Here is a 115,343-nt window from a genome sequence, read left to right as displayed (position 1 = left end):
CTCACCTTACAAAGCAGTAGTATCAGTACTTATGCTTAGAGAGGGGTGGGATGTACGTAATGTTACAACGATAGTTGGTTTGCGGCCATTTGGCGCTGATTCTAAAATTTTACCCGAACAGACCATTGGTAGGGGTTTAAGAAAAATGTTTTCTTTAGATACGCCGGAAAAATTAGTAGTTGTTGGCACACCAGCATTCTTACAATTTGTTGAAGGCTTGAAAACTGAAGGTGTTGAATTTCAATACAGCCCTATGGGTAAGGGTACAAAAGGCAAGTCTCCTGTTATTATTGAAGTAGATAAAGATAATCCTAATAAAGATTTAGATGATTTAGATATACCTATCCCTCAGATGAGCCCAAGGTTTTACAGGGAGTTCAAAAATTTGGAATTAATCGATATTAATAAATTCGATAATGACAAAGCAGAACTAAAAAACTTCAGCCAAGACGAGTTAAAGGAAATTATATTTAATACCATTGATGGCGACTTTTCACATAAGACAATCTTTAAAGACACAGCGCCCGATTACAGAAATGTGATCAGTTTCTTTACTTCGGTTATTTTGAAAGACAGCCGTATGGTAAGTGGCTTTAACACACTTTACCCTAAAGTTGAAGGTTTTATTAAGTACAAACTTTTTAAAAAGGAAGTTGAACTATCCGATCCGCAGACCATGCGGAACCTGTCAGAGTTGCGGCCTAAAGAAATCCTGAAATCGACTTTTAAAAAAGCTATAGATGAATTAACAGTAACTGACAAAGGTTCTGCTGAAGTTAAAAACTATATATCGCTCAAGACAACAAAACCTAAAATAGCTGAAGAGCAGCCATTTTTTTATTCCAAAAAATCCGTTTTTAATAAAACAATTGGCGATAATCCATTCGAATTGGAGTTAGCCTCTTATCTTGAAAATAAGTTTCCGGATGTTATTTCATTTGCTAAGAACACAACAGGAGAAGGTGGGGTTAACTTTAAAATCGAATACCAAGCAGAAGATGGTAACATCAGAGAATACTATCCCGACTTTTTTGTTAAAATTTCTCCTACTCAATATTTTATTTTAGAAACCAAAGGCAGAGAGGACTTAGACGATATTAGGAAGATTAAGCGACTCACTACTTGGTGTAAAGATATTAACAAGGTTCAGCAGGATTATACCTACAGAACCGTTTACATCAAGCAAGAAAAATGGGATGAAATAAAGGGGGGACTAAAATATTTTGAAGATGTAATTTCTCTCTTTGAAATACGAACCAGTTTAACAAAAGAGGATGCAAAAAAGATATTAAAAAGAGGTGCCGACGTCTCAAGTTTTGGCGACCCTATCGAATGGCAAAAAAAAGATAGGACAGATCGTAAAATTAATGGGTTATGAGATTAGTCGATAGTAACATCATTATTTACGCCGCGAGCCCTGAGTATCTTAATTTAAAAGAATTGTTAGAAGAAGAGGATATTGCCGTTTCAGAACTAACCAAATTGGAAGTATTAGGGTATCGCCATCTAACTCCCGAGGCTGAAGAATATTTTAATGCAGTATTTGAGTTGGTAACAGTTTTACCTATAAGCGATGCAGTCATTAACCGTGCAATCACTTTAAGACAACAGGTAAATATGAAAGCCGCTGATTCTATCATTGCGGCAACAGCTTTAATGCATTGTACAGAGCTAATTACAAGAAACGTTAATGACTTTAATCACATTGATGATTTAATAGTAAATAACCCATTAGATTGATGAATTTAAACGACACTGAGAAAAACAAACTAATTGAATTAATAAAGGCTGGCGAAAAACTGCCAAAGGAATACATATATAAGCTATTTTCTGACGAGGAAGATGTTTTCTTATTTTGGAATGGCCGAAAGGAAGATGTAACTAATATTGCATTGCCTTTTCACAGCATTGAACACATAGATGAACCACGGAAAGAGTCAGTCAAAGCTGGAGGTAATTTTAGCATGTTTGAAACTGACTTTAGGGGGCGACAATTGAAGGGTTGGACTAATAAACTAATATGGGGAGACAATAAATTAATTCTTTCATCCTTAAATAACGGTCCACTAAGGGAAGAAATCGAAAAGGCAGGAGGACTAAAACTTATTTACATTGATCCACCATTTGCAGTCGGAACTGATTTTGGTTTTAATATAGAGGTAGGCGACGAAACAGTTGAGAAAAAGCAAAGTCTTATTGAAGAAATTGCTTATCGCGATACATGGGGCAAAGGCATATCCTCATATTTAACAATGATGTACGAACGTCTCAAGTTGATGTACAATCTATTATCGGATGACGGCAGCATATATGTACATGTGGATTGGCGAGTGGTAGGGTTCCTCAGACTATTGCTAATGGACATTTTTGGGGAGAGTAATTTCCGCGGACACATAATTTGGAGAAGTATGACACCTTCCGGCTTTAAGGGCCAAACTAGTTTGGGAAGAAGTCATGATGACATATTATATTTTTCAAAGTCGGATAAAATAAACTATAATCCTCAAAAGATTCCCTATACAAAAGATTATTTAAAGGAAAGATTTAATAAGATTGATGAGAATGGTAAATTTTTTAAAGACGAAAAAATAGGTAGTGCCACGACTCAAGAAACAATCGATAAATTGAAGAATGAAAATCGAATTTACATTACGGGAAGTGGTAAACTCAGAATTAAGCACTATCTAGATGAAGCCGATGGATATTATATGGACGATGTATGGTCAGACATTTCTCATGAAAATTCGCAATCAGACGTCAGAACGGGATATGCAACACAAAAGCCAGAAGCGCTTTTAGAGCGCTTGATAAAAGCAAGCAGTAATGAAGGCGATCTAATCGCTGATTTTTTTTGTGGAAGTGGAACAACTGCTGCCGTAGCAGAAAAATTAGGGCGAAAATGGATAACAACTGACTTGGGAAGGTTCAGTATTCATACAGCAAGAAAAAGATTAATTGGTGTTCAAAGAGAACTGCAATCTACTGGCAAAGATTTCAGAGCTTTTGAGTTGCTTAACCTTGGCAAATACGAGCGTCAGTTTTTTATGGATGATCTAACTAACGGCAAGCGCAAAGCTAAAGAAGACCTTTATGTTGATCTTATTTTAGAGGCATATAAAGCTAAAAGGATAGATGGACATAGTTGCTTACATGGTGCCAAAGCTGGTCGGTTCGTAAACGTTGGTCCTTTGGATGTGCCAGTTACGCAAACACGTTTAATGGACATTTTCGAAGAATGCCGTCAAAAGCTTTACACGCAAGTAGATGTTTTAGGATTCGAATTTGAGATGGGTCTAACACCTCAGTTTATTCAGGAGCTCAAGGAAAAGGGGGTGGCTATTACCTTAAAGTACATCCCAAAAGACATATTCGACAAACGTGCCGTAGATAAAGGACAAGCTAAGTTTTTTGACGTGGCTTACCTTGATGCGAGGGTGCATCATGCTGGAAAGGGTATTCAAATAGAATTGACTGATTTTGTTACTCACTATACTCAAGACGATATTGAGGATGTTCAACAATCTATGAAGCCAGGAAGTAAAGTAGTTATAGATGACGGGCAGATTATAAAAATTGAAAAAGATAAAAATGGCATAATTACCAGTACTAAGTTAACTCAAAATTGGCATGACTGGATTGATTACTGGGCGATAGATTTTGATTACTTAAGCAAACCAGAGATCATAAAAATAAAAAATGATGATGGCGAGGTAGAAGAAAAATGGACAGGTAATTACCTATTTGAGAACGAATGGCAAAGCTTCAGAACCAAGAAGAATACCACATTGGAATTTAAATCTGTTCCTTACGAATATTCCAAGCCCGGAAAGTATAAAGTGATGGTTAAGGTAGTAGACATTTTAGGCATAGACACCAGTAAAATTATAGAAGTCAATTTTTGATACTATAGCCACTACAACTAACTGTAGCTGCACATTGCTGTTTTATGGCCACTGTACGGCAGAGTTTTTAAAACTTCAATACAGGCACCATCCGAAGATTTTTTTGCCGTATATGGGCTCTACTTCAGCTAACAATACATAACTGAATTGTCCCACGTCCCTCTTTACATAAGGGGACGATGGGACATATATTAATAAACTAAATCTTTCACAATGTCAGACAACAAACGCAATCTCTAACCGAGATTTCCAATCAAAAAGTATTCAAAATACCTGATTTCCAACGTGGTTATTTTTGGGGAGTGAGGAGACTATATAACTGTTAGACCATGTCAACTTTAAAAGTCGGGGAACTGCTTAATTACAATGTCTTTCAAGTCCTCTTCCAAAAGATCGCTTTTAATCACGCCATTTTTTATTTGGTATAATTCCGAATCGGAAACCTTTCCATAAAACGAAAAAGAGCCATTAATATAAAGGTCTATATAATTATGTCTTTGAATGTCATTGCAATTTATATAGGTGTCTTTATATAAATTGTTTTCTAAATTAGTTGGGTCTAGCCAAACTAGAGTTTCAAACGGTACGTTGTTTAATTCGAAATATCTTTTTTTCTTTTCAAACTGAGATGTCCCACAGATAAGAAATGATGCTTCGTTGCTATCAGTACCTACACAAACATGTGGATGGGGGTCATTTGAATTAATTTGAGGATTTACAAACCAGTATATATTACCGACCTCAAAACTTGATGAAAAGGTTTCTAGAGGCAGCATACACTAAGCTATAACGAATGTTGAAATTCCTGCTTGCTTAGTTCTAACAGTTCCTCGCTTTGGGAAAATGGTTCATCTTTAAGCCCGTCTTTAAAGAAATCTTCCAATGAAATGGGAAAAGAACGGCCTGGATCTGCCTCTAATTCTTTTCTAAACTTCATCCATTCGGGGAAGTGATGCGAATAATAACTCAACGAATATTGATCCTTATCACCATAATATTTATAAATATCATTTAATATTTTAAAATCAGTTTTTGAGAATACCTTTTCGTCAACATCGCCAACTGATGAAATTTTGAAGTTTTTTGGTTCTGATAAAAACTGATTAGAATAATCAATTATATCACTTGTAAACCATTGTGACTTTAAAATAATATCCTTAGTGCCTGATGGAACCGACCCGTTTTTCATGGCAACATACTTGTCATTCGTTATAGTCCTGCCGTATGTACGCAAGTGGGCCCTGTCAGATAAATAAACAAGTTTTCCGGCCTTCATGTAGTTTATTTCGCCTCCTTCGAGCTTCGCAAAATAATTTAACGCCTGTACCGCTTTTTTGAACTTGAATGAATTCATATGGGATAAACACCCCAATAATATGGAATGTTTTTTATAAAAATATGGTTAGAAAACAAATGATCGTTACAAAGTTACTAACAAAATGTTAAAAAACAATGTATTTGGCTAAAATAATTAGCATTCACCTATAAAAATCTTTCGCATCCATACCTAATACGTCAGCAATACTTATTAAGCTGAGAATATGGCAATACGCTCTCCACGTTCCAAGAACGAAAGGTTACACATATCAATCTTGCTTAGTTGACCAACAAGCAACGACAATTTTTCATCGATACAAAAAAAAAAATTCGCTATCAAGGTTGATTCTTCAGCCGTACTGCCAAAGGGCTATAAGCTTTTATTTCCCGAAAATACCAACCCGCCATAAATAGTAGCATACAAGCCTTTTATGATGCTATAAATAAAAAGTAGGTTGCCGCATGGTCTAACACGTAAATAGTCTCCGGAAAAGATCAATTAACTGATTTTTGGGATGACCTAAATAAGTGTGGTAAAGGCACAGGCCCCTACCGCGCCAGTAGAAGATTTGTATTGAATTTAAGTGTTTAAATGTAGCAGGGCTCTTGGCCCTGCTTTTCTTTTATTAAAGTTTTTGCTATTCTACTTCTGCTAAAACTTTTGGCTTGCCATGCAATGCTTCAAGAATTCGTTTGGTAAAATTTAAATTATCTTTAATTTCTTCTACACTTACTTTTTCACTATCACTTACTCCATATAGATTTGTTTCCATTTTGTTTACAATTTCGACAATACCGTTTTCCACAAGGAAGGTGCTTAATTCAACGGAAGAGTGTGGTTTAAATTTATAGAACTCGCATCCTTTATGCAAAATCTTATGGCCGGTGTCAAGACCGGGTGTGTCGCCATTGCTATAAACGTACTCGACGAAAGCTTTTTCAGGCGAATTGATAGGTCTTTTACATTTGTCGCAAATAAATTTCTGTCTTAATCTTAAAATTGGTTCGTTCATAATGATTGTTTTTTTATTGACCACAAGTTCCTTATTGTCAATATATTAAGCAAGAAATCTGAAACTTTTAGCATTTTGAGAATTATAAATTTTTATATTAAATAGATCAATTGTATAAAATTTATAATTGTTATAATAGCAATATTTCCATTCTTCTAAGAACCAAAATGCTGTTCAATAGAGTTTAAAAACTTGCCAATTTTAGGCTTGAAATCTATTTTTCTGCGTGAAATGGCAGTTTGCGATTATTTTTTAATCATGATTGGCTAAAAGTTTTGAGCAACTTTACTGTCCCATCATCAATTTTGTCCCCTTGTACAGGAAGGGACGAGTAGGTTTGTAAGGTCAATTTGGGACACTAATATTGCTCAATAAAAAGCCGAACCCATAAAGAAGAGGCTCGGCTTTTCTATTTTACATTACTGCACCCACCTGCCCACAGTGGTTTTACTAACTCCAAGTTGCTGGCCTATCTGCCTGATCGTAATTCCTGGTACGGTTGCCCTAAGCCTTAATGCTTCTTCTTTCAAACTCTCCATGTCTAAAGAATCTGCCAATAAAGAGGCTTCGTCACAAAACTCAATGAACTTGAATGTTAGTAGTGATTCGTCAGATTCTTCCCTTTGCAACTCACATTTTAGCACATTACTTTTATCATAAACAAGTTCCCCACTTCTACTGGGTTTAACTTGCTTAACGTACCGATGGCCTGAATCCGCAGCAGATACCCCGATAGCAAACACCGTATCAGCAAAATTGCTAAGTTGTTTGCTTCCTGCTAAGTCGTTAATTGTAAGTGATTGAGAGGCTTGCCTTTTGGGCGTATGGGCAAGTACTAAGATGGTTACACCCAGTTCCGTCTTTAACTGCTTCAAAAGCTTCATCAATTCCATTGCAACCTGAACATCGGATGATGTTTGAGCACTTAAAAAAGTGATATTGTCAATAACGATGAGTTTAGCATCTGTATCAATTATATCTTGCTTTATTTTATCCAATAAGGCATTTTCAAATTTATATTGACGATCTGTTACCAGCTGGGTGAAATCTACGTTGTCTGTGAAAAGATTATCGCTAAACATGTGCATGGTTCCATCTTCGTCACTATACCTTTTTTGAAATTGCTTGTCAGATAATTCAAAGTCGTAGTAAATCACTTTGCAAGGGTCACATTGATTCTCTAACGATAACAAATTACTCCCTCGGCTTACAGCATCAGCAATAGCTACAGCCAAGATGCTTTTGCCGATACCTGTATCCCCAAATAATATACCTAGCTCGCCCGAGTGTAAAAACACATCAAACATCTTGTATATTTCAGGCATATTCTTCGCATCTTCCATTCGTTGGGAAGCAGTGCGGACACTTTTTCTTTGCGAAGTTGGTGCTGGAAGTAAACGGTTCGAGACTGCTTCCCCTATGATTTGATTTAATTCTGATATAGTACCACCATGTTTAAAGAAGTCTGAAACGTCCTTGCCGCCGACATCTTTCAACCAGCAAGGCAACTCAACTGAAGGGCAATTGAACGTTTTTGATAATTCTTTACTTCTTCTTACTCCTGTTTCGTCATTATCATACAGAACAGACGTTATGCGCATTCTGCTATTAAAAAGATTCTTTTTTTGTTTAGGTGTGAAATCCGAAGTCTCGCTGTTAAGTGTTATAGCGTTGTAACCATGAGCAATCAACGATAATGCATCTTTTTCACCGGCTGCTAAAATCACATCTTGGGTTTCTGGGTAATTATCGAACGGTGTTCCAAAGGTGTAATCAACTGGTTTTATACCAACATACCAAAAAGCTTTAGGATTGGGGCTGTAAATTTTTCCGAAATTATCCCCTTTGTAAGCAAACCACATTTTTCCAGCTGGTCGCTCTTTAAATGTTGGTAAGAGGTCTTCGTCATGTTGTATGCTGTAAGAATCTAATGCTACAACTCTATGTTTATCCAATGTAGCACCGTCAATACCATATTGATTCCAATAAGAAAGCTCATCAGAGGTAAAGTCAATGCTTTTTCTGTCATTGAATTTTACCTTGACAAAATCGTTGTCTTTATTTAAGATATTAGGTTGAACCCAACTGTTTATAGTCGTCTCATCGAAGCGATCTATATGCTTCCACATTGTAGCCAACAGTAGTTCAATCTCGTCGTCAGGATCAATTCCATATAGAGTACCTGCAAATTCAAACACGTTGCCGGCATAGCTTTCATCACCAAAGTCTTTGAAGCGCCATTGACCGTTCCAATAATAAATGCTTAAACTGGGATTGGAGTCGTTATAAAATGGGTTACGTACAGATTTACAACTTACATTATTTTCTTTAACCATTAAGTTAGGTATAATGCTTTTGTAGAATAAAAAGCCACCTTTAGTGGCATCGAGTATGTCTTGTTTTAATGTTAAAATTTGTTTATTAAACATTGTGTTGTTTTTCTTTTGAAGTTTATACTTCGGTAGTATTTCAGTCTTACGTTGTTAGCAACGCTAAGTAATTGCTGAGATTTATATATCTACGTCATAACTTTTTTATCAATGAGGAAAGGCCGATTTCTCGGCCCTAACTTTATTAATTTATTTTTTACTTTACTTGTCGTCCTTTCTTTCGACTGACATTTTTTAGAGAATCCAACACCTCTTTTTTATTGTATAAGCACTTTCGGCCGATTCGCACAACAGGGATCAGTCCCTGACATTGGTATCTATGTAATGTTGGGTAAGAGATTTGGAGCAAATCGGCTACTTGCTCGCGGGTAAGGTATCCGTCGTTTAAATTATCAACGCCAGGATGAGTTGGTTTTTGTTGACTTAGCTCGGCTAAAACATTCCTTGCGGCTTTGTCTACGCTTTCCTGAACAGCGTCAGTGAGAAGCGTTAAAAATTGATTTACGAAGGTAGCCATGCTTAACTGCTGGCCGTTTAAAATATTGTTTCCTTCTGTTTGGGGTGCCATTAATTTTGAAATAAAATCATTTTAATATAATTAATTGATTAATAAATATCTTTATAGATATATAAACGCAAGGTCTCACAAATTTAAAAACTATACAAGCGAGCCGAAAGCTAAGTTCATTGCATCGGATTTTTGTTGATCTTGAATACTGTTGTACTTAGAGAAATTTCGATGGGTTTTATGGTTCGAAAGCTTCATGATAATTTCGCTCGGAACGCCTTGACTAAACATATAACTAATAAATGTACGCCTTGAGCAGTGAAAATGTAGAATTTCGTGTAATGGGCAAGTTTGTTTTAACAAAACAGATCCCCTATACTTCATTGTTGTAACTAACCTATTTAATTTTGCCTGCTCGCCAATCTTTTTCAGATTGTTATTAACTTTTTGTCCAGTGTAGACGGGGATAGCTACAGCCATTGGTGTGTCGCGGTACTTATCTAATATTGCTTTAGCTTGGCTGTTAAGGGGTACTTTTAAATAGTCTTTTGTCTTTTGAACGGTAACGTTAATAAAATGATCAGTTACATCTTCTTTGCGAAGCTTTTGTATGTCTGAAAAGCGAAGCCCTGTAAAACAACCAAACAAAAACGCATCTCTTGCTACTGACATATAAAAGTCAGTAAATTTTAGGTCCATCACCGCTTTTAATTCTTCCGTGGTTAATGCTATGATTTCATTTTCGTGCTGACGTATATTCCCACTGATTGACAAATTTATCTCTGTAGCATAACCGTTTTTACTGGCCCACTTTAAAAACCATTTGAAGTTGCCGACATTTTTGTGGATTGTATTATTAGTATGTTTTAGGTCTTGAATATAATAGCGCTCGAAGCGGCTTATAAAAGCGTCATCAATATACTTAAACTCAATCGTGCCTTCCTTTTTAGCAAAGTTGCGCAGATGCTGTAGATTGGTTTTGAGTTTCTTGATGGTACTTTCCGAAAAGTTAGCATTCGACTTAATAAACTCCTCGTAAAGTTGAAAAACAGATTTTCGAGCCGTGATTTTATTGCCATTAAGAGCCTCCCTGATGTATTTGATTGAGGGCTCTGTACCTGCTGCAATCGCATTACGATAGATACCCATAACATCGTCTCTTTTTTTCTGTAGCACGTTGTTGATTTCTGCTGCTCCTATCGCAGAACTTTTCACCTTTTGTTTGTCATCATCCCATTTATTAGCATCAATTCGCTCACCTGTAGGAATCCACATCCTATTGTTATCAAAGCTAAAAGACAATAGTATAGGGACGTTTTTAGTCTTTGTTACTCCATCCGCATCTTTACGCTTTTCGATATAAAATTTAGTACTCGCCATTCTTAATGAAAAATTAATTAATAATAATTATCTGATTTTTAACTATTTGTATTTAAGCTGGCGCAAAGAGGATACAAATATTAAAACTTTACAAACTTTATTTTTGCGCCTTGAGAATGGATTTTTAGGAAGTCGCATACAAAAACCCATACGAATTTTCTTTTATTCAAATTGGCGTTCTTTCTTTATCAGAGATGAGCGACGGATAAGAAATTATAGGGCTATATAGATTGGTAGTAAAGTTGGAATAGGTGGTAATAGGGGGAACTTTCAATATCTGGAACGATATTCTCCACCAGGTAAAAGGCTTTACGAAACTTCGTAAGGCCTTTTTATTTAGCTACCACCTCCAGGCTAAAACCTTCTCATTTTGCAGTGGTTATTTGTAGTATCACATTTAATCTTACTATATGACTCCTCAAGCCAAAAGTTATTACCTGCCGCAAACGCGCGCTATAGCCGTTGGGGTAATACTTATACTGGTAGGCCTGGCCTTTACATTTGGGTTTATTGATATTCACCGGTCTGTTTGGTATAATATCCAGTTTATACTGATCAGTTTTGAGGGTGTGGTTGAATTTTTCATGTCTATAATTATGCTGATTTTTAAAGCCGGGCTTATTGTTGGCGGCTATTACTATATCAAATACTCAACCGGCGTAGAGCGGGCCAGACTGGACGATAAAGGCTTTTACTATCGCCTGATACCCAAGGGTTCGCGGTACTCCAAGATTATGATAGACAGCGGACCGCTAACCTTTACCCCCTACAGCCAGATCATTGACCTTACCTATAAAAAAAACTTTTGGACCGGCGGGCAATTATACCTCACCCTGCCGTCGGGTATGCTGCCCTTAATAGCATTAGGCGTATTAAAAGACAGCGAAAAAATAGAGATAGCCAAGCAGGTTAAGGCGCAGATAAACACCGGGCGTTAACCCTGCTTTTGTTCGAATTTTTAGAAATGAGGCAGCAAAACGGTCACCGGAAAAAAACGGCTTCATTCGTCCTTTTTTCGCCCCTGATTCGCCTTTTTGTGCCGTACAACCAACCAAAAACGGAAACATTCGCCTTTTAATCATCAACTTATTTATAGTTAAATATAAATCAAGGCCTGTTCCATATTTTCCCAAATGCAATAGAAACGGAACAAGACTTTTGAGGCTGGAAAAAACCGAAGGCGACATTGTTTTTATATAAACTTTTACACCCGCGGAACAGGGTTAAGCATTAGCAGTAATAATATTTTAACCTTTAAAATAAAAAGGAAAAATAATTACAGGATATTATTATTTTCGGATAATGAAAAACCTAACCTCCCTTGTTTTTATTCTGTTGCTGGCAACATCTTTTTCAGCCTGTAAGTTAGATCCTGTCGACTATAATCATGATGTTAAACCAGGTGGAGCAGTACCGGGAGATCCGGGTAACAGCGGTTCAGTAGGCTCTGCAGAATATTATTTTAAAGGTAAATTAAATGGCACCGACCTCGCCTGGCCTGTTAACGATAGTGGAGATTGGGATTCGGGTATCTCCCAACCAAGCGAGTATGAGCCTGATAACCTGATTGCCGGGTACGGTGGCGGCATAGTTAACAATAAAGTATTTATGGTTAACTATCCGGCTATTATATTCTATTTTAAAACATTGCACACTACCACCTTTGATCAGGCCCGGTTGCTTTTAAAAAGTTTTATAACAACCGGTACGTGGGCCTATGCCCCCAATACCAACCTTATTGCAGATGTTAAAGACGTATACATCAATTACACAGATAAAAATAATGTTATATATAATACCGTTGGCGACCAAACCGGTAGTACGTTCACTGTAGTTTCAACCGTGGTAATACCCGCAGAACCGGGCATTGCCGAAAGAATTAAAGTAAAACTCAATGTTAACTGCAAACTTTATCCTGTAGATGGTAACGGCGCGCCACTTACCTTAACCAATTGCGAAGCGGTAATTTATCTCCAGGCTACTTAAAGACTTAATTTTCTGCCCCCTGATTCCAGGCATCAAACTTCATTGCTAAAACTTTGATGGAGTTTATATTCTCGCCGCTTCGATTTGACTAGCAGGTTAATATATGGCTTTTCAGGGTCATCAAATGGCTTGGCTACGGTGAGGAACGCGCTCAATACCTTTGGACGTCGCCGCGTTTATCGCCGCCACGTTAGCTCATGGCCTGCACCACCATGGCGCCCTTGCCCGGCACAAGGCCCCCTAACAATGCCTATCTTTCTTGTTTTTGGATCTACCACAATAACTGACCAGGTTGCTTTGGCGTGAGTGGCAATATAACTAAACAGGCTAAAGGGTTAGAAAAACAGGTTTTAGGGAGGGTATTGGGGTGAAGGCCTGGGTGAGCACACGCGGCACGCGTGCGCCATCATGGGAGAGATGTGAACTAAAAACTTAAATGTTCCAGTCAAAGCTTTCAACTTCGACCTGTGTGGAATTATAAATAATTTAAATTTTCCTTTAAGTCTATGCCTAAAAATGTCACGTTTGCAATATTTGGTGGACTAATAAAATAACCGTTGGGTGCATCTCTATACTTTTCTCTTAGTTCCATCAGAAGTCTACCTAAAGCGTTAATTCCTTCGTAATATTCTCCTTTATCAATCGCCCCCCAAACCTTATCATCATTTGTATATTCTACAATTGCTAGGTTATCAGTGGAAAGTAATACCTTGGAAAAGGTATTAATATTCTGTTTTAATTTAACTTCAATACAGAACTTCATTATTTTATACCTAACGTTAAGCCAATCAGGTCGCTCAAACTTCTCATAATAACGAGAAATTCGTTTAGCTACGATAGGACTATTTGCAAAAATAATACGTTTTTGTATTTCCGGGTTATATGGATATTTTAATGCCTGATATAATGCCTCTGCTGTTTTAACCCAATTATCGTTAATCTTGATTGGATAACCAGGAGCCATATTAGATAGTCCGCCAAAATCACTTTTGGTACTCCTAAAAGTAATACATGAATCTTTTTTGTAAATCCGCATAAATTAATGGTTACCTCGATTCTCTACTGGAAACAACGGATGCCATCCATGGTTTTCCCACCAAAAAACCACGGGGCAGGTATTAGATACATTTCTCCAGGTAAAAGCGTGACTACCAGTACCAAATGTTTGATAACTAGGATAAGTCAAACCCAGTGGCCGAATTGATGGAGCGAGTGAGCTTGCCCTAGACAATATCTCAATGCTTTTATCCAAAATTATCTTCTCATATCGTTGTCTATTATTAGCTGAAGAATAAAATCCTTCGGTCTTGGGCATACCCATAATTCTGTAAGCAAATTCCTTATGTTTTGACGCATCTAAATTATTCAAATAGGCATCAAGTTTTTCATTTCCTTGGTCACTACTAATGTAAACATGATTAAATAGGGGATTTTGATTATAATAATTTATTCTAGGATCATTCTGAATCTCAAAAACTCTATGGAAAACTATATCTATATTAAATTCTTGCTTGATGCTATATTTAATAATATTACCTCCCCAGGTATGCAAAAAAAAGAAGATCGGTATAATACTAATTTTTTCTTCATTTATTTTGTCAATACCGTATGTATTTATTTCGTTAATAATTTCTCTTTTGAAAGTCCCACCAGAAGCTAAGACATCATCTAAATATATCCAATGCTTTATACCCTCGCTACCACAATTTTTTAAATTTATCCCATATTGATCAAAGCATATGGTATCCAAAAATGCAAGTAGTTTTGTTTGACTTTTAACTTCGCTTTGGCAACTCAAAAATTTTGCATGCGATAGAAAAGCAATGATAGAATCGTACTTATTATAAGTACTTAAATATTCAAAAATTTGATTGAATTCATCTATAACTAGTTCCTTTGATATGTATGATTTCGGCAAAATATGTAAAAACTCAGAAAGCAAAAATCCTCTGTCGTCTTCATCGAATTGCGAAACCCACGTTAAAACATGATCCTTATCCAAACTAATTCCACTTTCGCTTCGGTAGTCATATATTATATCCACAATTTTGTTAGCCAATTCTTCCATTAATGACAAGGTTTTAAATTTAATTAAATCGTTTGTTCAAAATATCCTCCACTACCAGATTTTGGCCTTTTGGATAATTTAAAGTTATTAGCGGAAGTTGATGGACTTCTTTCGGATAATCGTCTGAATCTGACCTGTTTCATTACGGGCAAATTGTTGGTATTCATAATAAGTCATTTAGGTTTACTATCTAATCTACACATTTTTATGATAATATTTTTTTTTAACAACTACTTTAAGCAGGCGCGCCGATATAGGCCTCATATAATTCATGTTGTAGTTGTACTCGACTTGTGTATAAGAAGATTACTTATTAATGTTTAAAAATAAAAATCACCATCTTTATAAGATAAACCTAAGTATATGGTACCTGATGATTATCTAAAATGGGGGCAAGTAATTTTGAATGGAACGGCGCTTGTTGCGGGTGGCTGGTTTTATAAAGCTTACGTTGAAAATCTAAAAGAATCTTTAAATTCCAAAGAAGAACAAACCAAAACGGCTTTAATGAATATGAATTTTTGGAAAGATAAATCAGCAGAGCTAGAAAAAAAGACGCCTGAATTTGTAGAGAAAATACTTAGCGATCGAATTAAAATCAGGGAAGAAGAAATTACTAGATTAAGTGAAGATAAAGATTCACATATACAAGAATTAAATATACAACGTCAGGAATTAAGCGTGTTAAAAAGTGAATTGGAAAAAGCGAAGGATGTAAGTAGACAAGCAATAAGTATTGAAAATTATTTTGATGATGACACTTTTGATAAAACCGAATTAGAAATAGAAGAAATGGGAATTGTAGGAGTTGACAGCGGGCAATTGATGATTACTGACCCTTGCTATATTGATTCAGAATGGGTTAAAGAAGAGTTTGAAAATATTAGACTGTATAAAGATAAAAACACTTCAATTATTTATCAATATGAAAAAGATTTCGGCCATTTTGATGACATAATTATTGGTTATGATAAAACTGTAAATGAGTTAATTAACGACAACATACTTGAAAGGCTAGAGACATCATCTGAGTTTAATTATTCCTATAAAGGTGTGTGTGCCGCTACCTTCTCAAAAAAAGGCTTTGGGGAGCTGAATTACAAAAAGGGACATAAAGGTGCGGGAATTGCATTCGGGACACTTTTAGGTGATGGAGAGTATAAAGTTTATGCAGAAAAATATAATGGTGAAATATTTAGAGTATATATCGATTTAATATAATCATTCTGCTAACAAACGTGTTCTTTAACATTGCTGCACTATTTCCTCTCCACCGACACATGCGTGCCGCGTGCCATAACCCGAGTTAAAAGCACTCCCTCTCCCACCTAAACCCGATTGTACGGAAAGCCCGCTTCCATCGGCGGCTTGGAGGGAAAGCGGGGGCTACCCTATGATAGCCTCACCGCCTTTGCTTTTCAAACTTATTACCTTACTATTTTAAAAACCCATTCAGGTAGGTTAAAATGGTTGGGGTTTGCATCATTAAGCCCACATGGCTCTGCGCCGGCAAAACGGCCAGTTGCGATTTTGGCATCGGTGCCATATCGGCCGATACGCCACCACCCAGTAACTGGTAGGTTTTTGCTAGTTCAACTTTATCAAGGCCATCATTGTCGCCCGCTATAATAAGTACGGGCGAAGTAATTTTGGTAATATTGCTGTCGCCCATATCAAATGGCGTTGCCATAAAAACAAGCATCTGGTCTATAAACTTTGTCCATTTTGTTTTGTCGGGCGCTACGGCATCATACGCGGTTTTCATGGGGCTATTGGCAAACATTTCGGGTTTCATGTTTTTAAATGCACCTGCTATAGCGGGCACCCAACCGGTACTTTTATAGGTAGAAGAAATGATGACCAGTTTTTTTACCCGTTTAGGGTGTTGCAGTGTTAACTGGTAGGCTACGGAGCCACCCATGCTGTAGCCTGCAACATCGGCACTATCAACCTTTAAATAGTTCATTACGGCATCCACATCACTTGCCAGGGTAGCAATGTCAAGCTTCCTGTCTGCATAGGGTGTGTGCCCGTGGCCCTGCATTTCAATAGCAATTACCTTCCTGGTTTTTGATAGTTCGGGGATCAGCCGGCCCCAGTTGCCCTCAATGGTCATGAAAGCGCCGTGCAGTAAAACAAGGGGTTTGCCATCGCCATACACTTCGTAATAAACCTTTAGGCCATTAACCGGCGCGTAGCCACTGGCGGCAGGTTTAAGTTGCTGCGCTTGCAATGTGGTTGCTGTAAGCACTACCATTGCAATGGCTACTATTGCTTTTAAAGGGTTAATGCTTTTGAATAGATTTTTCATGATGTTGTTTTAGTTTAGTTTATTGACATTACAAAGATGGCGTGGTTTTAGGAACTTGATGCGGTGCAAAAACGACTACTTAAGGGGGGATTTGCGCCGCTTGAAGTTTAACACACCCCTACTCCATCTCAAAAGAGGGGATTTGTAATACCGCACCAAACAGAACAATCCCTGTCTGAAAACGAACACTTTTTTCGGCTTTAAAACACCTGCTGACTATTCTTTACAACAGGCTGTACTATTTTTTTATACATTTTTTTCTGCAGCAACTTTTTTAACAAGGATGTATAAATAACTCTTTTACAGCGCTTTTTAGTTTTAACGTAAAATTTCGGCGTGCCGGATGTCATTTTTTTTGAGCAACGGCAAAAGTTTGGCATTAGTTTGGAATACTACTTACCAAACGGAGTTAAAATGGTAATCGACGAAACAACAGAAAACCCGGGCGAAGAGAAAGAGTGGGAAAACCCGCAAGCGCCTGAAAAGACATCCGACGAACGGGATAAGGAACAACTGGCAAGGCAATACAAAGAGGCAAAACGCCGGCATGATAACCTTAGCGAGAACCAGGAAAACGAGAACAACGAAGAAGACAACAAACAACAGTAAAACTAAAAACTTAAAAATATTTGATTATGAAAACTTACCAAAAACCAGCTACCAGCAAATTAGTTAACCGTTTCGATAAAGAATTGATGAATATACTAATGAGCGACCTGAAGAATATTAAATCGAAAAACACAAGCCGCTTAAACGCTGCTTAGTTATAAAACACTAAAAAAAACTTACAACACTAAACACATCTACCTATGAAAGCTTATAAACAACCTGCAACAAGTAAATTAGTTAACCGTTTTGATAACGAACTGAAGAATTTATTAATGGAAGACCTAAAGGCTTTCAGAGAACGCAACCAATTTTTACCAAGCAATAAACAAGCTGCTGTGCAACAACAGTTGTCGGCTGCCTGATCAATCATATATCTACATCTATTTAAAACATCCTTTTGAGACAAGTAAGGCCCGGCTATTTTAGCAGGGCCTTATTGTTTTGAAGCATATTTTACAATAAGCTTAGCCGTTTTAGCCGAAGCGCCCGGCGTGCCCATCTTTTCGTCAAGCGCGTCATACCCTGCCAGCATAGTTTCGCGGTGGTGGGTATTATGCAGCAGGTTATTTAATTCATTGGTTATGTTGAGCGTGTTGCAATCTTCCTGTATCAACTCTTTCACAACGGCGCTATCCATTATCAGGTTTACCAGCGAGATAAATTTAAGCTTCACCAGCATACGGGCAATAGCTATGGTTAGCGTGTTGCCCTTATAAACCACTACCTGCGGCACGTTAAACAGAGCCGTCTCCAGTGTTGCCGTGCCCGATGCCACAACCGCGGCTTCGGCGTTGGCCAGTATATCATAAGTGGCATTAAATATTACGGGGATAGCTTTGCCGCCCAGGTATTGATGGTAATAATCCTTATTAAACGATGGCGCGCCTGCCACCACAAACTGGTGATGCGGGAACTTATTGACCGCACCCAGCATTTCGGGCAGCAAGCGGCTTATCTCCTGCTTACGGCTGCCGGGCAGCAGCGCCACTATGTTTTTACCGGCAAGGTTGTTATCTGCTATAAAATCAGGATTGGGTTTAAACGCATCAACGGCATCCAGCAACGGGTTACCTACGTAGTCTATCTCCATGCCCCAGCTTTTATAAAAATCAACCTCGAAGGGCAGGATACAAAACAGGTGATCTACAATGCGTTTAATTTTCAGGACACGCTTTTGGTTCCAGGCCCAAACTTTGGGGGAGATGTAATAGCAAACTAACAAACCCTGTGCTTTAGCAAATTCAGCTATCTTTAAGTTAAACCCGGGGAAATCTATCAATACCAAAACATCGGGCTGGTAGGCCAAAATATCCTGCTTACATTTCTTGAGGTTTTTGAGGATGGTGTTCAGATTTATTACTACCTCTACAAAGCCCATAAAGGCCATATCTGCGTAGTGTTTAACCAATGTACCACCCTCGGCCTGCATCAGGTCGCCGCCAAAAAAGCGGAAGTCGGCCTGCCCGTCCAGCTCTTTTAAAGCCTTCATCAGGTTTGCCCCGTGCAAATCGCCCGAGGCCTCGCCGGCTACCAGGTAATACTTCATCTTGCGTATATTTTAAGTACAAATATCAATATGGTACACGCAAATGTAGCTATCATGATACCGTTTGATGTTTTATCAAGATGCGCCCTCGCTGAAAACCGTAATATTACAAAATTCAGCAGGATGGCAATAAGGTAGGGCGCAGCGGGTTTATCCATCACAATGGCGTCGTTTTTTAGCAATACGGCAAATATTAACCATGCCAAAACCGGCGGAATAAAGCCGTAAAGTATCCCAAGGAAAAGATTGTTCTTTTTAAACATTAAAGGTCCAGGTATTTAAAACGGGGATAGCGTGGTGGGCGGTCATATCAAACTGTACCGGCACTACCGATGCGTAATTATGCTCAAGCGCCCAAACATCGGTATCTTCGCCATGGTCGTTATTTTGAAATACGCCGGTAAGCCAGTAGTAAGGGCGTTTGTATGGGTCATACCGCATATCAAATTCCTCGGCCCATTTGGCGTTGGCCTGGCGGCAAATTTTAATGCCTTTTATTTTATCCCCTGCCGGGAAATTCACGTTCAGCACTGTGCCAACAGGCAACCCGTTTGCTAAAACCTGCTGCGCTATCTCTTTTACAAACTTTTGGCTGGGCTCAAAATCGGCCTCCATGGTGTAATCATCCAAGGAGAAACCAATAGATGGAATGCTTTCTATAGCCCCCTCAACCGCGGCCGACATGGTGCCTGAGTACAATACATTGATCGAGTTATTCAACCCATGATTAATGCCCGACACGCACAGATCTGGCTTTTTACCGCCGAAAACCTTGGTTACGGCCAGCTTAACGCAATCTACCGGGGTGCCGCTGCAGCGGTACATTTCAATACCCTCGTAAATATCCACCTCGTCTAAACGAAGCGGCTTACCTATGGTGATGGCATGCCCCATACCTGATTGCGGGCTATCAGGCGCTACAACTACTACCCTGCCCAGTTCTTTCATGGTATGCATCAAAGCTTTTATACCCGGCGCGGTTATACCATCATCGTTTACTACAAGTATAGTGGGTTGTTGAGATTTTGACATACTGCAAAAATAGCTATTATTGAATTAAGCTTTGCTTCGCCGCGTGTTAAATTATCTTATTTACGCCCGGAATTTTAACCAGCAGCATCCCCAGTAAAAAACTGAACAATACTGCTAAGGGCGCAACAACCAATAGCTTTAGCGCCGGCTCAATAGCCCAGCCGCTTGCTGCTACGGTAAGCGAGATAACCACCAGCGGATGAAAAATATACACCGCGAACGTAGCCCGCGATAGTTTATTGAGCCAGGTTGAAGGGGTATTCCACTTATGTTTGGCAATGCAAAGCAGGGCTGTTAAGATGCTAAAACCAAGCAATTGCTCCCACATGGCATAAAAAGCCTGCTGCCAGTGCGCGCCGCCGCCAAACCACCCTATTGGGAAATTTAAAACCTGGCGCATGATAAAGAGCATTGGGAACCCAATTACTAATATGCAAATGGCAATGGCGCGCATATGCTTGCCTGTTTTAAGGCCGGCATCATTCAGCCACTTGCTCCGGGCAGCTATAAGCCCTAAAATGAACAGGGCGATATACTGCGGGAAATACCCTAACTGGAAACCCAGCGGCTTAAGCACCCACCCTACAGGGAATATAATACGTGCGCCAAAACTAACCAGTCCGATAAGGATCGCAAAAAACACGATAGCGGTACCTGTGGGTAATTTTACTACTTTGGCAGGGCCCTTAACCGTTACCCTGTATAAGGCATATAATAACGTAAATATCAGCAGGGCGGCAACAAACCAAAGCACGCCAAAATCTACCCAGCTATCAAAACCGCTTAGGTATTGCAGGTAAGTAACATCATGCCCCCGGGCCCACCTGTAAGAAATAAAGCTTAAAAGTGGCGACAACACGAATGAATAAAACAGCAAAGGTACCCCGAGCCTGATAAGTCTGTCGGAAATGAATTTCAGCGGGCCTTTTTTATCGTAAGATGAAGGCACAAATAAAGCCGACAGAAAAAAGAACAAACCCATGAAAAACGCCTGGTTAACCGTAACAAATACGGTCATGGGGATGATGGCGCCCATCAATGTTGTTTTTTGCGTGTAGTACCATCCACCCGGCGCGCCGTAAGCTATAACGGTGTGGTGTAAGATCACGAACATGGTAAGTAATACCTTTAGGTGGTCGATATAATTTATTTTTGCTTTGGGTTGTATTAATGCTGCTTGCGGATTGCGGGTTGTCATTCCTGTTTGATTAATAAGGCGCGCAAATGTAACAGAAATATAAAAACAAATCCTTGCTTTTACCAGCGGTGCAAATTGAGTGACGTATGGTATAAAAACAAAAGCCTCAATTAACTTGAGGCTTTTGTTTTTAAAGGCTTTTCAACCAATCTATCAGACCTTCGCGGGTTTTGCCTGTTTTTTGCTGCAGGCGGCCCAGTGTTTCATCGTCCTTACCTTCTTCCCAGGCCAGGTCATCGTCAGTCAGGTCGCCGTATGCTTGTTTTATTTTACCCTTCAACTCGTTCCAGCCGCCTTTTAATTCTAATTTGTCCATGGTTTGTTTCTCCTTATTTAGATGTATAAAAAGAACGAATAAGACCTTATTTGGTTTTATTAAAGTGAGGAAACAAGAAACAGAATGGTACGACTTTGACAGCCAATTTTGTCTCTTGATTTTTTTAAAGTGCCCCCGCCTTTATCTCTTCAACCACAGCAGGGTCAAGCAAGGTAGAGGTATCCCCTAAATTAGCGGTATCCCCTTCGGCTATCTTGCGTAATATCCTGCGCATAATTTTGCCCGATCGTGTTTTTGGCAGACCGCTTACAAACTGGATCTTATCCGGCCTGGCGATGGCACCAATAATACGCGATACCGACATCATGATATCTTTTTTGGTCAGCTCAGAGTCGTCATGCAGGTTAGGGCATACCACAAAAGCGTATACACCCTGCCCTTTAATATCGTGCGGGTAACCTACTACAGCGCTTTCTACCACGCTACTGTGCATGTTTATGGCATTCTCCACCTCGGCAGTACCAATCCGGTGGCCCGATACGTTCAGCACATCATCAACACGGCCCGTAATGCGGTAGTAACCATCCTCATCGCGTAAGCAACCGTCGCCTGTAAAATAAAGGTTGGGGTAAGTGGCAAAATAGGTGGTGCGGCAACGCTCATGGTCGCCATAGGTAGTACGCAGCATGCCCGGCCACGGGAACTTAATACAAAGGTTTCCGCTTACGCCGTTACCTGCTATCTCTTTGCCGTTCTCATCAACCAGTAAAGGCTGCACGCCCGGCAACGGTAAAGTAGCATAACCCGGCTTTAAAGGCGTTACGTTGGCAATAGGCGATATCATAAAGCCCCCGGTTTCGGTTTGCCACCAGGTATCAACAATAGGGCAGTTACCTTTACCTATCTTCTCATCAAACCAGTGCCAGGCTTCCTCGTTAAGCGGTTCGCCTACCGAGCCCAGTTTGGTTAACGAGCTAAAATCTTTCCCTTTTACTACATCATCACCAAAGCTCATCAGCGAACGTATGGCTGTTGGAGCGGTATATAATATGTTAACCTTATATTTTTCTACAATATCCCATAAACGGCCTGCGTTTGGCCAGGTTGGGATGCCCTCGAACATTACTGAGGTTGCCCCCTGCGTAAGCGGCCCGTAAGCGATATACGAGTGCCCGGTGATCCAGCCAATATCAGCTGTACAAAAATAAACCTCGCCGGGCTGGTATTGGAAAGCGTTGCTAAACGTGTAACCAGTATAAACCATATAGCCACCGCAGGTATGTACCACACCTTTTGGCTTACCTGTAGAGCCGGATGTGTACAGGATGAACAGCATATCTTCCGCGTCCATCTCCTCGGCGGGGCATTCCATATTACGTTGGGTCTCTACCTTTTTTATCTCATCTTCCCACCATACATCGCGCCCTTTTATCATTGATACCGGCGTATGGCTGCGGGTAAGTACAATAACTTTCTGCACCGACTGGCATTGCACCAGTGCATCATCAATAATTGACTTAAGCGGTACTTCCTTTGTACCACGGAAACTACCATCGGCAGTTATTACGATGTTACACTCGGCATCTTTTATCCTATCGGCAATTGATTGCGCCGAAAAACCGCCAAACACTACAGAGTGGATAGCGCCAATACGTGCACAGGCCAAAACAGCAATGGCCAGCTCTGGCACCATAGGCATATAAATACAAATGCGGTCGCCTTTTTTGGCACCATTGTTTTTTAACACGTTGGCAAACTGGCACACCTTATCGTGCAATTGCTGGTACGTTAATATACGGTGATCCTCGTGCGGGTCATTTGGCTCCCAGATAATTGCGGGGGTATCGCCATTCTTTTCTAAATGTCGGTCAAGGCAGTTTTCGGTAATATTTAGTTTGGCACCTTTAAACCACTCTATCCTGGGTTCTTTAAAATTCCAGTCTAAAACCTTGTCCCACTTTTTTTTCCATAAAAAATTATTGGCTATATCTTCCCAAAATTGTTCAGGCTGTTCAACGCTTTTGCGGTACACCTGCTGGTATTCTTCAAATGATTTTACTTGCATGGTAGTATATAAATGGTGGCGTAAATTAGTAATTTATGCGTTATCTGCGCATTAAATTTCACCTTTTTAAAAAAATTTAAAAAGTATTAAATATAACCAACACATGCATAGAATACCAGATACATAACAAAAGTTGTTTATGCAGTTTATTATATTAGCCTGCGAGGCAATAACAAGCGCTAATAAGCAAAAAAATAGCATTTATTTTGTGGAAAATCAAATGTAACTTTTTTAAAATGCTTTAAAAACGGGGCTCCAATTGAGCCGGCTGTTTGCAAATCCCCAAACTCAGGCATTGCTCCTTTTTCTACTTGATCAAAATATATGCAATAGTATTTTACAGGGATATTTTCATTTATAATAACCGAATCAGCATCAAACTCATACAGCTTATGTATTTCATTTCCCCAGCTTACTTTTTTTTCAAAAACAGTATATGCTTTATTAGTCTGTTTTAATAATGAGTCGACGTTTAGTGAGGAGGAAATAAAAAAATCCCTATTTGCCCCGGTATCAAATATCGCATTTGTTTTAATAGTCACTTTATCACTTAACCGATATTCAACCTTTACACCTATCTTATGGTAAAACTGCGACAACCCTGCTCTATGTCCTTCATCCGCTGATATTATGTCGGTATGGTAAACTTTTTCGCCATGTTTAATCGTTGGTTGTTTCAAAAAAACATCCAATCGTTCATGTTCAAAATCAATACTTATGCAGTACTTTTTAAAAAAAGCATTCAGCCCGATTACGCCGTGCCTGGGTGTAGCACTTTCAAGCTTTTTCGCATCCGAACTCATCGGAATTATATCTCCATCAACAAATATTTTATTTAACAAATTATCTTTAAAAATTTGATTGTTTTTAAAATGCCGGGACTTAAGGTGTCCGTTTATAAAAGGCACCGCAGACTGCCCCTGGGAGTCATAGAATGACGTATACTTTAGGGCAATAGTCGAATCTAATAAAAAACCATCCCCTCCTGTATCAAATATAAAATTGAGTGTTTCATTGTTACCGGTTTGGATATGTAAAATGATCTTATTATCAATATAAGAAAAAGGATAGCTACTGATTTTTTGTGATAAACCCCTTAAAGAGCTTGCCAGCATAGTAACTAGTATTAAAAACGTTATTTTCATTTTTATGGTTTAGTAAATTGGGGATATATGGCAACTATATCCCCAATAAATCAAATCTCTCTTATTACATATGAACCGCAAGATACAGTGTATCCTGCAGCGATCCAAAAGCCGGTGATTATGCTTTTTGTGATGTGCTAAAAATATTTTGAAATATTTTAAAAACACCGTTGTATATTTCACTTAAAAAGCTGATATTTGCAAACTCTTTTTAGGAGAAGAACGAGAATTAAAAAATATTTGTCATGTCAAGAATTTGTGATTTAACAGGAAAAGGCTACATGAATGGCTTTAACGTTTCTAACTCAAACGTTAAAACTAAACGCAAGTTTTATCCAAACTTAAAGCTTAAAAGGTTTTATATCCCTGAAGAAGATAAATGGATCACTCTAAAAGTATCTACTTCAGCTTTAAAAACTATCAGCAAAAATGGTATAACAGCTTGTATCAACAAGTTTGTAAAAAAAGGCTCTATTTAATATTAATAGATTGTTGGGGCTACGGTAAAGATGTGATATCTTAACGATTGGCAGGCAACTCAAAACATAAAAGAAAATGGCTAAGAAAGGCAACAGGGTTCAGGTAATTTTAGAATGCACAGAGCATAAAACCAGCGGCATGCCGGGTATGTCTCGTTATATTACCACCAAAAACAAAAAGAACACTACCGAAAGACTGGAAATGAAAAAATTTAACCCGGTTTTACGTAAAGTAACTGTACACAAAGAGATTAAATAATCTAAGCTTGTTTGCTGTAGATGCAGGTTAATAACAGCCCTGCAATTGTAAGCACAACTTATTAAAACATAACAACATGGCAAAGAAAGTAGTTGCAACCCTTAAAGTACAGGGTAAAGGAAAAGAATTTTCGAAAGTAATAACAATGAATAAATCACCACGCACCGGTGCTTACTCATTCAAAGAGCAAATCGTTGCAAACGATTTCATTAAAGATGCTATTGCAGGTAAACTGTAATAACTTTCGATAGAAATATAAAAGCCGTCTTGTTGATAACGAGAGGGCTTTTTTTGTTACTGGCGGATGTACCGATACCATGATAAGCAAACAGGCCTGTCATTATATCCAAACATCCCGGTTAGAATTGTTAATTTGCATATCTGCACATTTAAAATCTGCACATCTGACCTATGGGACTATTTGATTTTTTCAAGAAAAAGGAAACCACACAGCAGGAACAGCAGGCGCTTGACACCGGCCTGGAAAAAACCAAGGATAATTTCTTCTCCAAAATAACCAAAGTAATTGCCGGTAAAAGTACCGTTGATGATGATGTGCTGGATGACCTGGAAGAAGTACTGGTAACATCTGACGTTGGCGTAAGCACCACACTTAAAATAATTGAGCGTATACAGGCTCGCGTTGCCAAAGATAAATACGTAAATACATCCGAGCTTAACAACCTTTTAAAGGATGAGATACAAAAACTGCTTGCCGAAAACAACAGTAATGATTTTCAGAACTTTGAGTACGGCGATCATAAACCCTACGTAATAATGGTTGTTGGCGTAAATGGCGTGGGTAAAACCACTACTATAGGCAAACTGGCCCACAAGCTAAAACAAGCCGGCAACAAGGTAGTATTAGGCGCTGCCGATACCTTCCGCGCAGCGGCTGTAGATCAGTTACAGCTTTGGGGTAAACGGGTTGATGTAAAGGTTGTGGCGCAGCCAATGGGCAGCGATCCGGCATCTGTGGCCTATGATACCCTGCGATCGGCCGTGGCCAATGGCGATGATGTGGCAATTATTGATACCGCAGGCCGTTTACATAATAAGGTAGGGCTGATGAACGAGCTTACCAAAATAAAAAATGTGATGCAAAAGGTTGTACCCGGCGCACCGCATGAGATACTACTGGTGCTGGATGCATCGACCGGGCAAAACGCCATTGAGCAATGCAAACAGTTTACCGAAGCTACCGCCGTTAATGCCCTGGCCCTAACCAAGCTTGATGGTACAGCCAAAGGTGGTGTGGTGATAGGGATATCAGACCAGTTTAAGATCCCTGTAAAATACATAGGCGTGGGCGAAGGCATGGAACACCTGCAACTGTTCGACAGGCAGGCGTTTGTGGATAGTTTGTTTAAATAATTATTGTTTTCACCGATTGATAACGATTAGAACGATTTCACTGATTAGAAATGGCTGAGTTCGAAAGAGAGTTCAATCTATATTTTAAAGACAAACTCGTTGGCATTTCCGTTGTGACTTTTTTGTTGCAAACAAGGTTATTGTCGAAATAAAATCTTTTGCAAGCATATACACGCCTATATTATTTCAAAAGCAAGTGCTGTCGTATTTAAGGGCGGCGAAAGTAAAAACCGGGCTGCTTATAAACTTCGGTAATGTAAGCTGCTCCATAAAACGATTTTCTGTTTAGTTGACCGATAGACCAAAATCTGTGAAATCAAAAAAATCAGTTAATCGGTGAAAGAAAAAACATAATGAGGACAAAAGAAATTACCAAGCCGATACTAAAAAGCAAACCCCGTGTAAACGTGGTTACTTTGGGCTGTTCAAAAAACATTTACGATAGTGAGGTACTGATGGGCCAGCTTAAGGGCAGCGCTTATGATGTGGTTCATGAATCTGATAAAATGCGCAGCGATGATATCATCGTGATAAACACCTGTGGGTTCATTGATAATGCCAAACAGGAATCTATCGATACCATTTTGCAATACAGCGAGCTAAAGGACCAGGGTAAAGTTGGCAAAGTGATTGTTACCGGTTGCCTGAGCGAACGCTACAAACCCGAACTGGAAGCCGAGATCACCAACGTTGATGCTTACTTCGGCACAAATGATCTGCAAAACATCCTGCATAACATTGGTGCCGACTACCGCCACGAACTAATTGGCGAACGCCTGCTTACCACTCCATCGCACTTTGCTTATTTTAAAATTGCCGAGGGCTGTAACCGCCCGTGTTCATTCTGTGCCATCCCGCTGATGCGTGGCAAGCACGTAAGCACACCGATGGAGCAATTGGTTAAAAATGCCGAAAGCCTGGTTAAAAACGGCACAAAAGAACTGATCCTGATTGCCCAGGACCTAACCTACTATGGCCTCGACCTGTATGGTAAACGTAATCTTGATGAATTGTTGCGCCGCTTAAGCGATGTGAACGGCGTAGAATGGATCAGGCTGCAGTACGCCTACCCTTCCGGTTTCCCGATGGAGATACTGGAAGTGATGAACGAGCGCGATAACATTTGCAAGTATTTGGACATGCCTTTACAGCATATTACAGATAACATGCTGAAATCAATGCGCCGCGGCTTAACTAAGCAAAAAACTATCGACGTAGTAAACGAGATCCGCGACCGTGTGCCGAACATCGCCATGCGTACCACGCTAATAACCGGCTACCCCGGCGAAACCCAGCAGGATTTTGAAGAGATGGCACAATGGGTTGAGGATACCAAATTTGACCGCCTGGGCTGCTTTACTTACTCGCATGAGGAAAAAACACACGCCCACTCATTGGTTGATGATGTACCTGAAGAAGTAAAACAGGAGCGCGCTGATGCCATCATGGAAATTCAGCAGGGCATCTCGTTCGATAAAAACCAGGAAAAAATAGGCAATACCTATAAGGTACTGATTGATAAGAAAGACGGCGGCTATTTTGTTGGCCGTACCGAATATGATTCGCCTGAAGTTGATAACGAGGTTTTAATTAACGCAGCCATAGATTATGCAGCCGTTGGCACCTTTGTTAACGTTAAAATTAACACCGCCGAAGACTTTGACCTTTATGGACAAATTGTAAAATAAAACCCTTTTTACCGGCCATGTATTGCTATTAAGATATTAAAATCTAATTTCGATGTTCAGGGTTTAAGGAATTAGGCATCAATCTAAAATCGTAAATCTGCAATCGTAAATAAAATGGACGCAGCCTGTATTGACTATAAAGACACGGGATACTTTTCCCAAACGGTTATTGATTACCTGGAGAATGTTCCGGAGTTAAGGTCATTTTACAGCCACCGCCCCACTCTTGAAGGGTTTGCCGAGTTATTCGATCATAAAAAAGTTATTGCCAACCGCGATCTGTTAGCAGAGGTATTAACGGAACAGTACTTTGGTAATTCCCAAAAAGGCGAACCCGAGCTGGAGTCTGCCGATTTTATCCGCAAACACATCCAATTACTAAAGGAAGCCGATACTTACACGGTTACAACCGGCCACCAGCTTAATATATTTACCGGCCCGCTATATTTTATCTACAAAATAGTAACAGCCATAAAACTTACCCGCCAACTTAAAGAGGCACACCCTGATAAAAATTTTATCCCGGTTTACTGGATGGCTTCTGAGGACCATGATTTTGCCGAGATAAACTACACCAACATTGGCGGAAAAAAGGTACACTGGTGGTATGAGGCATCGGGCGCTACCGGCCGTATCAACCCGGATACCATGCGCCAGGCCATTAACCAGTATAAAGGCGTACTGGGCATAGACGGGTACTCGGGCGATCTGGGTGAAATGGTAGAAACCGCATACACCAAGTTTAATAAGCTTGCCGATGCTACCCGCTACCTGGTGAATGCCCTTTTTGGCCGCTATGGGCTGGTTATTATTGATGCCGACGACCATCGCCTCAAACAATCCTTCGCCCCTATTATGGAGCAGGATATCACCGGGCAAAACAGCTTTAAAAATATTACCGCTGTAAACGAAAAACTGCAAAAACTGGGTGTACACATCCAGGTAAACCCACGCGAGATAAACTTCTTTTACCTGAAAGACAACCTGCGCGAACGCCTTGTTTTTGAGAACGGCCGCTACAGCGTTATGAATACCGATATCAGCTTTACTGAGGCTGAATTAAAACAGGAGATAAACACCGCACCCGAAAGGTTTAGCCCTAATGTGGTAATGCGCCCGCTATACCAGGAATGCATACTGCCAAACATTGCCTACGTAGGTGGTGGGGCCGAAGTGGTTTACTGGCTGGAGCTTAAATCAAACTTCGATTTCTATAAGGTTGATTTCCCGATACTGATACTGCGTAACTCGGGCCTGGTTATCCGTAAAGAAACCGCGGCCAAGATAAAAAGCATGGAGCTCGCCCCTGCCGAGATCTTTAAAAGCGCCGACGAGATAAAAAACAACTGGGTAAAAAAGCACAGCAACCACGATCTTTCCCTTGCCGACGAATGGCGCGAGCTGGAACGTGCCTTTGAAAAAATAAAACTCCGCGCCCATAAAATAGACAGCACGCTTGAGCCATCGGCAGCAGCGGTACAGGCACGCCTTAAACATGCTATTGATAACCTGCAAAAGAAACTGGTAAAAGCCGAGAAACGCAATTACCATACCCGCCTGGAACAGATAGAACACATCAAGGCAGATATTTTCCCAAACAACAGCCTGCAGGAACGTTCAGAGAACTTCGGCCTCAGCTATGTAAAATGGGGCCAGCTTTTTATAGACGAACTTATCCGCAACTTTGAACCGCTTGATTTTAAGTTTACGGTATTGACAGAGTAGCATGCTTGATTAATTGGTTGATAATGCATAATTTAGTATAAACCCTTCACAATAATGAAAGTTATACTACTCGTTATCGCTGCTTTACTGGTAATAATTATTTTCAAGGCTTGTGTCTCAACTAATAAATCTGCTAAAGATATAAGCAGGCCCTCGTTAGACAAAATACCTACCGTAGAAAAACCTAATGACAAATTAATCATTGTACAAAACGTCGAACACTTTCAAATAAAAACGGCGTTGACAGAATTTTGCAATAGTTATAATAAGGATGATTTTGCGGCATTACCGCGTTTATACCAGCTCTCCCCTGATTCCTTTGCAATTATATTCCCCTTTGACACAGATCTGTCTATATTCTGTTTTGCTACTAATTTTCTAAAATATCCAATTGATATTAAATGGCAGGCAGATGTGCATGCTTGGGCTACTATTAAAAAGGGAGATGATTATGCAACGGATTATTTAGTAAATAAACCTACCATGATTTATTTAGATAAAGCGGATAAAGAATATGATAATGTTTTTTTAACAACAAAAGATGGAGATGGCTACAAAGTGCCATTTGCCAAGAACCAGCCGCAAGCTTTATCCATACCAATTGAGCAATATAAATCCCCGACAATAAAGCTAGAGGATTTAAAGACCCTGAAGTATGAAGATTTTAAATAGCTTGATTTTAAGTTTACGGTATTAACAGAATAATATTAAACCAGAAAGCCCCGCTATTAGCAGGGCTTTCTGGTTTAAGCTAAGTATATTATTTACTAATTATAGCAACTTTAAACTTGCCATTGGTAAACGATTTAACTTTAATAGCTCCGTTACCAAATAAAGATGTGTTAACGATGCCTGTAAAGGTACCTTCAATACGATTTGCTGATACACTTGTTACCGTGATAGATTGAACAGAAGCGTCATCATTAGAATAAATATCTACATCATTTGCTGTTGTAAACAAAAAGTTCGATTTGTTCTCAATTTCAGTCGCGTTTGATAAATAGGTTTTGCCGGCTATTACACTTCCGTTAATGGTTAATGAAACGGTATTCCCAGTTTTATCGGTTCCCTGCACACTGGTAATCTCTTTTCCGTTTAATTCGCCTTTAAGCGCAACGGTATTGGTAGTAAATACGGTAGGTGTACCGTCAATATCAACAGTTATAGTGCTTGTAGCTAACGTGTCTTCGTTGTTGTCTTTTTTGCATGAACTGAATGCGATAACAGTGAATGCAATTGTTAAAAGCATTAAAGCTTTAATTGATCTCATAATGTGTAATTGTTTATTATAGCGTGTAATTTATTGATTTGCTTATTCTTAAAACCCCGCGAAAATACTTAAATTAAGAAATTAATTTAACATGGAGTAAAAATATTAAACCATAACATATTATCGATAATGGTTTTTGCCCGGTAACAGCATAAAAATGCCCCGGCAAACACCGGGGCACTTTCTATACAGATAATGCTGTAATATCTATTTTACTACTTTGGCAGTAAATATACCGTTGGTTATTGCTTTATTTTTAACAGTAGCATCACCTGTTGCAACCGTTGCAAGGTCGCCTTTAAAGGTTCCTTCAACCAAAGTATCTGTAGCCTCGGTAATGGTAACACTTACCAGGTTTGCACCGGTATTATTATTTAAATAAGTATCACTACCTAATACATACGAGATAATTGGTGTTTGCGTAGCACCAACTGTTGCAGCCGAATACGTTTTACCTTCAACAAGGTCACCTTTTATAGTTATAGACAAGGTGCTTCCGTCTGCTGCATTACCCTTAATAGTAGTTAATACACTACCGCTTGTAGTGCCGGTAGTACTTGTAACATTAGTATTAAAAGAGGTAGCGCTGCCGTCAACATTAGCTGTAATTGCATATATTCTTGTAGGGTTATTATCCTCTTTAATGCACGAACTAACACTAAAAACTATAGTTAATAAAAGTAAAGCTTTGATAATTTTCATAATTTGTAAAAGATTAATGTATAGATGTATTTGTTTGTTGTTTGATTTTTTTGTCGGGCTATGCAATACCTGGTGCAGGCCGGCGCTGAAACTAATTACTTAACGTATTAGCTAACAAGCAGTGTATGGCATAACCCAATTATAGCTAATTTGTTTTTGTAAAGTTTATATTTTGTAAAATTCGCAATAATTTGCAAGCATTAAGAGGAATTAACAGCATGGGAAAGTGGCAATAAGTAACACAAAGAGCACAGAGGCCAACTAAATCTCAATTAAAAAACCCCTGTGCCTTTTTGTGAAAATTTGCCCTCAAATATATCGGGTACACAAATAAATATCTTTATCTGCCTATATAAAAACGTAATAGATAGCCGCCGCAAGAACATAGACGAAGGCCCGTTTTTAACCGTTAAAATTTAAAAAAAAATGCCCCTGTTTATACAGGGGCATCGTTTTATACCGGGTTTGCATTATGGCTTATTGTAAAAAGATATACGCTTTAGTGCCGTACTCTTCGTACACATGTAGTTTTTTAGTAACTTGGTTGTTATCGGCGTTTACAACCAACTGGTAGTCGCCGCTTTCAAGCTGGGATAAGTTGTAGGCTTTTTCAACCGATTTACCTTTGGCCAACTTATCAAATAATATAACATTGTTGTTTTTATCGGTAATTGTTACCGATGCTTTTGAAGTGCTTACATTTTGTATGCTAACGCCAAAACCTAAAGCATTGCGCATAGCCTGTACTACAATTGCTTTGTTTGCGTCATCATTGCCGGTTTTTTTCACTGGTGTTGCTGCGAATAAACCTGTGCTTAATATTAATAATAATGCTGCTAATGTGAATGGCTTTTTCATGATGTTTTCTTTTTTAAATTATGCTTTTAAATTTTTTATCAACTTTCAATACCCAAAGAAACAGCGGTTTACGCAACTAAAAAAACGCGATAGACCAGCACCTGATACAAATAGACCGGGGGCTGTTTTCATTCGGCTAAAGTCTTTTTTTTTACCCGTCCACTTTTAAAAAGCAGTTTTAACTGATAAAAATGCCCGCCCGTCGGTAAACTTTAAACTCCTGTAGATTATAATTGGCATTATGGCCATATCATTTGTAATATTGTGATATCCTGTTAATTATAAACCCAAGGGAATGACATTTCTTAGATCTAAAAGCACACTGGTTAATATCCTTATCCAAACCCTTATATGGATAGTGCTTGGCACCGTACTATTGTTTAACCAGCCCCTTGGCTGGGGTATTGATGTACCTTACCAATTTTGGATAAAGCAGAATCTATTTTTTATCATATTAATAGCAGCCTATTATCTCAATGCCTATTACTTTGTCCCCGAATTTTTACTAAAAAACCGCAGCCGTATTTATTTTTTATTGATCACATTAGTAATAGCCGTTATCATGGCGTTTATGAGTTGGTTTGATAAATACCTTGAACTTCCGCGCCTTTTTGTAGAGGCGTTTATGAAAAAGAAAAACTCATTAAAAAATCTGGAAAACAAACAGGGTTATGATATCCTTACCCTGGCTATATCGGCATTGGTATTAGGTATCAGCACCAGTATAACCACCACCCAGATCTGGCAAAAAGACAGGCAACGCAACCAGCAAATGGAGCAGGAAAAGATAAGCTCAGAATTATCTTTTTTAAAAGCGCAGATAAACCCGCATTTCTTTTTTAATACACTCAATAACATCTACGCGCTTACGGTGGTCAATGTAGAAACATCGCGCACTGCAATACACCAGTTATCGCGTATGATGCGTTATGTGCTTTATGATACCCAAAACAGCACAGCCCTGTTAACTCAGGAAATAGCTTTTATAAAAGATTATATCAGCCTGATGCAACTGCGGTTAACAGAAAAAGTGACCGTTAACTTCATCACTCCACAACCTTTAAAAGATTTTGCAGTAGCACCGATGTTGTTCTTAACTTTTGTAGAAAACGCCTTTAAACATGGCGTGAGCGATACCCTGCCAAGCACTATTGATGTTATTATTGAGCAGGATGATAACAAAATAAGCCTGATTGTAAAAAACGAGGTGTTTAAAACCAATGGCAACAACATCGAAGAGAACCAGGGCATCGGGCTAAATAATACTATCCGCAGGTTAGAACTGCTTTACAAAGGCCGATACACTTTTAAAGTAGATGATGGCGGCGAGGGAAATACATATATTGTAAATTTATCCATTAACCTGTAATCATGACAATAAACTGCATAGCTGTTGATGATGAGCCATTGGCCCTTGGGCTGATATGCGCCTTTATTGAGCAAACGCCATTCCTTAATTTGGTTGGCAGGTACGGCAGTGCGGTAGAGGCTTTGGGTGGATTGCAAAACCACAAGGTAGACCTCATATTCCTGGATATACAAATGCCCAACCTAAACGGCATTGAACTTGCCCGGGTATTGGAGAGCCGCGGGCCTAATAAACCCCGTATTATTTTCACCACCGCCTACAACCAGTTTGCATTAGAGGGTTACCGGGTTGATGCCTTGGACTACCTGCTAAAACCATTCAATTACGAGGAGTTTCTGCACGCTTCTAACAAGGCACTGGCTTATGCCGAACTGCTCCATAAATCCAACACCGCACCTATTGCCGAAAGCACGGTTACAACCGGCCGGGTAGAAGACGAATACTTATTTGTTAAGGTAGAGTACCAACTGGTGCGAATAGCACTAAAAGATATTTTATACATGGAAAGCCTTAAGGACTATGTAAAGATATTTTTGCAGAATTCAGAAAAAGCCATCCTCACCCTTGGCAGCCTGAAGGTTCTTGAAGAAAAATTACCTGCAACGCGGTTTTTGCGGGTACATCGCTCCTATATTGTATCGCTCGATAAAATTAACTCCATAACCCGCAACGCTTTACAAATTGGCAAAATCAACATCACCGTTGGCGATCAGTATAAAGAAGAATTTGGCAAGTTTTTGAGTAAGTGGATATAACCATCTTTTGATAAACCATTGTTTCCTGTTTGCTCCGCCTTACCGAGTTTTACAAGGCTGAGGATCATCATTACAATTATTACAATGACATCCTATTAAACCATACTGCCCTTTGTGATACAACCCAAATTAAATAAGTTTGCCAAATAATTTACTGATAAAATAAAGCCCGAGCTTTTGTAACCCGGCTTACCTTTGCATACATGAAAAAATCACTAACCGTATTGCTGGCAAGTGCTATATTATTAGCAGCCTGTTCTACACCAAAAAAAACAGAAAGTACTTCTATTGCCAATAATGGTAAGGTTTGGGCATCGCTTTGGCAGCAACGATCGGCAGAATATAAGGCTTTGTGTTTCCAGGCATATAATACCGCAAAGTGGCGTTTGGATGAAGCGCTGAAAAACCCCGGCAGCAAACCGTTGGCTGTAGTTACCGATATTGATGAGACCCTTTTAGATAACAGCCCTTATGATGCCATGCGCGGTGCCAACAATCAGGAATTTAGCCCCGAAACCTGGAAAGCCTGGACTGCAAAAGCCGTGGCCGATACCGTACCCGGTGCCCCTGCGTTTTTTAAATACGCCGCATCAAAAGGAGTGACTGTGTTTTATGTAACCAACCGCGATGAAGATGAACGCGCAGTCACGATAAAAAACCTGCAGCTTTACGGCCTGCCAAATACGGATAATGCCCATGTGTTTTTGAGGCAAAAAATATCGAGTAAAGAAAGCCGCCGCCAGCAAATATTAAGCACCTACAACATTGTTTTACTATGCGGCGATAACCTGCCCGATTTTGACATGTTATACGATAACAAACCCACAGAGCAAAACAGGCAGGCAGTTACCGAGCAATTAAAAAAAGATTTTGGCAGTAAATACATTGTATTACCAAATCCATCTTACGGGGATTTTGAAGGCGCACTGTTCAACTACAATTATAAACTCACCGGCGCGCAGAAGGATTCTATCATCAGGGCTAAAATTAAGGTTGATAAGCAATAGTTAAAACCATGTCATTTCGACGCGGCAATCTCGTTGCAAATGCATGAACGCAATGCACGCGACGAGATTGCCGCGCTATCGCTCGCAATAACATGGCTGATAATTACTCCGATCTTTTCCTATTTTTATACAATAGAAACCAGATACAAACTTGTTTGTTGATATCTCTTTAAAACCATCACACAGCATGACCATCCTTGAGAATGAATTTCTGAAAGTTAAGATTGATGCCAAAGGCGCGCAGCTAACTTCGTTATTTAGCAAAGAAACCGGTGTTGAACAAGTATGGCAGGCCGACCCAAACATTTGGGGCTACCACGCGCCAAATCTGTTCCCTATTGTTGGCGGGCTGCTCAATAATGAACTACATGTTGACGGGGAAAGCTACCTTATGAACAGGCATGGCTTTGCACGCCAATCGGATTTTATTTTGCTGGATAGTGATGATGCGCACGCAGGCTTTTCATTACCCCACTGCGAAAAAACATTAGCAGTGTTCCCCTACAAGTTTGATTTCCAGGTGTTGTACACGCTTATAGAAAATGCATTAAGGGTAACCTATAAAGTGATTAACCGCGATAAAAAAACGGTGTACTTTTCGGTAGGCGGGCACCCGGCTTTTAATGTCCCCTTCAACGCCGGTGAAAACTATGAAGACTATTACCTGGAGTTTGAAACCCAGGAAAGCCTAAAACGGCACCTGCTAAATAAAGACGGCTTGTTTAGTGGCGAAACGGTACCCGTACCAACACCCGGTAAAAAACTTGCCTTAACACGCGATCTGTTTAAGGATGACGCTATGGTTTTTAAAAACCTGCAGTCGCGCATGGTTACCATTAAAAGCACTAAGCATGAGCAAACTTTATCGGTAGAGTTCCCTCACTTTAATTACCTGGGGCTTTGGGCCAAACCCGGTGCCGATTTTGTATGCATTGAGCCATGGCTGGGCTGCGCTGACAGCGCCGGCGAACCAAAAGATATTACAGCAAAAGAAGACATACAAAAGGTTGTTGTGGGCCATGTTTTTGAAGCATCTTTTTACATTAGCATTTAAAAGGTTATTTATTTTATAGTTTTTTAAAACATTTGAATTGCTTTTATACTTATCAGTAAATAATTACTTAGAAACTACAACTATGAAAAAGAAAATTTATCTAATCGCCATGACGATGCTACTGACTGTAGCTGCCTTTAACAGTAACGCTGCAACTTTTGATGATAAAAAAGATGCGTATAAAGAAGCTGCTGCCAACATGACCAAAGAACAGAAAGAGGCCCGTGTTGAAGAAATAAAAAGCCGCGTTGAAGAGATCAAAGCGATGGATAAATCGCAGTTAAACAAAGCAGAAAAGAAAGAATTAAAATCGGAATTGAAAGAGCTGAAACACGAAGCACAAGCCATGGGTGGCGGTGGTATTTACCTTTCAGTTGGTGCTATCATTATCATCATTTTAGTATTGATCCTGATCCTGTAACCTGCAATACAAGAACACTTACAACAACAAAGGGCGCCAAATGGCGCCCTTTGTTGTTGTATACGATCTTATAACTATTCTTTAACCACTTCGTTCAACACCGGGTGATCAAATGTAGAAATGGTTGTGTGCCCACCCTTCAACCGGTCGAATATCACAATCTCGTTAGTGCCTTTTTTAAGCCAAGCCGCAGGCACATACAGCGTTTGCTGCGGGCCTATGTTCCAGTATTTGCCCAGGTTGTGCCCGTTAACAAATACAAACCCTTTACCAAAGGTTTTCATATCCAGGTAGGTATCAACCGTGGTACGTAATGAGAACGTGCCACGATAAAGCGCGGGCTGTAATTCAGGTTCATTTTGCTGTGGCAGATACTTGAACCCTGTGGTTGTAGCGAATGGGAACTGGTACATTTTCCAGCTTAAAAGTTCCTGCCCATTAAGCGTTACCTTATCTGTAATGCCCTGGCGGTTATCGGTTAAGTAAGGGCCATAATTAATGCGGCCATTATTTTCTACCAGTATATCCAACACACTGTTAGCAGTTGGGTTATTTAGCTGTAACGTATCCTGTTTTAAACGGCGGTCTAATACGCTGATGCGTTTGCCATTTAAATAAACGGTGGCATAATCACGTAGTTCTTTTATTTTAAGTATCCCGCTTATAGCATTGGCCAACGTGGTACGGTATAGCACAAAACCATATCCCTGGTCAAGGTCTTCAAAGCTTTTCGGTTTTTCAGACTCTACCGGAACACCTAAATTACTGAACAGGTTTGCCACCCCACTTACTTTTATTACCTCTAAACCAAATGTACGGCGTTTCTTTTCGGGCACATCGGGCAGGGTTTCGCCTGCGGGCAGGTGTTTTGCAATTATGGCCCGTAGCTTATAATATTTTGGTGTAGGGTTACCGGCTTCATCAAGCGGGGCATCATAATCATAACTGGATGTTTGGGGCGCGTAGGCTTCGGTACGGCTCATGTTGGCACCGTTCATAAAATCGCGCGTGGTCCCCCCATGAAACATATACATATTGATGGAGATGCCTGCCGATAAAATATTATCCAGCTTTTTGGCATCCTCATCGGCATTGCTGCCTGTATGCGGCTTGCCCCAGCTATCAAACCAACCCGGGTACCATTCGGCTATATAATACGGGCCTTTGCCATTGTGATATTTATTGATCAGCGCCTTTGCTTTTGCGGGATCATCCTCGCCATTTACGGCCGGTAAAAAACCTGGCAAATAACCAGCAGGCATTTGGCTTGGGCCATCGCAGGTAAACAATAAGCCATCAAAACCTGCCTGCCTAAAAATCTTCTCGTTTTGTGCCAGGTATTCCTTATCGTTACTGAAAGAGCCATACTCGTTCTCTATCTGCACCATCAGGATATTACCGCCATGGTTTACCTGCAGCGGGGCCAGCTGCTTGCCCACTTCTATCATGTAATTTTGGTAAGCATTGATAAAGGCAGGGTCTTTACTACGCACTTTCATGTTCTTGTCTTTTAACAGCCACCACGGGTAGCCGCCAAATTCCCATTCGGCGCATACGTATGGGCTTGGGCGCAGTACTACCCAAAGGCCTTCTTCTTTTGCAATGCGTACAAATTCGGCTATATCATTATTTCCTGTAAAATCATACTTGCCCTGTACCGGTTCGTGCGCGTTCCAAAAAACGTAGGTACCAATAGTATTTAAGCCCATAGCCTTAGCCATCTTCATCCGTTCGCGCCAATACTCGCGGGGGATGCGTGTATAGTGCATTTCGCCCGAGATCATCTGCAAGGGCTTGCCATCCAACAAAAATGTGCTATCGCCCAGGGCAAAGGTGTGTTCAACTGTTTGTGCGTTAGCTACGGTAAGCCCGCCAAAAAAAAGGGCGCAATAAATAAATATCTTCTTCAACATATCTTTCTCACTCATTAAAATAATCCCAGCTGCCCTTTGTCATCTATGTCAATATCATCCGGATTGGTAATCTCAAAGTCAACCTTCTTAGCCGGTGGTACCCCTGGCGGCTCGGGCGCTTTAGCGCCATCATCCGACTTTAATTCGTCTTTTTTCGGCTTTAGTTCGTCCGTTTTCGGCTTTAGTTCGTCCGTTTTCGCCTTTGGCCCTTCTGCTTGCGACGCTGGTCCAACCGGTTTTCCTATAATGGGGTTTGCCGCTTCAGATTGTATCGGGGCAGCCTGTGGCTTTGCTTCAGCTACTGCAGGGGCGGTATCGGTATTTTCTTTATCCTCTCCGGTTATCACAATTTCGGTATCCTCAACCGAATCGGGTGCCGGGTCTGGTACGTCCTCCGCATCATCATGCTCGGTCAACAGTTCAACACTTTTTACCTGGTGAACAGACAAACGGTTACCCATCGCCTTCATGCCTTTTACATCAATAAGGTCTGTAAGGTTAAGATCGGCCTCTTCGGGGATAAGCGTTTTACCTTTTAACTGTTCTACCTTAACAACAGGCTGTGCCGCGCCTGAGATGATGATCAGTTTTGAGCCGCTCTCATCGCTGATGATACTGGTTTGCTTACCAATTACGGTGTTCTCAAACACAAAACGTTTCACCATGTAATTTTTTGATTTGCCATCGTAATGCACCACGGCAAATACTTTGGCAGGATCGTATTTTTCAATAACGATCATCTTATCATCAAAGTGGTTATTGAGGTCGAAACTGGTTAGCTCATAAATACCATTGCTCATCACGGTAAGTATGCGGTCGTCGCCGTCAAACTCGCCCAGGTACTTACCACGGCCATCTGCATTCAGGCGTTTCAGGATATCATCGTACCATATTTTACGGCCGGCCAGCGTGGAGATTCCCTTACTTTTCAGTATCACCTTTTTAACCGGGTACTTGGTAACCATGTTACCGATAGATGCCCGGCCTTTTATGGCAAGCGCTGCAAAATCCTCGTCAAAATTTAGTTTTTTTAGTTTGGCGTGGGGCTTCAACTGTACGTTAACCACTTCGGCCTCGCCATTTGGGTTAGCAGTAAAGTAAAGCATTTTTGAGCCTTTGCTGCCTTTGGTCAGGTCGTACTCCTTATCGCGGGTTACGCCCGTTACCGAGAAACGCTTGATATAACTTACGCCGCTTTGCCCGTCCTTATAAATCATGTTATAAACGGTGCGCTCATCGTTCTTTTTAAATACAGCAACATGTTCAATATCCTTACCCACAAAAACCTTATCCTGTACCTTGGTTACAATGAACCGGCCATCTGCACGGAACACGATGATATCGTCGATGTCAGAACATTCGCCCACAAGTTCAACATTCTCGTCTTTCTTTAAACCCGAGCCAATGAATCCATCAACCCTGTTTACAAAAAGTTTTACATTGGCTAATGCTACCTGCGAGGCTTCCACCCTGTCAAAAGTGCGCAACTCGGTTTTGCGGCCGCGGTCTTTACCGTATTTATCCTTAAGTTTTTCAAACCAGGCAATGGTGTACTCGGTAAGATGTTTTAAGTGGTTTTTAACCGTTTTTATTTCGGCTTCTAATGCCTTGATCTGCTCATCCGTTTTCTTTACGTCGAAACGGGTGATGCTGCTCATCGGTTTATCTATCAGTTTCTTATAATCCTCCGGTAGTATGGTACGATAAAACTGCGGGAAGAACGGTTCGAACAACCTGTTCAACACCACCAATACGCCTTCAAAATCTGACGATTGCTCGTAATCGGGGTGTTTGTACATCCCTTCCTGGATAAAGATCTTTAACAACGAACTAAAAAAGATCTTCTCCATCAGGTCCTTCAGCTTTATCTCCAGCTCCTGCTTCAGTAGCTCTTTAGTAAAGAAGGTGCTTTCACTCAGCATATCGTTCACGCTCATAAAGCGTGGCTTATCATCCTGTATAACACAGGTATTGGGCGATATGGATACCTCGCAATCGGTAAAGGCGTAAAGCGCATCAATGGTAACATCGGGCGAGATACCCGGCGCCAGGTGGACTATAATTTCTACTTCATTAGATGTGTGATCATCTATCTTTTTTATCTTGATCTTACCCTTGTCATTAGCAGATATAATGCTTTCAATTAAACTAACGGTAGTTGTAGAAAACGGCACTTCTGTAATGACAAGAGTTTTTTTATCTCTTTCTTCAATTTTTGCACGTACACGAACTCTTCCACCGCGCTGGCCTTCATTATACGCAGAAACATCCGCCATCCCACCTGTAGGAAAATCCGGTACTATATTTGGCCTGTCGCCTTTTAATACAGCTATTGAGGCATCCAGCAATTCAACAAAGTTGTGTGGTAATACTTTAGTTGCCAAGCCTACAGCAATACCTTCGGCGCCTTGCGCCAGCAGTAACGGGAACTTTACCGGTAAAGTTATGGGTTCGCGGTTACGGCCATCATAACTGGCCTGCCAAACGGTGGTATCGGGGTTAAAAACCACATCCAACGCGAATTTTGATAAACGCGCCTCAATGTAACGCGGGGCTGCTGCGGAGTCACCTGTAACCGGTCGGCCCCAGTTACCCTGTGTATCTATCAACAATTCCTTTTGTCCTAACTGAACCATGGCGTCTCCAATAGAAGCATCACCGTGCGGATGATATTTCATGGTGTTACCAATAACATTAGCGCCTTTATTAAAACGCCCGTCGTCCAGTTCTTTTAATGAGTGCAGGATGCGGCGTTGTACGGGTTTCAACCCATCATTTATATGCGGAACGGCACGGTCAAGTATTACATAGGATGCATAATCCAGGAACCAATTTTCGTACAGCCCATCGAGAGAAGTGACTTTATGAAGTTTATTGTCTTCGTTATTTTCAGGAATATCAGGATTGTTCAGATCGTCGCTCATGCTGTAGCTAAAAAATAATTATGGATGGGTAAAGATAAGATAATGTAAAGAAATGCGGATGCGCTGAAAGGTGGTTTTTAGCTATAAACACAGCCTTTTTACTAACATTTAAACAGTAATACACCTTTAACGTTTAGCGTAAACCAAACAGCTTGCAAATTGATCTGTAATCAAAAGAAATAGAATTATCAATTCAGGCCCGGCGCCCGTGCAGTCGCAGTTTATTGCCCCCTCAATTTTTTCTGCTCGCGCAGCATAGCGCCGTAATCCATGCGGCGCACGGCGGCATTAATGGTTTTGGCTATGCGGTTGGCGCGGGTTTCTTCGGTTTTGGCATCGGTTATCCATTTAATAAAATACCCCTGGTGTGATTTAGCCAAGCCGCTAAAATATTCGAAGGCTTCAGGTTGCTCAAAGTCAAAGCACTCCTGCAGATCGGCAGGTATCTCTATCTTAAAGTCCTTATCATGCTCAAGCTGTACCCTCACCATAGCACCCTTTGTTTTACGGATGCCCTTGCGGATCTCCTCGCGCAGCGACATAAAAAAATCGCCGCCGCCCACCGGCATTAAAGCCATGCCGGCAATGGCAAAATCATCAAGCTTGCCCCGTACCCTAAACGCCTTTTTATTGCCGGGCAGTAATTGCTGTGCAACATCTGCCGGCACTACGAGGTAGGTCCAGCCGTTTTTGTCGCCTTGTTCGCTTACCTGTAAAATTATGGTGGTAAAATCAACCATGCTCAAATATATGTATTAGGCGGCAAATGTTAAATGTTTGTTAAATGTGCTTATTTAACATTTAAGGCTGTAACTATTGGGCGCCTGCCTGCATCTTATAGATATAAAAACTAACTGATCGGTTTACAACCAGCACACAAATTAATTACAATATTTAATTTACAACATTATGAAAACCTTAAAATCAGTAACCATTGCCTTAGCCCTTTTCGCCGCCTGTAGTTTTGCAAAAGCCAATGATGTGCCCCCGGCGAATTTAACAAAAACACACGCCATTAATACTTACATAGATGCCATGACACATGGTAAATTAGGTGATTTTAAACAAGTGATAGACCCATCGGCAACGTTTAGCATTCAACGCGGCAACGATGTTTTGAGCTTTACAAAAGACCAGATAATTGCTGACCTTAAAGGCAAGGAAAACATTGAACAAGAATGCACTACCACCAACCAGGTTGTTGACGAAAGCAGCAATAAGGTAGTTGTGAAGGTAGATATGGCTTTTAACAACTTTACCCGCACCAACTATGTAACCATAGCCAACACCGGTAAAGGCTGGAAAATTACTAACGTTAATAGTGTGTTTAAATAGTTAAATTTTAGTGTTTGAGTGTGATTGGCCCTCCGGTATATTGGAGGGCCTTTCTTATTTTAATGATCTTGAAGGAGGAACTACAAAATAATGTGGGTTAAAAATTACTTCACAAACGGCTGCAGCGCTGCCTGCCACTTATCATAACCTTTGCTGTTAAGGTGCAGCATATCACTTTCAAATAATGTAGTATCGGGCTGATGTGTGGCGGGGTCTAATATTGTTGAGGCCACATCAATATAATAGCTGTTTTTACGCTTCTTTAAAAAATCTTTTACCAAGTCGTTAGCTTTTCTTACTTCTGGAAAGAATTTGGCCCGGCTTGGGCTGGGCTTTATCGCCATAAAATAAATCTCAGCCTTTGGCAGGTTTTGCCTTATCATGGCCCACAATTTGTAAAATTCGCGGGCGGTAAATTCACCTGTTTTGCCTGCGGCGATGTCATTTTCGCCTGCATAGACAAATATTTTACGCGGGTGATACGGGTACATGATGTATGGCGTATAATAATTAACCAATTGCTCAATGGTGCAACCGCCAACCCCACGCCTGATGATGGGCTTGCCGCTAAACCTTTTTTCCAGATCTGTCCACTTACGGATAGATGAACTGCCAATAAACAATATGCCGTTTTTTGCAGGCATGCTGATGCTATCCTGTTGTTTAAAATCGCGAATCTCGTTATCAAACGGAAAGCCTTGCTGCGCGCGGGCAGTTATACCTGCCGTTGCTAAAACAAAAAATAATAGCAGTTTTAATTTCATAGTGGTAATTGTACTAAACGTTCTTCAGAAAACATAAAGGGCATTAAACTTTGTATACCGTTAATTTCCCAAACGGGCCCGTTAATGCAATATAACAACATACGCAAAGGGCTGTTTTGCATTTTCTCGCATTCGGCCATCACCTGCAAACATGCACCGCATGATGTTACGGGTTTCAGTAATTCAAAATCATCTGTATGGGCGGTTACCGCCATACTTACAATGGGGTCGTTTAAATGGTTGGCACCCCAGTTAAACAGGGCCACCCGCTCGGCACAAAGGCCCGATGGATAAGCAACATTCTCCTGATTGCTGCCATACAGTATTTTACCGCTTTGTAATTGCAAGGCTACCCCTACCCTGAATTTTGAATATGGCGAATGGGATGTTGCCAGGGCTTTTTCGGCTTCGGCACATAGGTTTTTATCGGTGGGGGTTAATTCTTCTAAGCTATCGTATTCTTTAAAAGCTATTTTTATTTCGTGTTCTGTCATTTTGTTCCGCTTACCCTATCCAACATAATAGGGTGTTTTATGTTTCTAAATAAAAAATCCCCCAACCTAAAAAAGATTGGGGGATACAATATAAGGGTTATTTCTTTAAATATCAACAACCTGTAAAAGAGACGCGAAGTATTGCGTCTCTACAAAAATTAATTTACACCGCTACCGGCAATTCTACCTCATCTAAATTTTCGGCTATTAACGGGTTTACGCTTTCATCGTCTTTCTCTACACGCAGGTTATTTACAATGTGCTGCTGGCGGGTTGGGGTGTTCTTGCCCATAAAATACTCAAGCAGGGCTTTGATATTGGCATCTTTCAGGAACACAGGGTCGAGCCTGATATCCTTACCGATGAACAAACCAAACTCATCCGGCGAGATCTCGCCCAAACCTTTAAAGCGGGTTATCTCGGGCTTAACACCCAGGCTGGCTATGGCGTTACGGCGCTCTTCATCACTGTAACAATAAATAGTTTGTTTCTTGTTCCTCACCCTGAACAATGGTGTTTGCAGGATTGATACGTGACCGGCTTTTACCAGGTCAGGAAAAAACTGCAGGAAGAAGGTCATCAACAGCAAGCGGATGTGCATACCATCCACATCGGCATCGGTAGCTATTACAATATTGTTATAACGCAGGCCGTCAATACCATCCTCAATATTCAGCGCGTGCTGCAGCAGGTTAAATTCCTCGTTCTCGTAAACTACTTTTTTGGTTAGGCCGAAACAGTTTAGCGGCTTACCCTTTAAACTGAATACCGCCTGGGTTTGCACATCGCGCGATTTGGTGATGGATCCGCTGGCCGAGTCACCCTCGGTAATGAACAGGGTGGTTTCCTGCTTACGCTCGTGGTTATCATCAAAATGCAGCTTGCAATCGCGTAGCTTACGGTTATGTAATGATGCTTTTTTGGCGCGGTCGTTCGCCAGTTTTTTAATACCGGCAATATCCTTGCGCTCGCGCTCAGATTGAATGATACGTTTCAGCAATGCATCGGCCACAGCAGGGTTTTTATGCAGGTAATTATCCAGCTCCTTTTTCAGGAAATCGTTGATAAACCCACGTACCGATGGCCCCTCCGGCCCAATATTTTGCGAACCCAGCTTGGTTTTTGTTTGCGATTCAAAAACCGGTTCCTGTACCTTTATGGCAATGGCCGCAACAATTGACGCGCGGATATCCGCAGCATCATATTCTTTTTTATAAAACTCGCGGATGGTTTTTACAACCGCCTCGCGAAAGGCTGCCTGGTGTGTACCACCCTGCGTGGTATGCTGGCCGTTCACAAACGAGTAGTACTCCTCACCATACGATTGCCCATGCGTCATGGCTATTTCTATATCCTCGCCTTTTAGATGGATGATAGGGTAACGCAGGTTTTCTGCATCGGCGTTGCGTGCCAACAGGTCATACAGGCCACGCTCCGAAAGATATTTTTGCCCGTTAAAATTCAGCGTTAAACCGGCGTTCAGGAACACGTAGTTCCAGATCATATTTTCTACAAACTCCGGGATAAAGCGATAGTGGCGGAAGATGGTATCGTCGGGCACAAAGTTAATTGCTGTACCATTGCGCTGCGATGTTTCCTTTTCGGGCTCATCCCGTATCAATTCCCCTTTTGCAAACTCGGCGATCTTAGTGCGGCCGTCGCGGTATGATTGTACCGTAAACGAGCTTGACAAGGCATTAACCGCCTTTGTACCCACACCATTTAAACCAACCGATTTTTGGAAAGCCTTACTATCGTACTTGCCGCCTGTGTTTATTTTTGATACACAATCAATCACCTTACCCAAAGGGATACCGCGGCCATAATCGCGAACAGAAACTTTATGATCGCTCATGTTCACTTCTATGGTTTTGCCCGACCCCATTACAAACTCATCTATCGAGTTATCCACTATCTCTTTAAGCAACACGTATACGCCATCGTCATAAGCTGAGCCATCGCCCAGTTTACCAATGTACATACCCGGCCTTAAGCGGATGTGCTCTTTCCAGTCGAGCGACCGGATACTATCATCATCATAATTTACTGTTTCTGCCATGTTCAGATCAAATGTTTTTGGGTAGAGATTTTGCCCGTATGCAAAAATAAATTTATGCCACTTAAATTAACATTTAAATGTGCCAACTTATTAACATTTGCGGGCCTTATGGTTTAAACTTTATGCAGCTGCTGGCCCTGTCAATGTTTTTAAAAAACTCGGGGCCTTTTTCATTGGCAAAACAAACCGCCAGGATGGTACCGATATGGTCTTTTTGCAGGGTTATCAGCAACGCGTATTTATAACCCTTGGTAACGGCTTCATCCTGCAGATTTAACAGGTATGATTTGCCTGCATCAGCGTTGTAACGCGCCAAATATTTTGGAGGGATAGTGCGTTGTAAAAAATTATTGTCGCCAGCAAAGGTGAGGGCATGCGCGGTGCCCATCCCAAGGTACAACGAGTCGGGGTTGGCCTGGGCTTTACTTTTATCACCTATAGATTTTTCGTAGCTGGCGTAATTCTCTTTCTGCGATTTTACCTGGAACCAGATCTCGAATTCCTTACCGGGCATTTCCATGGCATAATCAAAAGAAAGGTCCTCGTTATTGGGTGCCTTAATCTCTTTAAAACCTTTCGGGAAAATGAAATTTACGTTTGCCGCAGCGGTTAGCTGCTGAAAGTTTTTTAGTTGGGGACTAATAGATACAGGTTTAGCGGCTTGTTTTACAGCCACTACCTTTTTAGTTTTATAAGTGCGCCTCTGCGCCTCTACCATAAGTATAGGTGCAATACAAAACAGCAATATACCCGTAAGTAATATTTGTTTAAATTGCTTCAAAACACGTCGGGTTAATTAGGTAACACAAAATCAATGAACGAATTTAAATGATTTGAAACATTAAATAAAATTATTATATATATAAATTAAAAAATAAACATTTAGATAATTACATCATATACAATACATTGGCTTTGAGCTGGAATTTTAATCTTTTTAAAATAATTTAAAAAGTATTTTGTTTTTTAGATTTAACTTTATTAAGTTTGCATCAATGATGAAAAACCGGTCATTAAAATATGTATACTTTCTATCCTCATTAAGTGGGTTAAAATTTATAGTTAATTGGTTGTAAATCCTCACTTCGGTGAGGATTTTTTTTGTACCATCTTTTTTAAACTGACCGAATTAAATAACACTATATAAACCTGATTATGGCAAGATTAAATTTATTAGAAGAAACACGTTATGAGAAGCTGCCGGTTACGGTATATCCCGACCAGCAGACAGCATCGGTGGCAGTAGCCGGGCGGATAGCTGCACTCATCCGTACCAAACAAGCAGCCGGCGAACCCACAGTATTAGGCCTGGCAACAGGCGTTACCCCGATACAGGTTTACGCAGAATTGATCCGCTTACATAAAGAAGAAGGCCTATCATTTAAAGGGGTTATCACCTTTAACCTTGACGAATATTACCCCATGAAACCAGATGCCGCGCAAAGCTACGTTACTTTCATGAACGAAAACCTCTTCGATCATATAGACATCGATAAAAGCCTGGTTCATATCCCCGACGGCACCTTGCCGCAGGATGAAGTAGCCGCATTTTGTTTAGCGTACGAAAAACAGATAGAAGAACTTGGCGGGTTAGACCTGCAAATTTTAGGTATCGGCCGTACCGGACACATCGGGTTTAACGAGCCGGGCTCGGCACCAAACTCGGGCACGCGCTTGGTTACCCTTGACGACCTGACCCGAAACGATGCCTCACGCGATTTTGGCGGCAAACAAAACGTACCTACCAAAGCCATCACCATGGGTGTGGGTACCATATTTAAAGCACGCGAAATTATACTGATGGCCTGGAGTGCCAAGAAAGCGCCTATTGTACGCAAGGCTGTAGAGGGCGAGATCTCGGGCGAAGTACCGGCCACCTTCCTGCAATTATCAGACAATGTAGAATTTGTACTGGACAAAGACGCGGCATCGGGACTTACCCGTTTTGATACCCCCTGGCTGGTATCTGATTGTGTATGGGACAACAGCCTGAAAAAGAAAGCCGTGATCTGGCTATCCACTGCGGTTGGTAAACCTATTCTTAAACTAACAGAAGAGGATTACAACAACCATGGCATGGCGCAACTGGCCGTTGAGCAGGGGCCGGTGTACCAGATAAATATTGATATTTTTAACCAGGTGCAGCATACCATAACCGGCTGGCCGGGCGGTAAACCGGGTGCTGATGACAGTCAAAGACCTGAACGTGCCGAGCCTGCACGCAAACGTTCTATCATATTCTCCCCACACCCTGACGATGATGTGATCTCGATGGGTGGTACATTCATTAGGTTAGTTGACCAGGGGCATGACGTGCACGTAGCTTACCAAACATCAGGCAACACTGCCGTATGGGATGATGACGTTTTACGCTATATGGAATTCGCTATCGACTTTAAACAAAGCGTTGGTGAGGATACAGCCAGGCTACAGGGGATATATGAAGACATGCGCAAGTTTATCGATCAAAAACTCCCTAACCAGGTAGATACCCCCGAAATTCGCGATGTAAAAGGTTTCATCCGCAAAACCGAAGCTATTTCGGGAGCACGATTTGCGGGATTGCCTGACAGTAATATCCATTTCCAAGCGCTGCCGTTTTACGAAACGGGCAAAACCAAAAAAAACTCCGTTGGCGAAGAGGATGTGCGCTTAACAATGGAGCTTTTACAAAAAGTAAAACCCCAGCAAGTATTCACAGCGGGTGATTTTGCCGACCCGCACGGCACTCATGTGGTTTGTTTTAACATTGTAATAGAGGCCTTACGCCGATTGCGTAAAACCGAAGCCTGGGTAAATGATTGCTGGGTTTGGATGTACCGCGGCGCATGGCAGGAATTCCCAACTTACGAAATTGAAATGGCGGTGCCTTTATCGCCTGCCGAAGTATTACGCAAGCGCAACGCCATTTTTAAACACCAGTCGCAAAAAGACCGCCCTGTTTTCCCGGGTGATGATGCACGCGAATTTTGGGTGCGCGCCGAGGACCGCAACCGTGAAACCGCGCAGAGTTATGACAAATTAGGCATGGCCGAATACGCAGCCATGGAAGCTTTTGTAAGGTATCATTATTAATAACCCTATATCTACCATAAAAAAGGGAACGCAAATGCGTTCCCTTTTTTATTTAAAGTATGGAGAGCCACAATACTTTGCGCCGCTACATACTATTTATTTCTTTACCGCATCATTAGCTTGCTGTGCAGCTTCTAAATGGTGTTTCAAAATAGGGACATGTTTTGCAGCAAATGCCTTTAATTCGGCATCTTTCCCTTTATCCGCCTCTTTCTGAAACTCCTCTACATCCTCTTTATGGTCTTTCACCATATAATCGGTATAGGCTTTATCAAATTCAGTTTTACCCAATTTAGCCATATCATCATAGTCTTTTTGGGTTTTATTATCTAAAATGGCAGGTAAGGTAATAGTTTTAGCACCGGCAATAGCCATCAGTTCCTTATTAGCTTTTGAATGATCCTCAACCATCATTTTGGCAAATTCAAGTACCTTTGGCGATACACTTTTACTTTGCGCCAGCTTACCTAACTGTACTTCAAGTAAACCACCGTTGGCTGCAGCCACCGCGAATTTGGTGTCGTCAAATACCTCGGTAGAATCTTCGGCTTTTAACTGCTTTTTGTTACTGTCAATGGCCGCATCGGTACTGTTACTGTTGTAACTTGCTGTGCTATCAGTATCAGCAGTACCCTTGCTTCCGTTACCGCTACACGATGCTAAAGCCGTGATTACTACAACTGATAAAAATTTTAATACGTTTTTCATGGCGTTTATTTAATTATATATTAAATAATTAACCAACAATTATGCCACGCTATTTTATCTTCCCATTCACCAAAGCAATTATCTCAGTTTCGGCAGCTATTGTTTTCTGCTCTATCTCTACCCCTCTTTTCAGTATATCATCCACAAAAGCCTTATCCTTATAGCCTGATGCGTTGATCTTTACATTCATAAATGCGCCCATTACTGCCGACCGTGCACAAAGAGCGGCCACACCTGCATCTGTTACCGAATTGGGGTTGCCCTGTTCTACCATCGCGCGTATCAGTGTTAAACTATCGTAAGAAGTTTGCATCACCTTAAACGGGATCTCGATAGCGCATTTTGTGGCATCCTGTATAGCCTGGTCGCGAGCGGCTTTTTCAGCGTCATTACCTTTTGGCAGGCTAAATGCCTCCATAATTTTATTAAAGGCGGTGGTGTCCAGATCAACCAGGCGTAGTAATTCATCTTTATATTTTTGCCCTTGTTCGGCCCAGTTACCAAACTCTTCCCAGCGGCTATCCCATCCCTTTTTATGCGACGAAAGGTTAGCTACCATGGTAGCCAGCGAAGCGCCCAAAGCGCCCATATAGGCCGATATAGACCCACCGCCCGGTGCAGGGCTTTCGCTTGCGGTTTCGTCGGCAAAGTCAGTTAGGCTCATGCTCACCAGCTTACTTGCGGCAGCATCTTTTAATAAATATTCAATAATACGTTCATCCGGGTTAAACGGGCCAAGCTCATCCAAGCCCATGGATTTGGTAGCAATCTTGATCAGTTCTTTTTCACTTACCCCTGTTGAGCGCTGCTGTTTCCGCAGAAAGTATTTACCGGCATCCAACATGGCTTTCAGCGGGATCAGGCCAACCAGTTCGCTGCCTGTAACACGGATGCCACGGTCGGCCGCTTTATTGCAAACCTCATCAAACGCGATATGGATCGGGGTAACTTCGATGTTCGTCAGGTTCATCGAGATCTGCGCAACGCCATATTCTTCAATGTACCAGCCTATCGCCTTTACGCTTTTCAGCGTACCGGGGATAGATTTCGGCTTGCCATTCTCGTCGGTTATAATTTTACCGGTTACCGGGTCGCCTTCGCGCATTACACGCCCGGCTTCGCGCACATCAAAAGCAATGGCATTTGCCCTACGGGTTGATGTGGTATTGAGGTTGATATTATAAGCGATCAGGAAATCGCGCGCACCGATAACCGTAGCCCCACGTTTGACATCCATCTCTGCAGGACCAAAATCAGGCTTCCATTTTGGTTCTTTTATTTTTTTGAAAAAACCTTCGTACTCGCCCGCCCTTATTACCGACAGGTTATCGCGGGTCTTATCTGCCTGCGCATGCTGGTATAAATAAGCCGGGATGCCTAACTCTTCCCCAACACGCCTGGCCAGTTGCTTTGCGTATTCGGCAGTTTCTTCCATGCTAATGTTGGCGATCGGTATCAGCGGACAAACATCAGTAGCGCCCATCCTCGGGTGCTCACCTTTATGCTTGCTCATGTCTATCAGTTCACCTGCCTTTTTTATCGCAAGGAAAGCCGCATGTATCACAGCTTCAGGTTCGCCCACAAAAGTTACCACGGTACGATTGGTGGCCTTGCCGGGGTCAACGTTAAGCAACCTAACGCCTTCTACAGATTCAACCTCGTCGGTTATTTGTTTAATGATAGTCAGGTTTACACCTTCACTAAAATTTGGTACGCATTCAATTAGTTGGTTCATATTTCGATGTCATTGAGTCCTTTCTTAATTCCCTCCCTTGGGAGGGGTGTGTAGGGCTTGTGTTGTGGCAGGGAGGGGTTTCGCCAAATTGCAAAGCTCATTAAACCCCTCCCTGCACCCTCCCGTAGGAGGGAATCGCACTGCCCGACGCTTTTATTTATCTCCTCCAACCCATACTTTGGCCGGCTTTAATTTACCCTGGTAATATAATATTTCGCGGTAGTCGGCGCATGGGTAGGCCTGCATATCGGCGGGCATGCCCGGTGCTAATATACCACCTTCCATTTTTAATGCTGATGCCGCGCGATAGGTCAGTCCCGCGAATACTTCGGCAGCTGATAACTTTTCGGATGCGCTCATTACGGCGGCTTGCATCAGCAAATCGCCCATTGGGGCCGATCCGGGGTTCCAGTCGCTGGCAATGGCCAGGCAGGCGCCCGCGTTTAATAATTTACGTGCCGGGGCGTATGGCATACCCAACCCCATCGACGCCCCGGGCAACGTAACAGCAACTATATTTGAGTCAGCTAATAGGTCAATTTCATGCTCGCCGCTGGCTTCCAGGTGATCGGCAGATACCGCGTCAACCTCTACGGCAACAGCGCTGCCACCGGTAGTAAACTGGTCGGCATGTACGGTAATATCAAAGCCCATTTGTTTGGCTTTGTTTAAGTATATCAAAGCGTTTTTGGTGTTTATGGCGCTTTCTTCAATAAATATATCTACGCGGTTGGCAAGGTTTTCCCGCTTAATAACAGGCAGCAGATCATCCACCACATGCTGTAAATATCCCGCCTGCGATCCTTCATAATCCTTAGGCACCATGTGCGCGGCAAGGCAGGTAGGCACCAATTTGGCTTTAGTTTGTGCCGATGCGGTTTTAATGGCACGTAATTGCTTTAACTCTTCAGTAATGCTTAAGCCATACCCGCTTTTAACCTCAATGGTGGTTACCCCTTCAGCTAAATGGCGGTTAGCCCGTTGCACCAATGTTTCCACAAGCATTGCTTCATCAGCCGCGCGGGTTTGGGTTACGGTATCCCATATACCGCCACCTGCTTTAGCAATTTCCAAATAGGTTTTACCGGCAATGCGCATGGCATAATCCTTAGCCCGGTTACCACCAAAACAGATGTGCGTATGGCAATCTATAAATCCGGGAAGCAGCACTTGCGGGCTTTGTACTTCTTCAATTTGAATGAATGGGTTGGCTTTTCGTAATTCTTCAAAATCGCCAACTTCAATAATAAGTCCGTCATCAAACAGCACACCGCCGTTGGCAATAATATGCAATTGCTCGTCCTTAAGCGCCCCCTTTAAAGGCAGCCCTGTTAAGGGGAGTATCTGTGTAAACGGACCTATTAGTTTTTTCATTTTTGTTTTCTTACCTATCCCTAATTTACTCACCCGGTCATTGCTTCGCTCGACCCGCCCTCTCTTCGCTGCGCGCAAAGAGGGCTTTGCTTTTCTCTTCACCCTTTTGCGAAGCAGAGAGGGTCGCCAGCGAAGCGGGGTGAGTTAACACCTTATGTGCGTTACCTGCGGCCCGGGCTTTACGCTCATACTGCGCAGGCCTTAGCCACATGGCCGGTAGCCGCTGCAATCCCTAACGCGACTTTTCTTACCCGTCATTGCGAGGAGCGATAGCGAAGTGGCAATCTTCGACATGCTTGTCGCCTACTTTTCTATCGAAGATTGCCACGCTGCGCTCGCAATGACGATCTTATTATTGCACCCGTCAAATGACTCAATGACCTAATGACTCAATGACTAACCCCACACCTTCAACCCAAACCTATCGGCCCAATCCTTCGCCTTATCATACCCGGCATCCGCATGGCGGAAGATGCCCATCGCAGGGTCATTATGCAGTACACGTTTCAGGCAGCTTGCGGCGCGTTCGGTACCATCGGCAACTACTACCATACCGGCATGCTGCGAGTACCCCATGCCTACCCCACCGCCGTGGTGGAAGGATACCCATGTTGCACCACCCGAGGTGTTAGCCATCAGGTTTAGCAATGGCCAGTCTGATACAGCGTCCGAACCATCTTTCATTGATTCCGTCTCGCGGTTTGGCGATGCTACCGAGCCGCAATCCAGATGGTCGCGACCGATCACGATCGGCGCTTTTACTTTGCCGCTTGCCACCAGTTCGTTAAAAATCAACCCGGCCTTTTCACGTTCGCCCATACCCAGCCAGCAAATACGTGCAGGAAGGCCCTGGAAGGCTATCTGCTTTTGCGCTTTCTCCAGCCAGTTGATCAATGGTTTGTTTTCCGGGAAGGCTTCCATCAATGCCCGGTCGGTTTTGTAAATATCTTCAGGGTCGCCGGATAGGGCTACCCACCTGAACGGGCCTTTCCCCTCGCAAAACAACGGGCGGATAAACGCCGGGGTAAACCCCGGGAAATCATAGGCATTTTGCTCGCCGCCCTGTTTGGCAAACTCGCGAAGGTTGTTACCATAATCAAAAGTAACCGAGCCGCGTTTTTGCAATTCCAGCATAAAGCCAACATGGCGGGCCATACTTTTTAACGACAGGTGTTTATATTCTTCCGCATCCGCTTTGCGCAGATCTGCAGCTTCTTTTAACGTTAACCCGTTAGGGATATATCCGTTCAGCGGGTCGTGTGCCGATGTTTGGTCGGTTACCATATCGGGCACAATGCCGTCGGCTATTAGCCTTTCCAGCATATCACCGGCATCGCTTACCAGCCCTACAGATAGGGTTTCGCCTTTAGCCATAGCATCCTTTACCCAGCCAATGGCTTCCTCGTAAGAGTGGGTTAACTTATCTATGTATTTGCTATCAATCCTTTTTTGAATACGGGTAACATCTACATCGGCACCTAAAAACACAGCGCCCGCCATAGTTGCAGCTAAGGGCTGCGCGCCACCCATACCGCCTATGCCAGCGCTTACAATTAGCTTCCCTGTAAGGTCATTATTAAAATGCTGTCGACCTGCCTCCACAAAGGTTTCGTAAGTGCCTTGCAAAATACCCTGCGTACCGATATAGATCCAGCTGCCTGCGGTCATTTGCCCGTACATCATCAGGCCATCGGCACGCAGCTTGTTAAAATGCTCCCAGGTGGCCCATGCGGGTACCAAATTACTGTTGGCTATTAAAACCCGTGGCGCCTGCGGGTGACTGCGGATGATCCCAACCGGTTTGCCACTCTGTACTAACAATGAATGGTCATCATCCAGTTCCAATAAAAGTTCTATGATCTTTCTGAGCGATTCCGGGTTGCGGGCCGCCTGGCCAATGCCGCCGTATACCACCAGTTCATCCGGGTTTTCGGCAACCTGCCCGTTAAGGTTGTTTAGCAGCATACGCAGCGGCGCTTCTGTTTGCCAGCTTTTAGCGTGCAAGTGGTTGCCAACCGGGGCATAATATACCGGGTGGTTGGCGTAGGTATTAATAAATTCCGAACTCGTCATCATCGTTTATATGGATGTTATGTTTTTGGGCGGTTTCCAATGCCGTTGATTGGAATTGCCCGCTAATAATTAATTGATGCAGGGCGTTGATATCATCTGCAAAGATCCTGTCATCTTTTATGTAGGGCACATGCTGCCTCACCAGTTGGTGCAGGCTTTCTATAATCGGTGTACTTTGCAACGGCCTGCGGAACTCCATAGCCTGCGAGGCATAAAGCAATTCAATAGCCTGGATATACTCAATATTGTCAAGCACCATGTGCAGCTTGCGCCCGCTGATAGAACCCATGGAAACGTGGTCTTCCTGCCCAAGCGATGTTGGTACACTATCGGCACTCGCCGGGAAACAGAAGGTTTTATTTTCGGTAACCAATGCTGCTGTGGTGTATTGCGGTATCATTAAACCCGAGTTTAGGCCGGCATGTTCTGTGAGTAATTTTGGCAAGCCGTAACGGCCTTCGCTCATCAGGTAACAGCGGCGATCGGCAATATTGCCCAGTTCGGCTGCGGCAACGGTGGCGTAATCTAAAGGCAAAGCCAATGGCTGCCCGTGAAAGTTACCACCACTTATGGTATCATCGGCATTAAAAATTACCGGGTTGTCGGTAACAGAGTTTAGTTCTATCTCCGTCAGTTCTTTTAAATGCAGCCAGGCATTACGCGATGCACCATGCACCTGAGGCATACAACGTAAGGAGTATGGGTCTTGTACCCTATCACAATCTACATGCGCGTTACCAATAGCCGAGCCTTGCAACAGAGCAGCTAACCGCTTCGCTACAAGCTTTGTACCCTTATACGGGCGAATGGCATGCAGCCTTGCATCAAAGGGACGGGCAGAACCCATAAGCCCTTCTAATGACATCGCACCGATCAGGTCAGCAGTGTTCAGTAAATTATTTAAACGCTCAACCGCTTTTATGGAAAAGGCCAATATAAATTGGGTACCGTTAATTAAGGCAAGCCCTTCTTTGGGGCCTAATACCAATGGCTTTAAGTTGTGTTGTTTTAATATCTCGCCTGCCGGATGCTTTTCATTACCCACATTCACATATCCCAATCCTATCAGCGGCAGGAATAAATGTGACAATGGGGCCAGATCGCCCGATGCGCCAACCGAACCTTTCTCGGGCACAACCGGGATCACATTGTTATCAATATGCCAGATGATGCGCTCTAAAGTAGCGGGTGCAATTCCCGAATATCCCTGCGCCAATGCCTGCACCTTTGTTATCAGCATCAGCTTGGCAATTTCCTGCCGGATGGGTTTACCCACACCCACGCTATGGCTTTTTAAGATATTACTTTGCAGCAGGCTGGTGTCCTCTTCAGAGATTCGGGTATCGCAAAGTGGCCCGAACCCTGTATTGATACCGTATACCGGTAAATGTGTGTGTACTATCTTCTCTACTTCTTTCCATGAAGCATGGATTCGTGCGGCAGCAGCTTCATTAATAACGCCCTGCACCTTGCCGGCAGCTATGTCCAGGCAAATGCCAATAGTAAGATGATCTGTACCGTAATTAAACTTTTTCATTGCGCATCGGCTTTAATTTATCACTTACCTTACCTGCAAGGTTGTAGGTACGGAAGGTATTCTCCATGGCTGATATGGCAGGCAGTATCTCTTTGATCGCCTCGTCGCTTTCAGCAAGTTCGGCCATGCTTGCGCTTATGGCATCCCAAACGGGTAAGATCTGTGTTAACAGTGCCCTGCCTTTATCAGTAAACTTCACCATTTGCCTGCGGCCGTCATCGGCACTAACGGTGGTTTCTACCAGGTTACGGTTCCTTAAATTGGTTATTAACTGACTTGCCGCCGGGTGCGAAACCTCAGTTTGCTCGCTCAGCTCTTTTATAGAAAGAGAATCGTTTTTCGATAACAGGTAAAATACCGGAAACCAGCTGGCATCAAACTCAATGCCCTCATTTTGATAAATGCGGTTTATTTCGGCCAAAAACGTTTCGCTCATCCGCCTAAGCCTGCTGCCGAAAACCAGGTATCCTAAACTTTGGTATAAATTCATGAATGCAATTTATATAAGTGCTTATATAAATGCAAGCGTTTTTATTAAAATATTGAAAGACAGGCACAATTTGTCCTGATTTGCCTCTTAAGTTGTCGCTATTACCCCCGTCGCTTATTAATCTGGCTGCCCACCTTTGTGTTATTAAAGTTACAATCATGAAAGAACAATTTAAGATCACTATAAATGCGACGCGTAAAAAGGTTTGGGAAACCCTTTGGGGTGAAACAACTTATCCGGTGTGGACAGCCACATTTTGCGAAGGGTCTACTGTAACTACCGACTGGCAGGAAGGCAGCAAGGTTTTATTTGCCGATGGTAAAGACCGTGGGATGATATCTGTTATTGTACGAAATATCCCTTACGAACACATGTCGTTTAAAATGCTGGGCGAACTTATTAATGGCGTTGAAGATTATACAAGCGAGAATGCCAAAAAAATTGCAGGTGCTTTTGAAAATTACACTTTAACGCCCGATGGTGATAAAACCCTGTTAACAGTTGATTTGAGCGGATTAAACCTGGACCAGGGTATTATGGATTACTTTACAGCAACCTGGCCCATAGCGCTGGAGGTTTTAAAAACTGTTGCCGAGGAATAGTATTGTATCAGGCTTTTTACGGTACTGTGGCTTGCGATTGCTCATTTAGCCTATTTTTGCCCTATGAAAAAATTAGCATTACTATTACTTACAAGCCTGATATGCGGCACCGGTTTTGCCGCAGGTATAGATACCATAAAAAAAGACGGTTATACGCTGATCGTATCTGGCAATGACGAGCATTTTGATGAGGGTATTAAACAGAAGCTCATCAGCACATTTTTTACCGTGTACCCTAAAATTGTTAAGGAGTACAACAAAAAGAGCCTGAAGACGGTAAACTTTTTCATCGATACGGCTTACCATGGAGTTGCCGCTACTGATAATGGCCGCGTTGTTTTCAGCGTTGCTTACATGACCAAACACCCAAATGATATTGATGTGGTTACCCACGAGGTAATGCACATTGCGCAGGATTACGGCAGCTTTGACGGGCCAGGCTGGTTAACCGAAGGCATTGCAGATTACGTACGTAATGAACATGGCGTAGCTAACCCTGCTGCCAACTGGAAACTGCCCGATTATAAACCAACCCAAAACTATGATAACGCTTACCGCATAACCGCACGGTTCTTAGTTTGGGTAGAAACCAAGATTAAAAAGGGCACGGTTAAAAAACTCGACAGCCAAATGCGCGACCATACATATACAGCCGAATCATGGAAAAAACTTACCGGCAAAACTGTTGATGAGTTGTGGAAGGATTATTCCGCTAACCCCGCGATATAAAACAATCAAACATGTCATAGCGATAGCGTGGCAACCTCAGCGGACAAGCGGATATGCTGAGATTGCCACGTCGCTACGCTCCTCGCAATGACATATAATTTAAAACAAACAAGAAAGGCTTTCCAAATTGGAAAGCCTTTCTTGTTGTATAGTGTCTTCGATAAACTCAGACTGATATTCCTGTCATGGTGAACCTGTCGAACCAATCAACCACCTAATGCTGCTGCACCGCTCACAATCTCGGTAAGCTCGGTAGTGATGGCTGCCTGGCGTGCCTGGTTGTATGAAAGTTTCAGAGCTTTCAACAAGTCGCCTGCGTTTTCAGTCGCTTTATCCATCGCGGTCATACGTGCGCCATGTTCAGATGCGTTTGAATCTAAAACGGCACGGTATAACTGTATTTTTATATTCTTAGGGATCAGTTGCTCCACAATCTCTTCCTGCGAAGGCTCTAATATGTAGTTAACCTGTGCTTCAATAACAGCATCCTTAGTTTTTACTGTTTCGGCTGGTTTAGCTTCTGGTAGTGGCACAGGCAATAACTGCTCTGCAACCTGATATTGTACAGCCGCATTACGGAAATGGTTATACACCAGCTCAACACGGTCGTAATCGCCATTGATAAAGCCCTGCATAATGCTTTCAGTAATTTTTGAGGCATTAATAAAGTTCAGGTCAAGGTATAAGTCGTTATTGTTACCAATAACATTAAACTTACGGCGCTGAAAAAACTCCTGGCTTTTTTTACCGATAGCAACGATAGATACATTGCCTTTCCTTAACTGCTCGCTATATTTTTCGGCAATAAGATTATTGGCTGTTTTAATAACATTGGTATTAAAAGCACCTGCCAAACCACGGTTTGATGATACAACAACAACCAATACACGTACCGGCTCGCGCTGCTGCAAGTAAGGCGATGCACCATCCTCCAAACTTGCCGATAGGTTTGCTAACAAATCTTTCAACTTATCAGCATACGGGCGTAATTGTACAATAGCATTGGTTGCCCTTTTCAGCTTTGCTGCCGAAACCATTTTCATGGCCTTGGTGATCTGCTGTGTTGAGCTTACGGATGCTATCCTGTTTCTTACTTCTTTTAAATTAGCCATTCTTTTGTTTTAGTATCAAGTATCGAGTATCAAGTATTTAGACTTTCCTGTCCTAGTACTTGATACTTGATACTAATTACTTACTACTAATTAATATTTACTCGCCAGTTCTTTAGCTACTGTTTCCAGTACACCTGTTAACTGGTCATCAAATTTACCTGCTTTAAGGGCAGCCAGCACTTCTGGGTGGCGTTGCTCTAACTGAGTGGTAAATTCTGCTTCAAACTCACGCACTTTGTTAACCGGTACGTTACGCATCAGGTTTTTGGTGCCTAAGTAGATGATAGCTACCTGTTTTTCAACCGTTACCGGTGAAAACTGGCCTTGCTTTAGCATCTCTACGTTACGTGCACCTTTGTCAATTACGTTTTTGGTTGATGCATCCAGATCTGAACCGAATTTAGAGAACGCCTCTAATTCGCGGTATTGGGCCTGGTCAAGCTTAAGTGTACCCGCAACTTTCTTCATCGATTTGATCTGCGCGTTACCACCCACACGTGATACCGAGATACCTACGTTAATTGCGGGACGGATACCAGCCAGGAACAAGTTCGACTCCAGGAAGATCTGACCGTCAGTGATCGAGATCACGTTGGTTGGGATATATGCTGATACGTCACCTGCCTGTGTCTCGATAATAGGCAATGCGGTTAATGAACCACCACCTTTAACGATGTGTTTGATAGACTCCGGCAGGTCGTTCATTTGCTGCGCAATGCTATCGTTGCTGTTAACTTTAGCGGCACGCTCTAATAAACGGCTGTGCAGGTAAAATACGTCACCCGGGTAAGCCTCACGGCCCGGTGGGCGGCGTAATAATAACGATACCTCACGGTAAGCAACCGCCTGTTTAGAAAGATCATCATAAATGATCAAAGCAGGGCGGCCTGTATCACGGAAGTACTCGCCGATTGCAGCACCTGCAAACGGGGCAAAGAACTGCATGGTAGCAGAGTCAGAAGCGTTAGCTGCAACAACTATAGAGTAAGGCATAGCGCCATTCTCTTCAAGCGTGCGTACAATGTTTGCAACTGTAGAGGCTTTTTGGCCACAAGCTACATATATACAATATACCGGGTTACCGGCATCGTAAAATTCTTTCTGGTTGATGATGGTATCGATACAAACCGCAGTTTTACCTGTTTGGCGGTCACCAATAACCAACTCACGCTGGCCACGGCCAATAGGGATCATAGCGTCGATAGCTTTGATACCTGTTTGCAATGGCTCGGTTACCGGCTGGCGATAGATAACACCCGGAGCTTTACGCTCTAAAGGCATTTCGTAAGTTTCGCCAAGTATCGGGCCTTTACCGTCAATTGGGTTACCTAAAGTATCTACAACACGGCCAAGCATGCCTTCGCCTACGTTGATAGATGCGATACGGTTAGTACGTTTTACATTGTCACCTTCCTTGATATCGTCAGACCTACCCAACAATACCACACCCACGTTATCTTCTTCAAGGTTCAGTACTATACCCTGTAAACCGTTATCAAATTCAACCAGCTCACCTGATTGTACTTTAGTTAATCCGTAAACGCGTGCAATACCATCACCCACCTGGAGTACGGTACCCACTTCTTCTAGTTCAGATTCTGACTTAAAGCCCGCTAATTGCTGACGCAAAATTGCTGATACTTCGTCTGGTCTTACCTCTACCATTTTTTGAATTTATTTTAGAGTTTTTAATTTAATATTATTTGATCGCAACTTGTGCGAAATCCTTTTTCATTCGTTTTAAGCTGTGGGCAATGCTGGTATCAACCTGCCTGTCGCCTACAGTAAGTACAAAACCACCAATTAGTGATGGGTCAACTTTATCAGTAAGCTTAACAGTACCGCCAATTACTTTCTGCACATCGTCAAGCATTTTCTTCTTGTTCTCGGCAGATAGTGGCGATGCTGTCACCACTTTAGCATTGGTAATATGGTTCTTAATATCATACAAACCAATAAATTCGTTAGCGGTAGTATATAACACCTCGCCACGGCCTTTATTAACCATAATATTTAAGAAAGCCAAAGTTACCTTGCTTACTTTGCTGCCAAAAACATCAGCAATTATGTTTATCTTTTTGCTGTGCGATATAATAGGGTTGGCTAAAACAGCCGCCAACTCCGAGCTACCTTTTACAGTATTCAGAAAAAGCTCCATATCTGTCTTAACCGTTTCAAGGGCTTTTTGCTCCTCGGCAAGGTCAATTAGTGCTTTCGCGTATCTTAATGCTACTGTTATTTCTGACATTGTTGTTGAGATTTGAGATGTTAGAATTTAGATGTGAGACGTTTTTTTGTCTCATGTCTAAATTCTAATATCTCATGTCTAAATTATAACTTAACTTCTTTAAGCAGGTCAGCAACTAATGCATCCTGTTTGCCCTGGTCTTCAAATTGCTTACGCAATACTTTCTCAGCAATCTCTAATGATAAAGCTGCAACCTGGTTTTTAACATCAGCCATAGCAATTGCCTTTTGGTTGTGTATATCTATACGGGCAAGCTCAATCTGGCGGGCACCTTCTTTGTGTGCCGCATCTTTGGCATCAGCTATAATTTGGTCTTTAACCTTTTTAGCTTCGGCCAAAATTGCATCGCGCTCTAAACGTGCTTGCTTTATTAAAACTTCGTTCTCATTTGTTAAACGAGACATCTCTTCTTTAGCAGCCTCTGCTTTTGAAAGCGCATCTTCAATAAAGCGCTCACGCTCGTCAAGGGCACCCATAATAGGTTTCCAGGCAAATTTGGCAAGTAAGAAAAACAGCACCAGGAATGATACCGTTGTCCAGAACACTAAACCAATATCGGGGGTAACTAATGGATTCATTATTATATGATGTATATATTTTAAAAAATCAATTTAATAACCGTGCCCGCGGCCAATCGCAACGGGAACGGTTAATTTTTTTGTCCTTGAGGAGAAATATTATTTCAAGCCCAGGAAAGACACAACCACACCGAACAAAGCAGCACCCTCTACAAGAGCGGCAGCGATGATCATTGCAGTTTGGATTTTTGAAGCAGCTTCAGGCTGACGTGCAATACCTTCAACAGCTTTACCACCAATTTGACCGATACCTATACCGGCACCAATTACGGCTAAACCTGCACCAAGTGCAGCGATACTTCCAAACATTGTTTTAAATTTAAAGTGAATATATAGTATATAATTATTTACAAATATTAGTGGTGGTGCTCTTCAATAGCTGTACCGATAAATAAAGCGGTTAACAGCGTAAAGATGAAAGCCTGCAGCGCTGCTACCAGCAACTCAAGCACATCCATAAACACCACAAAAGCAACTGATACCGGCGCAATGCCAACCGACTTAAACACAAATATCAGCGATATTAAGCTAAGCACAATAATGTGCCCTGCTGTAATGTTGGCAAACAAACGTATCATCAACGCAAAAGGCCTTGATATGATACCCACCAACTCAATAACCCACCATAAAGGCCATATCCAAACAGGCACATCAGCCGGTATGAATATGTGTTTCCAATAGTGTTTGTTACCATTAAGGTTTACCACTATTAAAGTGATAACAGAAAGCACAAGCGTTACCGCTATATTACCCGTTAAGTTTGCACCACCCGGGAAGAAAGGCACTAAGCCTATCAGGTTATTGATCCAGATAAAAAAGAATACAGTTAACAACAGCGGCATATAGCGCTGGTATTTGTAACCAATATTTGGGCGGGCAATATCATCACGTACAAAAAGTATAAGCGGCTCTATAAAAGACTGCAAGCCTTTTGGCGCTTTACCCTGGCGTTTTTTATAGGCCGATGACACACTGAAGAATATAATAAGCAGGAACGCGATAGACATCCACATACTTACCACATTGCGGGTGATGGAAAGATCGGTTAAGTTGCTGTTCCATTTAATAATACTCGAGCTTTCTGCAACCGTATTATTTTCGCCAACAATATTTACTTTATCATTAATTAAGCGGTAAGTATAATATTTACCGGTATAATCTGCATGTCCATGCTCAAAATGTGCTGATGAGAAAACTTCAAGGCCTTTATCAGTATATAATACAACCGGTAGTGGTAATGAAGTTTCGCCCCAAAGGTGCAGGGAATGCGAGTCGGCAATGTGTTCTAAAATCACTTCGCTTGGCTCAAACTTTTTTTCAGCGCCTTCAGCATGCTCAGCGTGTTCTTCTTGCGAAAACGCCGGTATCGAAAATGCGGTCAGCGTTAAAAAAACGGCACAAATTCGTAAAAGTGTAAAAATTTTTGATTTCAAAATTGAGCTTTTATACATCTAAATAAAGTTTTTTACTTTAAATTTTGGTTGCGCAAGTTACGCAACAAAACGTAAACTTCAAAGGCCGTATTTAAGAAATATAAGTAAAAGAAATTGCCCGCAAAAACACCCTTTTCTACCTTATTTTTGAGTAAAAATATCACCATAAATGCCAGGCAGGCCAATATTTTAAAAACAGTGCCGGCCAAAAAAACCTGGGCATAGTTTTCGGGGTTTATTTTTTGAGTAAATAATATTGCAATAACTATTAAAAATGTGAGGCCGGTAATATAGGCGAACATTCCCCAAAAATGCGGTATCAATAAATTAGCGTTGCCGGTAAGTGCAAGGCATATCGGCAGTATGGCCAAAACCACTACAAAAATGGCAAACGAGATAAGGGCAGGTTGTATTTTCATTACAGTAATCTGTTTTTTAAAGGCAATGAAGCTATCATGAGTTTATTTATGTTGGTTATTGAGCGGTAACTCATGATGGTTTCAATTTCTTACAGATCTGATAACAATAAACAATGATATAAAAACACCGGCCAATGTAAGCGCTGCGGTAACCCATTTGGTATCATGATGGGTAGCTTCATCAATTTTATAACCGGCGAATGCAAAGATGCCAATAATCGCTATCATCTGGAAAGCCAGGCCGGTATATTTAGCATAAGCGTTTATAGCCTTGCCTTCCTTATTAGTACCGGGTTGTTCATTTTCTGCCATGCTGCAAATTTATTAAACCTATTGCATAATGTTTAGTATTTTAGCAAGGCATTTATAAACCTTGACTGTAGGCTTTATTTTAATGTTTTACAGTTTAATAATTACAATATTATTCCATTGAGGCACACTTATACCATTTCTGTACAAAAGTTTTTTTTGCTTGCAATAGTAATGGTTATTGCGGGGTGCTCGCTCGAAAAAAAGAGCGCCCTTAACCGTAGCCTGCAAAACCTTACCGCCAAATACAACATCCTTTTTAACGCTAACGAACTACTGCGTGCAAAACAAGCCGGTTACGAAGAAGCTTACGTAGATGATTATACCGAACTTTTAAGCGTTTACCGCGATACCGTCGCCAAAAGCGATGTGCCCGATAAAGAGCTTGATGAAGTTAAAGCAAAGGCCAATACCATTATTAGTGTAAAAGAGCAAAGCCATTACCTGGGCGATGCTTACCTGCTGCTTAGTAAGGCCAACTACCTCGACGGGAATTATTTTGATGCAGTTGAATATGCCAACTATGTTATCCGGTCATTTGGTGCCAATGCCGACCTGAAACAGGAAGCCCTGGTTTACAAGGCACGGTCGCTATTATACATCAATCAACCTGCTGATGCTAAGGCCACTTTAGACAGCGCCCTGCAAAACATCAACCCAAAGAAAAAAATAACAGCCGATGTTTATGCCACTAAACTACAGTATGATATAAACGTACAGGAATATACGGATGCCGAAGAAATGGCAAAGATGGCTGTACAGTACGCCCGCTCAAGCGATCAAAAATTACGATGGACTTTTATCCTGGCGCAATTGCAGGAGCTTAACCACCAACCCGCCGACGCCATAGCAAACTATACCCGTGTTAGCAAAAGCAACGTAGAGTTTGATATGGCCTTTAATGCCAACCTAAACCGTATACGTATTGAGGATAGCCAGAGCGGTGTAAAAGTAAGCAGGCTTACCCGCTTGCGGTCGTTACTTAAGAACTCCAACAACAAAGATTTTATTGATCAGATATACTTTCAGATAGCACAACTGCAATACAACGATGGCGAAATTGATAACGCTTTGAAAAGCTATCGCCTCTCGGTTAACAGCAGTACAAAAAACCAAAGCCAGAAAGGCCTCTCCTACCTGCGTATGGCCGATGTTTTATTTAAAAATAAAGCCGACTACACCGGTGCCGGTAAATATTATGATAGCGCGCTGGTTAACCTGTCGCCCAATTACCCTAATTACGCCATCATTAAAAAGAAAAGCGATAACCTGCAAATATTGGCCGACAGGCTGCAAACCATATCACGCGAGGATACTTTACAGATGCTGGCCAAACTGGACGAGCCCACCCGCCTTGCACGTATTGATAAAATGGTGGATGCGCAAGTACTTAAATCACAACCATCGCCGGTAAGTGCTGCACAAAACAAAGGTATGGCTAATGTAAACCAGCCCCCGCAAGAAAGCACACCAAATGGCGATAACTTTTATTTTGCCAGCAGCAATGCCATAAGCCAAGGCTTTAGCAACTTTAAACGCGTGTGGGGAAACCGCCGTTTAGAAGATAACTGGCGCAGGGCCAATCGTGCAAGCAGCGATATCACCCAAAACAATTCGGCTGCTATACAGCAAATTGGCGACCCTGATGCACCTGCGAATGATGTAGTAAATAATGCTGCCCAAAACAAAGCCACCGCGGGTAATTACAGGCAAAGCTTAATACAAAACCTGCCGCTTACGCCTGTATTAATGGCGCAATCAAACAAACGCATGTTTGATGCCTATTTGGATATTGCCAACTTTTACCGTGACATACTGGACGATAAGAAGGAAGCCATTGCCGCTTATGAACTATTGCTGAATCGCTTCCCCGATAGTGATAATACACCGGCCATTTACTATAACCTGTACCGTTTATACGCCGAAACAAACGTGCCGGCATCGTCTGATAAGTATAAACAGTTGCTGGTTAAAAATTATCCGCAAACACCATTCGCCAAAATCATCCTCGACCCTGATTACGCCAAACACATAAGTGATGAGGATAGCGGTTTCAGCACCTTATATAATAAAGTGTATGACCTGTATGCCGCCAAACAATATCCGCAGGTAATAGCCGCCGCCGATGCGTTAATGGCACAATACCCAAACAACAGGCTTGCCGCGCAGATCTATTACCTGCGTGCTTTTGCCGCAGGCCACCAGGAACCCTTGGCCCCGTTTAATAATGACCTGCAACAAATAGTAACCAAATACCCTGCCGATAAGCTGATAACGCCATTAGTAAACCAACATCTGGCCTATATTACCGCCAACCAGGCAGAACTGGCTGCGCGCCCGATAATAATATCAGACCGTGAATTGAACGACCCGCAGTTTACTATCCCTATTGTTTATCAGCAGAAAACAGAATACAGGGTTAAAGCTGAAAAATACGAACCCGTTGCAGATGTACGCAAACCCGAGCCCAAGCCTGTTGCCCCGCCGGTGATAGAAGAAAAAGCTTCGGCAATAACGGCTATTACACCACCGGCTACTGTTACACAACCGGCACAGGTAATTGTACCACCAACCCAGCCGGCAGCACAGCCCGTTAAAGAAGCGCCATCGATATTTAACATGCGCGATAGTACCAACTATTACTTTGTGGTAAATGTGAGTACCGGTACAACTAATTTATCCTCTTCGCGTTTTGGTATCGGGCAGTTTAACAGGGTAAATTTTGAGGGCAATACCATTAAACACCAGCTAAAAGCAGTAGGTACCGATAACCAGCTGATATACGTTGGCCGTTTTGCAAACCTTACCAATGTTAAAGATTATGCCCGTGCTATAATCCCGCTTATGCCCGATATTATGAAGGTACCGAAGGATAAATACAGCTTTTTTATCATAACACAAGAAAATCTGGATAAATTAGCAGACCAAAAAACATTAGATAATTACATAGATTATTATCAAAAACACTACTAAAGGAATGATCAACAAAAACAATAAGAATAGTATTAGCTCGCAGGATATAAGACGTTACAACTGGTATATATGGCGGTTGTTTATAGCCGGCTTTGCCTTTTTTGTGATCATGATATTGCTGATAGCTTTCCAGGTCTTTGGCCCGCTTCCATCTTTCCGTGAACTGGAGAACCCCAAAAGCGACCAGGCATCAGAGATCATATCGTCTGACAAGCAGATCATCGGTAAATATTATATAAAAAACCGCTCAAACGTAACTTACAAACAGATCTCGCCAAACGTAATTAACGCGCTCATCTCTACCGAAGACACCCGTTTTTACCAGCACTCCGGGATAGATTTTCAGCGTACGTTCAGCATTGTATTGTACAACCTGGTAGGTAAAAAACAGGGCGGCAGTACCATTACACAGCAGCTGGCACTAAACCTTTTCTCAGAGCGGGCCCACAACCCATTTAAACGTATCATCCAAAAATTACAGGAATGGATAACCGCCGTTAAAATTGAGCGCAACTACACTAAAGAAGAGATCCTGACCCTGTACTTAAACACTGTTGATTTTGGTGCTTATAACACTTATGGCATCAGCTCGGCAGCCCGTACATATTTTAACACCACGCCCGATAAGCTTACGCCAGACCAGGCTGCACTTTTAATAGGGATGATAAACGGGCCGGGCATTTACTCGCCTATTAACCACCCCGATAATGCAAAAAACCGACGCAATTTTGTATTACGCCGCATGAACGAAGAGGGCCTTTTAAGTGATGGACAGGCTGAAGAATATAAAGCAAAACCGCTCGGCTTAATTTTTAGGCCTATTGACCATAATGAAGGCATTGCAACTTATTTTAGGGCCGTATTGAAAAAAGAGGTGCAAAAAATACTGGTTGATAAATCTATCATGAAGCCGGATGGCACTACCCCTTATGACCTTGACCGCGACGGACTTAAAATATACACTACCATTGATGCCACCATGCAGCAATACGCCGAGGAAGCCCAGAAAGAATATATGCGTACCCTGCAGGCTCAGTTTAACGCGCACTGGAAAGGCATCAGCCTTTGGAAGAGCATCCCAACCTTTAAAAACTTACTGGAAAAAGGCAAGCACCGCTCAGACAGGTATATCGCTTTAAAAGCGCAGGGGAAATCGGAAGAAGAAATTACCGAAGATTTTAACACCCCGGTAAAGATGAACCTGTTTACCTGGCGTGGTGATATTGATACGCTGATGAAGCCTATCGATTCTATAGTATACTGCAAAATGATGCTGCGTAACGCTTTAATGAGTATGGACCCAACAACCGGTTACATTAAGGCCTGGGTAGGCGGCACCAACTTTGAGCATTTTAAATACGACCAGGTAAAAATGGGTACGCGGCAGGTTGGCTCAACCGCTAAACCGTTTACTTATGCCGTGGCTATTGAAAATGGCATTTCGCCATGTATGCAGGTAGCTAACGAGCCCATCACCATAAAAGGCTACGGTGCCGATTGGACGCCCCGCTCGTCGCAAACGGGTACAATACCCGGTGTAATTACCCTGCGTACGGCTTTGGCTAATTCGCAAAACTGGGTTACAGCTTATGTTATGAATGAGGTTAAGCCCGAACCTGTTGCCGAACTGATCAAAAAAATGGGGATAACAAGTAACGTGCCACCTTACCCTTCCATTTGCCTGGGTAGTTTTGATGCGTCGGTATTTGATATGACAGGTGCCTACTCCGCATTTGTAAATGAAGGCGTGTGGACAGAACCCACCTATCTGCTGCGTATAGAAGATAAAAACGGGAACGTTTTATATAATAACAGCCCACGAATTGTACAGGCCATGAACCCCCAAACCGCCTACGTAATGACCTATATGTTAAAAGGTGTTATACAGGAAGGTACCGGCTACAGGTTACGCGGCAAGTATGGTTTAACCAACCCCATCGGTGGTAAAACAGGTACAACAAACGATAACTCAGACGGGTGGTTTATGGGGATAACCCCACAACTGGTTACCGGCATCTGGACAGGCTGTGAAGACCGCGATATCCACTTCCGTACAACCCGCCTGGGTGAGGGTGCAAATACGGCCCTGCCTATATTTGCCGGTTATATGAAACGCATTTATGCCAACCCAGCGCTCGGCATTAAAAAGAATGTTGATTTTGTGCCGCCAAAATCAGGGGTATCTATCACGCTTGATTGCGGCGCCTACAGCCAGCAGCAAACGGGAACAAGCGATGTGGATAAGAAGTTAGATTTCTAATTGTTCATTCGTTCACTGGTTCATTAGTTCATTGGTTGGATCGTTCAATATATTATGAGTTATTATAATCTTGAAGATTTAGAATTGTACCAGTTAGCCGAAACCTTTAGCAACGAAATTTGGTTTTTAGTAAGCGAGTGGGATTATTTAGCATAAGATACAGTTGGAAAGCAAATAGTAAGATCAGCTGATTCTATCGGCGCTAATATAGCCGAGGGGTACGGCAGATATCATTATAAAGAGAACCGAAACTTCTGTTATTTTAGCCGAGGATCTATTTTAGAAACGAAAGGTTGGCTGAAAAAAGCAAGAACGAGAAACCTTATTAGCGAAGATCAATTCAACACACTTATTGAAAATCTTCAACCCATTCACATTAAGTTGAATAGTTATTTAAAGTTTATTGGTAAGTCATCCGGTCTCAAAGCAGACCAATGAACTAATGAGCAAATGAACCAGTGAACCAGAGTATGGAGAAATTCGATTACAGGGAAGCTTTAAAAAATATACCGCACAAACCGGGTGTATACCAGTATTGGGACAGCGAGAAAGAGCTGATATATATTGGTAAGGCTAAAGACCTGCGTAACCGTGTAGGCTCGTACTTTAATAAGGATACCCAGATAAATGCCAAAACAAGGGTGCTGGTATCCAAGATCCGCAATATCACATTTACCATTGTTGATACCGAGGTGGATGCCTGGCTGCTGGAAAACAGCCTTATCAAAAAGCATCAGCCGCGTTACAATGTAATGCTGAAAGATGATAAGACCTACCCATGGATCATTATCAAGAACGAGAACTATCCCCGCATTTTCTGGACACGCCGCATCATTAAAGACGGTTCAAAATACCTTGGCCCTTATGCTTCAGTAAGTATGATGCATACTATTTTAGGACTGATAAAAGAAACTTATCCCCTGCGTACCTGTAACCTCAACTTAAGCCGCGAGAATATAGAAAAAGGCAAATTTAAGGTTTGCCTGGAATACCAGCTGGGCAATTGTAAAGGCCCTTGCCAGGACTACCAGTCAGAAGCCGACTACGACCATAACATTGGCGAGATAACAGATGTTTTGAACGGCAAGATCGGTAACGTTGTACGCAGCCTGAAAAGCGACCTTGACAAAGCTGTAAGCGAGCTTAACTTTGAGCTGGCCCACCGGCTGAAAAGGAAGCAGGATCTGCTGGAGAACTACCAAAGTAAATCCACGGTTGTAAATTCATCTATTACCGATGTGGATGTTTTCAGCATCGCATCCGAAGAGAAATATGCTTTTGTAAACTTCCTGAAGGTGATGAACGGCACCATCACCCAAACACAAACTATCGAGCTTAAGAAACGGCTTGACGAGACCGATGAGGAACTTTTAACCATTGCCATAACCGAGTTCAGGACCAGGTACAACAGCACTTCTAAAGAAATCATTGTGCCTTTTAAGATAGATGTAGACGACATTAAACTAAAATTCACGGTGCCTAAGCTTGGCGAGAAACGTAAGCTGCTTGATCTGTCGCAAAAGAACGTGATGTTCTTTAAAAAGGAAAAGATAGATCAGTATGAAAAACTAAACCCCGAGGTACGTACCGAGCGCCTGTTAAGCCTGATGATGAAAGACCTGCGTATGAATACCCTGCCGCGCCACATTGAGTGTTTTGATAACTCCAATTTCCAGGGCAAATACCCGGTATCGGCAATTGTGGTGTTTAAGGACGCCAAACCGTCAAAAAAAGACTACCGCCACTTTAACGTAAAAACCGTTGAAGGGCCTAATGACTTTGCCACCATGGAAGAGGCCGTACACCGCCGTTATCGCCGTATGCTTGACGAGGGAACCGAACTACCACAGCTCATCATTATTGATGGTGGTAAAGGCCAGCTTTCATCTGCTATGAAAAGTTTAAAGCTTTTGGGTATTGATAAGCAAGTTACCGTTATTGGCATTGCTAAAAGGCTGGAAGAGCTTTACTACCCCGGCGACCAGTACCCGCTTTACCTTGATAAACGCTCGGAAACACTCAAAGTGATCCAGCAGCTGCGCGATGAGGCACACCGTTTTGGCATCACCTTCCACCGTAAAAAACGTGATAAGGGCACCCTGGCTACCGAACTTGAACTGATTGAAGGAATAGGCAAAACCACTGCCGAAAAACTGTTGAAATACTTTAAATCGGTTAAAAAGATCCGCGAAGCAACCGAAACCGAATTACAGGAAGTAGTGAACCTGAAACAAGCCCGAGCCATTACCCAATACTTTAACCCGGCTACGAGTGATATAGCCGGCCCTGTTGGCAGTAATGAATAAGCACCTTATTCCTCAACCGCGTCATTGCGAGCGATAGCATGGCAATGACGCGGGTGTACAGGACTATAAAAAAAGCCCGTATGCAAATGCAAACGGGCTTTGATAATTTTAAACGGATTATTATTCGCCGTATTTCCAAAGGTTAAATTCGTAATCCATCAAGGTTTTCTTTATCCTGTCGGCTTCGTACAGTTTATCAATACCCTGCGCGTAATCGCGGATGCGCTCGTCTTTATCGTTTGATTGTTTTACAATATAACTGGTGAATAGACGCTTCACAAAGCAATCGTCAAAACTCAAACCGGTTGCATCGTTATTACGGCTTACTGCCTCATGCACAGCCAGTACCTGCCTTGCTTCCTGAAAATTGATCCAGAATGCGGGTTGATAATCAAGATCTAAACCACCTGCTTTAGGTTTATAAAGTGGAGCAATACCCACAATACGTGGTTCAAAAATAGAGCGCTGTTTATCAAATACCCAATCTTCTTTAATGCGGAACTTAATAACACTATCCGGGTTAAACTCACCAGCTTGTACCGATGAACCTATTTTGTTACCATCCTTATCAAATTTATCAACTACCGAGCTATCAGCCATACGGGCACGGGCTTGCCCTGCCGCCAAAGGCTGGGTAAATTTATCACCTCCCGGGTCATCTTTAGTAGATGCCGGATCGTAAGCCGTTAATTCACCGGCATCAATTGCAGCCATCAGTACATCAATTAACCTGCCTTTTGGTGATGCCAGGTATTGGTTCATCTTTTCGCGCAGGTCAATTTCACGCCAAATACGTTTAGCAAACATTACGTCGGCTTCGCGCAGGTTAGCATAAGGGGTTACCTTAGCACTAAGTATATTGTTCTTTTTATAATAACCATCCAATGGTCGGTCAAAAGCTTTTTTCTTTGTTGTATCAACACCCTGTAGGCCCGCATTAGCAGCACTGTTAGCGCCGGCAACCTGCTTATTAGGGTTAACCCTTAACGTAACCGGGTTTTGGTTAGTTGTGGTTGGCTTAGCTTTTGTTGATCTTTTCCTTTGCGCAAAAGAAGCACTGCAAGCCAGGCAAAGTACAATAATCAAAAATCTTGTTTTCATAACTTTATTAATTAGCCGATATGATGATCGGGTCAAGTCCGCGTTGTGTACCATCCGGGCCAACAGCGATAATATCCTGGAATACAACTGTGGTTCCCGGCGTTACACCGTTCATCGCCGCACGCATAGCTCCTGACAGTTCACCACCGGTTGTAGTAAAAGTAGCTGCATCCTGGCGCGGCTTAATTATGATTAAATTAAACCTGGTAACGTTAAATTTGGCATCAAATTCAAAATTATCCAGTTTGGCAAAAAGTCTGTCCTGTGCACGGATATTTGCCGCGCTGGTTTTACCACCACTTTTACCAGCAAACATCGCTTTAGGATCAGGGATACGTTTTACACGGAATTCTGATGTTCCTAACACCATGCCTTTATCTCCTAATACCGTAACTTTAGCAGTACCCGGGCTACTTACAGTAGCCGTATAATGGCCGTTTGAACCACTTACCGAACCACCGCTCATGCTTACCTTAATGGCTTCTTTAGGAACCCCCGGCGCAGAAACCGAAATAGGGTTTGGTATGCCTATATAAAGTACGTTCATCTTATCCGGAGATACTACTGCTGATGGTTTTGCTACCATGTAGCTGCCGGTTACAGTATAAGCCTTTGGCGGGCCATCAACCTGTTTAACCAATAGCTGGCCTGTCCAGGTACGTAAGCCTTCGCCGCTTGCAGTTGTGGTGTATGTACCAACGCCATTAGATGTTGGCACTGCCGAGCCACCTACCGTAATAGTAGGGTTTGAGTTTTGATCGTAAGCGGTCAAAAATATTTCGGCTTTATATTGCTGGCCCGATAAAACATAGCTTGTTGGTGCAACCGCTACCGCTTTGAACTGGTTAAGCGTTACCTGTGCCTGGTCTACCTTACCTAATATCCTTTTAACAACTTCATTTTCAGCGTTCTTATTATCAGCCTGTATTTTGGCCAATGTAGTTAAGGCAGCACCTAAAGGTATGCCTTCACCAAAATAGGCTTGTTGCCAGGTTTTTTTCGTATAACCGGGGCGTGATGGAAGATCATTAGCGTTAAGTGAAAAATTAACACCCTGTGCGTCCTTACCTAAAAGGTTTAACAGTTTGGTTTTGGTCGATTCTATTTTTTCTTTTAAAATGTCGGCTTTTTTATCATTTATCATCACCTCTGACGATATATCAAGGCTTTCCCTTGCATTCACATCATCCAGCTCGGGGTTTATGCCGCCGCCTTTTTTTATCAGCTCTGCTTTTATCTCTTCAATGTATGAGTTTAACTCATTAGCTATCTTACTTGCATCTTTAGCTTTCGCCAACAACATCGCGGCCTTTTCAGGCTGTTCTTTTAACTTGGTAGCTTCAAACGCACTGTAAGTAGTTGTCAGGCTGGTTGTAACATTGGTTCTTGATGCATCTAAACTTCTTGTAATATTCTTGAACGAGTCCAATAAACTGTCCGGAACGTTTAGCGCAATAAGCCCTAAAAGCACCAGGTACAATATACCGATCATCCGCTGTCTTGGGGTTTCTTTACCTCCGGCCATGCTGTATATTTATTCTGTTGATGGTTTGATTAAATATGATTAGTTAACCCGGGGTTGGTTCATTGCTGTTAGCATATTACCATATATCGCATTTAACGATGCAAGGTTTTTAGCTAAACGGCCAACTTCTTCTTTAAACTGTTTTGAGTCATCTAATGATTCGTTAAAGTTATTCATCGTTAATGACAGGTTTTTGTAGAAGCTGTTCATAGCTTTTAAATGCGCGCTTGAATCCTGAAGCTCCAGCTCGTACACCGCGTTTAATGAAGACAGGTTTTTAGCCAGGTTAGTTACCTGATCATGATATGCCTTTGAATCTACATTGGTGTTAGCCATTTCATTCAAATTAGCTGATGCCTTTTCAAAAGAAACACTCAGATTATCGTAGCTTGCTGTAGCTTGTTTTACCTTATTGGTAAAAGCTAAAGTAGCATCACCTGCATCGGTAACCCTTGATATGCTGTTAACCTTATCGCCAAAAGTGCGTAAACCTTCGCCCAGGCTGCTAATCAGCTCAGGGCCAATTTTAGCATCTTCCAGCATTTTATCCAGTGCAGCTGTGTTAGAAAAATTGCCTTGTGCTACTGCGGGCCTTGCTGATGCCTTTGGCAATTCGCCTGAAAATTCTTCGCTGAGTTCGGGATATACACGTACCCAGTCAATTTCTTTCTCTTCCCTTTGAAAACCAAGTATGAAAAACAGGGCAGCTTCTGCTAATAACCCTATTGAGATAAACGTACCGCCATAAGGCCAGTGTTGTATTTTAAACAGCAAACCTATAATAACGATTGTAGCTCCCCATGATACTATATTACCTATTCCGTAAGGTTTCTTTTTCCCAGCCATAAACTTTAGTAAGTGTGATTATTGTATAATTAGTTTTTTGTTTTATTTAGCGTTTGTCTTTGATGTCACGGCCCAGGTATTCTGATACGCAACGGAAGCCGATGTAAGATTTTGCCGTATCCTGGTATTCAAAGGTACGGGTAGAGTTTTGAAGGAAGTAACCGATATCTTTCCATGAACCGCCACGTACAACTTTGCGTTTCATTACTTCAGGGTCGCTTGCTTTAGCTTCGTAATTAAATGTTGGTGCAAGGTCATGCACAAACGTAGAGGCCGATTCGTCATAGGCTGATGATGTCCACTCGGCTACGTTACCAGCCATGTTGTACAAACCATAATCGTTAGGGAAATATGAGCGTACATTAACGGTATATGCACCGCCATCATCTGTATAGTTACCACGCCCAGGCTTAAAGTTGGCCATTAAACAACCTTTTGCATTTTTAATGTATGGGCCGCCCCAGGGGTAATCGGTACCCACCCTGCCACCGCGGGCAGCATATTCAAACTCGGCATCATTTGGTAACGCATATGGCGAGTTGTGTGGTAATTTGCGTTTATCTTTATAACCATCGCTTAAGCGGGTGCGCCATGCGGCAAAAGCCCTTGCCTGGCGCCAGGTAACCCCCACAACAGGGTAGTTACGGTATGCCGGATGCGAAAAATAACCTTCAACCATAGGCTCGTTGGCCGCGTACGAAAAATCATTAAGCCATACAAGTGTATCCGGGTAAACGGCTACTGTATCGCGTAAAATAAAGTCTGAACGTTTTTTTGTTTTATCGTTACGATAGTTTGATGCATCGCGCAGGGTGAACAACGCGTAGTTGTATTTTAACATGCGTACATCAATTTCGTTACGGTCAAATACCCTGTCATCGCCCTGGTAGTACATCCCCTGCAGCTTTTGCTGATTGGCAGATGCGTTTTTACCACGGGTACTAAAAACACCATTCTTTGCAACATAATCCCAGTTGATGTATTTTCGGCCGTTTGGATCGGCAGCTGTACCTTTTTTGGGTTGCAGGTAATATTTTGGATCGTTTAAGTAATTACTGATGGCTATTGAATCGCGTACCCAAAATACAAACTGCTTGTACTTGCTGTTTGATATCTCCGTTTCATCCATAAAGAAAGGGGGAACAGTTACCTGCCTTACCTGTGATGTTTGTGCAAAGGTTACATCCTGGTCTGTTTGGCCCATTAAAAACGTACCGCCTTTAATATAAACCATGTTTAACGGCGTAGTAGCCCTGAACGAACGCTGCCTTACTCCCGTAACCTCGCCGCCTGCCCCGCCGCCACCGCCTATACCACAACCGGTTAAGATAGTACCGGCCAAAACTATTATTGTAAAGTATATTTGTTTCATTTTGTATCCAAAATCAGTAATATGCTATCAATTTATACAACAGAACGCACCTCCGAATATATCACTTTTACTTTAAACCAAACCGAAAAAATGTTTTTTAAATCCAATAAACGACTTTATCAGTTAAAATAACGCTTTTCTCTACTGGTATAAAAATCAGCCGGATGGTAAAAATATTTCGTTATTACATAAATACTTTCACCGTTATACGTGAAATAATAAGGAATGTTGCGGCAAGGCAACAGTTATATTGATTTATTTATTAGCCTGTTTAACATACTGATCGATAGCCATCGTCATAGAAGGGGCGGCTGGCGTAGGGGCCGGAATATCTAAAATTAAACCGGCATCCAGTACCGCTTTGTGGGTAGTTGCCCCAAAAGCCGCGATACGTGTGTTATTCTGCTTAAAATCAGGAAAGTTCTTGTATAATGACTGGATACTTGAAGGGCTAAAGAAGGCGATAACATCATAAAAAACCTCGGCCAGATCGCTCAGATCGCTGCAAACCGTACGGAACAATACCGCAGGGGTAAAATCATAGCCGTTATCAAGCAAAAACTTTTGGGTTTCTTCGGCAGCTACATCAGAGCAAGGGTAAAGGAATTTTTCAGCAGAATGCTTTTTCAATACCTCGGCCAGGTCGGCAGCGGTTTGTTTGCCAAAAAATATCTTGCGCTTGCGGTATTGGATATATTTTTGAAGATAAAGGGCAATAGTTTCTGAAAGGCAGAAGTATTTCATTTCTACAGGCACTTCAAAACGCATTTCTTCGCAAATACGGAAAAAATGATCGGCAGAGTTACGGCTGGTGAAAATCACTGCGGTAAAATCAGCCAGGTTAATTTTTTCCTTACGAAAATCCTTGGCAGGCACCCCTTCAACATGAATAAAAGACCTAAAGTCAATTTTCAAATTAAGCTTTTTGGCCAATTCGGCGTAGGGGTTTTTGTCATTTTCAGGTTTGGGCAGTGTAACTAAAATGCTCTTAACCTTTTTCTTTCTATCTTCCAATGCCATACGTTCGTTCTACCTAAATCCAATATTAAGCGCCTTAATTAGTATTAATATTGGGCAAATTTCGAGGGCACAAAGATAGATAAATAAATAAAATTTATGAAATCGAAAATTAGAAATGATACTTACACTACTTCTGAGGTACTGCCATATAAAAATCACCACCACAAGCAGCAGGGTAACAGCTAGCAAAAAGGGAATAAATTTATCGGCTATTAAGCTGAAGCACAGCGCCACGGGCAAAAAAACAAAGGTAATATTAAAATAAGTAAGTGATAGCGCCGATATATATTCGCTTACTAATTTATTAATATCAAACACAAACCCTAAAAACTTTAATACCAGAAACTTACTGGCAAACAGGGCAATTATTACAAATGAAAGAGTTATAAAAAGCTGTAACCCGCCAATGGTGTAATAAACTTTATAGTAACCGGTGGTAAGCAGGTATAAAAAAAGACCGCAGGTAAAGCCAAATAAAAGGAACAGACCGATGAATGTCCACACGTTAATAGGGCTATCCTCTTTGCCTGCCTGGCTAATGGTTCTGCGGTTATAAAATGATTGGAAAACGTTACTCATATCCTTGCTTGACCAGATATTGAGCACAGCTGTAAACAATAGCAATATGATAACTATAGCAATAACCCACACATCCCTTGATGGGCGGCTGCGACCGTATCCCTGCTTTATTTTTGACTTTGCCGAAAGACTAAGATAATGATCGCCTTTGTAAGCATTTGCATTTAAAATACTGTCTACAAATGCATTACGGCGATCAGCATCGGGTGCCAAAACAAAAACTTTTGCTAACGAATCTGATACGAATCTTTCCCTTGCTGCCGTGGCACGTGCCACCGAATCAAGAAAAGGTAACGGCCCCCTGAAGCGTGGTTTGGGCCGAATGCTATCGGTTACCTGCGCCGTGGTATCTGCCTGCGCATGGGCTGCCGTACAACCCATGAGCACCATAAATAAAAAGCAAAGTATCCAGCGCATGTATAAAACCCGTATAAGGCGCAAATTTACCTTATTTATACCGGCTTATGCAAACTTATGATATTACTTTAAAGCTTTCACTTATACCTAACCGTTAAATTGCTTTAGGTGATGGTCGGTATGTTTATAAACCAAATAACCAATTTGCTCTTTGTTAATTTTCCCGAAAAAAGGATGCGTGATTTCCAGGTTAGAATAATGGCCGTATTGCTTAATCAAATCTATCCAGTCCTTTTTGGCGGTGGAAATATCGCCGGTAGTTTCATTTATAATAAAGCTTGGAACCGTTGGCATATTCTTTTTTAAAGGCGATTCATCCTTAATTAAACTCCTTAAAGCCATTTTACCGAATATATAGCCAAGAAATACTCTTTTAAATGGCATTTTGCCAAGCATCATATTCTCATAAACAGCGCAATGTTTTATCATTTGATATGCATTCATTTTACCCCATTCGGGGCTCTTATCCTCATTAAGCATATTAATGCGGTTAATTAACTCGTCCCTTGTTATTTTGTCGAATATGGTTTTCATCATTTTATTAGTAAGTTAAGCAAACTTATAGCTTCGCACAAAATAAACAGGGTGGTTAGTGTGCCAATTTATGGGGGCAAATGCGACAAAAGTTACATCTTACAGATAGATCATCTTTATTTATAAATCTCTAAAATTGCCATACCTTTGCACTTCATGGCCGGTATTAAATTTTGCTTTGATTTACAAATAGTTACAATCTAAAGTAACAAATAAGTAACAAAGGATTTTACGACAGTTATCAAAATAACGACCAGATTATATCGGATGCAGAGGTCATCGGTTCGACTCTGTGCCCCGTCCTGATTAACTATACAGGATGATCACCCGGGGTCAAAAGCTCAATTTTCTCATTGGCCTTTATTGCAATTTGACCGGTTTTTTTATTAAAAATTATTGAGGGGAAGGAATCTGTATTATCTATAATAGACGAATTCTGTTTACCGCTATTAATTTCCTCGTTTTGTTCTATAATTTCTCCGGTATTGAGATTAATTATTTTCGGAAAATCAAACAAATCCCATGCACAATTAGAGTTGATAGCAAATAAATTGCCGAAGTTTTCTTTTATCGCAACTGGTTTTGAAAGTTTATCTGTTCTTAAATTCCATAAACAAATATGCTTGGGTGGTAAATCACCAACCTCCTCTTCGTCCAAAACCACATCCGATGAACCAATAACGACTATATTTTCGTCGACGAAACTTGCCGTGCAAACCTCTACGTTTACGTTAGGATAAAGCCGGGGTTCGTCTAACAGCTGAGGATTTACGAGACACTTCTTTATATCAAAAACCATAATCATATCTAAGGGATGCCACACCCATCCTTTACTCATCAACCATCTTCCATCGGGGCTAATTTCCAATCTCGAATGAAATCTATCTATTGGCTTTCTATTGTCTATATTGGTAATTATCTCTCCTGTTTCGACGTCTTCGAAGTCCAACTGATTATAGGCAATTGGGCAATGAATTAAATAGGTTCTATTTTCTACCGTTATAAAAGCTGCAGGAAATTCAAAGGCATTGGAGCAATAATATGGGCGATTGATTTCTCTTAAGAGCTCTCCATTTTTGATTATAAGGCCTTTTGTGCCTAATTTTTTGTAAATAAAAATATATTTTCCGTCCGATGAATTAATGACACTGTCACCCCATCCCCAATGGACTCCAAATTGTTTTTCTTTACCGTCCAGAGAATATTTTCTTCCAGAAGACCAATCGACTATCAGGTCCCCTTCCCAACATATTGTTTGTATAAAGTTTGCTGTAATGATTTGCCTTTTCACTTAATAAAGTTTTAGTTAAGCAATGTACATAATCTTAAAAAATTTGGAAACACATAATTTGCAGTATAATCTATGATCCTTCCTTTGTTCGGACAGGTATTTTAACAAGAAATAACTCTCCTTCCATTTAAACAATCCTTATCTTACTTTTGCAGTTCAAGAATCCCCAATGGCCGGTATTTATATTCACATCCCTTTTTGCAAGCAAGCCTGCCATTACTGCGACTTCCATTTCAGTACATCTGCTAAGTATAAAGACGAGATGGTGCAGGCGCTTATACAGGAAATAACCCTGCAAAAAAATTACCTGAACGGCGAAACCATCCAAACTATATACTTTGGCGGTGGCACACCATCGGTACTGTCTGCTGATGAGATCATCCGCATCATCAATACCATTACCGGGATCCATACCGTTACGTCAGATGCCGAGATAACGCTGGAAGCCAACCCCGACGACCTTGACCGCCAAAAGATAAATGCTTTCAGGCATACACCGGTAAACCGCTTCAGTATAGGTATCCAATCGTTTTTTGATGATGATTTGCAATGGATGAACCGCGTACACCGCGCCAACGAGGCCGAAGCATCTGTTAAACGCGCGCAGGATGCAGGGTTCGAAAACATAACCGTCGACCTGATATATGGCTACCCCCTGCTTACAGATATAAAATGGAAACATAACCTCAATAAAGTTTTTGAGCTGGGCATACCCCATGTATCGGCCTACAGCATGACAGTTGAGCCGCAAACCGCGCTGGCTGCCTTCATCAGCAAAAAAAAACAGCCCCCCATGAACGAAGGCCAAAGCGCCAATCAGTTTAATATAATGCTGGATGCTATGCAAAGCAACGGTTTTGAACAATACGAGATCTCGAACTTTTGCAAGCCCGGCCAGTATTCGCGCCATAACTCTAATTATTGGCGTGGCATACAATACCTGGGCATAGGCCCATCTGCGCATTCCTTTAACGGCGATACACGCCAGTGGAACATAGCCAATAATGCCAGGTACATTAAAAGCTTAACAGAAAACACTATCCCTGCCGAAATTGAGGTACTTACCGAAACCAACCGGCTGAACGAATACATCATGACCTCGCTCCGTACCATCTGGGGGCTTGATCTGGATAAGCTTAACAACATCGCCCCGGGCGCATCAACCGAAATTTTAAAAACCGCCAGGCAATATTTTGAAGATGGCAGCATCGCCCAAAACAACAACATCATTACCCTTACGGCACGCGGAAAGCTCTATGCCGACAATGTTGCCGCAGGGTTATTCTTTTAAACATTTATTTCTCTTCACACTTTCCACACAATGTAGAGAAGCACCGGACGTAGCAATGCCGGGATAAGTAAATGCCATGCAACCATGTTATAGCTTTTTGTTGTTGGAATTATGCCCGCCTTTAAAAACCGCGATTAAAATTACGGCGTATCTTCTTTCAAATAACACACCTTAAAAAACATGAAAAAATTAATTATCGCGGCGTTTGCATTAGCAGCTATTGCAATTGCCCCTAACGCAAATGCACAAACAAAAATGGTAGGCGGCGCAGCCATGTACCCAACAAAAAACATTGTTGAAAATGCCGTAAACTCAAAAGACCATACCACACTGGTTGCAGCTGTTAAACAAGCTGGCCTGGTAGAAACTTTAGAGTCGGCCGGCCCGTTCACTGTGTTTGCACCCACCAATGCGGCCTTTGATAAACTGCCAAAAGGGACTGTTGAAACCTTATTAAAACCAGAGAACAAAGCAACCCTTACCAAAATTTTAACTTACCACGTAGTTAGCGGTAAATGGAGCGCTGCACAATTAATGGCCAAAATTAAAGCCGGTAACGGTACCGCCGAACTAAAAACTGTTAGCGGTGGCGTTTTAAAAGCCATGGTAAAAGGTGGTAAAATTTATTTGGTTGACGAAAAAGGCGGCAAAAGCTGGGTAACCATAGCCGATGTTAACCAAAGCAACGGTGTTATACATGTGGTAAATGCAGTGTTAATGCCTAACTAAATCATCCTACCTAATTAATTAAAAACAAAAGCCCGGTTGCAAAAGCGCCGGGCTTACTTTTTTGTCAAAAAAATATCAAAATTGGTGTTTTAAATATTGCTTTTGTAGCAATAATTTATTTTTGTAGTTATTTTCAAGGAGATACCGTAACATGAGCTTGTCCCTTACCCCGATAGACACAGTTGGTCATATCACTAAAGAGGATTTTATCAACAATTACTTAAAGCCACGCAAACCGCTTATTATACGCAAGGCTACACAAAGCTGGCCCGCCCTGCAAAAGTGGACCTTTGATTACCTGAAGGAAGCCGTGGGTGATAAAACTGTGCCTTTGTACAACAGCTCGAAAGCCGACCCCGCCAAGCCAATTAACGCATCAGCAGCCGAAATGAAGTTTGGTGACTATATTGACCTGATACAAACCCAGCCAACTGACCTGCGTATATTCCTGTTTGACCCTATAAAGCATGCACCAAAATTGCTGGATGATTACCGATCGCCGACCGATCTGATGGGCGGTTTTTTGGATAAATACCCCAACATGTTTTTTGGCGGTAAAGGCTCGGTTACTTTTTTGCATTATGATATAGACCTGGCGCATATTTTTCATACCCACTTTAACGGCCGCAAACACGTAATACTTTTTGAGAATAAATGGAGCGAGCGCCTGTACAAGATCCCCTTTGCAACCTACGCCCTGGAGGATTATGATATTGAAAACCCCGACTTTAAAAAATTCCCGGCTTTAGACGGAATTGAAGGGCAGGAAGCTATTTTAGAGCATGGCGACACCCTGTTTATGCCAACAGGTTACTGGCATTGGATGAAGTACCTGGATGGATCTTTCTCTATATCGTTGCGTGCCTGGGACAGTTCATGGGGGATTAAGGCAAAAAGCTTGTATAACCTTACCATACAGCGCAAATTTGATGACATAATGAAAAAGAATTTTAAAACCAGTTACATGAACTGGAAAGAAAAACTTGCCGTAAAACGTGCCGGTAAGGCACTTGCGGCAGGCAAGCCATAGCACCAAATTTTGCACTGGATATTGCCGCCCCTACAACATTTTGCCTGTAAATAGGCGCTACCCCGAGCCTATTTACAAAACAGATAACAAATTGTTAATATCTACTTCTGCTTTTTATTTTGTTATTTTGATAACTTTCGGATAATAGTAGCGTCCAAACAATACTATTTTTATAAATCCGATAATATCCAAACATGAGCTTTATACTACACCCCATAGATACAGTTGAGAATATAAGTCCGGAGGATTTCAAGAAAAACTACCTTGATCCGCGCCGCCCCCTGGTTATTAAAGGCATGACCAAAAGCTGGCCCGCCCGCGATAAATGGACGCCCGAATACCTGAAAGAAGTGGTTGGCAAAAAGGTAGTGCCTTTGTACGATAACTCAAAAGCCGATCCGTCAAAACCTATCAACTCATCAGCAGCAGAAATGCCTTTTGATGAATACATCGACCTGATAAAATCACAGCCTACCGAGCTGCGTATATTTTTCTTTAACATATTTAAGCAAGCGCCGCAACTGCTGGATGACATCGTATTCCCGAAAGATTTGATGGGCGGTTTCCTGGAGAGCATGCCTTCTATGTTTTTTGGTGGATCGAACTCGGTTACCTTTTTACATTACGATATCGACCTTCCGCATATATTCCACACACACTTTGGCGGCCGTAAGCATGTAATATTATTCGAGAATAAATGGAAACGCCGTTTATACTGTATCCCTAACGCTACTTACGCTTTAGAAGATTATGATGTGTTAAACCCCGACACCAAAAAATTTCCGGCCCTTGATGGCGTGGAAGGCACCGAAGTGTTTTTAGAGCATGGCGATACCTTATTTATGCCTACCGGCTACTGGCATTGGATGAAATATATAGATGGCTCGTACTCTTTAAGCTTACGCGCCTGGGATGCTTCTATCACCCGTAAAGCTGCCAGCGTATATAATTTGGCTGTAAAAGGAGGTATAGACAGTTTGCTTAAAATGGCTTTTAAAGAAAAATATGCCCGGTATCGCGAAGATCTTGCAATTAAATGGGCAAACAGGGAACTGGCAGCGGGCAAACCGTATTAGTACGATAAGAACACACGTACGCAGAACGGCCTTAATTGGTTTGTTCTGCTTTTTTATTAATACGCTTTACCTGTTCATCAAGTTCATGCGCAGAAGTTAACAAGTGGTTCAGCAACTCGCCTTTTTCGGGGTCACTGTCGCGTGCATCTTTTATTAATTCAACCAGCGCCATAATTCGGGTTAGCGGTGAGCGGATCATATGTGATTGCATCCAGGCAATCTCCAATAATTTTCGGTTTTGTTGCTCAATAGCCTGCATCTGGATAACTGTTTCGGTAATATCCAAACAGGCGCCGATCATTTCTACAGGAGCACCCTGCGCATCCGTTTTCAACTTAGCCCATGAGCGCAAGTAGCGTATATCTCCGTTTGGCCGAATAATCTTTTCCTCAAACTCGGCGCCTTCCCCACTTTGCAAAACGTTTTCAATGATGTGGCGTACACGGGCCCGGTCTTCGGGGTGCAGCAGTGCCTGGTAACCTGCAAACGTCGCCTTAAAATCTTGCGGGTTAAGGCCATAGATGATATACAGCGTGGGCGACCAGCTAACAATATCCTGTTGCACATCCCAGCGCCAGTTGCCAAAGTGTGCCAGCTCCTGGCTCTGTAGCATCAGCAAATTGGTTTCGCTGATGATCTCTGTCTTCCCGCGGTTCTCCATAATTATCCGCAACAGGGCTGTGGCCTTTTCCATCACCTGCAGTTCTTCGCCTGTGGGGGTTTTGGTTTCCTGGTAATACATGGCCAGCGTAGCCATCACTTCACCATCAGCATCTATCACCGGGTTTGACCAGCAGGCCCTCAATTGATGGCTTAGGGCCAAAGACCTGTACTTCGCCCACCTATCATCAGTTGCTATATCACTTACAATAACCTGTTGCCCGCTTGCCGCTGCTGATCCGCATGAACCCTCATCCTCGCCTACAGGCACGCCTGTAATCCCGTTCATATACTCAACAGGCAGCGAAGGTGATACTCCGTTTACCATACGCCCGTTTTCTATCCTGTGAATAGAGCATTGCATTTGCGGAAAAAGCGATTCCAGTCCCTGCAAATAGTTAAACAGCACGTTATTAAGAGGTACGGTAATATCTGAATTGAGCTTAAGTACGTCGCGTTCCAGGCGTTCAATCGCCTTTAACTTTTCGGCAACAGTATTATCCAGCATAATACCCCCTAACAGGCATATACCATTATCACACCCGAGCAGCGAAACATTATCTTTTATCCAGATGACCTGGCCATCGGCCCGTATTATGCGGTACTCCAGCGTACGGCTTTTAACACCCCCATCTTTTAACTCCCGATAGTCATTTATCACATGCAGGTCTTCCGGATATACGCGTGTTTCCCAAAAACCCGGTTTGTTAAGCCAGTCTTCTGCTGAAAAACCTGTTATATGTTGTACACGGCCGCTAATAAAGGTAAACTTCTGCATCCCCGCATCTGCTTGCCATACTACTCCTTCCATAGATTGTAACAGGGTGTATAACTGCTCCGGGTTGTTTTTCATTTGCCGTATAGTTTAACAAAAATGTTACTAAATATAAGGATTTTTTATATAATTTAAAAACGATGAGTCAATCTGCCAAAATGAAAAACTAACATTTCAAATCGATATAAGGAAGCGATATTTAGTATAAGACGGCAAAATAATATCTATCTATAGTCTTCTATCAGCATCTCAAACCTCAGGAGGTGTGGTCGCAAACTATCTTCCACTCCCCGTTTATCTTTCTGAACCATAGCGTAAAGTAACCACCCGGTGCATCCTTTTCGCGGGCAAGGCTCCAGGCGCCCATTACAAAGGCGTCACGTTTGCCTAACAGCTCTACCTTATCTATCCTGAAGGTTAACTTACCCATAGCGGCTTTATCGGGGTAACCCTTTTTGTAGTTATCAAACGTTTGCTGCCACCCGTAGGTTGGCCCCCGCTTGCCAATGAACATCAACGAGTCTGATTTCCAGTAGCCTTGCATAAAACCATCTATATCGCCGTTGCTCCAGGCAGTTTGCTGGTTGCGCATAAGTTTTATAATAGCTTCCCTATCCTGTGAAAAGCATACACAAGATATAAGAAGCAACATGCAAGAGAGGATAAGCTTTTTCATAGCATAAATATATCAATCTAATCACAATTAAAGATATTTCACGCAAAGACGCAATACCTACTTTATTTCCTGGCGCCTTTGCACAAAATAAAACCCAACTCATTGTTAAACAATTGTTAACAAATCGTGTGGTCATTTATTATAAATTTAACATTGTTTACCATAAATCCTTTATAGCTTTACAGCCTTTAAGCGTTCCACTATATATGAAAAACAGGGTACTGTGTTTTGGAGAAGTTTTATGGGATGCCTTCGGCGATGAAAAAAAAGCCGGCGGCGCGCCAATGAATGTTGCAAGGCACCTGGTGCAGCAGCATGTAGATGTAGTTTTTGCCAGCCGTGTTGGTAACGACGCATCGGGTAATGAACTGGTTGATTTCCTGAAAAACAACGGCTTATACTCCTCCCTCATACAGCGCGATAACACCCTGCCTACCTGCGAGGTTACGGTTGAGCTTGACGACAAAAACCAGGCTACCTATATTATCCCCCAGCCTGTTTCATGGGATAAGATCCACCTTGACAAAAACCTGATAGAAGCAGCAAAACGCTCGTCTATCATTGTTTTTGGCAGCCTGGCCTGTCGTGAAAAAGAAACGCACGATACTTTGCTAAACCTGCTGGATGAGATAGACGCCATCAAAATATTTGATGTAAACCTGCGCCACCCACATTACACGCTGGCAACTATAGAAACACTTGCTGCCCGCGCCAGCGTTATTAAAATGAACGAGGAAGAAGCCGACCTGCTTATTGGCGGCGGTAGTAACGATCTTAAAAGCAAGATCACCGAGTTTCAGAAAAAGTATCATACTAAAACCATCTGCGTAACCCGTGGCGATCAGGGTGCTATCATCTGGCACGATTATGAGTTTTTTGAGCATCCGGGTTTCTGCGTTGATGTTGCCGATACCGTTGGTGCAGGCGATGCATTCCTGGCCACCTTTGTGGCAGGTATTATAGCTAATAACCCCATCCCTAAAATATTGCTTAACTCATGCGCTATTGGTGCTTATGTAACCAGCCAGCGTGGCGCCAACCCGGTTTACAACCGCGATGAAATTGGCCGTATCAAGAAAAGTTTGGTGTAAAGCCGGGCCCTATTGTCATGCTTAGTTAACAATTGCGTTTAAATAGCGTGGTTTAAAACTTTTGAACTGAATAATGCGTTACTTTATACTCAAGAAAGGGTAAAATATGCGTGGTTTTGGATTTTCACAGTTTAAACCAAACCAGATCCCTAAGGGCGGATTTGAAGAATTACTAAAGTTATTCCTGGAATTGTTGAACTATACCGCCGGTGATGCCGGGGAGGCATTGGCATGGCTTAACGAATTAGATAAGCAATACAACATTACCAATGACGATTACGGCATGGGCGATTTTATTGATGAGCTAAAGCAAAAAGGTTACCTGAACGAGGATAACCAAAGCGGCGAGTTCAATATTACAGCCAAGGCCGAACAAAGCATCCGCCAGGCGGCGTTAGAAGAAATTTTCGGGAAGTTAAAAAAATCGGGCAAGGGCAACCACCGTTCGCCGCAAAGCGGGCAGGGCGATGAAAAAAATGCCGAACGCCGCGAATTTGAGTTTGGCGACAGCCTTGACCAGATAGACATGACGCAATCCATCCAGAATGCGCAGGTTAACCATGGCATAGGCGGCGATTTTATGATGACCGAGCGCGACCTGGAAGTAGAGGAAATGGATTACAAAACCCTCACCAGCACGGTGCTGATGATCGATATATCGCACTCCATGATACTTTACGGCGAAGACAGGATAACCCCGGCCAAAAAAGTGGCTATGGCGTTGGCCGAGCTTATCCGCACCAAGTACCCTAAAGATACTTTGGACATTGTGGTTTTTGGTAACGATGCCTGGCCTATTACGCTACAGGATTTGCCTTACCTGCAGGTTGGCCCCTACCACACCAACACTTATGCAGGCCTTGAACTGGCTACCGATTTGCTGCGCCGCCGTAAAACGCACAACAAGCAAATTTTTATGATAACCGATGGTAAACCCACCTGCTTAAAGGAGGGCACCAAGTATTATAAAAACAGTATAGGGCTGGATAGGAAAGTGGTAAACAAAACGCTTAACATGGCCGCGCAGTGTAAAAGGCTAAAAATACCTATCACCACGTTTATGATAGCAAAAGATCCCTACCTGCAGCAGTTTGTACGCCAGTTTACCGAAACAAACGGCGGCAAGGCGTTCTACAGCTCGCTAAACAACCTGGGCGAATACATTTTTGAAGATTACGCCAAAAACAGAAGAAAAAACGTTAGATAGATTCAAGAAACAAGAGTCAAGAATCAAGACAAAAATCATTAATTAATCATCGGTAAATCACAAAAATCGGTGAAATCAAGAATAAGAAATGAGCAAATACCTATTAGATATAAAAACACTCGGCGAGCTTAAAAAGGCAGGTTACAAAAGCCGTTCGGTTAAGGATGAGCTGAGGGCTAACCTGATTACACAACTGCAAAAAAAAGAAGGGGGTTTTGAAGGTATCATCGGTTTTGAGGATACCGTTATCCCCGACCTGCAAACCGCTATCCTGTCGCGCCACAACATTTTACTGCTGGGCTTACGCGGCCAGGCAAAAACGCGTATTGCCCGCCTGCTGGTAAACCTGCTTGACGAGTACGTGCCATATATAGAAGGATCTGAATTGTTTGATGACCCTTTGGCACCTATCAGCTGGTATGGCCACAGCACGGTTGAAAGCAAGGGCGACGATACCCCTATCGGCTGGATCCATCGCAGCGAACGCTATACCGAAAAACTGGCTACACCCGATGTTACCGTAGCCGATTTAATTGGTGATGTTGACCCGATAAAGGCAGCCACCATGAAACTGACCTACTCTGACGAGCGGGTTATCCATTTTGGTTTGATACCACGTGCACACAGGGGCATTTTTGTAATAAACGAATTGCCCGATCTTCAGGCCCGCATCCAGGTATCATTGTTCAATATTTTACAGGAGCGCGACATCCAGATCCGTGGGTTTAAACTACGCCTGCCATTGGATATCCAGTTTGTGTTTACCGCCAACCCCGAGGATTATACCAACCGTGGTTCTATAGTTACGCCGTTGAAGGACCGTATAGAAAGCCAGATATTGACGCACTACCCGCGCACGGTAGAGATCTCACGCAAAATTACCCAGCAGGAAGCTCTTTTAAGTGCTGAACAACGGGCCAATATCGAAGCCGATGGTTTGGTAAAAGATATGGTAGAGCAAATTGCCTTTGAAGCGCGTAACTCCGAATACATCGATAAAAAATCGGGGGTTTCGGCACGTTTAACCATCTCGTCATACGAGAACCTGATTAGCAATGCCGAGCGCCGGATGATCATTAATGGCGAGGCTACTACCTTCGTCCGCATTTCCGACTTTTTAGGCGTTATCCCGGCCATCACCGGTAAAATAGAGCTGGTTTACGAAGGCGAACTGGAAGGCCCCGGCAAAGTGGCCAATATCCTTATCGGTAAAGCCATAAAAACATTACTGCTGCAATTTTTCCCCGACCCGGAAAAGGCCAAGAAAGCAAAAGCGCCAAACCCTTATGCCGATATCGTTAACTGGTTTAGTGATGGCAACACGCTATCGCTGGTAGATGACCTTTCGTTAGTAGATTATAAAAAATCGCTGAACGCCGTACCGGGATTAAAGGATGTGGTTAAAAAATTCCATCCGCGGTTAAGCGAGAACCAGCAATTACTGTTAATGGAGTTTATTTTGCACGGGTTAGCCGAGTTTTCGCAACTGAATAAAGGTTTTTTGGATAATGGTTTCGCTTTTTCGGATATGTTTAACAGCTTGTTTAATTTAGAGCCCGATGAAGACGACCTTGACATTGACGACCGTTACTAACGCAATTATTCACCAGCTTAACACCTCATGCAGGGAAACGCCCTATACCTTATCCTGGTACCACTTGTACTTTTAGCGCTTGATTATTACCTGTTAAGGGGCATAAACACCGCGTTTAAGTTTACGCGTAAAAAGTGGTTTTTGGGTTTGTATTGGTTTGGCGCGGTATTTTTAATAGCCGTTTTATTGCTGGGTATATACAGCAAAATGTCGGTAGGTGCCCGCGGTGCCTTCCTGTTCCTGTTTTTCATTACGTTTATATTTAAGCTGTTTTACGCGCTGTTTATAGCCGTGGATGACCTACGCCGGTTTATTGTTTACCTATTCCGTAAAAATAAAAAACCTGCAACTAATGCGGCTCCCGCTACTTTCAAAGCCATCCCACGGTCGGAGTTTTTGATGAAAGCCGGGATACTGGCGGGTGCTGTGCCGCTTTACCTCATTAAGCACAACATGTCTAAAGGCTTGTATGATTATCAGCTAAAAAATGTAACCCTTTACCTGCCCAACCTGCCAAAAGCTTTTGATGGGATGCGCATAGGGCAGATCTCTGATATCCACTCGGGCAGTTTCCATAGCGTGCATGATATGCATGGCGGTGTTGATATGCTGATGAACCAAAAGGCCGATGTGATATTTTTTACCGGCGATCTGGTGAACGGGCAAACATCAGAGGTGAACCGTGTGGTTGATGTATTTAAAAAAGTGCGTGCGCCGCACGGGGTTTATTCTATACTTGGCAATCACGATTACGGCGACTACGGCCAATGGCCTACCCCTGCCGATAAAGACAGGAATTTTGCCGATATGATACAGGCCCACAAAACCCTTGGCTGGGACCTGTTGATTGATGAGCACCGCCGTGTAAAAGTTGGCAACGATGAATTGGGCATCCTGGGTATAGGTAACTGGGGCGAAATGAGCCGTTTCCCCAAATATGGCAAAATGGAAAAAGCCGTTGTAAATACAGACGACCTGCCAGTAAAACTATTACTCTCGCACGATCCATCGCACTGGCGGGCCGAGGTTATCCCGAAATATCCGCAGATAGATGTGATGTTTAGCGGCCATACCCATGGAATGCAGTTTGGCGTACGTACTGATGATTTTCAATGGAGCCCGATAGAATATGTTTACCAGGAATGGGCCGGTTTATACCGCGAAAAACACCAGCAGATCTATGTTAATGTTGGCTATGGGTTTTTAGCATACCCCGGCCGGATTGGAATATTGCCGGAGATTACGATGTTTACTTTAAAAGCAGGGGAAGACCCGGCGTTTAAAGCTTAATTAATATAAGCAAGGATGACAAGCGTTTGAGGTTTTCTATTATTCCCTCCCCAGGGAGGGGCGCGGTTGGTTTGCGTAGTGGCAGGGAGGGGTTGTACAAGCTACTGCCGATTGCAATATCATAACCCCTACCTCCTCCTTCCCCAAGGAAGGGATCGCACGAGCCCCACTGCTTTCAATCTTAGCAACGATAAAAAATAATTGTTTATTTTTATTCCTATTGCCGTATTTTAGCAAAACCGATGAAAAAAGCCTTCCAAAGCGCGCTTGATTTTTTGCTTTTCAGTAACATATTCATGTCGTTATGTGCAGTGGCACAAGCGTTGGTTACTTTTCACATTATCGGTTCAAAACCGGTTTATACTGTTACCGGGTTGCTGTTCACCTCAACACTGGGTATTTACAATTTTAGTATCCTGCTTAGTAAACCAAAGCATCCCGAGAGATCGCCCTATAAACGTGTACGCTGGTTTTTTGCTCATTACCGGTTAATGGTAACCTTTACCATGATCTCGCTGTTATCGCTTATCCCATTGTTCTTTTTACTGTCGATGGAATCGCGCATATTGCTCATATTCCTTTCTGTTCTTTCATTTTGTTATAGCCTGCCTATATTTAGTGTAGGCGAGCAAAAGTTTGGCCTCCGCAATATACCCGGCTTAAAAACCTTCCTCATCGCTTTGGTTTGGACCATGAGCTGCGTACTGCTGCCCGTATTGGAGGCGCAGGATTTGCACCTGGCAGATATTTCCATGCGGGATATTACCATCATGATAGCCAAGCGTTTCCTGTTTATATTCGCGCTTGCCATTCCCTTTGATATCCGCGATCTGTTTAGCGACCGCCAGGCTGGCCTTAGAACCATCCCGGTTGCATGGGGCGAAAAGAATGCATACCTGTTTTGCCAGGTGCTGCTGGCGGGTTATATTGTGCTGCTATTCCTTTTCAGGAACAATGGTTTTAGTCTGGATTTTTGGGGGCTTACCACAACTGCCATACTTATGGGCTGGCTGATATTTAAATCAAAATGGGAGAAGAATGAATACTACTACTTCTTTTATATGGATGGTGTATTGATATTACAGTACGTGATACTGGTAGGTTTCCGCCTTGTTTTAGGCAACAGTTATGCCGGCTAATTACGATAACTCGGCCCCCTTTTATGATAAGCTTTCGCGGCTGGTATTTGGCAAAGCTTTGGTTAACGCGCAAATATGGCTTTTACCACGCATCCCTAAAAACGCAAAAGTTTTAATAGTTGGCGGCGGTACCGGCTGGCTGCTTGATGAGATAACCAAGTTGCATCCGGATGGTTTAAGTCTTACTTACGTAGAGATCTCGGCCAAGATGATGTGGCTTTCCCGTAAAAGAAACATCGGCAATAATCATATTGAATTTATAAACAAGGCAATTGAAGATGCAGGCTTGCCTGTAGATTTTGATGTGGCGATAACCCCTTTTCTTTTCGATAACTTTACGGAAGATTACCTGCCCGGCGTATTTCAACACATCCATCAAACCTTAAAACCCACCGGCTTGTGGTTAAATACGGATTTTCAGCTTACCGGCAAATGGTGGCAATATCTGATGCTGAAAAGTATGCTGCTGTTTTTTAAAGTGCTTTGCGGCGTACCCGCATGGCGATTGCCTGATGTAGGGAAACAGTTTAGCAAATTTGGATATGAGGTTACTGAGGAGAAAACTTTCTTTGGAGATTTTGTGGCGAGTAAAGTTTACAAAAAGCCGGTTTAAAAATAACCTGTCATTGCGAGCGATAGCGTGGCAACCTTATAAGCATGCGGATATGCTGAGATTGCTACGCTATCGCTCGCAATGACAAATGGAATCTCTAATAAACAAACTTATACCCTATGCCCCTAACTGTTTGCAGGTAGGTTGGCGAATCGGGGTTGTTCTCTATCTTTTTACGCAGGCGAACGATGTGCATATCCAACGTACGGGTGTTTACATCGGCGTTGTAGCCCCAAACCTCCATCATCAGTTCTTCGCGGTTTATAACCTTGTTTTTGTTCTTAAGAAAGTATAGTAGTATACGGTTCTCTAAAATAGTCAGCTCGGTTTTGCGGCCATCGCGTATCAGCAGGTGAGTGTTGGGCAGGTGCTCCATATTCCCAAACTTATGCGATTCGGCCCGCTCGTTATTTAGCGAGAATTTGATCTTGCTGTCAATCATCGCTACCAGCACATCCATGTTAAAGGGCTTGGTTATATAATCGCTCACACCAAAGTTGTAGGCGCCTATTTTATCAATATCCTGGGCTTTGGCGGTCATCATAATAACCAGCTTATCAAAACCTTTTTCGCGCAGGTTGCTGCATACTTCGCTGCCTTGTTTGCCGGGCAGCATCCAGTCAAGCAGTACAATATCTGGCTGCTCGGCCAGTATCATGCTTTCGGCTTCTTCGCCGTTATTGCTTTCTAAAACTTTGTAACCTTCACTTTGCAAGCGTTCGGCCACTAAAAACCTTAAGTTCTCATCGTCCTCAACCAGTGCTATTTTAATTTCTTTGTTCATTATCTTAATCAATATGTTTTGCACCTACGGAGCAAATGAATTGTGTTTTTGTTTTATCTACAAAGCGGTAGTTCCTACGGAGCAAATCAACTGCTTGTTTGTTTGCCATAAACTAACTCTTATGCAGCAACAAAGTACTTATTTGATGCGACATAGCGGTTGTTTCTACAAAGTAATTACTACTTGTTTCATGTCCCGTAGAGACTATCGCTTTGTAGAATACCCCCATTAATATTTTTATGCCCCATCGGGGCTACCCATTTGCAAAATACGCCCCTAATATTGCTAATGCCCTAAAGGCAAGGTAACAATAAACGTTGACCCTACATTAAGCTTGCTGGTAACGTCTATTTCCCCGTCCATAAAGTTAACCAGTTCTTTACAAAAAGCAAGGCCCAGGCCTACGCTCCCATTTTGGTTGTACTGGTTCTCTATTCGGTAAAACTTTTTAAATACATCGCCTTGCTCATACCGGGCCATGCCTATGCCTTTATCGGCAAATGAAAATACAATATTGCGTTTTTCGGGCTTAATATTTATAAATAATTCTTTTTTACCCGGGTGCGAATATTTGTAGGCGTTCTCCATCAAATTCTGGAACACGCTACCCAACAGTACCGGGTCGCTATAAAACTTATTTACATTCTCAATATTAAAGTCAAGCTTAAAATCGGGGTATTTTATCTTAAAGGTATCAATATACCCTTTTACAAATTGCTGCAGGTTTATTTCCTCGCGCTTTACTGTAATAGAGCGGTTTTCCAACTGAGTAAAACTGAGCAGCTTGTTCATCAGGTCGTTCAGCTTGTCGGCCTCCTCATCCAGTATTTTACCGTAATGGCGGCGCTGGCGTTCGCTTAGTTCGGCATCGCCTTTAAGGTTCGAGCCAGCAATTTTTATAACACTCACCGGGGTTTTAAACTCATGGGTAAAGTTGTTTATAAAATCGTACTGCAGCTTAAACACCTTTAGGTTAATGTTTAGGTTGCGGTATATAAGCCAGCTTATTAGCACCAAAAAAAAGTAAATAAGCAATACAATAGCGCATATGGGCAAAAAACGCCTGTCAATCTCTTTGGTAAGATGCTGGTTTGTTGAAATAAAATACAGCTTAAAGTTTGAAAAAGCACCGGTTAACGCGGCCTCGGTCACCTTACGATCACCTTCCACATCAAGCGGATCGTACACTACGGGCTGTATGGTAACCTGCTGGTACAGCTCGGGGTGGGTGTTTTTAACTTTAAGCTGATGTGCATCCAGCAAAAAGGTAAGCATGTTTTGTTTATAAAAGGCTTTGGTATCACCTTTTTTTAACAGCGACTGATAGATGCGGATATCTTCGCGGCGGGGGATATTGAGGTAACTTATTTTATCGGGCGTAACGTTATAAAAAGTACGGAAGATCTCGTCCTGCGTGGGCAGGCGCGAGGTATCTGCTACGCTGATAAAGTTACTCAGCTTCATCGCCATGTCTTTAAAATCAACATCATTTGCCCAAACAGAATCTTTATACCCCTTTACACTGCCATGCTTAGGCTTATACTGGTAAACTGTTTTTACAGAGATGCCTTGTTTATTGGCAAGCTTTTTAGACGAGGGGTTACCAATCTGGATATCATAAAACAACACCTTGCGCACAAACGGGTAACTTTTAAAAACCGTAGCCGAATAGTTTGCCGCCGATGCCGAATCCAGGAAACCCTGGTATGAGGTAATCTCGGGGATCTTTAACTGAAAGAAATCGTAATAAGGCTTAACCGTTTGATCAAGCACCTCTATTTTTTTAGAGGCAAACTCGTTCTCTACATATTTGGCAGTAAGGTTATATGATATAACAATCGCGATAACAAGGCTCACCGTTATCAGCACCAGGAATGCGGTTATCAGCGAAAAATTTTTGCGGTATAGATTTTTCTGCGCTTTCATAACAGGTTAGGGTTTAACCTGCATATTGTTGCTCAGGAAGGTTTCTATCTCGGCGTACATTTCCATACGGTTATGTTCGCTTTTAAAATAAGCGCGTTCATTTTCTTTAAGGCGGTATATTACCGGCACATTGCGTTTATTCAATTCGCGCACAAACTGGTTAAGCTCACTGATATTGGCCCGGGGGTCTTTAGCACCCTGGAATATCAGCAACGGGCTTTTTATTTTATCAGTATGAAAAACCGGCGATATGGCCCGTAGCTGGTCGGCGTCGGTCTCGGGGTTGCCCACCATCTCGTAGGTCATTTTTAAATAGGGTTTAAAAAATGGCGGTGCATCTTTTAAGTAGGTGAAAAAGTTGATCAGTCCGTATTTAACAATCGCGCAATTATACATTTCGGGGTGGAATGACACACCGTACAAAGCCGAGAACCCGCCAAAACCACCGCCAAAAATGGCTATCTTTTTGGGGTTGGCTATTTTATTGGCAATAAGCCATTTTACACCATCAGTAATATCCTGCTGTATTTTGCCGCCTACCTGCTTAAAGCCTGCCGTACGGAATGCTTTACCATACCCGGCAGAGCCACGGAAATTTACCTGGAACACCGCATACCCCCTGTTGGCCAGAAACTGCACCTCGGCATCATAATCCCATGAGTTACGGCCCCATATCCCGTCGTGCGGCATCACTACAACCGGCAGGTTCCTTCTTTCTTTCCCTTGCGGGATGGTCAGATAGCCGTTTATCGTCATCCCATCGCTGGCTTTAAATGATATGGGTTGCATATCGCAAAGCTCTTCGGGTTTTATTTCAGGGTTAATATCGGCAAGTTTGGTAAGCTTATCGCCGCCCCGCTCATATAAGTAGTACGAACCGGGGTTCTTATCGGTAGAGCTAACTATAATAAACTTGTTCTCGGTGCTGTCCCGGTCAACAATATCTACGGCGTTGCCTTTTATCTTACCCGAAAGGTTTTTGTAAAGTTTTGCTATATCATTATCCAAAAAATGCTTCTGTGGTTTGGCTTCTTCCCATGCCACAAGCTCTAAGCGGTGTTTGCCTTTTGAATAATCAACACCCAGTATATCGGCCTTATCACTGGCATATACAACCTTTGCCTCCTTACCGGTTTCGGCGTTTATCTCTATAAGTGCGGTTTTATCGCGGTTAACGTTTGATAGGGCATAAAAATCGTTCTTAACGCCTGTAAAAGCAATCGGCTCTACCCTGTCATTAAAATTATTTTTGATGATAGATTTAAACGGCACTTTATCGTTTGCGCGATACAGGATACTCTCGTTAACCCCGTCAGATACCTTAACCAGGCGGATGTTACCATTGGCATCAGGGTACCATTTGGTGATATTGCCGGGGTTAAGCAAATAAGGCTTTAGTTCGCCGTTTTTAACATTTAAACGGTACACATCAAAGTTAACCGGGTCGCGTTTGTTCATGGCCACGGTTATTACATCGGGCTGCATGCGGTTACGGTTCAGTATACGGATGCGCGCCTTCTCCAGGTTAACCAGGCTTTTCACCTTTAATGTAGCTACATCAAGCGTATAGATCCTGAATTCATCCACCGCAATAATATCCTGCGTAAAAACTATCTGGTTGTTAAACGTCCAGGAGTAGTCACGTACCGAATAATCGGTAAAATTGGTTGCCATTTGCTCAGCGCCGGTAGCTAACGACCTTATGTATATATTTTGTTTATCTTTATAAGGCTTTAAATAAGAGATGTATTTGCCATCGGGCGAGATTTTGAAAAAGCTTTTCTCGGGTGTCTTAAAAAAGTCACTTACAGGTATTTGCCTTACTTGGTTTTGTTTGCAGGCGCAAAAAACAAGTATAAAAGCTACGAACAAAAATGATCTTAAACGACCCTGCATTTGGTTTATCCTAATTGTTAAGAGAGGTCAAATTACTTATTTTAGTTAACGTTTATACAAATGTCACTACAATTTTACCCGCTTGTAACGTTACATAATATATGCCCGCAGGGCTAAAATATAAAAAAAGAATGAAGCAATTATATGTGTTGGTACTGGTATTATTTATTTGCAGCACAAGGCTTTTAGCCCAAAATAACGATCTTTTACTTGCCCGCCAATACGCCGCAAACGGCGAACAGCAAAAGGCCCTTGATATATACCAAAAGCTGTTTAAACAGGATAATGATGCGTACTATCAGCAGTATTTCACCAGCCTGTTAACATTTAAGAAATTTGATGAGGCAGAAAGCATTACCAAAAAAATGCTGCGCAAATACCCGGGCAATAATGAATACACCATTGCGCTTGGGTCTGTTTACACTCAGCAGGGCAATACGGCCAAGGCCGATGCACTGTATAACGACCTGATCAAAAACCTCCCTGCCGACCAGGGGGCCATAGCCAACATCGCCTCGCAGTTTTACCAAAGCGCCAATGCCGATTACGCCATTAAAATATTTTTACAGGGCCGTAAGCTGCTCCATAATGATAATGCCTTTGCCTTTGAGCTGATAACCCTGTACCGTTACAAACGCGATAAAGCCGCACTTACCGAAGAATACCTTACTTTTTTGCCCACAAACCCTGTTTTTTTAAGTCAGGCCGAAAGCACGCTGGCTACCGTTTACGAAGGCCCCGCGGATTATGATATGCTCAAGGTATCGTTACTTAAACGCATCCAGAAAGACCCGCAGCAAATTGTTTACACCAACCTGCTTACCTGGCAGTTTTTGCAGCAAAAAGAGTTTGATATGGCGCTGAACCAGGCACTGGCCTTAAGCCGCCGCCAAAATGATGACGGCAGCAACGTATTTGAGCTTTGCCGCACACTGGTAGCTAACGAGGCTTACGATGCCGCCATACGCGGGTACGAATACATTGTGAGCAAAGGCTATAAAGACAATCAGAACTATATATCTGCCAAAATTGAGCTCATCAACACCAAAAACCTGAAGGTAACAAACGGCCAGTACACACAAGCCGACCTGCTGGGGCTGGAGAAAGATTATACTGATTTACTGAACGAGCTTGGGCGCGGCCGGGGAACTGTGTTTGCCATGCAAAAGCTGGCCAACCTGCAGACCTTTAAACTGCATAAGCTAAAAGATGCGCAGGCTTTACTGGAAGCCGCCATTGCCATACAAGGCGTTAGGCCCGCCCTGCTGGCCGCTTGCAAGCTGGACCTTGGTGACGTTTACCTGCTTAATAACCAACCCTGGGATGCTTCCCTCCTATACAGCCAGGTAGAAAAAGACAACACGGCCACCCCAATTGCCCAGGATGCCGCATTGCGCAATGCTAAACTGGCCTATTATACCGGCGATTTTGACTGGGCCCGCCGGCAATTGAATATCCTGAAAGCTGCTACCACGCAGCTTATTGCCAACGATGCCCTGAACCTTTCGCTTTTGATATCTGATAACCTGAATGCCGATAGTGCGGGTAAAGCACTCAAAATTTACTCGCGGGCTGATCTGCTGATATTTGCCGAACAACCCGCCAAAGCCATGCTTACGCTGGATAGCATCGACAAAAAATACCCGGGCAACGCACTCGAAGCAGATATATTGATGGCCAAAGCGCGCATTATGATACAACAAAAGGATTTTACCAATGCCGTAACCATATTAAAAGAGATAGTGGAGAAACACGCATTTGACCTTTGGGCGGATGATGCCGTTTACATGTTGGGCGATATTTACGAAACCAAACTAAACGATGCCAACCAGGCTAAATCCTACTACCAGAAGATCATTACCGATTACCCCGGCAGCCTTTGGATAAACGATGCCCGTAAACGCTTCAGGCTGTTAAGGGGTGATAAGAATGATGCGAGTTAGGTTACACGTTAATTGGTAGCATAAAATTCTCTAATCTGTGAAATCAATCCAACCGTTGAAATCCAAAAATCAAATAGTACTTTTACGGCATGATTGTATATAACGACACCGTGATTTTAGATGATACCGTTGAGCAGGAATGGTTAGCCTGGATTAAAGAGGTACATATCCCTGCTGTTATGGCTACCGGCTGCTTCAGTTCGTACCGTTTGCTTACCATTATCGATTCGCCAAACGATGGCATCACCTACTGCCTGCAATTTAACGCTGATACAATCGAGCAATTCCAGGATTATTACCGCACCCACCTGTTCAAATTCCAGGAAATACACCAGCAACAATTTAATGAACGCTTTGTATTATTTAATACATTAATGAAAACGGTTGACGAATAATGAAGATTACAGAAACTACTATACCCGGTGTATTATTATTTGAACCAAAAGTTTTTACGGACGACAGGGGATACTTTTTTGAAAGCTACAATAAACGGGCATTACAGGAAGCTGGCGTAGATGTAGATTTTGTGCAGGATAACCAATCTATGTCGCACAAAAATATTGTACGCGGCCTGCACGCCCAAAAAGCACCTTTTGAACAGGGTAAACTGGTTAGGGTATTGCAAGGAGCTGTACTGGATGTTGCTGTTGATGTGCGCAAAGGCTCACCTACCTATGGCAGGCATGTATCTGTTGAGCTTACTGCCGATAATAAAAAACAGCTATGGATACCGCCCGGCTGCCTGCATGGTTTTGTTAGCCTGGCAGATAACACCATATTTGCTTACAAGGTGACAGCTTATCTTGGTAAAGACTCTGAAGTTGGTTTGGCCTGGAACGACCCTGAACTGGCCATTGGCTGGGGTATTGCTGAAAAAGATGCTGTACTTTCTGCTAAAGATCAGGAACTTCCGGGTTTTTCCTCTTTCAATAGCCCTTTCATTTACACGCGCTGATCATTTATAAAGCCACTTTTAATGGGTTAGTGTGGCCCGGTGTGTTTAAATTTAATTGTTATTAATAAGTAACAATAGTGTGACCATGCCACTCTAAAGGCATATTTAACACTTTTTAACATGCCCTGCCTTTTTATTACTAAACTTTTAGTTATATCTTGGCTCCACAATAAACCCTAAGTATGAAATTCACAATTACAGCACTGGTATTACTATGCCTATGCTCTTTTTCTACCTTTGCACAAAATTCTTATTCGGTTAAAGGGGCTTCGGTTGATAGCGTTGCCAACATTAAACTGGTAAACACCTCTATCAGCGTACTAAACGCAAAAGACTCAACCCTTCGCAAATTTACCAGGGCCGCTGCAAATGGCTCATTCACTATAAATGGCCTGGGTAAAGGCAAGTTTATATTACTGGTAACCTATCCCGGTTATGCCGACTATGTAGAGAAATTTACCTTGGATTCTGCTAAAACCACCCATAATGTTGGCAATATCAACATGAACCTTAAATCGAGGTTATTGAACGAGGTGCTGATAAAAGGTACCGTTGCCGCCATCAAAATAAAAGGCGATACTACCGAGTTTAATGCCAAAGCATACACCATACAGCCCAACTCTAAAGTTGAGGACCTGCTAAAGCAGCTGCCGGGTATACAGGTTGATAAGGACGGTAAAATAACCGCGCAGGGCCAAACCGTACAAAAGGTACTGGTCGATGGCGAAGAGTTTTTTGGCGACGACCCCACCCTGGTTACCAAAAACATACGCGGCGATATGGTTGATAAGGTGCAGCTTTATGATAAAAAGAGCGATCAGGCCGCCTTTACCGGTATTGACGATGGGCAGAAAACAAAAACCATTAACATTAAACTAAAAGAGGATAAAAAGAACGGCTACTTTGGTAAGCTGGATGGCGGCATTGGTACAGATGGCTACTACCAGGGGCAGGGGCTTTATAACAAGTTTAAGGGTAAAAAGAAATTCAGTGTTTACGGCACCGTTGGCAACACGGGTAAAACAGGCCTGGGCTGGCAGGATAATAACAAATTGGGCACCGGCGGGGGCATACAGTTTGGTGATGATGGTAGCGCTTTTTTTGACGGCGGCAGCAACGATGGCGGCCTCGACTCTTTTAGCGGCAGATACGATGGGCAGGGTATCCCTAAGGCTTACACCGGCGGTGTGCACTACGATAATAAATGGAATAACGATAAAAACAGCCTTAACACCAATTACAAAGCAGGCTCATTAGAGGTTGATGGCACCCGCAATAACAAACAGCAGCAAAACCTGCCCGGCGACTCGACCAATATTATCAAAAGCAATACCGACCAAACGTTTAACAATTACATGTTCAGGCAAAAACTGGATGCAACATACACAGTTAAGCTTGATACCACATCAACCTTAAAAGTATCTGTTGATGGAACTATAAAAAATAGCGATACCCACACTACCAGCAATGCCGAAAGCCGCAGGATTGACAGCACACTGATCAATACCAACAGCCGTACGCTGAGCAATAAGGTAGATCAGCAACTGTTCAATGCATCGGCCTTATACACAAAAAAACTGAAGAAAACCGGCCGTACCCTATCACTTAATGTGATTGCCGGTGTTACCGAAAGCAAAGCACACGGTTTCCTAAAATCAGACCTGGAAATATTTAACACCGACGGTACGCCAAAAAGCAGCGAAATTGTTGACCAGTTAAAAACCGACAACACCAAAACATCGCGTTTCATTTCCAATTTAACCTATACCGAGCCGCTCTCTAAGGCATTATCGGTTATCTTTAACTATGGGTTTAGTAAAAACAACAGCAACGCTGATAGGAAATCGTTCGACCAATCGGCACCCGGTAACTATAACCTGCTGAACGACTCGTTAAGTAACCATTATATTTTCGATCAAACATCAAACCAGGGGGGTATCAACTTCAACTATAAAAAAGGAAAAAGCACCCTGCGCTTTGGTACTCGCGTTGCCAATATAGATTATAAACAGGTAGATGAGATAACCGGCCTATCTGGCCACCGTAACTTTACCAACTGGAGCCCGCAGGCAAATTTTCAGTATAAAATATCTAATTACAGCGGCTTAAACTTTGGCTACTACGGTAACCAAACCCAGCCAACTATTGATCAGTTACAGCCCATCCGCGTAAATACCGACCCGGTGAACCAAACCATTGGTAACCCTAACCTAAAACCATCGTTCACCAACGGGTTTTATGGCTATTACAATATGTATAAAGTTATCAGCGATCAATCCATCTGGTTAAATGGTAGTTATAACTTTACCACCAAACCCATTGTAAGCAATGTGGTTACCGATAAAGAAGGCAGGAGCATTATACAGTCGGTAAACCTGAACGATAAACAGCAATCCAACTATAACTTTGGTTTGGACATGAGCCGCAAACTAAGCGTTATAGGCCTTAACATTAATGCAAGGCTAAACACCGGCGGTAACATTTATTACAGCATGGTAAATAACGAGCTTAACAAAACAAAATCAAACACTTACGGCGGCACCATTGGCCTGTCAAAATACAAAGAGAAAAAATACTCCATATACATAAGCGGCGGGCCTAATTATACTATTGGCCAGGCTTCGTTACAGCCCGATAGAAACAATAACGGCCGTGGTTTTAATGCCGACTACTACCTGAGTATTTTCCTGCCGGGTAAAATTGAGATAGGCAGCGATGGCCAATACCAGTATACCGCCGCTACGCAATCATTTGATAACGCTTTCCGCCAAACCATTATCAACGCCCGTATAAGCAGAGCGTTTTTTAAAGGCGATAACTTAAAGGCATCAATAAGCGGCAACGATTTACTAAACCAAAACCAGGGCTTTACCCGCAGCGCATCAAGCAATCTGATCACCGAGAACCGGTACACCACCATCCGCCGGTACTTTATGCTATCGGTAACCTGGGATTTTAACGGCATGGGCGGCGGCGCTCCAAAAAAATAAGTTAAGGATATATAAATAAAGACATATCAAGCAATGAAGAAGCACCTGTTAACATTATTTACCTGCATGTTTGCAAGCAGCTTGCTGTTTGCCCAAAACACGCATTTCACAACATCGGGCACTATCGAGTTCGAGAAAAAAGTGAACATGTATGGCGTTATTAAAAAGGTAATAAACAAGGATAACGAAAGCTGGTACGCACCTGCCTTTGAATCGTACAAGAAAAACAACCCGCAGTTTAAAATCCTTAAAAGCACGTTAACCTTTGGCGGCAACAAAACCCTGTATTCCCCGGTTGTGGAGGATGCGCCGCCATCAAACAGCTGGTTTAGCGATATGCCGCTTGCCCAGCAAATAAACACGGTTTATACCGACCTGAACACCAACTACAGCATCACCGGTAAAAAGGTGTTCGACGAAGGTTTTTTGATGAAGGATAGTACCCGCAAGATCACCTGGAAAATTACCGACGAAACCCGCGAAATTGCCGGTTACATGTGCCGCCGCGCCAACGCCGTGGTAATGGACTCCATATACGTGGTAGCCTTTTACAGCGAAGAGATCCCGGTATCGGGCGGCCCCGAATCATTCACCGGGTTGCCAGGCATGATACTTGGCCTTGCACTGCCGCACGAGAACGTTACCTGGTTTGCCACCAAAGTTACCGACCTGCCCGTAGCCGAAGCATCGTTAAAAGCACCGGCAAAAGGTAAGGTTGTTACCTACGAAGGCCTTAAAACCACCCTCGGCAAAGCCATGGAAGGCTGGGGCGAATACGGTAAAAAGTTTTTTAAGATATACCTGTTGTAGAGGCAGGACGAGAATCAAGAATTAAGACAAAAAGAAAAGCCTGTACAGTTTATTACCGTACAGGCTTTTCTGTGTGGTGTCCGTCCGTTCGCAGGAGAGGGTATGGTGGACGTGGCGCGGACGGTTTCTCTCTATTCCCCTCTTGAGAGGGGGTGCAGCGGGCTATGCGTGCAATGGCAGGGGTGTGTTAGCAAACCTGACACTCAAACCCCTCCCTAACCCTCCCAAGGGAGGGAACTTCCCAATCTGTCATGGTGAGCCTGTCGAACCATTTGCGGGCTATGCCTTTGCGCACGCCCTTCGACAAGCTCAGGATGACCCACTGCTTTTATTACACAAGCTTCAACCGTTTCAAATACGCCGCATTCTTCTGCGCGCTTTGCAGCGGGGTTTCGTGGAAGAAACGGCTTTGCTCTACAAAAAAGTAACGCATGCCGTTATCCTGCCCAACACTGATAAACTTTTTAAAATCAATAATGCCCTCGCCCATATCACAGGCCGATTCGTCCTTGCTGCCTGCGGGGAGGCGTTTCTTGAGCACATCGCGCATGTGGGCCAGTTTAAAGCGGCCTTTGTGTTTGGTGATGTAAGCGTATGGGTCTGCCCCCTCGGTTACGGTGTAGTACACATCCATCTGGAAGTCTACCAGTTCTTTATCCGTACCGGCAAGCAGTACGTCGATAGGTAGTTGTCCGTTTACCGGTTTGTAAGGGTAATCGTGCGGGTGATAGCCAAACCTGAGGCCGTGCTTTTTGCAGATAGCTCCTCGCTTGTTAAAATCATCAGCAAAGGTTTTAAACGTTTCGATAGATTTTTGCGGGCCGAGCCATGGGCATACCAGGTACTTCATACCTACCTCTGCCGCCTGTGCTGCCAGTTTATCAAACTCGGGCAGGGTGCAGGGGTTGTAGTGGGTGCTTACCAGGTTAAGGCCAAAGCCGGTGGCTATTTTTTTGAACTCGGTATTGGTTTTACCCCAAAAGATGCCCTTATCGCTGCCGTAGCTTTCTATCTGGGTATAGCCCATTGCGCCAAGCTGTTTAAGGGTACCTATGGGGTCGCGCTCCATATCTTCTTTCACCATGTAAAGCTGGATACCGGGGGCGGGTTTTGTGCGCCCGGCTATGGTTGCGGCCATTGCGGATGCTGATGCGGCCAGCATACCGCCGGTGTATAGGAATGTTCGTCTGTTCATATTGGTTTATTGGTATTAATTAAAACCGATTGTCATTTCGAACGAGGTACGAGGAGAAATCTTCTGCACCCTGCCTTTGCGGATGCAAGGCGTTTACTTATTGCTTGTAGGAGATTTCTCTCTGTCGTCCGAAATGACAGGTATTTTATTATGTGTTATTCATTTATTTCGCTATTTAAAAACTTCCATCCGGGGTTTACAGATGTGATCAACGCATCTTTTTTATCCCGTCGCCATTTCTTTAGTTCCTTCTCACGTTCAATGGCATGTTCTATGTTCGAAAAGTGTTCGTAGTAAACTAAATTGTAGCAATAATATTTGCCGCTAAACGATTTACTTGTCCCTTTATTCTCTTTGTGTTCGTACAATCGTCTGCTTAGATCGTTTGTAACACCAATGTATAACACTGTTTTATAGTGATTTGTGGTGATATAAACATAATAATTATAGTTCCACATAATGTTTGAAGTAAAAGATCCGTCATTTCGAATGCAAGCGTTTACTTACTGCGCGTAGAAGATTTCTCCTCGCTATCGCTCGTTCGAAATGACATAGTTTATTAATACTCGCCGCCACCCCGCGTTAGGGATAAAAGCGGGTACCGGCCCTTGCGCCTAAGGCCTGCAGGCGTATGAGCGGATAGCCCGGCCCAAGGGGAACGCCATGGTAGAAAGGCAAAATATTTAGAAGCAGGAGTCAAGACCCGAAGGATACCCCTTTGCAACCCCAATCAACTTTTCCCGTCTTGATTCCTGACTCTTGATCTCTTAACTCTCTCCTCTCCTAAATATCTCTTACCACTACCTCGCCGGTGGTTTTGTCTTTTAGTATCAGTTTGCGTTCGCCGTGGGGCAGTATCTCTTCTTTTATTAAGTAATACTGCTCGTTAAAACTGGCAAAGTCGGCGGCTATTTTGGTGTTGGTGCTGCCGCGCCAGTCGTCAATTTTAACGGGTTCCCATGCGCCGCTTTTGGCGGATGCGTAGGCGGCGTCGATAATGGCGTTCACCACGTAGCCGTCGTAGAAAGTTTCGGCAGGCGGGCGGTTTTGCTCAATGGCTTCAAACATGTCGGTAAACATGTGGTTGTAGCCCAGCTCGTTCACCTCGTCGCCCACGGGGAAAAGCCAGCCCTGGCTGCTCTCGGCCTTTTCGGCAACGTAGCCGCCGCCCTTGCCGGTGCTGAACATATCGAACCCGGTGCGCAGGAAGTTGTTGATCCAGATGGTGCCCTCGGTGCCCATCACCTCGTCGCGCAGGTCCATACCGCCGCGGAAACACCAACTCACCTCGAACTGCCCGATAGCGCCGTTGGCGTACTTCACCATGCCTATAGCATTGTCTTCGGCATCAATAGGGTGCACCTGCGTGGCCGCCCAGCACATCACCTCTACCGGCCTTACCTCCTTACCTATATAGTTGCGGGCAATTTCTATACAGTGGCAACCCAGGTCAACAATGGCCCCGCCGCCGCTTTGCTCCTTATCCCAAAACCAGTTGCTGTGCGGGCCGGGGTGCGCCTCGCGGCTTTTTGCCCACAGTATGCGGCCCAACGCGCCTGCTTTTACGCTGGCCAAACTTTTGTTGAACTTGGGGGTGTAACACAAGTCCTCCAGGTAGCCGCCCATTACGCCTGCCTGCTCTACCATATCCAGCATTTGTTTGGCTTCATCAGCCGTACGACCAAGCGGTTTTGTACACAGCACGTGTTTACCCGCTTTGGCGCAGGCGGCAACAGCGGCAAGGTGCAAATCGTTTGGGAGCGATATCACTACCACATCCACCTCGGGGTGGTTCACCACCTCGTCCATATTGTCGCTATATACGGGGAGTTTATAATCGTGCGCAAAAGTTTTGGCCTTGGCAATATCCCTGCTGTACACCGCGTGCAGCACATCAAGCCTGCGGTGCCCGATCAGCGAATCGGCATAGAAACGCGCGATAAAGCCCGAGCCAAGCATAGCAATTTTCATAACGGTAAAATTTATAATGGTTTATGAGTGGTTAAGATAGGGTTAGATGTGCAGATATGCAAATGGTATCCCACGCGTCATTGCGAGCGTAGCGTGGCAATCTTCGATCGACAGGTAGCCTATTTTCAGTTCCTCGTTGGGAAAGGCAGTGAGTGTACGCCTAGCCTGTGATTGTCACTTTCTTTTCTCCCAAAAGAAAGTAACCAAAGAAAAGTCGCGGCTTGGTAACGCACTTTGTGAGTGAGTGCTTTAGCAGGTGTCGTGCTGCCATGCGTTACGCTATGCCGCATTTTTAAGGTGTCGTTAGGCCAGTACGTTTGTAATGTTTGTGACCCTGTAAGTATCGAACGCGGGTAAAGGCCCGACAGAAAAGCGGGCCAAGGGTAAAGGCCTGTGGGGGGAAGCTTTTTTCTGTCTTGATTTATTCACTTATTATTTGTTTTTGGTGTTCATGAGCTCACTACGTTCGGTTTTTGCTTCCTTTTGTATCAAGACAAAAGAAGTAGCCCCCGCGGCAATGAGCGGACTAACGACAATTGAAGTACACCCCATTCAATAGTGCCTTGTTAGGAATGGTAGTGAGTGTACGCCAAGCCTGTGGATGTTCTTTTTCTTTTCTCTCAAAAGAAAAAGAACGAAAAAGAACCGAGCGATAGCGAGCTCATTAACACCAATAAAAAACAAAACAACAGTTAATAAAAGTCGCGGCTTGGTAACGCACTTTGTGAGTGAGTGCTTTAGCAGGTGTTGTGATGCCCGTGCGTTACGCTATGCCGCCTTTATACTGTGTGGTTGGGCACCGCGTTTGCAAGGTTAATGAAGCATGCACCACTAAACTAATGAACCGGTGAACTAATGAACCATAAGAAAAGGTGCTGTAGTGGTGCTTCGGATGCGGTAGCCCCGCTATCCGCTTATACTGCGCGAGGCCTTAGTCGCGGGGCCGGTATCGCTGCTATCGGGTTTAAGGTTCGTCTGTAGGTGAAAGTATTGGAACAACAGATATACAGTAAAATGCTAATCATAGTATGTTGCCTAACATGCATACTATAGATAGCTTTACTTGATTTTAGCTGTATGAGCAAAGAAAAAATATTAAAGTCTTTTGGGGAAAGAGTTAGAGAGTTAAGAAAAAAAAATGGACTTTCTCAAGATGAATTATCATTTAAGGCGAATTTACATCGCACCTACATAGGGATGATTGAGAGGGCTGAAAAAAATATAACTCTAATTAATATTGAAAAAATTGCTGCCGCACTGAATGTAACTATTAAAGATCTTTTCAATGGTTCCTAATAAGAAGTTAATTACAATTGACGATAATAAAAACAAAATCTTGAAACTCCTACAAGATTTAGTCTTACAACCCAGATTAAAAGCTCTTGAATGGTCAAAGGTTACCAAGCAAACCCCAAACATGAAAATTGGTTATCCGGGGCAACATTTAGCGTCTTTAATAACTGGAGTCGAGGGCGCGCGAACAGGAGCAAGAGGTGATGATTTAAGAGATGGAACTGAAGTGAAATCTTGCAGTAGGGTTGATCAATTAGACACATGTAAATATTGTGGTGCTAAAGTTTTACGAATAGAAACTAATTGTCCCCAGTGCGATTCAACCAATATTAAACGAATGGACGATAGCAAATGGCTGTTTGGAATCCGTTCTGAGACCGAATTAAGTTTATTAACTGAAACAATTGATAGAGTTTTTCTCACTCTTGCCGATTATCCCAATTTTAGATCAAATGATTTTGACAAAGTTAGATTTCAAGCATTTGAAATTTGGAATAATAACGATAGACACAAGCATTTCAAGACGCTTATGACTAACTATTACAATAAAATATTTTTAGAACATATTAAACGAAATCCTAACAAAACACCTGCGCCTAAGAACTTTTGGCCTTACTCATATCAATTCTATCTTTGTAACCCGGTAAAAGTGTTCAATTGTGTAGTAACTAACGCAAATAGTAATCCTGAAATCGTTATAGATCATTATATAGAACCTGCAACAGACAGAGCAACAATACAGGCTGAATCGATGCCATCTAGTCTTCTCTTACCTACTGAATTAACAAAACTTATTGAAGAAGCCCCTAAAGAAATAATAGAGCCGCAAATTACAAATGGCTACACATATAATGATGTACAAAATATAATTAGGCAATTAAGGTTAGATAAAGAAAGATTATTACAATCTATACCATTTATCAATGAAGAAACGAGAAACTATTTAAAATTACGCGATACTGATATTGTAGCTGAAGCAAATGCTATTTATTCTAGACGGCGAGAAACGCTTTAAGTGGGCTATCAATCGTTTCAATTCTCAGTTTAATTTCTTTAAAATAAGGTTCGTCTATCTCAATAGCATGATAATTTCTATTAAGTTGTTTTGCAGCGATGACGGTCGACCCACTTCCGGCGAAAGGATCTAAAACCAAATCACCTTCGTTACTGCTTGCTTGTATAAGTCTTTTGATTAAAGGTAAAGGCTTTTGAGTTGGATGGACTCTATCTTCTTTATAAAAATCAATATCCCTCCAAACATCTGTCAGTCCCATTTGTGGATTAAATGTTTGAGCTACTTTTTCATAATTTAAATCGAACTCTAGCACTCCTTGAAGCTTCATCCACAATTCTTTAGTAGGAAACTGCTCACATACATTTTTTCCTGTATAAATACTCCACATTCCCCCACCATTACTTTTAACTCCTAAAGCTTCATTAATTTCTTTTGCAGTTAGTTTCTTTTTAGATTGAAAATCTTTTAAATATGGCTTAATAAATTTTTTATTGTCTTTTATTATGAATAATATACTTTCTGTTGTATTTGGAAATAATTTGTAATTCCTGGTAGCTCGTCCTCCAACAGACCTAATACCTTTGTCAACTAAGATTTGTTGCCTTAGTTCAAGTCCAGCTTTTTCAAAATAAGGAACTAGCAATGCTAACGTTCTAAAATACCCAAATAGATAAAATGTTCCTCCGAATCTTAAAACTCTTGAAACTTCCTCTATCCATGTATTTGCCCATTTCACATAGTCATGCTCGGTTCGCCATTGATAATCCCACTTTTCTCCTATAACCTTCCAATAAGGAGGGTCGGCTATCACTAAATCAACCGAACTAGATTCAACCTTTTTCAATTCGTCTAAACAATCGCCCAACACTAGTTTATTCATTTGCTAATTATAGTATGCGAATATAAATCATTTCAAATGATTTGCAAAACATTTTTAGTTTTTATACAGGAATAATATTTGCACTTAGAGTACCCCAAACTTTACCCTTACTCGAACTTCAGATGTACAGTAGTAAATATAATTATATAAAACCCTGATATTATTGTATATTGTTCTAACTAACCTAATAACCTTTATTACAATAAATTATGGACTTTAAAGACCAAATCACGCAATTAGCTTCGCGTGTAGAAAAAATCCTACCCCAGCTTAAAACAGAAGAAGCTACAAAAAACGCATTGATCATGCCATTTATTCAAGTTTTAGGCTATGATGTGTTTAATCCTTTTGAGGTTAACCCTGAATTTATAGCTGACATTGGCATCAAAAAGGGCGAGAAAGTTGATTATGCTATTATGCAAGATGGTGAACCCACCATTTTAATTGAGTGCAAACATCACCTGGAAAAACTAGATCCTCATAACTCACAGTTATTTCGTTATTTCCATACCACCAAAGCAAAATTTGGGCTTTTAACAAACGGTTTAAACTATCGTTTCTATACCGACTTAGAGGAAAAGAACAAGATGGATAGTACGCCATTTCTTGAGTTTAACATTACCGAGATTAAGGAAACTGAATTAGTAGAGCTTAAGAAATTCCATAAGTCATACTTCGATGTGGAAAGCATCACTAATACCGCAAGCGAGCTCAAATATCTTAACGAGTTAAAAACGCTGTTAAATAAAGAGATGATCCTGCCTTCAGAAAACTTTGTTTCGTTTTTTACCAAGCAGATATATTCAGGTGTTTTAACGGCTAAGGTTAAAGAGCAATTCGGCCCGATAATCAAACGCTCTTTTAACCTGCTGATAAGTGACGCCATAAATGAACGCCTTAAATCTGCACTCAATCAAGAAAAACAAATTGAAGTTGCAGAAGCCGTAAAATTAGAAGCAAACGCAGAACCGGCATCACTTATTGTTACCACAGAAGAAGAACTGGAAGGTTTTTATATCGTTAAATCTTTATTGAGGCAAAATATAGATTCCAAAAGGATTACTTACAGGGATGCACAGTCGTACTTTGCCATCCTTTTAGATGACAATAACCGTAAAACTATTAGCCGCCTTTATTTAGATGGTGTTAAGAAATATTTAGTGGTCTTGGATGAAGCCAAGAAAGAGGTTAAATATGAGATCCAATCCTTAGATGAAATCTATAAGTATTCCGAAACACTGCTAACCGCGGTAGCCCGCTTAGAAAAAAAATAAAGCTATAAAGGAGCCTTACTTCAGGGTGAGGCTTCATTATTATAGTATCGCTATCAAATAGCCATCCGCTCATTTGGGCATTAACTTATTAACCAACCCCACCGAAACACAAAGTTCTTTACTTATCTGGCGCTGGCTGTAACCATTGGCTACCAGTTCAGCTACTTTTGGGGCTAATATATGCTGGTTTAACCCACGGGTACGCAGATGCTGTCGTTCGTGGCTGTTACCTTCAAATTGCATCTGCAAAAAATTACCGGGTTTTGTAATGCGGCAAAGGCAAACGTTGTCCTCGCCGTATACCTGCGCGGTGCTGCGCTGTTTTATCTGTTTAAGATAACGCAGGTGCGGGTCGGTGGCGCTTGTACCAATAGAGAAGGCGCTGTCGGCCAGGTTAATGAGCAGCTTGCTGCCGTGCATATCGTCGGCAGAGATAGGCGAGCCGGGATTACGGCGTTTAGGCGTATGGGCCAGCACCAGGATAGACAGGTTGTAATCGGCTTTAAGCGCCTTGAGGTGTTTGATCAGGTTAAGCGCAACAGAAGCGTTTACGATACCGCCGCGCAGGCAGCTGATGTTATCAATAATAAGCACCGTAGCCTTTGTCAGTCGTATTTTATACTCAATGCCGGCAATGATCTGTTCGTCGTAATCACTGTAGGAGTCGCTCATGGCAATATCAGGACGAAACTCCGCCCGTAAAAACGCATACGGAAAATGGTGGTCGCCTTCGGCACCTGTATACCGCTGGTAAAACTGTTTGGTAGAAAGTTCAAAGTCGATATACAGCACGTTGGCGGGTTCGGCACCCATGGCAAACGGTGCAATAGGTTTGCCACAGGCTATGCTGTTGCCAATTTGCACTGCCAGTACGCTTTTACCCACGTTGGTATCGGCAAACAGGATGCTTAGCTCGCCCTCGTGCCAAAGTTCCCCAAAAAGCATTTTGGGAGTGGGTTGGCGTTCGCCAAGTTCCATCCAGCGTTTACCGGTAGCAACCGAGAACAGGTATCGGCACGCCTCCGGGTCGGCAGGTTTTGGAATAAGTTTGTGTCTTTTAGCGGGGCGGTATTTTACGCCCCTTACTTCCGCGCGGATCTTCTCGATAAATTCCGGGCGTTCGGCGGTGTGGTTTTCAGGCATTTGGTATGAATTATTTGTGAGTTATGAAACAATGGGCCGGAAATGGCCTGCTTATCAAGTGGTACAGGATGTACCTTACATACAAATATATTCATAGTAAACAACACAAATGGTGGCGCAACATTGTCAGTATCCCATACAATAAACAGCTGATAATAAGCCTATTGATGGTATTGACAAGTGTTCACGGCAGTGAACGTGAACACCCGGTGAGGTCCGAGGGCGTTTAAGGACGTTTTGGGGGCGTTTTAAGG

105 protein-coding genes and 1 pseudogene (1 of these 106 running past the window's edge) are annotated in these 115,343 nt (G+C 42.3%); 48 read left to right on the top strand and 58 right to left on the bottom strand.

Annotation, left to right across the window (positions count from 1 at the left end):
- The 3 genes in view from IDJ75_RS00525 to IDJ75_RS00515 are tightly spaced (each overlapping or abutting the next) and all read left to right on the top strand, a layout consistent with a single transcriptional unit that may run on beyond the window.
- On the top strand, window positions 1–1,378 hold the final stretch of the coding sequence (locus IDJ75_RS00525; protein ID WP_191173666.1) for a DEAD/DEAH box helicase family protein. 1,403 nt of this gene lie to the left of the window's left edge; 1,378 of the gene's 2,781 nt are visible here — the last part of the coding sequence; its start codon lies off the left edge, out of view; its stop codon occupies window positions 1,376–1,378.
- Window positions 1,375–1,740, top strand: a complete 366-nt coding sequence (locus tag IDJ75_RS00520) for a type II toxin-antitoxin system VapC family toxin (RefSeq protein WP_191173665.1) — start codon at window positions 1,375–1,377, stop codon at window positions 1,738–1,740. The genes IDJ75_RS00525 and IDJ75_RS00520 overlap by 4 nt, the downstream gene beginning before the upstream one ends.
- Entirely contained in the window at window positions 1,740–3,902 is a 2,163-nt protein-coding gene (locus IDJ75_RS00515) for a site-specific DNA-methyltransferase (RefSeq protein ID WP_191173664.1), read from the top strand. The genes IDJ75_RS00520 and IDJ75_RS00515 overlap by 1 nt, the downstream gene beginning before the upstream one ends.
- Before the next feature lie 338 nt (window positions 3,903–4,240).
- Here the strand turns inward: IDJ75_RS00515 and IDJ75_RS00510 are convergent, their stop codons facing one another.
- The 6 genes from IDJ75_RS00510 to IDJ75_RS00485 form a co-directional block, all read right to left on the bottom strand.
- Window positions 4,241–4,678 carry a hypothetical protein gene (locus tag IDJ75_RS00510; RefSeq protein WP_191173663.1) on the bottom strand — a complete coding sequence of 146 codons (438 nt, stop codon included), beginning with the start codon at window positions 4,676–4,678 and terminating at the stop codon, window positions 4,241–4,243.
- An 8-nt stretch (window positions 4,679–4,686) separates the two neighbouring features.
- Window positions 4,687–5,256, bottom strand: a complete 570-nt coding sequence (locus IDJ75_RS00505; protein ID WP_191173662.1) for a Panacea domain-containing protein — start codon at window positions 5,254–5,256, stop codon at window positions 4,687–4,689.
- Between the two features lie 601 nt (window positions 5,257–5,857).
- Entirely contained in the window at window positions 5,858–6,232 is a 375-nt protein-coding gene (locus tag IDJ75_RS00500; RefSeq protein ID WP_191173661.1) for a hypothetical protein, read from the bottom strand.
- Window positions 6,233–6,651: 419 nt separating this feature from the next.
- A complete protein-coding gene (locus IDJ75_RS00495; protein WP_191174856.1) occupies window positions 6,652–8,661 on the bottom strand; it encodes an AAA family ATPase in 2,010 nt (669 codons plus the stop codon).
- A gap of 157 nt (window positions 8,662–8,818) precedes the next feature.
- Window positions 8,819–9,190, bottom strand: coding sequence for a helix-turn-helix domain-containing protein (locus IDJ75_RS00490; RefSeq protein ID WP_191173660.1), 372 nt, complete (start codon window positions 9,188–9,190; stop codon window positions 8,819–8,821).
- 90 nt (window positions 9,191–9,280) lie between these two features.
- A complete protein-coding gene (locus IDJ75_RS00485; protein ID WP_191173659.1) occupies window positions 9,281–10,510 on the bottom strand; it encodes a site-specific integrase in 1,230 nt (409 codons plus the stop codon).
- Between the two features lie 410 nt (window positions 10,511–10,920).
- Between IDJ75_RS00485 and IDJ75_RS00480 the strand changes: the two genes are divergently transcribed.
- Both IDJ75_RS00480 and IDJ75_RS00475 read left to right on the top strand, forming a co-directional pair.
- On the top strand, window positions 10,921–11,448 hold the full coding sequence (locus tag IDJ75_RS00480) for a hypothetical protein (protein ID WP_191173658.1): 528 nt from the start codon (window positions 10,921–10,923) through the stop codon (window positions 11,446–11,448).
- A 364-nt stretch (window positions 11,449–11,812) separates the two neighbouring features.
- Window positions 11,813–12,496 carry a hypothetical protein gene (locus IDJ75_RS00475; RefSeq protein WP_191173657.1) on the top strand — a complete coding sequence of 228 codons (684 nt, stop codon included), beginning with the start codon at window positions 11,813–11,815 and terminating at the stop codon, window positions 12,494–12,496.
- A gap of 475 nt (window positions 12,497–12,971) precedes the next feature.
- On the opposite strand, the gene IDJ75_RS00470 is transcribed toward IDJ75_RS00475, so the two are convergent.
- Both IDJ75_RS00470 and IDJ75_RS00465 read right to left on the bottom strand, forming a co-directional pair.
- Window positions 12,972–13,532 carry an NADAR family protein gene (locus IDJ75_RS00470; RefSeq protein WP_191173656.1) on the bottom strand — a complete coding sequence of 187 codons (561 nt, stop codon included), beginning with the start codon at window positions 13,530–13,532 and terminating at the stop codon, window positions 12,972–12,974.
- Between the two features lie 3 nt (window positions 13,533–13,535).
- Window positions 13,536–14,564 (bottom strand): phosphoribosyltransferase-like protein, encoded by a 1,029-nt coding sequence (locus IDJ75_RS00465; protein WP_191173655.1) that lies wholly within the window; start codon window positions 14,562–14,564, stop codon window positions 13,536–13,538.
- Window positions 14,565–14,927: 363 nt separating this feature from the next.
- Between IDJ75_RS00465 and IDJ75_RS00460 the strand changes: the two genes are divergently transcribed.
- On the top strand, window positions 14,928–15,785 hold the full coding sequence (locus tag IDJ75_RS00460; protein WP_191173654.1) for a hypothetical protein: 858 nt from the start codon (window positions 14,928–14,930) through the stop codon (window positions 15,783–15,785).
- Between the two features lie 214 nt (window positions 15,786–15,999).
- On the opposite strand, the gene IDJ75_RS00455 is transcribed toward IDJ75_RS00460, so the two are convergent.
- Window positions 16,000–16,875: an alpha/beta fold hydrolase gene (locus IDJ75_RS00455; protein ID WP_191173653.1), complete on the bottom strand. Its 876-nt coding sequence runs from the start codon at window positions 16,873–16,875 to the stop codon at window positions 16,000–16,002.
- A gap of 384 nt (window positions 16,876–17,259) precedes the next feature.
- Between IDJ75_RS00455 and IDJ75_RS00450 the strand changes: the two genes are divergently transcribed.
- Genes IDJ75_RS00450 through IDJ75_RS00445 form a run of 3 tightly spaced genes read left to right on the top strand, consistent with a single transcriptional unit; the run spans window position 17,260 to window position 17,846 of the window.
- Window positions 17,260–17,484 (top strand): hypothetical protein, encoded by a 225-nt coding sequence (locus IDJ75_RS00450; RefSeq protein ID WP_191173652.1) that lies wholly within the window; start codon window positions 17,260–17,262, stop codon window positions 17,482–17,484.
- A 26-nt stretch (window positions 17,485–17,510) separates the two neighbouring features.
- A complete protein-coding gene (locus IDJ75_RS21260; protein ID WP_262892082.1) occupies window positions 17,511–17,639 on the top strand; it encodes a hypothetical protein in 129 nt (42 codons plus the stop codon).
- A 45-nt stretch (window positions 17,640–17,684) separates the two neighbouring features.
- Window positions 17,685–17,846 (top strand): hypothetical protein, encoded by a 162-nt coding sequence (locus IDJ75_RS00445; protein WP_191173651.1) that lies wholly within the window; start codon window positions 17,685–17,687, stop codon window positions 17,844–17,846.
- A gap of 71 nt (window positions 17,847–17,917) precedes the next feature.
- On the opposite strand, the gene lpxB is transcribed toward IDJ75_RS00445, so the two are convergent.
- The 7 genes from lpxB to IDJ75_RS00410 all read right to left on the bottom strand — a co-directional run bounded on the left by lpxB (window position 17,918) and on the right by IDJ75_RS00410 (window position 24,747).
- The gene (gene lpxB, locus IDJ75_RS00440) at window positions 17,918–19,030 is read right to left on the bottom strand and encodes a lipid-A-disaccharide synthase (RefSeq protein ID WP_191173650.1); all 1,113 of its coding nucleotides are present in this window, start codon (window positions 19,028–19,030) and stop codon (window positions 17,918–17,920) included.
- A complete protein-coding gene (locus IDJ75_RS00435; protein WP_191173649.1) occupies window positions 19,027–19,293 on the bottom strand; it encodes a hypothetical protein in 267 nt (88 codons plus the stop codon). The genes lpxB and IDJ75_RS00435 overlap by 4 nt, the downstream gene beginning before the upstream one ends.
- Entirely contained in the window at window positions 19,286–20,062 is a 777-nt protein-coding gene (surE, locus tag IDJ75_RS00430) for a 5'/3'-nucleotidase SurE (RefSeq protein WP_191173648.1), read from the bottom strand. The genes IDJ75_RS00435 and surE overlap by 8 nt, the downstream gene beginning before the upstream one ends.
- Before the next feature lie 46 nt (window positions 20,063–20,108).
- Window positions 20,109–21,260, bottom strand: coding sequence for an acyltransferase family protein (locus tag IDJ75_RS00425; RefSeq protein WP_191173647.1), 1,152 nt, complete (start codon window positions 21,258–21,260; stop codon window positions 20,109–20,111).
- Between the two features lie 130 nt (window positions 21,261–21,390).
- A complete protein-coding gene (locus tag IDJ75_RS00420; protein WP_117394098.1) occupies window positions 21,391–21,576 on the bottom strand; it encodes a CsbD family protein in 186 nt (61 codons plus the stop codon).
- Between the two features lie 124 nt (window positions 21,577–21,700).
- Window positions 21,701–23,602 (bottom strand): acetate--CoA ligase, encoded by a 1,902-nt coding sequence (gene acs / locus IDJ75_RS00415; RefSeq protein ID WP_191173646.1) that lies wholly within the window; start codon window positions 23,600–23,602, stop codon window positions 21,701–21,703.
- A gap of 179 nt (window positions 23,603–23,781) precedes the next feature.
- Window positions 23,782–24,747 carry a hypothetical protein gene (locus IDJ75_RS00410; protein ID WP_191173645.1) on the bottom strand — a complete coding sequence of 322 codons (966 nt, stop codon included), beginning with the start codon at window positions 24,745–24,747 and terminating at the stop codon, window positions 23,782–23,784.
- Between the two features lie 245 nt (window positions 24,748–24,992).
- On the opposite strand from IDJ75_RS00410, the gene rpmB reads away from it, so the two are divergent.
- The 8 genes and pseudogenes from rpmB to IDJ75_RS00370 all read left to right on the top strand — a co-directional run bounded on the left by rpmB (window position 24,993) and on the right by IDJ75_RS00370 (window position 30,944).
- Complete coding sequence (gene rpmB, locus IDJ75_RS00405) at window positions 24,993–25,226, top strand: 50S ribosomal protein L28 (protein WP_121246453.1); 234 nt, start codon at window positions 24,993–24,995, stop codon at window positions 25,224–25,226.
- Window positions 25,227–25,302: 76 nt separating this feature from the next.
- Window positions 25,303–25,485, top strand: a complete 183-nt coding sequence (gene rpmG / locus IDJ75_RS00400; protein ID WP_067063463.1) for a 50S ribosomal protein L33 — start codon at window positions 25,303–25,305, stop codon at window positions 25,483–25,485.
- A 76-nt stretch (window positions 25,486–25,561) separates the two neighbouring features.
- Entirely contained in the window at window positions 25,562–25,723 is a 162-nt protein-coding gene (locus IDJ75_RS00395) for a DUF4295 domain-containing protein (protein ID WP_191173644.1), read from the top strand.
- A 173-nt stretch (window positions 25,724–25,896) separates the two neighbouring features.
- Window positions 25,897–26,859 carry a signal recognition particle-docking protein FtsY gene (ftsY, locus tag IDJ75_RS00390; RefSeq protein ID WP_191173643.1) on the top strand — a complete coding sequence of 321 codons (963 nt, stop codon included), beginning with the start codon at window positions 25,897–25,899 and terminating at the stop codon, window positions 26,857–26,859.
- Between the two features lie 115 nt (window positions 26,860–26,974).
- A pseudogene (locus IDJ75_RS21430) lies at window positions 26,975–27,148 on the top strand (GxxExxY protein); the annotation flags it as partial.
- 64 nt (window positions 27,149–27,212) lie between these two features.
- Window positions 27,213–28,547 carry a 30S ribosomal protein S12 methylthiotransferase RimO gene (gene rimO / locus IDJ75_RS00380; RefSeq protein ID WP_191173642.1) on the top strand — a complete coding sequence of 445 codons (1,335 nt, stop codon included), beginning with the start codon at window positions 27,213–27,215 and terminating at the stop codon, window positions 28,545–28,547.
- Window positions 28,548–28,661: 114 nt separating this feature from the next.
- Window positions 28,662–30,272, top strand: coding sequence for a bacillithiol biosynthesis cysteine-adding enzyme BshC (gene bshC / locus IDJ75_RS00375; protein ID WP_191173641.1), 1,611 nt, complete (start codon window positions 28,662–28,664; stop codon window positions 30,270–30,272).
- Between the two features lie 54 nt (window positions 30,273–30,326).
- The gene (locus IDJ75_RS00370) at window positions 30,327–30,944 is read left to right on the top strand and encodes a hypothetical protein (RefSeq protein WP_191173640.1); all 618 of its coding nucleotides are present in this window, start codon (window positions 30,327–30,329) and stop codon (window positions 30,942–30,944) included.
- Window positions 30,945–31,032: 88 nt separating this feature from the next.
- Here IDJ75_RS00370 and IDJ75_RS00365 read toward each other — a convergent pair whose 3' ends face one another.
- The 3 genes from IDJ75_RS00365 to IDJ75_RS00355 form a co-directional block, all read right to left on the bottom strand.
- Entirely contained in the window at window positions 31,033–31,542 is a 510-nt protein-coding gene (locus tag IDJ75_RS00365) for a hypothetical protein (protein WP_191173639.1), read from the bottom strand.
- A 207-nt stretch (window positions 31,543–31,749) separates the two neighbouring features.
- Window positions 31,750–32,244 carry a hypothetical protein gene (locus IDJ75_RS00360; protein ID WP_191173638.1) on the bottom strand — a complete coding sequence of 165 codons (495 nt, stop codon included), beginning with the start codon at window positions 32,242–32,244 and terminating at the stop codon, window positions 31,750–31,752.
- Window positions 32,245–32,721: 477 nt separating this feature from the next.
- Window positions 32,722–33,102 carry a T9SS type A sorting domain-containing protein gene (locus IDJ75_RS00355; RefSeq protein ID WP_191173637.1) on the bottom strand — a complete coding sequence of 127 codons (381 nt, stop codon included), beginning with the start codon at window positions 33,100–33,102 and terminating at the stop codon, window positions 32,722–32,724.
- A gap of 295 nt (window positions 33,103–33,397) precedes the next feature.
- Between IDJ75_RS00355 and IDJ75_RS00350 the strand changes: the two genes are divergently transcribed.
- From IDJ75_RS00350 to IDJ75_RS00330, 5 genes are all read left to right on the top strand, one after another.
- On the top strand, window positions 33,398–34,471 hold the full coding sequence (locus IDJ75_RS00350) for a sensor histidine kinase (RefSeq protein ID WP_191173636.1): 1,074 nt from the start codon (window positions 33,398–33,400) through the stop codon (window positions 34,469–34,471).
- Window positions 34,472–34,473: 2 nt separating this feature from the next.
- Complete coding sequence (locus tag IDJ75_RS00345; protein WP_191173635.1) at window positions 34,474–35,226, top strand: LytR/AlgR family response regulator transcription factor; 753 nt, start codon at window positions 34,474–34,476, stop codon at window positions 35,224–35,226.
- Window positions 35,227–35,429: 203 nt separating this feature from the next.
- Complete coding sequence (locus IDJ75_RS00340) at window positions 35,430–36,233, top strand: 5'-nucleotidase, lipoprotein e(P4) family (protein ID WP_191173634.1); 804 nt, start codon at window positions 35,430–35,432, stop codon at window positions 36,231–36,233.
- Window positions 36,234–36,420: 187 nt separating this feature from the next.
- Entirely contained in the window at window positions 36,421–37,287 is an 867-nt protein-coding gene (locus tag IDJ75_RS00335) for an aldose 1-epimerase family protein (protein WP_191173633.1), read from the top strand.
- An 82-nt stretch (window positions 37,288–37,369) separates the two neighbouring features.
- Window positions 37,370–37,708 carry a hypothetical protein gene (locus tag IDJ75_RS00330; protein ID WP_191173632.1) on the top strand — a complete coding sequence of 113 codons (339 nt, stop codon included), beginning with the start codon at window positions 37,370–37,372 and terminating at the stop codon, window positions 37,706–37,708.
- Between the two features lie 74 nt (window positions 37,709–37,782).
- On the opposite strand, the gene IDJ75_RS00325 is transcribed toward IDJ75_RS00330, so the two are convergent.
- From IDJ75_RS00325 to IDJ75_RS00315, 3 genes are all read right to left on the bottom strand, one after another.
- Window positions 37,783–39,636, bottom strand: a complete 1,854-nt coding sequence (locus IDJ75_RS00325) for a glycoside hydrolase family 35 protein (protein WP_224746442.1) — start codon at window positions 39,634–39,636, stop codon at window positions 37,783–37,785.
- Window positions 39,636–42,545 carry a DNA gyrase/topoisomerase IV subunit A gene (locus IDJ75_RS00320; protein ID WP_191173631.1) on the bottom strand — a complete coding sequence of 970 codons (2,910 nt, stop codon included), beginning with the start codon at window positions 42,543–42,545 and terminating at the stop codon, window positions 39,636–39,638. Before IDJ75_RS00320 ends, IDJ75_RS00325 begins: the two co-directional genes overlap by 1 nt.
- 221 nt (window positions 42,546–42,766) lie before the next feature.
- Window positions 42,767–43,285 (bottom strand): YdeI/OmpD-associated family protein, encoded by a 519-nt coding sequence (locus tag IDJ75_RS00315; protein WP_191173630.1) that lies wholly within the window; start codon window positions 43,283–43,285, stop codon window positions 42,767–42,769.
- 169 nt (window positions 43,286–43,454) lie between these two features.
- Between IDJ75_RS00315 and IDJ75_RS00310 the strand changes: the two genes are divergently transcribed.
- Window positions 43,455–43,880 (top strand): nuclear transport factor 2 family protein, encoded by a 426-nt coding sequence (locus IDJ75_RS00310; protein WP_191173629.1) that lies wholly within the window; start codon window positions 43,455–43,457, stop codon window positions 43,878–43,880.
- Window positions 43,881–43,984: 104 nt separating this feature from the next.
- Here IDJ75_RS00310 and IDJ75_RS00305 read toward each other — a convergent pair whose 3' ends face one another.
- The 4 genes from IDJ75_RS00305 to IDJ75_RS00290 all read right to left on the bottom strand — a co-directional run bounded on the left by IDJ75_RS00305 (window position 43,985) and on the right by IDJ75_RS00290 (window position 47,978).
- Window positions 43,985–44,644, bottom strand: coding sequence for a GDSL-type esterase/lipase family protein (locus IDJ75_RS00305; protein WP_191173628.1), 660 nt, complete (start codon window positions 44,642–44,644; stop codon window positions 43,985–43,987).
- Entirely contained in the window at window positions 44,641–45,138 is a 498-nt protein-coding gene (locus IDJ75_RS00300; protein WP_191173627.1) for a cytidine deaminase, read from the bottom strand. The genes IDJ75_RS00305 and IDJ75_RS00300 overlap by 4 nt, the downstream gene beginning before the upstream one ends.
- A 163-nt stretch (window positions 45,139–45,301) precedes the next feature.
- Window positions 45,302–47,197 carry a DNA topoisomerase IV subunit B gene (locus IDJ75_RS00295; protein ID WP_191173626.1) on the bottom strand — a complete coding sequence of 632 codons (1,896 nt, stop codon included), beginning with the start codon at window positions 47,195–47,197 and terminating at the stop codon, window positions 45,302–45,304.
- 106 nt (window positions 47,198–47,303) lie between these two features.
- On the bottom strand, window positions 47,304–47,978 hold the full coding sequence (locus tag IDJ75_RS00290) for a hypothetical protein (RefSeq protein ID WP_191173625.1): 675 nt from the start codon (window positions 47,976–47,978) through the stop codon (window positions 47,304–47,306).
- A gap of 374 nt (window positions 47,979–48,352) precedes the next feature.
- Between IDJ75_RS00290 and nagB the strand changes: the two genes are divergently transcribed.
- Window positions 48,353–50,272: a glucosamine-6-phosphate deaminase gene (gene nagB / locus IDJ75_RS00285; protein ID WP_191173624.1), complete on the top strand. Its 1,920-nt coding sequence runs from the start codon at window positions 48,353–48,355 to the stop codon at window positions 50,270–50,272.
- A gap of 96 nt (window positions 50,273–50,368) precedes the next feature.
- Here the strand turns inward: nagB and IDJ75_RS00280 are convergent, their stop codons facing one another.
- The 6 genes from IDJ75_RS00280 to IDJ75_RS00255 form a co-directional block, all read right to left on the bottom strand.
- Window positions 50,369–50,980, bottom strand: a complete 612-nt coding sequence (locus IDJ75_RS00280; protein WP_191173623.1) for a DUF4142 domain-containing protein — start codon at window positions 50,978–50,980, stop codon at window positions 50,369–50,371.
- 49 nt (window positions 50,981–51,029) lie between these two features.
- Window positions 51,030–52,715 (bottom strand): glutamate formimidoyltransferase, encoded by a 1,686-nt coding sequence (gene ftcD / locus IDJ75_RS00275; protein WP_191173622.1) that lies wholly within the window; start codon window positions 52,713–52,715, stop codon window positions 51,030–51,032.
- A gap of 153 nt (window positions 52,716–52,868) precedes the next feature.
- Window positions 52,869–54,089 (bottom strand): imidazolonepropionase, encoded by a 1,221-nt coding sequence (gene hutI / locus IDJ75_RS00270; RefSeq protein ID WP_191173621.1) that lies wholly within the window; start codon window positions 54,087–54,089, stop codon window positions 52,869–52,871.
- A gap of 396 nt (window positions 54,090–54,485) precedes the next feature.
- Window positions 54,486–56,165 carry a urocanate hydratase gene (hutU, locus tag IDJ75_RS00265; RefSeq protein WP_224746441.1) on the bottom strand — a complete coding sequence of 560 codons (1,680 nt, stop codon included), beginning with the start codon at window positions 56,163–56,165 and terminating at the stop codon, window positions 54,486–54,488.
- Complete coding sequence (hutH, locus tag IDJ75_RS00260) at window positions 56,140–57,699, bottom strand: histidine ammonia-lyase (RefSeq protein ID WP_191173620.1); 1,560 nt, start codon at window positions 57,697–57,699, stop codon at window positions 56,140–56,142. The genes hutU and hutH overlap by 26 nt, the downstream gene beginning before the upstream one ends.
- Complete coding sequence (locus IDJ75_RS00255) at window positions 57,686–58,189, bottom strand: MarR family winged helix-turn-helix transcriptional regulator (protein ID WP_191173619.1); 504 nt, start codon at window positions 58,187–58,189, stop codon at window positions 57,686–57,688. The genes hutH and IDJ75_RS00255 overlap by 14 nt, the downstream gene beginning before the upstream one ends.
- A gap of 158 nt (window positions 58,190–58,347) precedes the next feature.
- On the opposite strand from IDJ75_RS00255, the gene IDJ75_RS00250 reads away from it, so the two are divergent.
- Both IDJ75_RS00250 and IDJ75_RS00245 read left to right on the top strand, forming a co-directional pair.
- The gene (locus tag IDJ75_RS00250) at window positions 58,348–58,791 is read left to right on the top strand and encodes an SRPBCC domain-containing protein (RefSeq protein ID WP_224746440.1); all 444 of its coding nucleotides are present in this window, start codon (window positions 58,348–58,350) and stop codon (window positions 58,789–58,791) included.
- A gap of 63 nt (window positions 58,792–58,854) precedes the next feature.
- Window positions 58,855–59,520, top strand: coding sequence for a basic secretory protein-like protein (locus IDJ75_RS00245; protein ID WP_191173618.1), 666 nt, complete (start codon window positions 58,855–58,857; stop codon window positions 59,518–59,520).
- Between the two features lie 206 nt (window positions 59,521–59,726).
- On the opposite strand, the gene atpG is transcribed toward IDJ75_RS00245, so the two are convergent.
- From atpG to IDJ75_RS00205, 8 genes are all read right to left on the bottom strand, one after another.
- Window positions 59,727–60,632, bottom strand: a complete 906-nt coding sequence (gene atpG / locus IDJ75_RS00240) for an ATP synthase F1 subunit gamma (RefSeq protein WP_191173617.1) — start codon at window positions 60,630–60,632, stop codon at window positions 59,727–59,729.
- A gap of 90 nt (window positions 60,633–60,722) precedes the next feature.
- Window positions 60,723–62,297, bottom strand: a complete 1,575-nt coding sequence (gene atpA / locus IDJ75_RS00235) for a F0F1 ATP synthase subunit alpha (protein WP_191173616.1) — start codon at window positions 62,295–62,297, stop codon at window positions 60,723–60,725.
- A gap of 34 nt (window positions 62,298–62,331) precedes the next feature.
- Window positions 62,332–62,880, bottom strand: a complete 549-nt coding sequence (atpH, locus tag IDJ75_RS00230; protein WP_191173615.1) for an ATP synthase F1 subunit delta — start codon at window positions 62,878–62,880, stop codon at window positions 62,332–62,334.
- A gap of 83 nt (window positions 62,881–62,963) precedes the next feature.
- Complete coding sequence (gene atpF, locus IDJ75_RS00225; RefSeq protein WP_191173614.1) at window positions 62,964–63,458, bottom strand: F0F1 ATP synthase subunit B; 495 nt, start codon at window positions 63,456–63,458, stop codon at window positions 62,964–62,966.
- 99 nt (window positions 63,459–63,557) lie between these two features.
- Window positions 63,558–63,767, bottom strand: coding sequence for an ATP synthase F0 subunit C (atpE, locus tag IDJ75_RS00220; protein ID WP_191173613.1), 210 nt, complete (start codon window positions 63,765–63,767; stop codon window positions 63,558–63,560).
- Window positions 63,768–63,814: 47 nt separating this feature from the next.
- Entirely contained in the window at window positions 63,815–64,891 is a 1,077-nt protein-coding gene (gene atpB, locus IDJ75_RS00215; RefSeq protein WP_317173718.1) for a F0F1 ATP synthase subunit A, read from the bottom strand.
- Between the two features lie 32 nt (window positions 64,892–64,923).
- Window positions 64,924–65,310, bottom strand: a complete 387-nt coding sequence (locus IDJ75_RS00210; RefSeq protein WP_191173611.1) for a hypothetical protein — start codon at window positions 65,308–65,310, stop codon at window positions 64,924–64,926.
- An 81-nt stretch (window positions 65,311–65,391) separates the two neighbouring features.
- Complete coding sequence (locus IDJ75_RS00205; RefSeq protein ID WP_191173610.1) at window positions 65,392–65,622, bottom strand: AtpZ/AtpI family protein; 231 nt, start codon at window positions 65,620–65,622, stop codon at window positions 65,392–65,394.
- A gap of 117 nt (window positions 65,623–65,739) precedes the next feature.
- Between IDJ75_RS00205 and porW the strand changes: the two genes are divergently transcribed.
- The 4 genes from porW to uvrC all read left to right on the top strand — a co-directional run bounded on the left by porW (window position 65,740) and on the right by uvrC (window position 73,158).
- Complete coding sequence (porW, locus tag IDJ75_RS00200) at window positions 65,740–68,592, top strand: type IX secretion system periplasmic lipoprotein PorW/SprE (protein WP_191173609.1); 2,853 nt, start codon at window positions 65,740–65,742, stop codon at window positions 68,590–68,592.
- Between the two features lie 4 nt (window positions 68,593–68,596).
- Entirely contained in the window at window positions 68,597–70,852 is a 2,256-nt protein-coding gene (locus IDJ75_RS00195; RefSeq protein WP_191173608.1) for a penicillin-binding protein 1A, read from the top strand.
- Window positions 70,853–71,026: 174 nt separating this feature from the next.
- Window positions 71,027–71,290 carry a four helix bundle protein gene (locus tag IDJ75_RS21425; protein ID WP_394368089.1) on the top strand — a complete coding sequence of 88 codons (264 nt, stop codon included), beginning with the start codon at window positions 71,027–71,029 and terminating at the stop codon, window positions 71,288–71,290.
- A gap of 32 nt (window positions 71,291–71,322) precedes the next feature.
- Window positions 71,323–73,158 (top strand): excinuclease ABC subunit UvrC, encoded by a 1,836-nt coding sequence (gene uvrC, locus IDJ75_RS00185; RefSeq protein WP_191173607.1) that lies wholly within the window; start codon window positions 71,323–71,325, stop codon window positions 73,156–73,158.
- Window positions 73,159–73,278: 120 nt separating this feature from the next.
- Here uvrC and porN read toward each other — a convergent pair whose 3' ends face one another.
- The 8 genes from porN to IDJ75_RS00145 form a co-directional block, all read right to left on the bottom strand.
- The gene (porN, locus tag IDJ75_RS00180; protein ID WP_191173606.1) at window positions 73,279–74,259 is read right to left on the bottom strand and encodes a type IX secretion system ring subunit PorN/GldN; all 981 of its coding nucleotides are present in this window, start codon (window positions 74,257–74,259) and stop codon (window positions 73,279–73,281) included.
- A 7-nt stretch (window positions 74,260–74,266) separates the two neighbouring features.
- Window positions 74,267–75,784, bottom strand: a complete 1,518-nt coding sequence (porM, locus tag IDJ75_RS00175) for a type IX secretion system motor protein PorM/GldM (protein WP_191173605.1) — start codon at window positions 75,782–75,784, stop codon at window positions 74,267–74,269.
- 39 nt (window positions 75,785–75,823) lie between these two features.
- A complete protein-coding gene (gene porL, locus IDJ75_RS00170; RefSeq protein WP_191173604.1) occupies window positions 75,824–76,630 on the bottom strand; it encodes a type IX secretion system motor protein PorL/GldL in 807 nt (268 codons plus the stop codon).
- Between the two features lie 46 nt (window positions 76,631–76,676).
- Complete coding sequence (gene porK, locus IDJ75_RS00165) at window positions 76,677–78,002, bottom strand: T9SS ring complex lipoprotein PorK/GldK (RefSeq protein ID WP_191173603.1); 1,326 nt, start codon at window positions 78,000–78,002, stop codon at window positions 76,677–76,679.
- Between the two features lie 255 nt (window positions 78,003–78,257).
- Window positions 78,258–79,022, bottom strand: a complete 765-nt coding sequence (locus IDJ75_RS00160; protein WP_191173602.1) for a uroporphyrinogen-III synthase — start codon at window positions 79,020–79,022, stop codon at window positions 78,258–78,260.
- A 9-nt stretch (window positions 79,023–79,031) separates the two neighbouring features.
- Complete coding sequence (locus tag IDJ75_RS00155) at window positions 79,032–80,018, bottom strand: DUF4271 domain-containing protein (RefSeq protein WP_191173601.1); 987 nt, start codon at window positions 80,016–80,018, stop codon at window positions 79,032–79,034.
- 87 nt (window positions 80,019–80,105) lie between these two features.
- Window positions 80,106–80,555, bottom strand: coding sequence for a DUF1569 domain-containing protein (locus tag IDJ75_RS00150; protein ID WP_224746439.1), 450 nt, complete (start codon window positions 80,553–80,555; stop codon window positions 80,106–80,108).
- A gap of 307 nt (window positions 80,556–80,862) precedes the next feature.
- Entirely contained in the window at window positions 80,863–81,843 is a 981-nt protein-coding gene (locus IDJ75_RS00145) for a hypothetical protein (protein WP_191173600.1), read from the bottom strand.
- A gap of 169 nt (window positions 81,844–82,012) precedes the next feature.
- Between IDJ75_RS00145 and hemW the strand changes: the two genes are divergently transcribed.
- The 4 genes from hemW (at window position 82,013) to IDJ75_RS00125 (ending at window position 85,969) form a co-directional block, all read left to right on the top strand.
- Window positions 82,013–83,134, top strand: a complete 1,122-nt coding sequence (gene hemW / locus IDJ75_RS00140) for a radical SAM family heme chaperone HemW (RefSeq protein ID WP_191173599.1) — start codon at window positions 82,013–82,015, stop codon at window positions 83,132–83,134.
- Window positions 83,135–83,314: 180 nt separating this feature from the next.
- Window positions 83,315–83,863, top strand: a complete 549-nt coding sequence (locus IDJ75_RS00135) for a fasciclin domain-containing protein (RefSeq protein WP_191173598.1) — start codon at window positions 83,315–83,317, stop codon at window positions 83,861–83,863.
- Between the two features lie 151 nt (window positions 83,864–84,014).
- Window positions 84,015–84,893: a cupin-like domain-containing protein gene (locus tag IDJ75_RS00130; protein ID WP_191173597.1), complete on the top strand. Its 879-nt coding sequence runs from the start codon at window positions 84,015–84,017 to the stop codon at window positions 84,891–84,893.
- Between the two features lie 194 nt (window positions 84,894–85,087).
- Window positions 85,088–85,969 carry a cupin-like domain-containing protein gene (locus tag IDJ75_RS00125; RefSeq protein WP_191173596.1) on the top strand — a complete coding sequence of 294 codons (882 nt, stop codon included), beginning with the start codon at window positions 85,088–85,090 and terminating at the stop codon, window positions 85,967–85,969.
- Window positions 85,970–86,000: 31 nt separating this feature from the next.
- Here the strand turns inward: IDJ75_RS00125 and IDJ75_RS00120 are convergent, their stop codons facing one another.
- Both IDJ75_RS00120 and IDJ75_RS00115 read right to left on the bottom strand, forming a co-directional pair.
- Window positions 86,001–87,482, bottom strand: coding sequence for a PAS domain-containing protein (locus IDJ75_RS00120; RefSeq protein WP_191173595.1), 1,482 nt, complete (start codon window positions 87,480–87,482; stop codon window positions 86,001–86,003).
- A gap of 178 nt (window positions 87,483–87,660) precedes the next feature.
- Complete coding sequence (locus IDJ75_RS00115; protein WP_224746438.1) at window positions 87,661–87,996, bottom strand: YybH family protein; 336 nt, start codon at window positions 87,994–87,996, stop codon at window positions 87,661–87,663.
- A gap of 290 nt (window positions 87,997–88,286) precedes the next feature.
- Here IDJ75_RS00115 and IDJ75_RS00110 point away from each other — a divergent pair, with 290 nt between their 5' ends.
- The 6 genes from IDJ75_RS00110 to IDJ75_RS00085 all read left to right on the top strand — a co-directional run bounded on the left by IDJ75_RS00110 (window position 88,287) and on the right by IDJ75_RS00085 (window position 95,014).
- Complete coding sequence (locus tag IDJ75_RS00110) at window positions 88,287–89,171, top strand: carbohydrate kinase family protein (RefSeq protein WP_191173593.1); 885 nt, start codon at window positions 88,287–88,289, stop codon at window positions 89,169–89,171.
- Window positions 89,172–89,277: 106 nt separating this feature from the next.
- Window positions 89,278–90,378, top strand: coding sequence for a vWA domain-containing protein (locus IDJ75_RS00105; RefSeq protein ID WP_191173592.1), 1,101 nt, complete (start codon window positions 89,278–89,280; stop codon window positions 90,376–90,378).
- Between the two features lie 88 nt (window positions 90,379–90,466).
- Window positions 90,467–91,972 (top strand): sigma 54-interacting transcriptional regulator, encoded by a 1,506-nt coding sequence (locus IDJ75_RS00100; RefSeq protein ID WP_191173591.1) that lies wholly within the window; start codon window positions 90,467–90,469, stop codon window positions 91,970–91,972.
- A 27-nt stretch (window positions 91,973–91,999) separates the two neighbouring features.
- Window positions 92,000–93,262, top strand: coding sequence for a metallophosphoesterase (locus IDJ75_RS00095; RefSeq protein ID WP_191173590.1), 1,263 nt, complete (start codon window positions 92,000–92,002; stop codon window positions 93,260–93,262).
- A gap of 242 nt (window positions 93,263–93,504) precedes the next feature.
- Window positions 93,505–94,401, top strand: coding sequence for a UbiA family prenyltransferase (locus IDJ75_RS00090; protein WP_224746437.1), 897 nt, complete (start codon window positions 93,505–93,507; stop codon window positions 94,399–94,401).
- Window positions 94,391–95,014 (top strand): class I SAM-dependent methyltransferase, encoded by a 624-nt coding sequence (locus IDJ75_RS00085; RefSeq protein ID WP_191173589.1) that lies wholly within the window; start codon window positions 94,391–94,393, stop codon window positions 95,012–95,014. The genes IDJ75_RS00090 and IDJ75_RS00085 overlap by 11 nt, the downstream gene beginning before the upstream one ends.
- 97 nt (window positions 95,015–95,111) lie before the next feature.
- Here IDJ75_RS00085 and IDJ75_RS00080 read toward each other — a convergent pair whose 3' ends face one another.
- From IDJ75_RS00080 to IDJ75_RS00070, 3 genes are all read right to left on the bottom strand, one after another.
- Window positions 95,112–95,798: a response regulator transcription factor gene (locus IDJ75_RS00080; protein ID WP_191173588.1), complete on the bottom strand. Its 687-nt coding sequence runs from the start codon at window positions 95,796–95,798 to the stop codon at window positions 95,112–95,114.
- Between the two features lie 285 nt (window positions 95,799–96,083).
- On the bottom strand, window positions 96,084–97,724 hold the full coding sequence (locus tag IDJ75_RS00075) for a sensor histidine kinase (RefSeq protein WP_191173587.1): 1,641 nt from the start codon (window positions 97,722–97,724) through the stop codon (window positions 96,084–96,086).
- Between the two features lie 6 nt (window positions 97,725–97,730).
- Window positions 97,731–99,620 (bottom strand): alpha/beta hydrolase family protein, encoded by a 1,890-nt coding sequence (locus IDJ75_RS00070; RefSeq protein ID WP_191173586.1) that lies wholly within the window; start codon window positions 99,618–99,620, stop codon window positions 97,731–97,733.
- A gap of 131 nt (window positions 99,621–99,751) precedes the next feature.
- Here IDJ75_RS00070 and IDJ75_RS00065 point away from each other — a divergent pair, with 131 nt between their 5' ends.
- The 5 genes from IDJ75_RS00065 (at window position 99,752) to IDJ75_RS00045 (ending at window position 106,318) form a co-directional block, all read left to right on the top strand.
- Window positions 99,752–101,563 carry a tetratricopeptide repeat protein gene (locus IDJ75_RS00065; RefSeq protein ID WP_191173585.1) on the top strand — a complete coding sequence of 604 codons (1,812 nt, stop codon included), beginning with the start codon at window positions 99,752–99,754 and terminating at the stop codon, window positions 101,561–101,563.
- Between the two features lie 89 nt (window positions 101,564–101,652).
- Complete coding sequence (locus IDJ75_RS00060) at window positions 101,653–101,958, top strand: DUF4286 family protein (RefSeq protein ID WP_191173584.1); 306 nt, start codon at window positions 101,653–101,655, stop codon at window positions 101,956–101,958.
- Window positions 101,958–102,518 carry a dTDP-4-dehydrorhamnose 3,5-epimerase gene (gene rfbC, locus IDJ75_RS00055; RefSeq protein ID WP_191173583.1) on the top strand — a complete coding sequence of 187 codons (561 nt, stop codon included), beginning with the start codon at window positions 101,958–101,960 and terminating at the stop codon, window positions 102,516–102,518. The genes IDJ75_RS00060 and rfbC overlap by 1 nt, the downstream gene beginning before the upstream one ends.
- Window positions 102,519–102,700: 182 nt before the next feature.
- Window positions 102,701–105,508 carry an outer membrane beta-barrel protein gene (locus IDJ75_RS00050; protein WP_191173582.1) on the top strand — a complete coding sequence of 936 codons (2,808 nt, stop codon included), beginning with the start codon at window positions 102,701–102,703 and terminating at the stop codon, window positions 105,506–105,508.
- A 33-nt stretch (window positions 105,509–105,541) separates the two neighbouring features.
- Window positions 105,542–106,318, top strand: coding sequence for a GLPGLI family protein (locus IDJ75_RS00045; RefSeq protein ID WP_191173581.1), 777 nt, complete (start codon window positions 105,542–105,544; stop codon window positions 106,316–106,318).
- Window positions 106,319–106,649: 331 nt separating this feature from the next.
- On the opposite strand, the gene IDJ75_RS00040 is transcribed toward IDJ75_RS00045, so the two are convergent.
- The 3 genes from IDJ75_RS00040 to IDJ75_RS00030 form a co-directional block, all read right to left on the bottom strand.
- On the bottom strand, window positions 106,650–107,513 hold the full coding sequence (locus IDJ75_RS00040; RefSeq protein WP_191173580.1) for a sugar phosphate isomerase/epimerase family protein: 864 nt from the start codon (window positions 107,511–107,513) through the stop codon (window positions 106,650–106,652).
- A 155-nt stretch (window positions 107,514–107,668) separates the two neighbouring features.
- Window positions 107,669–107,971: a GIY-YIG nuclease family protein gene (locus IDJ75_RS00035; protein ID WP_191173579.1), complete on the bottom strand. Its 303-nt coding sequence runs from the start codon at window positions 107,969–107,971 to the stop codon at window positions 107,669–107,671.
- A gap of 325 nt (window positions 107,972–108,296) precedes the next feature.
- Complete coding sequence (locus IDJ75_RS00030; protein ID WP_191173578.1) at window positions 108,297–109,484, bottom strand: Gfo/Idh/MocA family protein; 1,188 nt, start codon at window positions 109,482–109,484, stop codon at window positions 108,297–108,299.
- Window positions 109,485–110,561: 1,077 nt separating this feature from the next.
- Here IDJ75_RS00030 and IDJ75_RS00025 point away from each other — a divergent pair.
- Together IDJ75_RS00025 and IDJ75_RS00020 are read left to right on the top strand one after the other, a co-directional pair.
- Window positions 110,562–110,780 (top strand): helix-turn-helix domain-containing protein, encoded by a 219-nt coding sequence (locus IDJ75_RS00025; protein ID WP_191173577.1) that lies wholly within the window; start codon window positions 110,562–110,564, stop codon window positions 110,778–110,780.
- The gene (locus IDJ75_RS00020) at window positions 110,770–111,792 is read left to right on the top strand and encodes a MamI family restriction endonuclease (RefSeq protein ID WP_191173576.1); all 1,023 of its coding nucleotides are present in this window, start codon (window positions 110,770–110,772) and stop codon (window positions 111,790–111,792) included. The genes IDJ75_RS00025 and IDJ75_RS00020 overlap by 11 nt, the downstream gene beginning before the upstream one ends.
- Here the strand turns inward: IDJ75_RS00020 and IDJ75_RS00015 are convergent.
- Window positions 111,770–112,672 carry a DNA-methyltransferase gene (locus IDJ75_RS00015; RefSeq protein WP_191173575.1) on the bottom strand — a complete coding sequence of 301 codons (903 nt, stop codon included), beginning with the start codon at window positions 112,670–112,672 and terminating at the stop codon, window positions 111,770–111,772. The two genes, IDJ75_RS00020 and IDJ75_RS00015, sit on opposite strands and share 23 nt — an antisense overlap.
- Window positions 112,673–112,881: 209 nt before the next feature.
- Here IDJ75_RS00015 and IDJ75_RS00010 point away from each other — a divergent pair, with 209 nt between their 5' ends.
- Window positions 112,882–113,946, top strand: coding sequence for a type I restriction endonuclease (locus IDJ75_RS00010; RefSeq protein ID WP_191173574.1), 1,065 nt, complete (start codon window positions 112,882–112,884; stop codon window positions 113,944–113,946).
- Between the two features lie 69 nt (window positions 113,947–114,015).
- Here IDJ75_RS00010 and IDJ75_RS00005 read toward each other — a convergent pair whose 3' ends face one another.
- The gene (locus IDJ75_RS00005; RefSeq protein ID WP_191173573.1) at window positions 114,016–115,089 is read right to left on the bottom strand and encodes an AAA family ATPase; all 1,074 of its coding nucleotides are present in this window, start codon (window positions 115,087–115,089) and stop codon (window positions 114,016–114,018) included.
- Window positions 115,090–115,343: the final 254 nt, after the last annotated feature.

The organism is Mucilaginibacter rigui (genome assembly GCF_014773275.1).
Classification (GTDB): domain Bacteria; phylum Bacteroidota; class Bacteroidia; order Sphingobacteriales; family Sphingobacteriaceae; genus Mucilaginibacter; species Mucilaginibacter rigui_A.
Note: the sequence above shows the minus strand (reverse complement) of the source record. Positions and strands in the feature narration are given on the sequence as shown.

Bases quoted from the DNA above. Each gene is read 5' to 3' on its own strand.
- IDJ75_RS00335 (WP_191173633.1), top strand. From the start codon at position 36,421: ATGACCATCCTTGAGAATGAATTTCTGAAAGTTAAGATTGATGCCAAA.
- IDJ75_RS00320 (WP_191173631.1), bottom strand. From the start codon at position 42,545: ATGAGCGACGATCTGAACAATCCTGATATTCCTGAAAATAACGAAGAC.
- surE (WP_191173648.1), bottom strand. From the start codon at position 20,062: ATGTCAAAATCTCAACAACCCACTATACTTGTAGTAAACGATGATGGT.
- IDJ75_RS00395 (WP_191173644.1), top strand. From the start codon at position 25,562: ATGGCAAAGAAAGTAGTTGCAACCCTTAAAGTACAGGGTAAAGGAAAA.
- IDJ75_RS00340 (WP_191173634.1), top strand. From the start codon at position 35,430: ATGAAAAAATCACTAACCGTATTGCTGGCAAGTGCTATATTATTAGCA.
- IDJ75_RS00520 (WP_191173665.1), top strand. From the start codon at position 1,375: ATGAGATTAGTCGATAGTAACATCATTATTTACGCCGCGAGCCCTGAG.
- IDJ75_RS00155 (WP_191173601.1), bottom strand. From the start codon at position 80,018: ATGCGCTGGATACTTTGCTTTTTATTTATGGTGCTCATGGGTTGTACG.
- IDJ75_RS00105 (WP_191173592.1), top strand. From the start codon at position 89,278: ATGCGTGGTTTTGGATTTTCACAGTTTAAACCAAACCAGATCCCTAAG.
- porN (WP_191173606.1), bottom strand. From the start codon at position 74,259: ATGAAAACAAGATTTTTGATTATTGTACTTTGCCTGGCTTGCAGTGCT.
- IDJ75_RS00245 (WP_191173618.1), top strand. From the start codon at position 58,855: ATGAAAAAATTAGCATTACTATTACTTACAAGCCTGATATGCGGCACC.
- IDJ75_RS00310 (WP_191173629.1), top strand. From the start codon at position 43,455: ATGAAAACCTTAAAATCAGTAACCATTGCCTTAGCCCTTTTCGCCGCC.
- IDJ75_RS00100 (WP_191173591.1), top strand. From the start codon at position 90,467: ATGAGCAAATACCTATTAGATATAAAAACACTCGGCGAGCTTAAAAAG.
- IDJ75_RS00425 (WP_191173647.1), bottom strand. From the start codon at position 21,260: ATGACAACCCGCAATCCGCAAGCAGCATTAATACAACCCAAAGCAAAA.
- IDJ75_RS00065 (WP_191173585.1), top strand. From the start codon at position 99,752: ATGAAGCAATTATATGTGTTGGTACTGGTATTATTTATTTGCAGCACA.
- IDJ75_RS00015 (WP_191173575.1), bottom strand. From the start codon at position 112,672: ATGAATAAACTAGTGTTGGGCGATTGTTTAGACGAATTGAAAAAGGTT.
- IDJ75_RS00355 (WP_191173637.1), bottom strand. From the start codon at position 33,102: ATGAAAAAGCCATTCACATTAGCAGCATTATTATTAATATTAAGCACA.
- IDJ75_RS00515 (WP_191173664.1), top strand. From the start codon at position 1,740: ATGAATTTAAACGACACTGAGAAAAACAAACTAATTGAATTAATAAAG.
- IDJ75_RS00080 (WP_191173588.1), bottom strand. From the start codon at position 95,798: ATGAACAAAGAAATTAAAATAGCACTGGTTGAGGACGATGAGAACTTA.
- IDJ75_RS00305 (WP_191173628.1), bottom strand. From the start codon at position 44,644: ATGAAATTAAAACTGCTATTATTTTTTGTTTTAGCAACGGCAGGTATA.
- IDJ75_RS00420 (WP_117394098.1), bottom strand. From the start codon at position 21,576: ATGGACAAATTAGAATTAAAAGGCGGCTGGAACGAGTTGAAGGGTAAA.
- IDJ75_RS00510 (WP_191173663.1), bottom strand. From the start codon at position 4,678: ATGCTGCCTCTAGAAACCTTTTCATCAAGTTTTGAGGTCGGTAATATA.
- IDJ75_RS00150 (WP_224746439.1), bottom strand. From the start codon at position 80,555: ATGATGAAAACCATATTCGACAAAATAACAAGGGACGAGTTAATTAAC.
- IDJ75_RS00470 (WP_191173656.1), bottom strand. From the start codon at position 13,532: ATGCGGATTTACAAAAAAGATTCATGTATTACTTTTAGGAGTACCAAA.
- IDJ75_RS00005 (WP_191173573.1), bottom strand. From the start codon at position 115,089: ATGCCTGAAAACCACACCGCCGAACGCCCGGAATTTATCGAGAAGATC.
- IDJ75_RS00465 (WP_191173655.1), bottom strand. From the start codon at position 14,564: ATGGAAGAATTGGCTAACAAAATTGTGGATATAATATATGACTACCGA.
- atpE (WP_191173613.1), bottom strand. From the start codon at position 63,767: ATGTTTGGAAGTATCGCTGCACTTGGTGCAGGTTTAGCCGTAATTGGT.
- IDJ75_RS00280 (WP_191173623.1), bottom strand. From the start codon at position 50,980: ATGAAAAACGTATTAAAATTTTTATCAGTTGTAGTAATCACGGCTTTA.
- IDJ75_RS00345 (WP_191173635.1), top strand. From the start codon at position 34,474: ATGACAATAAACTGCATAGCTGTTGATGATGAGCCATTGGCCCTTGGG.
- acs (WP_191173646.1), bottom strand. From the start codon at position 23,602: ATGCAAGTAAAATCATTTGAAGAATACCAGCAGGTGTACCGCAAAAGC.
- IDJ75_RS00475 (WP_191173657.1), top strand. From the start codon at position 11,813: ATGAAAAACCTAACCTCCCTTGTTTTTATTCTGTTGCTGGCAACATCT.
- IDJ75_RS00075 (WP_191173587.1), bottom strand. From the start codon at position 97,724: ATGAAAGCGCAGAAAAATCTATACCGCAAAAATTTTTCGCTGATAACC.
- IDJ75_RS00315 (WP_191173630.1), bottom strand. From the start codon at position 43,285: ATGGTTGATTTTACCACCATAATTTTACAGGTAAGCGAACAAGGCGAC.
- IDJ75_RS00115 (WP_224746438.1), bottom strand. From the start codon at position 87,996: ATGCGCAACCAGCAAACTGCCTGGAGCAACGGCGATATAGATGGTTTT.
- IDJ75_RS00060 (WP_191173584.1), top strand. From the start codon at position 101,653: ATGATTGTATATAACGACACCGTGATTTTAGATGATACCGTTGAGCAG.
- IDJ75_RS00505 (WP_191173662.1), bottom strand. From the start codon at position 5,256: ATGAATTCATTCAAGTTCAAAAAAGCGGTACAGGCGTTAAATTATTTT.
- rfbC (WP_191173583.1), top strand. From the start codon at position 101,958: ATGAAGATTACAGAAACTACTATACCCGGTGTATTATTATTTGAACCA.
- IDJ75_RS00125 (WP_191173596.1), top strand. From the start codon at position 85,088: ATGAGCTTTATACTACACCCCATAGATACAGTTGAGAATATAAGTCCG.
- IDJ75_RS00490 (WP_191173660.1), bottom strand. From the start codon at position 9,190: ATGGCACCCCAAACAGAAGGAAACAATATTTTAAACGGCCAGCAGTTA.
- IDJ75_RS00035 (WP_191173579.1), bottom strand. From the start codon at position 107,971: ATGTGGAACTATAATTATTATGTTTATATCACCACAAATCACTATAAA.
- nagB (WP_191173624.1), top strand. From the start codon at position 48,353: ATGGCAAGATTAAATTTATTAGAAGAAACACGTTATGAGAAGCTGCCG.
- hutH (WP_191173620.1), bottom strand. From the start codon at position 57,699: ATGAAAAAGTTTAATTACGGTACAGATCATCTTACTATTGGCATTTGC.
- ftsY (WP_191173643.1), top strand. From the start codon at position 25,897: ATGGGACTATTTGATTTTTTCAAGAAAAAGGAAACCACACAGCAGGAA.
- rpmG (WP_067063463.1), top strand. From the start codon at position 25,303: ATGGCTAAGAAAGGCAACAGGGTTCAGGTAATTTTAGAATGCACAGAG.
- IDJ75_RS00360 (WP_191173638.1), bottom strand. From the start codon at position 32,244: ATGAAAATTATCAAAGCTTTACTTTTATTAACTATAGTTTTTAGTGTT.
- IDJ75_RS00045 (WP_191173581.1), top strand. From the start codon at position 105,542: ATGAAGAAGCACCTGTTAACATTATTTACCTGCATGTTTGCAAGCAGC.
- atpA (WP_191173616.1), bottom strand. From the start codon at position 62,297: ATGGTAGAGGTAAGACCAGACGAAGTATCAGCAATTTTGCGTCAGCAA.
- IDJ75_RS00085 (WP_191173589.1), top strand. From the start codon at position 94,391: ATGCCGGCTAATTACGATAACTCGGCCCCCTTTTATGATAAGCTTTCG.
- IDJ75_RS00160 (WP_191173602.1), bottom strand. From the start codon at position 79,022: ATGGCATTGGAAGATAGAAAGAAAAAGGTTAAGAGCATTTTAGTTACA.
- IDJ75_RS00010 (WP_191173574.1), top strand. From the start codon at position 112,882: ATGGACTTTAAAGACCAAATCACGCAATTAGCTTCGCGTGTAGAAAAA.
- IDJ75_RS00030 (WP_191173578.1), bottom strand. From the start codon at position 109,484: ATGAAAATTGCTATGCTTGGCTCGGGCTTTATCGCGCGTTTCTATGCC.
- IDJ75_RS00350 (WP_191173636.1), top strand. From the start codon at position 33,398: ATGACATTTCTTAGATCTAAAAGCACACTGGTTAATATCCTTATCCAA.
- rpmB (WP_121246453.1), top strand. From the start codon at position 24,993: ATGTCAAGAATTTGTGATTTAACAGGAAAAGGCTACATGAATGGCTTT.
- IDJ75_RS00445 (WP_191173651.1), top strand. From the start codon at position 17,685: ATGAAAGCTTATAAACAACCTGCAACAAGTAAATTAGTTAACCGTTTT.
- IDJ75_RS00435 (WP_191173649.1), bottom strand. From the start codon at position 19,293: ATGTTTAAAAAGAACAATCTTTTCCTTGGGATACTTTACGGCTTTATT.
- IDJ75_RS00480 (WP_191173658.1), top strand. From the start codon at position 10,921: ATGACTCCTCAAGCCAAAAGTTATTACCTGCCGCAAACGCGCGCTATA.
- IDJ75_RS00325 (WP_224746442.1), bottom strand. From the start codon at position 39,636: ATGAGTGAGAAAGATATGTTGAAGAAGATATTTATTTATTGCGCCCTT.
- IDJ75_RS00500 (WP_191173661.1), bottom strand. From the start codon at position 6,232: ATGAACGAACCAATTTTAAGATTAAGACAGAAATTTATTTGCGACAAA.
- IDJ75_RS00135 (WP_191173598.1), top strand. From the start codon at position 83,315: ATGAAAAAATTAATTATCGCGGCGTTTGCATTAGCAGCTATTGCAATT.
- uvrC (WP_191173607.1), top strand. From the start codon at position 71,323: ATGGAGAAATTCGATTACAGGGAAGCTTTAAAAAATATACCGCACAAA.
- IDJ75_RS00485 (WP_191173659.1), bottom strand. From the start codon at position 10,510: ATGGCGAGTACTAAATTTTATATCGAAAAGCGTAAAGATGCGGATGGA.
- atpH (WP_191173615.1), bottom strand. From the start codon at position 62,880: ATGTCAGAAATAACAGTAGCATTAAGATACGCGAAAGCACTAATTGAC.
- IDJ75_RS00040 (WP_191173580.1), bottom strand. From the start codon at position 107,513: ATGAACAGACGAACATTCCTATACACCGGCGGTATGCTGGCCGCATCA.
- IDJ75_RS00110 (WP_191173593.1), top strand. From the start codon at position 88,287: ATGAAAAACAGGGTACTGTGTTTTGGAGAAGTTTTATGGGATGCCTTC.
- hutU (WP_224746441.1), bottom strand. From the start codon at position 56,165: ATGATGACGAGTTCGGAATTTATTAATACCTACGCCAACCACCCGGTA.
- hutI (WP_191173621.1), bottom strand. From the start codon at position 54,089: ATGAAAAAACTAATAGGTCCGTTTACACAGATACTCCCCTTAACAGGG.
- IDJ75_RS00120 (WP_191173595.1), bottom strand. From the start codon at position 87,482: ATGAAAAACAACCCGGAGCAGTTATACACCCTGTTACAATCTATGGAA.
- IDJ75_RS00370 (WP_191173640.1), top strand. From the start codon at position 30,327: ATGAAAGTTATACTACTCGTTATCGCTGCTTTACTGGTAATAATTATT.
- IDJ75_RS00090 (WP_224746437.1), top strand. From the start codon at position 93,505: ATGAAAAAAGCCTTCCAAAGCGCGCTTGATTTTTTGCTTTTCAGTAAC.
- lpxB (WP_191173650.1), bottom strand. From the start codon at position 19,030: ATGAAGTATTACCTGGTAGCCGGCGAGGCCTCGGGCGATTTGCACGGG.
- IDJ75_RS00070 (WP_191173586.1), bottom strand. From the start codon at position 99,620: ATGCAGGGTCGTTTAAGATCATTTTTGTTCGTAGCTTTTATACTTGTT.
- atpF (WP_191173614.1), bottom strand. From the start codon at position 63,458: ATGAATCCATTAGTTACCCCCGATATTGGTTTAGTGTTCTGGACAACG.
- porK (WP_191173603.1), bottom strand. From the start codon at position 78,002: ATGAAACAAATATACTTTACAATAATAGTTTTGGCCGGTACTATCTTA.
- hemW (WP_191173599.1), top strand. From the start codon at position 82,013: ATGGCCGGTATTTATATTCACATCCCTTTTTGCAAGCAAGCCTGCCAT.
- IDJ75_RS00330 (WP_191173632.1), top strand. From the start codon at position 37,370: ATGAAAAAGAAAATTTATCTAATCGCCATGACGATGCTACTGACTGTA.
- IDJ75_RS00295 (WP_191173626.1), bottom strand. From the start codon at position 47,197: ATGGCAGAAACAGTAAATTATGATGATGATAGTATCCGGTCGCTCGAC.
- IDJ75_RS00300 (WP_191173627.1), bottom strand. From the start codon at position 45,138: ATGACAGAACACGAAATAAAAATAGCTTTTAAAGAATACGATAGCTTA.
- IDJ75_RS00050 (WP_191173582.1), top strand. From the start codon at position 102,701: ATGAAATTCACAATTACAGCACTGGTATTACTATGCCTATGCTCTTTT.
- IDJ75_RS00455 (WP_191173653.1), bottom strand. From the start codon at position 16,875: ATGAAAAATCTATTCAAAAGCATTAACCCTTTAAAAGCAATAGTAGCC.
- IDJ75_RS00195 (WP_191173608.1), top strand. From the start codon at position 68,597: ATGATCAACAAAAACAATAAGAATAGTATTAGCTCGCAGGATATAAGA.
- IDJ75_RS00250 (WP_224746440.1), top strand. From the start codon at position 58,348: ATGAAAGAACAATTTAAGATCACTATAAATGCGACGCGTAAAAAGGTT.
- IDJ75_RS00410 (WP_191173645.1), bottom strand. From the start codon at position 24,747: ATGAAAATAACGTTTTTAATACTAGTTACTATGCTGGCAAGCTCTTTA.
- rimO (WP_191173642.1), top strand. From the start codon at position 27,213: ATGAGGACAAAAGAAATTACCAAGCCGATACTAAAAAGCAAACCCCGT.
- porM (WP_191173605.1), bottom strand. From the start codon at position 75,784: ATGGCCGGAGGTAAAGAAACCCCAAGACAGCGGATGATCGGTATATTG.
- IDJ75_RS00025 (WP_191173577.1), top strand. From the start codon at position 110,562: ATGAGCAAAGAAAAAATATTAAAGTCTTTTGGGGAAAGAGTTAGAGAG.
- IDJ75_RS00020 (WP_191173576.1), top strand. From the start codon at position 110,770: ATGGTTCCTAATAAGAAGTTAATTACAATTGACGATAATAAAAACAAA.
- ftcD (WP_191173622.1), bottom strand. From the start codon at position 52,715: ATGAACCAACTAATTGAATGCGTACCAAATTTTAGTGAAGGTGTAAAC.
- IDJ75_RS00460 (WP_191173654.1), top strand. From the start codon at position 14,928: ATGGTACCTGATGATTATCTAAAATGGGGGCAAGTAATTTTGAATGGA.
- IDJ75_RS00130 (WP_191173597.1), top strand. From the start codon at position 84,015: ATGAGCTTGTCCCTTACCCCGATAGACACAGTTGGTCATATCACTAAA.
- IDJ75_RS00095 (WP_191173590.1), top strand. From the start codon at position 92,000: ATGCAGGGAAACGCCCTATACCTTATCCTGGTACCACTTGTACTTTTA.
- IDJ75_RS00210 (WP_191173611.1), bottom strand. From the start codon at position 65,310: ATGAAAATACAACCTGCCCTTATCTCGTTTGCCATTTTTGTAGTGGTT.
- bshC (WP_191173641.1), top strand. From the start codon at position 28,662: ATGGACGCAGCCTGTATTGACTATAAAGACACGGGATACTTTTCCCAA.
- IDJ75_RS21260 (WP_262892082.1), top strand. From the start codon at position 17,511: ATGAAAACTTACCAAAAACCAGCTACCAGCAAATTAGTTAACCGTTTC.
- IDJ75_RS00255 (WP_191173619.1), bottom strand. From the start codon at position 58,189: ATGAATTTATACCAAAGTTTAGGATACCTGGTTTTCGGCAGCAGGCTT.
- porL (WP_191173604.1), bottom strand. From the start codon at position 76,630: ATGGCTGGGAAAAAGAAACCTTACGGAATAGGTAATATAGTATCATGG.
- atpG (WP_191173617.1), bottom strand. From the start codon at position 60,632: ATGGCTAATTTAAAAGAAGTAAGAAACAGGATAGCATCCGTAAGCTCA.
- IDJ75_RS00205 (WP_191173610.1), bottom strand. From the start codon at position 65,622: ATGGCAGAAAATGAACAACCCGGTACTAATAAGGAAGGCAAGGCTATA.
- IDJ75_RS00365 (WP_191173639.1), bottom strand. From the start codon at position 31,542: ATGAGATCAATTAAAGCTTTAATGCTTTTAACAATTGCATTCACTGTT.
- IDJ75_RS00495 (WP_191174856.1), bottom strand. From the start codon at position 8,661: ATGTTTAATAAACAAATTTTAACATTAAAACAAGACATACTCGATGCC.